This is a genomic window from Citrobacter sp. Cpo037 (genome assembly GCF_030332945.1).
Classification (GTDB): Bacteria; Pseudomonadota; Gammaproteobacteria; order Enterobacterales; family Enterobacteriaceae; genus Citrobacter; species Citrobacter portucalensis.
Genome location: NZ_JAOWGW010000025.1, coordinates 114945 through 230287, shown reverse-complemented (window position 1 = coordinate 230287; position 115343 = coordinate 114945). Strand labels below are relative to the sequence as shown.

Genomic DNA, 115343 nt, shown 5'->3' with positions numbered 1-115343 from the left:
TTCCAGATGACCTACATTCCGGGAACGTACAACAACGGTAACGTCTACTTTGCATGGATGCGTTTCCAGTTTTGATGGACTACCTGTATTGTCAGGTGGATTATTAAAAAGTCTTTTAAAAACAGTGTGATATTAACTTTAACTGAAAAATAACGCGACATTTATCACTTTTTGATAAAGTTCGACTGGACAAAGTCCACCACAATTGTTGTACTGATACCCGACACAGCATTTGTGTCTATTTTTCATGTAAAGGTAATTTTGATGTCTAAGATTAAAGGTAACGTTAAGTGGTTTAATGAGTCCAAAGGATTCGGTTTCATTACTCCGGAAGATGGCAGCAAAGACGTGTTCGTACACTTCTCTGCAATCCAGACCAATGGTTTTAAAACTCTGGCTGAAGGTCAGCGTGTAGAGTTCGAAATCACTAACGGTGCCAAAGGCCCTTCTGCTGCAAACGTAATCGCTCTGTAAGCATACGACAGCAAGCATTCAAAACCCGCTTAATTGCGGGTTTTTTTTCGCTTCAGTGCGCGGGAGAGGCTGAAACCAGCCAGAATGCCAGGGCGGTCATCGCAAATGATCCCAACAGATTAACCAGTACATTCACCATAGCCCAACCAAAGCGTCCTTCCTGTAGCAAAAACACCACCTCAGCTGAGAAAGTGGAAAACGTTGTCAGTCCCCCGCAAAAGCCAGTGGTAATCAGTACCTTCCACATTGGATCAATGTTTGTCATGCGATTAAACCATGCCAGACCCATACCAATGATAAATGCGCCAAGTAAGTTTGCAGCCAGCGTACCGAATGGGATGGCCTGATGGAGCGGGTTAAACCTCATGCTCAACATCCATCTTGCTACACTACCTGTACCACCACCGATAAAAACCGCTAAAAGGAGTTGTAACACTGCATAATCCTGCTATTTGATTGTATATAGGATGAGTGTAACTCTGAATAATCGTGGTTGGCGAGCCTAACAACGTTTTCTGGAGGGAATATGTTCGTTGCAGCAGGGCAATTTGCCGTGGGACCTTCATGGGAAAAAAATGCAGAAACCTGCGTCTTATTGATGTCACAGGCTGCAGGAGAGGGGGCGTCGCTGCTGGTATTACCGGAGGCGCTTCTGGCCCGTGACGATCTGGACCCAGACCTGTCAGTGAAATCAGCTCAACTGCTGGAGGGCGGATTTTTGACGCGCTTGCTGCGAGAAAGCGCGCAAAACGAGATGACGACAATCCTGACAATTCATGTTCCTTCTGTGCCAGGCCGGGCGTTTAACATGCTGGTGGCGCTACGGGCAGGTCAGGTCGTGGCCCATTACGCTAAATTACATCTCTATGATGCCTTTTCGATTCAGGAGTCACGTAATGTGGATGCAGGGGACGCCATAGCGCCGCTGCTGGACGTAGACGGGTTAAAAGTAGGGTTAATGACCTGTTATGATCTGCGCTTTCCTGAGCTGGCGCTGGCGCACGCATTGCAGGGAGCGGAAATTCTTGTCTTACCCGCAGCCTGGGTTCGGGGATCGCTTAAAGAACATCACTGGGCTACGCTTTTGGCGGCAAGAGCGTTAGATGCGACGTGTTACTTGATTGCGGCGGGAGAGTGCGGTAACAAGAATATCGGCCAAAGCAGGGTCATCGACCCCTTTGGTGTGACCATTGCTGCTGCGGCAGAAACGCCCACGCTAATTATGGCCGAGGTTTCCGCCGAGCGGGTGAGGCAGGTTAGGGCACAACTCCCGGTGTTAAGTAACCGACGCTTTGCGCCACCGCAATTATTATGACGTTTTTTTAAACAAGGCTTGATTCACCTTGTTACAGATTGCTATTGTGTGCGCGCGTCGAAAGGCCGTTAATATTCTCAGGTTAATATGGCGCTTTATGCAGCCTGGTTTAAGTCAAGAAGGTATCTATGGGTGAGATTAGTATTACCAAACTGCTGGTGGTTGCCGCACTGGTTGTTCTGCTGTTTGGTACCAAGAAGTTACGTACACTGGGTGGAGACCTGGGAACGGCAATCAAGGGCTTCAAGAAAGCAATGAACGACGATAATGCCGATGCTAAGAAAGATGCTGATGGTAGCGTTCAGGCTGAGAAGCTTTCTCATAAAGAGTAATGTCAGGAGCATGATGCTCATACTGCATACTCTGCATGAAAAAAAACCGGCAATTTGCCGGTTTTTTTATTGCCGAAATGTAAGTGAGTATTACACGATCACTTCACTTCCAGCCCTTTAGCCTGCATGTCAGCATGGTATGAAGAGCGAACGAATGGACCGCAGGCTGCATGGGTAAAGCCCATGGCCATAGCTTCGGCTTTCATCTCATCGAACTCATCCGGGCTCACATAGCGTTGAACCGGCAGGTGATGGCGGCTTGGCTGTAAATACTGTCCCAATGTCAGCATGGTGACACCATGGCTGCGCAGGTCACGCATGACTTCAATGATTTCCGCATTGGTTTCGCCCAGACCGACCATCAGACCTGATTTGGTTGGAATCTCCGGGTGCGCTTCCTTGAAACGTTCCAGAAGCTTCAGTGACCAGTTGTAGTCAGCACCTGGACGAACATTGCGATAAATACGTGGTACGTTTTCGAGGTTGTGGTTAAACACATCCGGCGGGGTGGCCGTGAGGATATCCAGCGCACGATCCATACGACCACGGAAGTCAGGCACCAGCGTTTCGATTTTAATCGACGGGCTTTTCTCACGAATAGCGGTGATGCAGTCAGCAAAGTGCTGAGCACCGCCGTCACGCAGATCGTCGCGGTCAACGGAGGTAATGACGACATAGCGCAGCGCCATGTCAGCAATCGTCTGAGCAAGTTTTAACGGCTCGTTAGCATCAGGAGCAACCGGACGGCCATGGGCAACGTCACAGAATGGGCAACGGCGGGTACAGATTGCGCCGAGGATCATAAAGGTTGCAGTTCCGTGATTGAAACATTCAGCCAGGTTAGGGCAGGAAGCTTCTTCGCAGACAGAGTGCAGGCCATTTTTGCGCATTGCCGCTTTGATGCCCTGGATGCGAGTGGAGTCCGCTGGCAGTTTTATTTTCATCCATTCCGGTTTACGCAGCAGGGCTTCACGCTCTGTTGCCACATTTTTTACCGGGATAAGAGCCATCTTATCGGCATCGCGGTATTTAACACCGCGTTCCATCACAATGGGTTTACTCATAGCTTGCGTGTTCCAGTTGCGAATTACGAAGGAAAGCGTTTTAATTCAAGGGAATGTTGCATTTATCAACTATTTTTGAATTAGTGATACGCAGTATATCATTGAAACGGGCCAGAAAGCAGCCTGACAGGCTGGCAAAATGTAAAATAGTTGTTGTTTTGTGCCATTTGCCACAACATATGCCGTGGCAAAGTATGCGCGTATTTTCAGTCCGCGATGTACTCGTGCGGTGGGTTACCCAACAGCGCCAGAATGTTGGCCAGCAGCCTTGGGCGAATGCTCTCGGTCGTGGCTGTGCTATCCCACTGCGATACCTTCGCCATTTCCATTCCGGCATAACCACAAGGATTGATACGCAGGAAAGGCGACAAGTCCATATCCACATTGAGCGCTAAGCCGTGAAATGAACAACCTTTACGAATACGTAACCCCAAAGAGCAGATTTTCTTCTCTCCAACGTATACGCCAGGCGCATCGGCTCGCGGGTGGGCGTCAATACCGATTTCCGCAAGGGTATTCACAACGGTTTTCTCCAGCAGCGTAACCAGTTCGCGAACGCCAAGTTTACGACGCTTCAGGTTCAACAGCACATACATGACTTGCTGGCCCGGCCCGTGATAAGTCACCTGACCGCCACGATCGCTCTGGATCACCGGAATATCTCCCGGCATCAGTACGTGCTCTGCTTTACCTGCCTGACCCTGGGTAAAAACAGGATAATGCTCTACCAGCCAGATTTCGTCATAACTGTTTTCATCGCGGGTATCGGTGAATTCGTGCATGGCCAGAGAAACTGGCTCGTAAGGTTGAAGACCGAGCTGGCGGACAAGAATTTTATCCTGATACAAAACGGCATCTCCGTAGATACTCACATAGAGTAGAGAATATAAAAGAGGGGAAAAAGTATATCACAGGAGGGAGGGGTTACCCGAGCGGGGATGCAGCGGGTAACCAACAGGTTTTTACAGCACCATGCGAACGATATCGATATTGCCTAATTCTTCGTACAGCGTTTCAACCTGCTCAATGTGTGTAGCAGTAATAGTGATTGAGACCGAGTGGTAGTTGCCTTTGCTGCTCGGTTTTACCGTCGGAGAGTAATCACCTGGCGCATGGCGCTGTACCACTTCAACCACCTGATCAACCAGCTCAGGCAACGCCTGCCCCATTACTTTGTAAGTAAATGGAGTAGGGAATTCAAGCAGTTCGTTAAGTTTGGTTTTCATGTCAGCTCCGGCGTTACATCAATAAATAATAACTCCCACAGCGCGTGGGAGTTATCTGGATACCTAGTATATGGGGACGTAAATCACACTTTCAAGTGTTCGATTTTTAGCCAAACCAGTGATGGAACATTAATTTAATGTAATCAATGATTTTCCCAAAGAAGTTGCCTTCAGGGATTTCCTGCAGGACTACCAGCGGGCGCTGCTCAATAGTTTTGCCATCCAGCTGGAAGTTGATGGTGCCGACAACCTGGTTTTTCTGCAGCGGTGCGTGCAGTTCCGTGGTGTTCAGCACATAGCTTGCTTTCAGATCTTTCATGCGGCCGCGCGGAATAGTCAGGTAGACATCTTTATCTACGCCTAACGATGCACGATCGGTATTACCAAACCAGGCGGGCTCTGAAGCAAACTCTTTACCGACTTTCAGTGGGTTCACGGTTTCAAAGAAACGGAAGCCCCAGGTCAGCAGTTTTTTACTTTCGGTTTCACGACCTTTATAGGTGCGGCCACCCATGACGGCGGAGATCAGACGCATCTGACCTTCGGTTGCGGATGCAACGAGGTTATAGCCAGCCTTGTCGGTATGACCGGTTTTGATACCGTCGACATTCAGGCTGTTATCCCACAGCAGGCCGTTACGGTTTAACTGACGGATGCCGTTAAAGGTGAACTCTTTTTCTTTATAGATAGAGTATTCGTTAGGCACGTCGCGAATCAGCGCCTGACCAATCATCGCCATGTCGCGAGCCGAGCTGTACTGACCGTCAGCATCGAGACCATGAACGGTCTGGAAGTGGGTGTTTTTCAGGCCCAGCGCGTTCACATAGCTGTTCATCAGACCGACGAAAGCATCCTGGCTACCGGCTGCGAAGTCCGCCATTGCCACGCACGCGTCATTCCCGGATTGCAGGTTGATACCACGGATAAGCTGAGAAACAGGAACCTGCATGCCAGGTTTCAGGAACATCAATGATGAACCTTTAAAGACCGGGTTACCTGTAGCCCAGGCGTCATTGCCGACGGTGACCAGATCAGTTTCTTTGAATTTCCCGGCTTTCATCGCCTGGCCGATGACGTAGCTGGTCATCATTTTGGTCAGACTGGCGGGATCGCGGCGAGTGTCAGCGTTCTGTTCTGCCAGAACTTTGCCTGAATTGTAATCAATCAGGATATATGACTCCGCATCGATCTGCGGAACACCCGGGATCATGGTTTTAATATTCAGGTCATCGGCATGGGCAGCAGAGAGAGAAGCTGCGCAGAGAGCCGCGGTGAGCGCCATACGCTGCACGAAACGAGCGGAAAAAGTGGTCTTCATGGTCTGAACTACGACGTCCGTGATGAAATTAAAAAAAGTGCCCTACTATAGCAAATGCAAAACGGGCAGGCATCTGACTTTCCGCGTGACTTTGTTAATGTCATTTACAGAAACTGACAGTTCAGATACCTGATTTACGTTATTACACGCCGGTGATGAAGGACTGTAATTGCGCCTCGGCTTGAAGACGCTGCTGCAATGTGGAGGCTTCAGCTTTGCTGGCGAACGGCCCCATCTGGATACGCCAGACTGCGCCGTTTTGTACCACCCGACCTGGGACGCCAAATTGCTGGCTTAAACGTTTTTGATACTGCTGCGCACGCGACTGCTCGCTGACTGCGCCAACCTGAACCACGTAGCGTCCGTTGGCTACTGCCGCTGGCGCAGGTGCAGCGACGGCGGCTGGTGTTGCTGCTGGTGCGGTTGGTGTTACCGGCGCGGTGGTGGTCGGTTGCGGAGCCGGAGTCGGCTCGCTACCTTCCAGCACGCCTGCAGCGAGCGTGGTCGGCGCACCGAGGAATCCACTGCTGTTCACTGGCGCACCGGTTGTATCATCGCTTTTCAACGTGGAATTGCTGATCGGACGAATATCGCCTTGCGGCTGACCCGCATCCGATGGCGCAGGTATGCTGCCCATATTGCCACCGCCGCTTAAATCAGGACGCGCGGGCAGGGCATAGGTTTGTTTCGCTACCGTGGTACAAGCCATTCCCGGCCCGGACAAAGAACCATCCTGGGCGACGATGATCGGGTCGATACGCACTTTGGTATTGTTGGAGGTATTCAGACGGTCGGCTGCTGCACGTGAAAGTGAAATCACGCGATCGTTGCCATAAGGGCCGCGATCGTTAATGCGCACGACAATCATCCTGCCATTTGCCAGGTTAGTTATTCTGGCATAGCTTGGGACTGGCAGCGTCGGATGCGCAGCGGTTAACTGCATCGGGTCGAACGCTTCACCAGACGCGGTTAAGTTGCTTCCGGGTTCCGCATCATAGATAGCGGCAAGCCCTGCCTGGCTAAAGCGGGAAGGGTCCTGGACGATTTTGTAGCTCTTACCATCACGCTGATAGTCCTGATTCGCCGTTGGGTTCAGGGGTTCAAAGCGCGGATCGGCCCCGCTGATTTCAACAATCGGACCATTACACACCGCAGGCTGCGGCGCGACAGCACCCTGTTGCTGACCATCATCACTCGAACACGCCGCGAGCATTCCTGCTGCGATGCAGATACCAAGCCACTGCTTACGCATTGCGTACCCCTTACACGCTTTTCGACAACATTTTTCTATGGGTATGGATCGACATAACAATCCCGAACCCAGCCATCAGCACGATAAGTGCCGAGCCTCCGTAACTGACCAGTGGGAGAGGAACGCCAACCACGGGCAGAATACCGCTCACCATACCAATATTTACGAAGACATAAACGAATAATATCAACATTAAACCACCCGCCATAACGCGACCAAAGGTGGTTTGCGCGTGGGCAGCGATCCATAATCCGCGCATAATCAGCAAAATGTACAGCGCCAGCAGAATTAAGATCCCTACCAGACCCAGTTCTTCCGCTAATACCGCGAAGATAAAATCTGTATGACGTTCGGGTAAAAACTCAAGCTGCGACTGCGTACCGTGTAGCCAGCCCTTACCACGTAGACCGCCAGAGCCAATAGCAATTTTAGACTGAATGATGTGATAGCCCGCACCCAGCGGATCAGTTTCCGGATCGAGTAACATCATGACGCGCTGACGTTGATAATCATGCATCAGGAAGAACCACAGTATCGGGATAAACGCCGCAACCAGGACCACCGCAACACCGATTAAACGCCAGCTCAAACCAGAAAGGAACAGAACAAACAGACCGGAAAGGGCGACCAGAATTGAAGTTCCGAGGTCTGGCTGGGCGGCCACCAGCAGGGTGGGCATAAATATCAGCACTAACGCAATGGCGGTATTTTTTAGCGATGGCGGGCAAACATCACGGTTGATGAAGCGTGCGACCATCAGCGGCACGGCAATCTTGGCGATTTCGGAGGGCTGAAAACGCACAATCCCCAAATCCAGCCAGCGCTGCGCACCTTTGGAGATAGCGCCGAAGGCATCTACCGCCACCAACAAAATGATGCAAAAGATGTAGAGATAGGGAGCCCAACCTTCATAAACTCGGGGCGGGATTTGCGCCATCACCACCATGATGACCAGGCCCATCGCGATCTGACCGACCTTGCGCTCCATCATGCCAATATCCTGGCCGCTGGCGCTCCAGATGACCAGCGAGCTGTAAACCAGCAGCGCCAGCAAAATAAGCAACATCGTGGGATCGATGTGGATTTTGTCCCAAAATGTTTTTTTGTTCGGATTATCCGTCACGATTATTGGTCCTCCGCTGCTGCAACCGCGGGGTTTTCTGCAGGCAGATTGGTGTTATTGTCGCCCAACATAATGTGGTCAAGGATCTGGCGCATAATGGTACCCACAGCCGGGCCCGCGCCACCGTTTTCAAGGATTATGGCGACAGCAACCTGGGGCTTATCATAGGGTGCGAAGGCCGTCATCAGCTTGTGGTCACGTAAGCGCTCGGCGATCTTATGTGCGTTATAGGTTTCATTGGCTTTCAGGCCAAAGACCTGTGCAGTACCGGATTTCGCCGCAATTTTGTAAGGTGCGCCAGCGAAATATTTGTGTGCAGTACCGTTAGGACGGTTGGCTACACCGTACATGCCGTCTTTTGCGATTTCCCAATAACCGGAATGAATGTCACCAACGGGTGGTTCGTGTGGCTGAATCCACGGCACTTGCTTGCCGTTTTCTGCTGTGCTCATCAGCAGATGCGGGACTTTTACCAAACCGTCGTTGATAAGGATCATCAGCGCTTTACTCATCTGGATAGGGGTTGCCGTCCAGTAACCCTGACCGATGCCGACCGGAATGGTATCACCCTGGTACCATGGCTTTTTAAACCGTTTTTGCTTCCACTCGCGGGTTGGCATGTTTCCGGCGCGCTCTTCGGCAAGATCGATACCCGTATATTGGCCGTAGCCAAACTTGCTCATCCATTCTGAAAGGCGGTCTATCCCCATATCATAGGCGATTTGATAGAAAAACGTATCCGCCGACTCTTCCAGAGAACGGGTGATGTTCAGATGGCCGTGCCCCCATTTTTTCCAGTCGCGGTAACGTTTTTCAGAGCCCGGTAATTGCCACCAACCCGGATCGAACAGACCAGTATTGCGGGTGATGACGCCCGCACTTAATGCAGAAACCGCGACGTACGGTTTAACCGTCGAAGCAGGAGGGTAGACACCCTGAGTCGCGCGGTTAACCAATGGGGTATTCGGGTCATTGAGCAACCCGGAGTAATCTTTACTCGAGATACCATCGACAAACAGGTTCGGGTCGTAGCTCGGCATGGACACCAGTGCGAGAACGCCACCGGTACGCGGGTCGGTGACTACCACCGCGGCACGACTGCCCGCCAGCAGCGTTTCAATGTACTGCTGGAGTTTCAGGTCAAGGGTGAGATAGATATCGTGCCCGGCCTGCGGCGCCACTTCTTTCAACTGGCGAATGACGCGGCCACGGTTGTTCACTTCAACTTCTTCATAACCGGTCTGGCCGTGAAGTACGTCTTCATAATAGCGTTCAATACCCAGCTTACCGATGTCGTGCGTTGCCGCGTAGTTGGCCAGCTTGCCGTCTTTGTCCAGGCGGTCCACGTCTTTATCGTTGATCTTCGATACGTAGCCAATGACGTGGGTCAGCGCAGAGCCGTAGGGGTAATAGCGGCGTTTATAGCCTTTAACTTCGACGCCGGGAAAGCGATATTGATTAACGGCGAACCGTGCCACCTGCACTTCACTCAGGTTAGTTTTTACCGGAATGGAGGTGAAGCGGTGTGAACGGGCGCGCTCTTTTTTAAAGGCGGCAATGTCGTCGTCCGTCAGGTCTACGACGTTACGCAGCGCGTCGAGGGTATCCTGAACGTTGTCGACCTTTTCCGGCATCATTTCTATCTGATAAATGGTGCGGTTAAGGGCGAGCGGAATTCCGTTACGGTCATAAATGATGCCGCGACTGGGGGCGATAGGCACCAGTTTGATGCGGTTTTCGTTCGAGCGGGTCTGGTAATCAGTAAAGCGAACGATTTGCAGATTATAAAGGTTGGCGATCAGCACGCCGGTGAGCAGCAAAATCCCCAAAAAAGCGACCAGCGCCCGGCGCACAAACAGCGCGGACTCAGCCGAATAGTCGCGAAAAGAATTCTGTAGTTTCATCCGCTGCTTAATCTACTCAAGAATCAATGATCACTCACGGTGATAAGGATGGTTGGTGGTGATGCTCCACGCCCTGTACAGACTCTCCGCGACCAGAACCCGAACAAGAGGGTGAGGAAGGGTTAACGCAGAGAGTGACCAGCTTTGTTCCGCTGCCGCCTTACAGGCAGGAGAGAGACCTTCCGGCCCGCCAATCAACAGACTGACGTCACGACCGTCCAGTTTCCAGCGTTCCAGTTCAGTCGCCAGTTGCGGCGTGTCCCAGGGTTTACCAGGGATATCAAGGGTGACGATGCGGTTTTTGCCTGCGGCAGCCAGCATCTGCTCACCCTCTTTGTCGAGAATGCGTTTAATATCCGCGTTCTTGCCGCGTTTTCCTGCCGGGATTTCGATCAGCTCAAAGGGCATATCTTTCGGAAACCGACGGAGATACTCCGTAAACCCGGTTTGCACCCAGTCAGGCATTTTCGTACCCACAGCGACAAGTTGCAGCTTCACGCATTAACTCCAGAGTTTTTCCAGTTCATACAGGCGACGGCTTTCTTCCTGCATCACGTGGACAATCACATCACCGAGGTCAACGACGATCCAGTCTGCAACGTTCTCGCCTTCTACGCCGAGCGGCAGCAGGCCAGCTGTGCGGGACTCCTGAACAACGTGGTCTGCGATAGACATTACATGACGGCTGGACGTGCCGGTGCAGATAATCATGCAATCAGTGATGCTGGATTTGCCCTGAACGTCTAAGGCGATGATGTCTTGACCTTTCAGGTCATCAATTTTGTCGATTACAAAATCCTGAAGTGCTTTACCCTGCAAGTGTTCCCCCTGGGTGAAAAGAGTTAAAAACGTCTGTTAGTATACCTGAACCAGAGGCGATATCGGGACAAATGTCTCCGAAAGCGCTTTTGAAGTGCGCTATCATCCCACCCCACGCCGCAGAATGCATCGCCATTTTTGTAAAACAATTTCTGCAAAGCTCTGAAGGGCGGGAAAAGTCAGGTTGCGGAGAATAACAGCCTGTCATGGGGTGTCAATGGGAGAGAAGCCCTTCGGCAGAAAAAACAGTGCGTTCACTCCCCGTCGTGCCATACTGCCCGGCTGTTGAGCACTTTAAGAACCGCAAAATCGTCGCAAAAATCAATTGCGCTCCAGCAACCTTGTTCGACGCGAAAATGCCACATTGCTGCAGCCGGCATGGACAGCAGACGGGCGATCAACACGCTCAGAACACCCTGATGACTCACCACCAGCAGGTTTTGGCTCGTTTTGTAATCAGCGAGCTGAGCAATAAAGCGTTCCACGCGCTGGGAAAACGCCTTAAAACCTTCACCATTGGTTGGCGTCGCATTCTGCCAGTCGTTACACCACACGGCGTAGTTTTCGGCGTCTTCTCGCGCCAGATCGCGATGATGGCGCATTTCCCAGTCACCAAAAAACATCTCATTGAGCTCAGGCATGTTGCGCACAGGAACCTCGCGATCGCCTAAGATCAACTGCGTTGTATGGCGGGCACGTTCCAACTCGCTGCACAGAACGTTGTCGACAGGCACATGGCGTAACAGCGTACCCAGTGTTTGCGCCTGAGCGATACCCCGTCCCGTTAGCGGTGTGGGGGCGTGGCCGCTGTATAAACCAGCGACATTGGCTTCAGTTTCTCCATGACGTACTAACCAGAGTCTCATTTTTTCCTCTTGAGGTTATTCGCACAAAACATGATGTTTGCCCTGATTGCGCAGAGATTTTTCACTAAAATACCTTTTTTTGCGTGGAGCGGCACGATGTCTTTATTGAAGAGCGCGCATGGTGGCAATACCCGAGAAGCCGCCGAACTGTTGGGCATCTCGCCTGAGCAATTGTTGGATTTTAGCGCGAATATTAATCCGCTGGGTATGCCGGCAAGTTTAAAACGCGCGATCGTCGACAACCTGGACTGCGCGGAGCATTACCCGGATGTTGATTACGCTAAACTGCATGCGGCGCTGGCGGAGCATCATCAGATTCCTGCCTCATGGATACTTGCCGGAAACGGCGAGACTGAGTCGATTTTCACTTTGGTGCAAGATCTTAAACCACGCCATGCGATGATCGTGACGCCCGGGTTTGCTGAATATCGTCGGGCGCTGCAATGGGGAGACTGTACGATCCATGAGTTTGCGCTACGCGAAGACGATGGTTGGCAGCTTACTGATGCAATCATCGATGCGTTAACCCCAGAGCTGGACTGCCTGTTTCTCTGTACGCCCAACAATCCCACTGGCTTGCTGCCAGATAACCGCCTGCTGCGCGAAATAGCCGCGCGTTGTGAGTTGCTTGGGATCAATCTGATCCTTGATGAAGCGTTTATCGATTTTATTGCCGGGGAGCAGGGGTTTATTCCGCTGCTTTGGGATAACCCGCATATTTGGGTGCTGCGCTCTCTCACCAAGTTCTATGCGATACCGGGGCTCCGGTTGGGGTATCTGGTCAACAGTAATGAACAGGCTGTTGCACAGATGCGCCGTCGACAAATGCCGTGGTCAATTAACGCATTTGCTGCACTGGCAGGCGAGATTATTTTACACGACAGCGCATATCAGCAGGCAACGTGGAAGTGGCTGGAGCAAGAGGGTGCGAGGTTTGATCGGCAGTTGAAAGAACTGCCCGGCCTGACGGTGTATCCTGGCAGGGCAAATTATCGCTTATTGCGCTGCGAGCGGGCGGATTTTGATCTGCAACGCGCAATGCTGGAACAACATGTCTTGATTCGCAGTTGTGCTAATTATCCGGGGCTGGATGCGCGCTATTATCGGGTAGCCGTTCGCAGCCAGGAAGAGAATAACCGCCTGTTGGCGGCTTTACACAAGGTGCTTAGCGGTACAACCCATGCTGATTGATATAGTCAAGCACTGCAGCTGGCATCAGGTCGTCGCACGGCTCGCCTTTTTCCAGACGCTCACGGATGAGCGTGGCGGAGATGTTAAACCACGGCGTTTCAGCCAGATAAATTTTCCCGCAAGGCAAGTTGTGCAGGTCATCTGGCGAATGGGTCAGATGATCCTCCAGCCACTGCTGGTGCTTTTCCTGCGCCATTTCGAGCGGATAGCCCGGACGTCGGCAGACAATGAGGTGGGTGTTACCCAGAATCGTGTCGTAGTCATGCCAGGACGGAAAGGTAAGCAGTGAGTCCTGGCCAATAATAAACGCTAACGGTACTTCCGGTCCTTGCTCCTCGCGCCACTCTTTGAGCGTTTGCGCGGTGTAGGAGGCGGTATCGCGTTTCAGTTCGCGTTCATCAAGGGAGAACAGCGGCTTATCGGCAATGGCCAGTTCAACCATGCGTTGACGTTGTTCGCCGGACGCTTCGGGTTGCGCACGATGCGGCGGCACGTTATTGGGCATGATAATGACCCGGGAAAGGCCAATCAGATTCGCCAGAATTTCAACCGGTTTAAGATGACCATAATGCACCGGATCAAAGGTGCCACCGAACAGAGCCTGCAATGATTTCATATCAACCATCAATAAAAACATCGGCCAGCGATTTATGGCAGAGCAAAAGGGAAAGCCCCTCAAGTTCCGCCCACACTGACTGACCATAGTCTTGTTTAAGCGTAATTTCCGTACGCGTTAACAACGTTACCGCCTGACGCAACTGCGCAGGACTCAGCCGGTTTAGCGCGTCTCCCATCATACCCCGGCGATTTTGCCACACCCGGTGTTTATCAAACAACGTGCGCAAAGGCGTATGGGCTGACTGCCGTTTTAAGTTGACCAACAGCAGTAATTCACGCTGTATCGTACGTAGCAAAATAACCGGCTCACTGCCTTCCAGACGTAACTGTTGCAGAATGTGCAGAGCGCGTTTGCTTTTGCCCATCAGCAGCGCATCCACCCAATGGAACGGGGTAAAGTGCGCGGCATCGTTAACGGCTTTCTCCACGCGAGGCAGCGTTAGTTTGCCATCAGGCCAAAGCAACGCTAGCCGTTCCAGCGCTTGCGCCAGCGCTAACAGATTACCTTCATAGCAATAGCACAACAGCTGATTGGCTGCGTCATCCAGTTGTAGATTGTTAAGCTTCGCCCTGGCAGCGACCCAACGAGGAAGCTGTGCTTGCTCCGGCGTCTGGCAGCTTACCTGCACCGCATTATTGGCAAGTCCGGTATACCATGCGGCGTTTTCCTGCGCTTTAGTCAGTTTGTTGCCGCGAACAATCAGCAGCAGGTCGTCATGTAGCAGTGTGACGAGTGAAGCGAGCTGTTCGTGAATGGCGGCATTGGGGCCATTTTCAGGCAACTGCAAAAGTAGGGTTTGACGGCTGGCAAACAGGCTCATCGCCTGGCAGAGTGAAAAAATCTCTCCCCAGTCGGTGCTATTGTCCAGGGTGAAAGCGTGGTGTTCTTCGAATCCTTGCGTTGCTGCTGCCTGACGGATAGCGTCCTGGCTTTCCTGCAATAAGAGAGGATCGTTACCTAAGAGCAAATACGCCGCGCGCAGCCCTTCATTGAGCTGTGCGCGGAGTTGTTCAGGGTACAACTTGAGCATCAGTTACCCAGCGTGGTGGAAACACGCGCCGGAGATGACGCAGGCTCTGCGGCTTTTGTCGCCGCTGGCTTAGCATCATCATCAGCATTGGATGACAGAGTATCGGCCAGATGTACGCTTGGCAGCTTACGAATTAACTGTTCAGCCGCTTTGTCATACATCTCTTTGATGATCATGTCCTGCTCGTTATCTTTCGCCAGTGCAGCCTGTGGGTTGTCAAAGAACGAACGATAAACTTTGGCGCTGATTGGATAAATATCATGACCTGGGATCAGCACGGATGCACTCACGAACATCACCATCTGGTATTCAGCCGTTTGACCGTTCTGGAATACCGACGCCGTATCTTGCGATATGCTGACCGCGCCCAGACGTAAGGACGTCACATCTTTACGCATTGAGCCGTCCTCTAGCAGCGTAACGCCGTTCAGACGCAGCTGATTACGAACCGCGCGGCTTAATGGGCCGTTTGGATCCCCAGAGTCCAGAATCATGGTTTTCATTGAGGGTGGGACCTGCGTAGTATTACGCAGATGCCAGCCACACCCGGCGGTGACAAGCACCGCCAGAGATAACAACAATGTTGTCAGAAGTCGCACGCTTCCTCCCGCGCTTAGCCAACGACCAGATTGAGGAGTTTACCCGGTACATAAATCACTTTACGTACGGTAACGCCATCAAGATATTTTGCCACCAGATGCTCCTGGCCAGCACGTTCACGAACCTGTTCTTCTGTCGCATTTACCGGAACGGTAATTTTGCCACGGACTTTACCGTTCACCTGAACAACAACCAGCTTCGAGTCTTCAACCATTGCGGTTTCGTCTGCCACCGGCCACGGTGCGTTGTCGATATCGCCTTCGCCTTTCAGTGCTTCCCACATCGTGAAGCAAACGTGTGGGGTGAACGGGTTCAGCATGCGAACGACGGCCAGTAACGCTTCCTGCATCAGGGCTCTGTCTTGTTCGTCTTCCTGCGGTGCTTTCGCCAGCTTGTTCATCAGCTCCATAATCGCCGCAATTGCAGTGTTAAAAGTCTGACGACGACCGATATCATCGGTAACTTTAGCAATGGTTTTATGTACGTCGCGACGCAGCGCTTTTTGGTCTTCGCTCAACGCATCAACGTTCAGGGCAGCAACATCGCCTTTGGAAGTATGTTCGTAAACCAGCTTCCATACACGTTTCAGGAAGCGGTTCGCCCCTTCAACACCGGATTCCTGCCATTCCAGCGTCATATCAGCCGGAGAAGCGAACATCATGAACAGACGTACCGTGTCAGCGCCGTAACGTTCAACCATGACCTGCGGGTCGATACCGTTATTTTTCGACTTGGACATTTTGCTCATGCCGGTATAGACCAGTTCATGGCCTTCTGCGTCCTGAGCTTTGACGATACGACCTTTTTCGTCGCGCTCAACGATGGCATCAACCGGAGAAACCCAGTTACGCTCGCCGTTTGCACCAACGTAATAGAACGCATCAGCCAGCACCATACCCTGGCACAGCAGCTGTTTGGCCGGTTCGTCAGAGTTGACCATGCCCGCATCGCGCATCAGCTTGTGGAAGAAGCGGAAGTAGAGCAGGTGCATGATGGCGTGTTCAATACCACCAATGTAGATATCAACTGGCAGCCAGTAGTTTGCGGCTTCTGGATCCAGCATCCCTTCGTTGTACTGCGGGCAGGTATAGCGCGCGTAGTACCAGGAGGATTCCATAAAGGTATCGAAGGTGTCGGTTTCGCGCAGCGCAGGCATGCCGTTAACGGTGGTTTTTGCCCACTCCGGATCGGCTTTTATTGGGCTGGTGATGCCGTCCATAACCACGTCTTCCGGCAGAATAACCGGCAACTGATCTTCTGGCGTCGGCAGTACGGTACCGTCTTCCAGCGTCACCATCGGAATTGGCGCCCCCCAGTAACGCTGACGGGAAACACCCCAGTCACGCAGACGGTAGTTCACTTTACGTTCACCCACGCCTTTCGCTACCAGCTTGTCAGCAATGGCGTTGAAGGCAGCTTCGAAGCCGAGGCCGTCAAACTCGCCGGAGTTAAACAGCACGCCTTTTTCGGTCAGAGCTTGTTCGGACAGATCCGGCTCTGCGCCTTCAGCGGTCAGAATTACTGGCTTGATGGTCAGGCCATATTTTGTCGCAAACTCGTAATCGCGCTGATCGTGGCCCGGCACGGCCATGACTGCGCCAGTACCGTATTCCATCAGGACGAAGTTTGCTGCCCAAACGGGGATTTCTTCGCCAGTCAGCGGGTGAACGGCTTTAAAGCCTGTGTCGACGCCTTTCTTCTCCATGGTTGCCATTTCGGCTTCAGCAACCTTGGTGTTGCGGCATTCGTCAATGAAGGCGGCCAGTTCTGGATTATTTGCAGCAGCTTTCTGCGCCAGCGGGTGACCTGCGGCAACGGCCAGATAGGTCGCACCCATAAAGGTGTCCGGGCGGGTGGTGTAAACGGTTAGCGTGTTGTCGTAACCGTTCACATCGAAGGTGATTTCCACGCCTTCAGAACGGCCAATCCAGTTGCGCTGCATCGTTTTCACGGTGTCAGGCCAGTGATCCAGGTTATCCAGGTCACGCAGCAGTTCGTCAGCGTAAGCGGTGATTTTGATGAACCACTGTGGGATCTCTTTACGCTCGACTTTGGTATCGCAACGCCAGCAGCAGCCGTCGATAACCTGTTCGTTCGCCAGTACGGTCTGGTCGTTCGGGCACCAGTTGACCGCAGACGTTTTCTTATACACCAGGCCTTTTTTGTACAGCTCGGTGAAAAATTTCTGTTCCCAACGGTAGTATTCTGGGGTGCAGGTCGCCAGCTCACGGCTCCAGTCGTAACCGAAACCCAGCATTTTGAGCTGGTTTTTCATGTATGCGATGTTGTCGTACGTCCATGGTGCTGGCGCGGTATTGTTTTTAACCGCAGCGCCTTCTGCAGGCAGACCGAACGCATCCCAGCCAATTGGTTGCAGTACGTTTTTGCCCAGCATGCGCTGGTAGCGGGCGATCACGTCACCGATGGTGTAGTTACGTACGTGGCCCATGTGTAGTCGACCAGAAGGATAGGGAAGCATAGACAGGCAGTAATACTTCTCTTTGCTCTCGTCTTCGGTAACTTCAAATGTGCGCTTCTCATCCCAGTGAAGCTGTACTTTGGATTCTATCTCTTCCGGGCGGTATTGCTCTTGCATGGCAGCCAGTGGTCCTGTTTTCAATACAGCTACAAACGTAGCTCTAGATGTGGTGTTTCAGATCCGCATAGCATAGCCCAAACGCCCGCGCCAAAACAGCCTTTCGCGCATTCAGCGTTGAATTCCCGCAAGGATAATTCTTGCACGAATTTACACACTCTGTGGACAGTCTTGCAAAGCGTAGCGTAAATAACGTCTATTATTATAGACAGTTAACGACCCAGGAGGCGAAGCGATGAACAAGGTTGCTCAATATTACCGTGAACTGGTGGCTTCACTGAGCGAACGTCTGCGTAATGGCGAACGCGATATTGATGCGTTGGTGGAGCAAGCGCGTCAACGAGTTATGCAGACCGGGGAGTTAACGCGAACCGAGGTGGAAGAGCTCACCCGGGCCGTCAGACGTGACCTGGAAGAGTTTGCTCTGAGCTATGAAGAAAGTCTCGATGAGGAGACAGACAGCGTCTTTATGCGGGTTATCAAGGAGAGTATCTGGCAGGAACTGGCCGATATTACCGATAAAACGCAGCTCGAATGGCGAGAAGTGTTCCAGGATCTCAGTCATCACGGGGTTTATCACAGCGGTGAGGTGGTCGGATTAGGTAATCTGGTCTGCGAGAAGTGCCACTTCCATTTAGCGGTTTACACCCCGGATGTGCTGCCGCTGTGTCCAAAATGCGGACACGATCAGTTCCAGCGCCGACCGTTTGAGCCGTGATGATTAGGCGTGCCAGAAGTTATTTGTAGGCCTGATAAGATGCGCCAGCATCGCCATCAGGCAATATGCCGGATGGTGGCGCAAGCGCCTTATCCGGCCTACAGTTTTACGCGTAATATCTTAAACGTTCTGCCAGCAAATCGACAAACCCTTGACGATCAACGTCTATTATTACGGTGGCGTTTGGCTTCCTGCCGCTCAGGAAATAGTAATCCACCACGGTCATTCCCTGGGTATATTTACCCTGAGTTTCCACGCCGACCCAGCGTTCAACGGTGGTAAACAGTTCAGGTTTCAGCAGCCAGGCAATGGTGCATGGATCATGCAGCGGTGCGCCGATGAATCCCCATTTTTCATCTTTGTGATATTCAAAGAAGAAGTCGAGTAGTTCAGCCACGATCGTCGAAACAGGGTTGCCGATAGCGCGGAATCGTTCGGTATCTTCGCGATGTATTTGCGCTTTATGCGTGACGTCCAGACCAGCCATCACCACTGGAATGCCAGACTGGAATACGATTTCAGCGGCTTCAGGATCCACGAAAATATTGAACTCGGCGGCGGGCGTCCAGTTTCCGAGGCCCATCGCACCACCCATAATCACGATACGGGCGATTTTGGCGTGCAGCTCAGGATGGCTATTCAGGAGCAATGCGACGTTAGTTTGCGGCCCGGTGGAGACAATCGTCATCGGTTCCGGGCTTTCACGCAGGGTTTTCGCCATCAGTTCCATGGCGGTACAGTCTTGTGGCGCAAAAGCGGGTTCCGGCAGCGCCGGGCCATCCAGCCCACTCTCGCCGTGAACGTTATCGGCGATAATCAGATCGCGCATTAGTGGTTTCACTGCGCCACCAGCTACTGGTATATCCGTACGGTTGAGCAACGTTAACATGCGCAACACGTTACGCAGTGTTTTGTCTGGTGTCTGGTTACCGGCTGATGAGGTTATCGCTTTCACATCCAGTTCTGGTGAGGCGAGGGCGAGAACAATTGCGATAGCGTCGTCATGACCCGGATCGCAATCAAACAGGATAGGAAGTGCCATTGTTGCTCCTTGTAAGTGGGACTTTGTGACAAGGTTAACGCTGGGCTGTATGTGTTTCGAGAGGCGAAGATATAAAGCGTGAGGTGGCGCGCACATGGAGGTGCGCGCCAGCAAGATTAGTGCAGTATTTTCGCGAGGAAGTCTTTGGCGCGGTCCGATTTCGGATTAGCGAAGAACTCTTCTTTCGGTGAGTCTTCAACAATTTTCCCTTCATCCATGAAGATCACCCGGTTCGCCACTTTACGCGCAAAGCCCATTTCGTGGGTTACCACCATCATGGTCATCCCTTCATTGGCCAGTTCAACCATAACGTCCAGTACTTCGTTGATCATTTCAGGATCAAGCGCTGACGTCGGCTCGTCAAACAGCATGGCGATAGGATCCATGCACAGCGCCCGGGCGATAGCGACACGCTGTTGCTGGCCCCCTGAGAGCTGAGCTGGAAACTTTTCGGCATGTGCTGACAGACCAACGCGTTCCAGTAACTTTTGCGCTTTGTCGCGGGCCGGCTTTTTATCGCGCTTGAGCACTTTTACCTGCGCCAGAGTCAGGTTCTCAATGATCGACAGGTGAGGGAACAGTTCAAAGTGCTGGAACACCATACCAACGCGAGAGCGCAGTTTGGCCAGATCGGTTTTTTTATCATTCACCACGGTACCATCAACGGTGATGACGCCCTGTTGTACCGGCTCCAGCCCGTTCACCGTTTTGATAAGCGTTGATTTACCTGAACCTGACGGGCCGCAGACCACCACCACTTCACCTTTTTTCACTTCCGTGGAGCAGTCGGTCAGCACCTGAAAGTGACCATACCATTTAGAAACATTTTTCAGGGTAATCATTAAACTGTCCTTTTCTTCAAATAGCTGACCAACAACGATGCGCTCAGACTGAATACAAAATAAACGGCGCCAGCAAACAGGATCATTTCAACCTGTGTGCCGTCACGCTCGCCAATGGTAGAGGCGGTACGGAAGAAGTCTGCCAGACTTAATACATAGACCAGCGAGGTATCCTGGAAGAGTACGATGCCCTGGGTTAGCAGCAGCGGTACCATCGCGCGGAATGCCTGCGGCAGAATAATGAGCTTCATCGACTGCCAGTGGGTCATCCCCAGAGCCAGCGCGGCGCTGGATTGCCCACGAGAAATACTCTGGATACCGGCACGGATAATCTCGGAATAGTACGCGGCTTCAAACATCGAAAACGCGACCATTGCTGAGATCAGGCGAATATCGGTTTTTGGCGACAGACCCAGTACGTTTTGCAGGAAGCCGGGCACAATCAGGTAGAACCACAGCAGCACCATGACCAGCGGAATAGAACGAAATACGTTGACGTAGCCTTTCGCAAACCAGGCAATCGGCGCGAAGCTGGACAGACGCATTACTGCAAGGATGGTTCCCCAGACAATACCAATGACTACCGCCGTAACGGTGATTTTCAGCGTGATGATTAACCCATCCAGCAGATACGGCAGGGAAGGGATGATAGAACTCCAGTCAAATTCGTACATTATTTGCCTCCCAAATTGCCAGGCAGGCGGATTTTACGTTCAACGAGATTCATCACCAGCATGATGACGGCGTTAATCAGGACGTAAGCCAGAGTGATAGCGGTAAACGATTCCCATGCGTGGGCGGAGTAATCCAGCAGTTTGCCCGCCTGTGCCGCCATATCGACCAGGCCGATGGTGGAGGCGATAGCGGAGTTCTTCACCAGGTTCATCATCTCTGAGGTCATTGGCGGAACAATCACGCGGTAGGCGTTTGGCAACAGAACATAGCGGTAGGCCTGCGGCAACGTTAGCCCCATCGCCAGTGCGGCGTTTTTCTGCCCACGAGGCAGAGACTGAATTGCGGCGCGAACCTGTTCGCAGACGCGCGCGGCGGTAAACAGCCCCAGACAAAGCATCGATGAGAGGAAGAACTGGATGTTGGGATCCAACTCAGCCTTGAACCACATCCCAATGTTTTCCGGCAGCAGTTCCGGAATAACCAGATACCAGGTAAAAAACTGGACGATGAGCGGAACGTTACGAAACAGCTCAACGTACAGTGTGCCGATCCCAGAAAGGAAACGATTTGGAACGGTACGTAAGATGCCGAATAAAGAGCCTATGAGGAAAGCGATAATCCAGGCGGTGATGGATAACGCGACAGTGACCTGGAAACCACTCCAGAGCCAGCCGAGATAGGTGGTGTTGCCGAATGGGGCTTGTTGTAAAAAAATACCCCAGTTCCAGTCTATAGACATAAATCTACTCCAGAAAAAAAAGGGTAGCAGCGCTACCCTCGAAGATTGTTATTCGGCGTTTTGCGGTTTTCAGGCCTGATGGGGAACGACCATCAGGCTTATAGTCTGTCCGTGCCGAGTAACAATCGAGAGGGAGGGGAAGCCTCCCATTTATTTTAGTTAGTTAAGCGCTTTATCATTTGGTTCTTTGAACAGAGCTTTCATCTCGTCTGACAGTTCGAAATTCATGTTCAGGTTCTTCGGTGGAATTGGATTTTTAAACCACTTATCAAACCATTTCTCAGCTTCGCCTGAGGTTTGCGCCTTGGCGATAGTGTCGTCCATCAGCTTTTTGAACTCAGGATCATCTTTGCGCAACATACAGCCGTAGGCTTCCTGAGACTGTGGCTTGCCGACGATCTCCCAGTTGTCTGGTTTCTTCGCTTTCGCGCGCTCGCCAGCCAGCAGGGCGTCATCCATCATAAAGGCAACGGCGCGACCGCTTTCCAGAGTACGGAAAGAGTCACCGTGGTCTTTCGCGCTGATGATGCGCATATCCATTTTTTGTTCTTCATTCAGCTTGTGCAGCAGAACTTCGGAGGTGGTACCCGAAGTCACGACTACGGCTTTACCTTTCAGATCGGCGAAATCTTTGACGTCGCCGCCTTTTTTCGCCAGCAGACGGGTGCCGACAACGAAAATGGTGTCAGAGAAAGCCGCTTGTTTTTGGCGCTCGACGTTGTTGGTGGTGGATCCACATTCAAAATCGAAGGTGCCGTTTTGCAGCAGCGGGATACGGTTTTGAGAAGTAATCGGGATCAGTTTCACCTGCAGATCAGGCTTGTTCAGCTTTTTCTTCACGGCGTCAACGATCGCGTTGGAGTAATCCTGTGAATAACCGACCACTTTTTGCTGATTATCGTAGTAAGAAAACGGTACTGATGATTCACGGTGGCCGACAACGATTACGCCATTTTTGGCGATCTTATCCAGCGTGCTGCCTGCCGCTGGTGCTGCGTCTTCTGCGTGCGCCAGACCGGCGGACATTCCCATGACCAGCATGGCAGTGGCGAGCTTACGTAATTGCATATCCAACTCCTTTATCGTCTGCGCCAGGGACGCATTGATACCCATTGTGATGTTGTTATTGTTTGCTACTAAAACGTGCAGTCTTGTATGTGTTTGTTAACATTTAGTTTGGATGAATGTAAAGAATTTGCTGTGTTATTGTTTATTTTTGCGAAGTGCGCCGCACCATTTGGGGGCAAAAATATCTTGTTGCACTTTTCAGGTGCTACCGGCGCTCAACTTTGGTGCGACCAGGTTGCACATTCAGCCAAAACAGCGTTTGCCTTGTAGAACAAAGCAATAGACGTGCCAGAATGGGCATTGGAAGAGAGGAAGGGGGGAGTAGGTCTGATAAGCGTAGCGCCATCAGGCACGATGCGGCACAACTGCCGGATGGCGGCGTACCGCCTTATCCGGCCTACATTTGATGGGGTACTGGTTTATTTGCGACGCTGGCGCAGACTCATTACCACTGCGCCAAAGCCAAACAGCGCGGTTAGCAGCCAGAGCGGCCAGTTTCCGGTACGGGCATAAGGGGTTAAGCCCGTCGTTGGCGTCACGCTGGTGGTCAGCACCTGGCGGGTAAACTGCGGGATCATCGCCTGCACTTCGCCCTGCGGACCAATCACCGCCGTAATACCGTTGTTGGTGCTACGCAGCAGAGGTCGCGCCAGCTCCAGGGAACGCATACGCGCCATCTGGAAGTGCTGCCACGGGCCAATAGATTTACCAAACCATGCATCGTTGGAGATAGTCAGCAGGTAGTCCGTATCCGGGCGGAAGTTATCCCGTACCTGTTCGCCAAGAATGATTTCGTAGCAGATGGCAGCGGTCAGCTTAAAACCGTGTGCATGCAACTGTGGCTGTACATAAGGACCGCGGCTGAACGAAGACATTGGCAGGTCAAAGAATGGCGCTAGCGGGCGCAGGATAGATTCCAGCGGGACAAACTCGCCAAACGGTACCAGATGGTTTTTGTTGTAGCGGTTGCTGGAGTCGTAGCTGTATGGGCTGTCTTTACCCAGTGTGATGATGGTGTTGTAAGTGTCGTAACGATTCTGCTTGTTCAGACGCGCGTCTACAATACCGGTAATCAGCGTGCTGTTTTTCGATTTCAGCAGGTCATCCATCATACTCAGAAAACGCTGCTGGTTAATTTCCAGGTCAGGAATAGCGGATTCTGGCCAGATGATGAGCTGTGATTTGCCCATCTCAGGCTGGGAGGCGTCGAGATAAATCTTCAGGGTGTTGAGTAACTGGCCTTCATCCCATTTGAGCGACTGCGGGATGTCACCCTGCACCATCGAGACCTGGGTGGTTTTTTCCGGCTCCAGCGTGTACCACTGAATATAACGTAGCGGAAAGGGCAGAGCGAAAAGAACTGCGGCGGCAGCCAGCGGCTTCCAGTTACGCGTTACCAGCGCAAGTGCCAGCAGGCCACTAACCATCATCAGCAGGAAGTTAATCGCCTCAACGCCCATTACCGGCGCCAGCCCTTTTAACGGACCGTCGATCTGGCTGTAGCCGAACTGCAGCCACGGAAAACCGGTCAGTACCCAGCCGCGTAGAAATTCAGTGATTTGCCAGACTACCGGCGCGGCAATCGCTACGCGTGTCCAGGTAGTTTTCGGCCACAGACGCGCCAAAACGCCGGCAAACAGGCCGGTGTAGAGGGAAAGGTAAGCAGCAAGCAGAACCACGAGGAAGACGTTAACGGGGCCCGGCATACCGCCAAACTGCGCGATACTGACGTAAACCCAGTTGATGCCTGAGCCAAACAGTCCCAGTCCCCAGAAGTAGCCGATAGCGGCAGACTGGAGCGGACGGCGGTTGAAGGTGAGAGCCTGCAGACCCATCAGCGAAACAATCGCAGCGGGCCAGATGTCATACGGTGAGAAAGCCAGTGTCCCGCAGGCACCGAATAATAACGCCAGCAGCAGGCGAATGCGCTGGCGTTCAATTAATGGGGCAAATGCCATGTAGTCTTAGATCCAGTTTCGGGTTTATTCGTCCAGTTTGGGCTGGGGTGAGTCGTCCGGAATTCTGACATGAACCTGAATAATACGACGGCTATCGGCCATTGCCACTTTGAACTGGTAACCATCAATGTCGATGGTCTCTCCACGCGCGGGCAGATGACCGAAGGCCTGCATGACCAACCCGCCAATGGTATCCACTTCTTCATCGCTGAAATGCGTGCCGAAAGCTTCGTTGAAGTCTTCAATCGGCGCCAGCGCACGAATAGTCCAGGTGTGGCGACTGAGCTGACGGAAATCAATATCGTCTTCTTCGTCGTACTCGTCTTCAATTTCACCGACAATCAGTTCAAGGATGTCCTCAATGGTCACCAGACCTGAGACACCGCCAAACTCGTCGATGACGATAGCCATATGATAACGCTGGGAGCGGAACTCTTTCAGCATGCGGTCAACCCGCTTGCTTTCAGGGACGACAACCGCCTGGCGTAACACTTTCTCCATGCTGAAGGCTTCGGCATCGCTACGCATAAACGGCAGCAGATCTTTGGCCATCAGAATCCCTTCAATGTGATCCTTGTCTTCGCTAATTACCGGGAAACGCGAGTGGGCAGACTCGATAATGACATCAAGGCATTCGTCCAGAGTTTGGTTGCGTTTCAGGGTAATCATCTGGGAGCGAGGGATCATGATGTCGCGAACACGTTGGTCCGCAATATCCATTACCCCTTCGAGCATATCGCGCGTATCTTCATCGATAAGGTCGTTTTGCCCGGAATCACGGATCAGCTCCAACAGTTCGTCGCGGTTTTTCGGTTCACCGTGGAAAAGTTGGCTCAGTAACAGGGAAAAAAATCCCTTTTTGCTGTTTAAGGTGTCACTACTGTGTGAATTGTCGTCGCTCATGGCGTCGTATGGGTTCTCATGTTAGTTAATACAAAGCGCGTCATGCGTTTACTCAGCTGTTGACGGCATATCTCTTCATTGTACTTCAAACCAGGTAGGCCTTATCAGGCCTACAAGATGTCGAAATGCTTACTCTTTCTCGGCAATGTACGGATCCTCATAGCCCAGAGCAAGCATAATCTCTGTTTCGAGGGATTCCATCTCTTCCGCTTCATCGTCTTCAATATGGTCGTAGCCGAGTAAATGTAGGCTACCGTGCACCACCATGTGCGCCCAGTGGGCCTCAAGCGGTTTGCCTTGCTCCTGCGCTTCTTTCTCAACCACCTGACGGCAGATGATCAAATCGCCCAGCAGCGGCATCTCGATGCCCGGCGGAGCCTCAAACGGGAAAGAGAGCACGTTGGTGGATTTGTCTTTCCCGCGATAGGTCAGGTTCAGGTCGTGGCTTTCCGCGTCATCGACCAGACGAATCGTCACTTCAGACTCTTCCTGAAACTGCGGGATCACCGCATCCAGCCAGCCCTGAAACTGACTTTCTCTTGGCAGACCGGATTCGTCTTCACATGCCAGCTGTAAATCGAGGATAACCTGACTCATTTTTGTTCCTGCTCCTGAGCTTCGCGCTTGCGTTCTGCAGCCTGCTCGGCTTTGCGTTTCTGTTCTGCTTCTTCCCAGGCTTCATACGCCGTGACGATACGGGCAACCACCGGGTGGCGAACCACGTCTTCGCTATGGAAGAAATTAAAACTAATTTCGTCGACTTCAGCCAGTACTTCAATGGCATGACGCAGACCAGATTTGGTGCTACGCGGCAGGTCAATCTGGGTGATATCACCTGTGATGACCGCTTTAGAGTTAAAGCCGATACGGGTCAGGAACATTTTCATCTGTTCGATGGTAGTGTTCTGGCTTTCATCAAGAATGATGAACGCATCGTTTAACGTACGACCGCGCATATAAGCCAGCGGCGCAACTTCAATGACGTTACGCTCAATCAGCTTTTCAACTTTCTCAAAGCCGAGCATTTCGAAAAGCGCGTCATACAGCGGTCGTAAATACGGATCGACTTTCTGGCTGAGATCTCCTGGCAGGAATCCCAGTTTTTCGCCCGCTTCCACTGCCGGACGGGTCAGCAGAATGCGACGGATCTCCTGACGCTCAAGCGCATCGACCGCAGCGGCAACGGCGAGATACGTTTTACCCGTACCCGCAGGGCCAACGCCAAAGGTGATGTCGTGGTCGAGGATATTCGCAATGTACTGTGCCTGGTTCGGTGTACGCGGCTTAATTACTCCACGCTTGGTTTTGATGTTCACCGCTTTGCCAAATTCAGGCACGCTGTCTGCGCTTTGCTCAAGCACACGCGCTTCTTTGATCGCGAGATGAATTTGTTCAGGCTCGATGTCCTGCGTCTGACCGCGCATTGGGGCGGTATCGACGTACAGGCTACGTAAAATATCTGCCGCCGCGGTGACGCAAATGGGGCGACCGGTCAGCTTAAAGTGGTTGTCACGGCGGTTAATTTCGATGCCGAGGCGACGTTCCAGCTGTTTGATGTTGTCATCAAAGGGGCCGCAAAGGCTCAACAGGCGGGCGTTGTCTGCGGGTTCAAGGGTGATTTCGCGAGTGTCTATGTTCAAACTGTTCCTCTTATGCATGTCTCGCCGGACGCTGAACATTTACCGGCATCTAAGGAAATTATTCACGCCATGGGGGAAAGGCGCAAGCATTGCAATAAATATGGGGATGACAGGGCTGATTACAAGGCCCGCTGGAGCAGCAAGCCTGGGAGTGTTGGCCCGATAAGCATAGTGCCATCGGGCCTTGTTTACGTTTTTCAGCAGGATTAAGGCTGATAAATACCGACGCCCAGATCGTTTTCTTTGCGCGTACGCGCAATAACCGACTCAGGGGATTCTGCGATGCGCAGGCCCATTTCGTCCTCGGTACGCACCACTTTACCGCGCAGGGAGTTAGTCCAGACATCGGTAATTTCTACGTCCACGAACTTACCGACCATATCCGGGTTGCCTTCAAAGTTCACCACACGGTTATTTTCGGTACGGCCTGACAGTTCCATGATGCTCTTACGCGATGTGCCTTCAACCAGAATGCGCTGGGTCGTGCCGACCATACGGCGGCTCCAGGCCATAGCTTGCTGGTTGATACGCTCCTGTAGAATGTACAGACGCTGTTTCTTCTCTTCTTCCGGTACGTCGTCAACCATATCGGCGGCAGGGGTGCCAGGACGCGCAGAGAAAATAAAGCTGTAGCTCATGTCAAAATTGACGTCAGCAATCAGCTTCATGGTCTGCTCGAAATCCTGCGTGGTCTCACCCGGGAAGCCAACGATGAAGTCGGAGCTAATCTGGATATCCGGACGCGCAGCGCGCAGTTTGCGGATGATCGCTTTGTATTCCAGCGCGGTATGGGTACGCCCCATCAGGTTCAGTACGCGGTCTGAACCGCTCTGTACCGGCAGATGCAGGAAGCTCACCAGCTCTGGCGTATCGCGATAAACTTCAACGATATCATCGGTGAATTCGATCGGATGGCTGGTGGTGAAGCGGATACGATCAATACCGTCGATCGCTGCGACCAGACGTAACAGATCGGCAAAAGATCCGATCGTGCCGTCGTAGTTCTCACCACGCCAGGCGTTCACGTTTTGCCCCAGCAGGTTCACTTCACGCACGCCTTGGGCTGCAAGCTGGGCGATTTCAAACAGAATATCATCCGCCGGACGGCTGACTTCCTCACCGCGGGTGTAGGGCACCACGCAGTAAGTACAATATTTATTACAACCTTCCATGATGGACACAAACGCGCTTGGACCTTCAGCACGCGGTTCCGGCAGGCGGTCGAACTTTTCGATCTCCGGAAAACTGATATCAACCACCGGGCTACGGGTCGTGCTTCCACGCACTTTGTTGATCATTTCAGGCAGGCGGTGCAGCGTTTGCGGCCCAAAAATAATATCGACGTAATGCGCGCGCTGGCGAATATGATCGCCTTCCTGAGACGCAACACAGCCACCGACCCCAATGATGAGCTTGGGATTTTTCTCTTTTAACAGTTTCCAGCGGCCCAGTTGATGGAACACTTTTTCCTGAGCCTTCTCACGGATTGAGCAGGTATTCAGCAGCAGCACATCCGCTTCTTCCGCCACGTCAGTCAGTTGATACCCATGAGTGGCATCCAGCAGATCGGCCATCTTCGATGAATCGTATTCGTTCATCTGACAGCCCCAGGTTTTAATATGGAGTTTTTTGGTCATCGACTTGCTCTTGCGAAATTGTGGCTGAAATGCAGGGCGCATAGTGTACTGCTTTGGCGCGGTTGTGACCAGTATGACGGATGTCAGCCTCAAGGGGTAAAAAATCCTGTAAACTTACACAATACATGTAACTGGATAATTGACCATGACAAATCAACCAACGGAAATTGCCATTGTCGGCGGGGGGATGGTCGGCGGCGCGCTGGCGCTTGGACTGGCGCAGCATGGATTTACGGCAACGGTCATTGAGCATGCCGTTCCCGCGCCGTTTGTGGCTGACGGACAGCCTGATGTCAGAATTTCTGCCATAAGTTCCGCATCGGTGTCGTTGCTAAAAGGGCTGGGCGTCTGGGATACGGTGCAGGGGATGCGCAGCCATCCTTATCGTCGACTGGAAACGTGGGAGTGGGAAAATGCCCATGTGATGTTTGATGCCGCCGAGCTTAAGCTGCCTCTGTTGGGCTATATGGTGGAAAACACGGTCCTGCAACAGGCGCTCTGGCAGGCTCTGGAAGCTCACCCTAAAGTCACGCTGCGCGTACCGGCGTCCCTGATTTCTTTGCATCAACATAACGATCGACATGAGCTTGAGCTGGCAGGCGGCGAAACCATCAGCGCGAAGCTGGTCATCGGCGCCGATGGTGCCAACTCTCAGGTGCGAAAAATGGCCGGGATTGGTATCCATGCCTGGCAGTACGCGCAGTCCTGTATGTTGATAACCGTGCAATGCGAAAACTCACCGGGAGACAGCACCTGGCAGCAATTTACGCCTGACGGCCCGCGCGCGTTTTTACCGCTGTTTGATAACTGGGCCTCGTTGGTGTGGTACGACTCACCGGCTCGCATCCGCCAATTGCAAGCGCTGAATATGCCGCAATTGCAGACGGAGATTGCTAAACATTTTCCATCGCGACTCGGTAAGGTGATGCCAGTGGCTGCGGGGGCGTTCCCGCTTACGCGTCGTCATGCGCTGCAATATGTGCAACCGGGGCTGGCGCTGGTAGGTGATGCCGCGCATACCATTCATCCGCTGGCGGGGCAGGGCGTCAATCTGGGCTTTCGTGATGTTGATGCGTTGATTGATGTGCTGGTGAACGCGCGCAGCTACGGTGAATCCTGGGCCAGTCAGCCGGTGCTCAAGCGCTATCAGAATCGCCGTATGACTGACAATTTCATCATGCAAAGCGGTATGGATCTGTTCTATGCTGGATTTAGCAATAACCTGCAGCCGCTGCGCATCATGCGTAATCTCGGGCTCATGGCCGCAGAGCGCGCTGGCGTACTGAAACGTCAGGCACTGAAGTATGCGTTAGGGTTGTAGCTCGAGTGGTGCCTGATGGCGCTACGTTTATCAGGCCTACAGCTCATGTAGGCCGGGTAAAGCTTGCCGTCATCCGGCGTCAGAAAAGCAAAAAGCTCGCCGAAGCGAGCTTTTTTAATATGGCTGGGGTACGAGGATTCGAACCTCGGAATGCTGGTATCAGAAACCAGAGCCTTACCGCTTGGCGATACCCCAACGGGTGCACCCACAGAGTGGACGACTTTTTGAAATTGGCTGGGGTACGAGGATTCGAACCTCGGAATGCTGGTATCAGAAACCAGAGCCTTACCGCTTGGCGATACCCCAACAATTTTTTGGATTTACCGAACGAGTCGATACGTCCTTAATATGGTGGCTACGACGGGATTCGAACCTGTGACCCCATCATTATGAGTGATGTGCTCTAACCAGCTGAGCTACGTAGCCAAATACTAACATTTTCTTCGATGGCTGGGGTACCTGGATTCGAACCAGGGAATGCCGGTATCAAAAACCGGTGCCTTACCGCTTGGCGATACCCCAATGACCGTTGCGGTGAACCGCTATATCGAAGAAAAAATGGCTGGGGTACCTGGATTCGAACCAGGGAATGCCGGTATCAAAAACCGGTGCCTTACCGCTTGGCGATACCCCATCCGTGCAACGCTTACGGGTGAATGGTGCGGGAGGCGAGACTTGAACTCGCACACCTTGCGGCGCCAGAACCTAAATCTGGTGCGTCTACCAATTTCGCCACTCCCGCAAAAAAGATGGTGGCTACGACGGGATTCGAACCTGTGACCCCATCATTATGAGTGATGTGCTCTAACCAGCTGAGCTACGTAGCCATCTTTTTTTCGCGTAACCTTATCGGCGTTGCGGGGCGCATTATGCGTATTGAGCCTTGAAGCGTCAACCCCTTTTTCATTGAAAATAGCTGGAATGTGACTGTTTGGTTAGGTTGCGAACAGCATGACGCAATATTCGGCAATTATTAGTTATTAATTGTTTTTTTGCACAGAAAACAAACATAAAAAAAGAGCCCCGCAGGGCTCTTATCTAAGGATTAACTTATTTATAAGCGGACTGATGTACGCCAACGGCACGGCCAGACGGATCGTTCATGGTTTTAAACGCCTCATCCCATTCGATCGCCTTAGCAGAAGAACAGGCAACCGACGGCCCGCCCGGCACACATTCGGCAGCGCTTGCTACCGGGAACAGCTCTTCGAAAATCTCACGGTACAAATACGCTTCTTTTGACGATGGCGTGTTGTACGGGAAACGGAAGCTGGCAGTTTCCAGTTGTTGGTCAGAAACTTGTTCTGCAGCCACCTCTTTCAGCGTGTCAATCCAGCTGTAACCGACACCGTCAGAGAACTGTTCTTTCTGACGCCATGCGACGCTTGCCGGCAGGTAGGACTCAAAACATTCGCGCAGAACGTGTTTTTCCATTTTGCCGTTGCCGCACATTTTGTCCTGCGGGTTGATGCGCATCGCCACATCAAGGAATTTCTTATCCAGGAAGGGCACGCGAGCTTCTACACCCCAGGCCGACATGGCTTTGTTGGCACGGGCGCAGTCGAACATATGCAGCGCTTGCAGCTTGCGCACGGTTTCTTCGTGCAGTTCTTTTGCATCTGGCGCTTTGTGGAAATAGAGATAGCCGCCAAACACTTCGTCCGAACCTTCACCCGACAACACCATTTTAATGCCCATCGCTTTAATTTTACGCGACATTAAGTACATTGGCGTCGAGGCGCGAATCGTCGTGACATCGTAAGTTTCGATGTGGTAAATCACGTCGCGGATCGCATCCAGACCTTCCTGGACGGTGAAGTGGATCTCATGGTGCACGGTCCCCAGATGGTTCGCCACCTCTTGCGCAGCTTTCAGATCCGGAGCGCCTTCCAGGCCGACGGCGAAGGAGTGCAGCTGTGGCCACCAGGCTTCGCTACGTTCCTGATCTTCAACACGGCGTGCCGCGTATTTTTTAGTTATCGCGGAAATGACGGATGAATCCAGACCACCGGACAACAGAACTCCATAAGGAACATCTGACATCAGGTGGCTTTTCACCGCATCTTCCAGTGCCTGGCGCAGCTCGTTTTTATCGGTAACGTTGTCTTTGACTGCATCGTATTCAAACCAGTCGCGCTGGTAGTACTGACGAATTTCACCGTCTTTACTCCACAAATAGCTACCGGCCGGGAATTCTTTGATTGTGCGGCAGACAGGAACCAGCGCTTTCATTTCAGACGCAACGTAGAAGTTACCGTGCTCGTCGTAACCCATATACAGCGGGATGATCCCGATATGATCACGACCGATCAGGTAGGCGTCCTGCTCGCTGTCGTACAGGGCAAAAGCGAACATCCCTTGCAGGTCATCGAGGAAAGCGGGTCCTTTTTCCTGATACAGCGCGAGGATAACTTCGCAGTCGGAACCGGTCTGGAACTGGTAGCGATCGCCGTATTCAGCACGCAGTGTCTGGTGGTTATAAATTTCACCGTTAACCGCCAGGATATGTGTCTTCTTCATGTTGTACAGCGGCTGAGCACCGGCATTGACGTCGACGATGGACAGACGTTCGTGCGCCAGAATGGCGTTATCACAGGCGTAAATACCTGACCAGTCCGGGCCGCGGTGGCGCATCAGACGAGACAGTTCCAGGGCTTTTTTACGCAGTTCAACTGCGTCAGTTTTAATATCGAATACGCCAAAAATAGAACACATAACCTTCTCCGTTAACCTGTTGCGTGATGCTTTTTATGTTTGCTTGATAAAGAAAATGCCGCAAAGCTGGAGAGGGCGCAAGCGAATTACGGGTCAGAAAATAAAAAACGCAATAGTCATTGTGGATTGGTGAAAAAAGATTATGTAATGAGCGCTATTATTGATGAATCAACAGTTAAGTGGTGATTTTATTGAATGGATGTATTTTTCAGGCCGGATAACTTACAGATGTTGTTATCCGGCTAAAGAGATTAAATGACGTCTATTTCAGCAACGGATGGGTAAATCCAGCTTGGTCTGAACGGCATGTTGTCAATATCATCAAGCTTGGATACGCCAGACAGTACCAGGATAGTTTCCAGACCTGCCTGGAAGCCTGCCAGAATATCGGTGCGCAGGTTATCGCCAACGATAACGGTCTCTTCCGAGTGCGCCTGCATTTTGTTGAGTGCCGCACGAATAATCCACGGGCTGGGTTTGCCGACATAAAATGGCTTGCGGCCAGAGATTTTTTCGATACCGGCGCACAATGCACCGCAGGCGGGATAAAAGCCGCGACCGTGAGTATCCGGGTTTGTGGCGATGAAACGTGCGCCGTTGGCCACAAAATATGCCGCTTTATGCATCATATCCCAATTATAGGAACGCGTTTCGCCAACAATCACAAAATCGGGGTTCACGTCGGTAATGGTAAAACCGGCTTTATACAACTCGTGAATTAATGCACCTTCACCTACCACATAAGCCTTTTTCCCTTCCTGGCGGCGAAGAAAATCAGCGGTTGCCATAGCGGAAGTATAAAAGACGCTATCGGGAACGTTCACACCCGCGGTGGCGAAGCGGTTTGTCAGATCTTGCCCGGTCTGTGAAGGATAGTTAGTCAACAGAACTAACGGCAGGCCTTTTTCCAGGATCCCGGTCAGAAATTCTGCCGCACCCGGTACGGCAACATTGTCGTGCATCAGCACGCCGTCTATATCACAAATTACATTCTTAATGGCCATGGACAATCCGACATTAAAAAAAGAAGGCATTACTATACACAAAATACACTACATCATTCGAGTTGCATCAAGGCGGCAAGTCTGCGAACCCCTGGAGCTTACTGAAGTAAGTGACCGGGGTGAGCAGATGCAGCTAACGCAGAGGCAGCTTGAAGGACGACGTGTATTAGCTTTCCAGCAAACGTTGCAGCAATGTGCCGTTGAGCATCGCTCGCTTCACCAGCGCAAAGGCACCAATGGCGGAGCGGTGATCCAGCGTAGAACGAACCACCGGTAAATTATGGCGAAACGCTTTCAACGCCTGCGTGTTGATACAGCTTTCTATTGCAGGCAGCAGCACTTTATCTGCCTCAGTAATTTCGCCCGCAATAACGATTTTTTGTGGGTTAAACAGGTTGATGGCGATGGCGATGGTTTTACCCAGATGGCGACCAACGTGCTCGATGACTTCTGATGCCAGGTTATCGCCTTTATTGGCCGCCTTGCAGATGGCTTTGATGCTGCAATCATCCAGCGTGAGACGGCTTGGGTAACCCTGTTTCAGTAAGTTTTGCACGCGGTGTTCAATAGAGGCATTGGCGGCAATGGTTTCCAGACAGCCGAAGTTACCGCAGTGACAGCGTTCGCCCAGCGGCTCAACCTGAATATGACCAATCTCACCCACGTTGCCATTGCGACCGATAAAAATTCGGCCATTGGAGATGATTCCGGCCCCGGTTCCGCGATGCACACGCACCAAAATGGAGTCTTCGCAATCCTGACTTGCCCCGAAATAGTGCTCGGCCAGCGCCAGACTGCGAATATCGTGACCGACAAAGCAGGTGACCTTAAAGCGTTTTTCGAGCGCTTCGACCAGCCCCCAGTTCTCAACCTGAATGTGCGGCATATAGCGGATAACGCCGCTTTCAGGATCAACCAGACCTGGCAGGATAACGGAAATCGCAATCAGCTCACGGATTTTCCGCTGGCAGCTCTCAATAAAGGTAGCAATGGTGTTAAGCAGCGCATACTCCAGCGTTTCCTGGGTGCGTTCCGGGAGGGGGTAATGCTCTTCGGCGACCACTTTACTGCTCATATCATAGAGAGTGAGCGTCGTGTCGTGACGGCCCAGGCGTACGCCGATGGCGTGGAAATTGCGGGTTTCGGTGACGATAGAGATAGCGCGGCGGCCTCCTGTAGAGGCCTGCTGATCGACTTCTTTGATCAGCCCGCGTTCGATCAACTGACGCGTAATTTTCGTTACGCTGGCGGGGGCAAGCTGGCTTTGCTCGGCAATTTGAATTCGCGAGATTGGCCCATGCTGATCAATCAGGCGATAAACTGCCGCGCTGTTAAGCTGTTTTACGAGATCAACATTACCTATTTGAGCTTGTCCGCCTGGTGTCATTCTTTCTCTTACTCAGTAACGACCTCGTTGCCATTAACGATGGTCTTGATAATTTTAAAGTCGTGCGTGAACGCAGTCAGGTTGGCTACTTTGCCTGGCGCGATGCTGCCGAGTTGTTTGTCGACGCCAATGGCGCGAGCAGGGTAGAGCGTTGCCATGCGCAGAACTTCGTCGAGAGCGATATTCGCATGTTCGACCAGATTGCGTACGCCTTCAATCATCGTTAATGATGAACCGCTCAATGTACCGTTCTCATCAACGCACAATCCATTACGGTAGTATATTGTTTTACCAGCGAAAATGAACTGTTCAATGTTTGCACCTGCTGGCGCGGTTGCGTCAGTGACCAGGCACAGCTTGTCGCCTTTCAGGCGCTTAGCATTACGGATGTTAACGTAGTCAACGTGCAGGCCATCGGCGATGATACCGCAGTAGATATCGGCTTCATCCAAAATAGCGCCCGCCAGACCGGGCTCACGGCCGGTAATGTACGGCATCGCGTTGAACAGATGTGTCGCAAAGGTGATGCCTGCGCGGAAGCCAATTTTTGCTTCTTTTACCGTTGCATTGGAGTGACCCGCAGAAACCACGATACCCGCATTCACCAGTTTGGTGATGACCTCTACCGGGACCATTTCTGGTGCCAGTGTGACTTTGGTGATCACATCCGCATTATCGCACAGGAAATCAACCAGTGCAGCGTCCGGCTGACGGACAAATCCCGGATTATGGGTACCTTTTTTCACCAGGTTCAGCCACGGTCCTTCAAGATGAAGTCCTAATGCCTGATTCGGGTGTTTCGCCAGGTATTCACGCATCACGCGAACACCCTGTTTCATCAGGTCATCGCTGGTGGTGATAAGCGTTGGCAGATAGTTGGTGCAGCCAGATTTTTCATTGGCTTTCTGCATGATTTCCAGCGTTTCAACGGTCACGGCTTCTGCCGTATCATTAAACTGCACACCGCCGCAGCCGTTCAGCTGTACATCAATAAAACCGGGGGAAACAATGGCCCCATTCAGTGAGCGCTGTTCAATCCCTGACGGTAATTCAGCCAGTGGGCAAACGCTGTCGATCAGGCCATTGGCGACAACAATCGCATGGTCATCAAGAATTTCGTGACCGGTAAAGATCCGGCCCTGGGTTAAAGCATACATTCCGACCCCCGATTTCAAAAAAATGCCGCCCTGCAACTTATCGACAGGGCGGAGACATCAATTACAGACCTTTAATATTTTCCGCTTCTAACTCGTTGAAGTATTTCAGCGTCTTCACTTTCAGTTCCATGGTGGAAGGCTCATCGCAGACCACAACGGCTTTTGGATGCAACTGCAGGCAGCTGATGGTCCACATGTGGTTAACGTTGCCTTCAACGGCGGCTTGCAGCGCCTGTGCTTTCTGGTGGCCCAGAACCAGGATCATCACTTCTTCAGCATCCAGCAGGGTACCCACGCCAACGGTCAGCGCATATTTAGGCACCTGGCTTACGTCGCCGTCAAAGAAGCGTGAGTTAGCAACACGTGTGTCGTGAGTCAGCGTTTTGATGCGGGTACGGGAAGCCAAAGAGGAAGCTGGTTCGTTGAACGCGATGTGACCATCGTTGCCTACACCGCCCATAAACAGGTGGATTTTACCGTAAGAACGGATTTTTTCTTCATACTGACGGCATTCTGCATCAATATCCGGCGCGTTACCATTGAGGAGGTTGATATTTTCTGCTGGAATATCAACGTGATCAAAGAAATTGCGGTGCATAAAGCTGTGGTAGCTTTCCGGATGCTCTTTCGGCAGGCCAACATATTCGTCCATGTTGAAAGTAACAACATGCTTGAAGCTCACCTGGCCCGCTTTGTGCATTTCAACCAATGCTTTATAAGCTGTCAGCGGAGTACCGCCAGTCGGCAGGCCCAGAACGAACGGACGATCTGCCGTTGGTTTGAACGCGTTAATACGGTTAACGATATGGCGAGCAGCCCATTTGCCGACTTGTTCAGCGGTATTCAGGGGGATCAGTCTCATTCTTCACCTCAAAAGTAAATGTAAGCAATTGGCGGATTGAGTCTCTGTGCAGTAATAAGCGTAACCTGGTTTTGCATCGGTAAGGATCAATCCGTTTCGATTTTTTGAATGATAAAATAAGTTTTCGTAGTTAGCCAGTGAAGGGGAGGGTTAATAACGATATTTGGTGACTGGAATCACAAAAAACACGCTTTTAATTTGCGATACGAATTAATTTTTCACACACTCTGAATGTAGATGAATGGTTAATATCGTTGTTCCAGAATCTTGCTGTCAGGAATGGTCGCACAATAAAAATATGGCTTCAAAGAAGCCTAATCGGGGTCTCGTAGGGGGAATAAAATGAATATTTTAGGTTTTTTCCAGCGGCTGGGTAGGGCGTTACAGCTCCCCATCGCTGTGCTGCCAGTCGCGGCACTGCTGCTGCGATTCGGCCAACCAGATTTACTTAACGTACCCTTCATCGCGCAAGCGGGTGGGGCCATCTTTGATAACCTCGCGTTAATTTTTGCGATCGGTGTTGCTTCCAGCTGGTCAAAAGACAGCGCAGGTGCGGCAGCGCTGGCAGGTGCGGTCGGTTATTTCATATTGACCAAAGCAATGGTTACCATTAACCCTGCAATCAATATGGGCGTGCTGGCTGGTATCATCACCGGTCTGGTCGGCGGTGCCGTGTATAACCGCTGGTCTGGTATCAAACTGCCTGACTTCCTGAGCTTCTTTGGCGGCAAACGCTTTGTGCCGATCGCCACTGGTTTCTTCTGTCTGGTGCTGGCTGCTATCTTCGGTTACGTATGGCCGCCGGTACAGAATGCCATCCATGCGGGTGGTGAGTGGATCGTGGGCGCTGGTGCGCTGGGTTCCGGTATCTTTGGTTTCATCAACCGTCTGCTGATCCCAACCGGTCTGCATCAGGTGCTGAACACCATCGCATGGTTCCAGATTGGCGAATTTACTAACGCTGCAGGTACCGTATTCCACGGTGACATCAACCGCTTCTACGCGGGTGACGGCACTGCGGGTATGTTCATGTCTGGCTTCTTCCCAATCATGATGTTTGGTCTGCCGGGTGCGGCGCTGGCGATGTACTTCGCGGCTCCTAAAGCACGTCGTCCGATGGTTGGCGGTATGCTGTTGTCCGTTGCGATCACCGCGTTCCTGACCGGTGTTACCGAGCCGCTGGAATTCCTGTTCATGTTCCTGGCTCCACTGCTGTACCTCCTGCACGCACTGTTAACGGGTATCAGCCTGTTCGTTGCAACACTGCTGGGGATCCACGCAGGCTTCTCCTTCTCCGCAGGTGCTATCGACTACGTGTTGATGTACAACCTGCCGGCAGCAAGCCAGAACGTCTGGATGCTGGTGGTGATGGGGCTGGTGTTCTTCGTTATCTACTTTGTGCTGTTCAGCGCGGTTATTCGTATGTTTAACCTGAAAACGCCGGGCCGCGAAGATAAAGAAGACGATATCGTTACTGAAGAAGCCAACAGCAACACTGAAGAAGGTTTGGCTCAACTGGCAACCAACTACATTGCAGCGGTTGGCGGTACTGATAACCTGAAAGCGATTGATGCCTGTATCACTCGTCTGCGTCTGACTGTTGCCGACTCCGGTCGCGTAAACGATGCGATGTGTAAGCGTTTAGGTGCATCTGGAGTAGTTAAGCTGAACAAGCAAACTATCCAGGTCATCGTGGGTGCGAAAGCCGAATCCATCGGCGACGAAATGAAGAAAGTTGTCGCGCGTGGCCCGGTGGCAGCAGCATCTGGTGAAAGTGCGCCAGCAGCAGCGGCCCCAGTAGCAAAACCGCAGGCTGTAGCGAATGCAGTCACCGTTGAAGCGCTGGTTTCTCCGATTACTGGTGACGTAGTTGCGCTGGAACAGGTTCCTGATGAAGCCTTCGCCAGTAAAGCTGTAGGCGACGGCGTGGCAGTGAAACCAACGGATAAAATCGTGGTTGCTCCGGCTGCGGGCACCATCGTGAAAATCTTCAACACTAACCATGCGTTCTGCCTGGAAACGGTTAAAGGCGCGGAAATCGTGGTCCATATGGGCATCGATACCGTAGCGCTGGAAGGCAAAGGCTTTAAGCGTCTGGTCGAAGAAGGTGCGGAGGTTACTGCAGGCCAACCGATTCTGGAAATGGATCTGGAGTTCCTGAACGCTAACGCACGTTCCATGATAAGCCCGGTTGTGTGCAGCAACAGCGATGATTTCGGCGCTCTGGTTATTAAAGCCGAAGGTCATGTGGTTGCCGGTCAAACACCACTATATGAGATTAAAGGTAAATAACTGCTCCTGAGTAAAGTGAGTTAAGTGCCTTAAGCGGCGGGGGATATTCCTCCGCCGCTTTTTTTTGCAGCAAATGCCCTCATATATCCTGTTGAAACACCTTTTTTGTGCAACTAATAGTTGTCTCCTGACGTCGCTTATAAGATCATACTCCGTTATACGTTGTTTACGCTTTGAGGAATCCACGATGAGTGAGGCTGAAGCCCGCCCGAGTAACTTTATTCGTCAGATCATCGATGAAGATCTGGCCAGTGGTAAGCACACCACTATCCATACCCGTTTTCCGCCGGAGCCAAATGGCTATCTGCACATTGGCCACGCGAAATCCATTTGTCTGAACTTTGGCATTGCGCAAGATTACCAGGGCCAGTGCAACCTGCGTTTTGATGATACGAACCCGGTTAAAGAAGATATCGAGTACGTTGAGTCGATTAAAAACGACGTTGAATGGTTAGGTTTCCACTGGACTGGCGATATTCGCTACTCTTCGGATTACTTCGATCAGCTTCACGCCTATGCGGTAGAGCTTATTAATAAAGGACTGGCGTACGTTGACGAACTGTCAGCGGACGAAATCCGCGAATACCGCGGCACGCTGACTCAGCCAGGCAAAAACAGCCCGTACCGCGATCGTAGCGTCGAAGAGAACCTGGCGCTGTTCGAAAAAATGCGTGCCGGTGGTTTTGAAGAAGGTAAAGCGTGCCTGCGTGCGAAAATCGACATGGCGTCGCCGTTTATTGTGATGCGCGATCCGGTGCTGTACCGCATTAAGTTCGCCGAACACCACCAGACCGGCAACAAGTGGTGCATCTACCCGATGTACGACTTTACCCACTGCATCAGCGATGCGCTGGAAGGCATTACGCATTCCCTGTGCACGCTTGAGTTCCAGGATAACCGTCGTCTGTACGACTGGGTGCTGGACAACATCACCATTCCGGTTCATCCGCGTCAGTACGAATTCTCGCGCCTGAATCTGGAATATACCGTGATGTCCAAGCGCAAGCTGAACCTGCTGGTGACCGACAAGCACGTTGAAGGCTGGGACGATCCGCGTATGCCGACGATTTCTGGCCTGCGTCGTCGCGGTTACACCGCTGCCGCGATCCGTGAGTTCTGCAAACGCATTGGCGTGACCAAGCAAGACAACACCATTGAGATCGCTTCTCTGGAATCCTGTATCCGCGAAGATCTGAACGAAAACGCCCCGCGCGCGATGGCGGTTATCGATCCGGTTAAACTGGTTATCGAAAACTATCCGCAGGGCGAAAGCGAATTGGTCACCATGCCTAACCATCCGAACAAACCGGAAATGGGCAGCCGTGAAGTGCCATTTAGCGGTGAAATTTGGATCGATCGCGCAGACTTCCGTGAAGAAGCGAACAAGCAGTACAAGCGTCTGGTGATGGGCAAAGAAGTACGCCTGCGTAATGCTTATGTGATCAAAGCCGAACGTGTTGAGAAAGATGCGGAAGGAAATATCACCACCATTTTCTGCACCTACGATGCCGACACCCTGAGCAAAGACCCGGCCGATGGTCGTAAAGTCAAAGGCGTTATTCACTGGGTGAGCGCGTCCCATGCGCTACCGATTGAAATCCGTCTGTACGACCGTCTGTTTAGCGTGCCAAATCCAGGTGCGGCGGAAGACTTCTTGTCTGTTATTAACCCTGAATCGCTGGTCATTAAGCAGGGTTACGGTGAGCCGTCGCTGCAGGCAGCGGTTGCAGGTAAAGCGTTCCAGTTCGAGCGTGAAGGTTACTTCTGCCTGGACAGCCGTTATGCAACGGCTGAAAAGCTGGTGTTTAACCGTACCGTTGGTCTGCGTGATACGTGGGCTAAAGCGGGCGAATAAGCCGCAACACATCCTGTCTAAACGCCGCTTCATGCGGCGTTTTTTTTCGCAAAAAAAACGTGTAACAGGCTCCATTTGCGGAGCGAATTAATTACATGCTTGTAATAATGGTTTGGCTGAATGTTTTTGCGTTTAAATAACTTATCTCAATGTGAAATGGGCTGAAACCGATTTCATCTCCATGGAAAACAAGCGCTTTCTTTATTTTTCAACGCTTTTTTATCTTCCAATGAAAATGTAACAGAAAGCAATGAAATATGTGCGGTTGCTCATACTATTACATACTCGTTACAGAAAGAGATTGATAATTCGCGTCGCGAAAAATAGTCTATTCATTGTAGTCACTGAGGTTTTCTTAGCGCTACTTTTTTTATTTTTTGTTTTTTCGCTGTCCGCTTTTGTCGGCAGCATTTTATACGTCAAAGAGGATTAACATATGCGTACGTTTAGTGGCAAACGTAGTACGCTGGCGCTGGCTATCGCCGGTATCACAGCAATGTCGGGTTTTGTTGTTGCTCCCCAGGTACACGCCGAAGGATTTATTGATGACTCAACCTTAACCGGCGGCATCTATTACTGGCAGCGTGAGCGTGACCGTAAAGATGTGACCGATCATGACAAATACAAAACCAACCTTTCTCACTCCACCTGGAACGCTAACCTCGACTTCCAGTCCGGTTATGCGGCCGATATGTTTGGTATTGATATCGCAGCATTTACCGCTATTGAAATGAACGAAAGTAGCGAAAGCGGCCATCCAAACGAAATCGCATTCTCTTCCAAAAATAAAGGCTATGACGAGGATTACTCCGGAGATAAGAGCGGGATTAGCCTTTATAAAGCAGCAGCTAAATTTAAATACGGCCCAACCTGGGCGCGTGCCGGTTACATTCAACCAACCGGGCAGACTCTGCTGGCACCGCATTGGAGCTTTATGCCAGGTACCTATCAGGGTGCTGAAGCCGGTGCCAACTTCGACTATGGTGATGCTGGCGCGCTGAGCTTCTCCTATATGTGGGCTAACGAATATAAAGCACCGTGGCATACCGAAGTCGATAAATTCTATCAGGCTGATAAAAAGACCAGCGTTGATTACTTGCACTCAATTGGCGCGAAATATGACTTCAAAAATAACCTGTTGCTGGAAGCGGCATTTGGTCAGTCTGAAGGTTACGTCGATCAGTACTTCGCAAAAGCCAGCTACAAATTCGATTTAGGCGGTAACCCATTTACCACCAGCTACCAGTTCTACGGTGCACGCGACAAGGTTGATGATCGTACCGTGAACGATATTTATGATGGTACTGCCTGGTTGCAGGCGTTGACTTTTGGCTACAAAGTGGCAGAGGTCGTTGACCTTCGTCTGGAAGGGACCTGGGTTAAAGCGGACGGCCAGCAGGGTTACTTCCTGCAGCGTATGACCCCAACCTATGCCTCTTCAAACGGTCGTCTGGATGTCTGGTGGGATAACCGTTCTGACTTCAACGCCAACGGTGAAAAGGCAGTCTTCTTCGGCGCAATGTATGACCTGAAGAACTGGAATCTGCCGGGCTGGGCGGTAGGCGCGTCCTACGTTTACGCATGGGATGCTAAGCCATCAACCTGGCAGCTTAACCCGGATGCGTACTACGACAAAAACCGGACTATCGAAGAATCTTCTTACAGCCTGGATGCGGTCTACACCCTGCAGGATGGTCGTGCGAAGGGCACCATGTTTAAGCTGCACTTCACTCAGTACGACAACCATTCAGACATTCCGAGCTGGGGCGGTGGCTACGGCAACATGTTCCAGGATGAGCGCGACGTGAAGTTCATCGTTATTGCTCCGTTCACCATCTTCTAATGCCAACAGCGGCAGGCCAGGGGCCTGCCGCTTCGTTGAGGAAAGTGCTATGAAAAAACTGATACTCATTGCCGTTATGGCATCAGGGCTGGTGGCGTGTGCGCAATCTCCTGCGCCGAAAGAGGACAGCCGTCTGAAAGAAGCCTACAGCGCGTGTATTAATACCGCTCAAGGATCGCCGGAAAAAATAGAAGCCTGCCAAAGCGTGTTGAATGTACTGAAGAAAGAAAAACAGCACCAGCAGTTTGCCAATGAAGAAAGCGTACGTGTGCTGGATTATCAGCAGTGTATCCAGGCCACGCGCACGGGTAACGGTCAGTCCGTTAATGCTGATTGTGACAAGGTCTGGCAGGAAATTCGCAGCAAGAATGCCGCACAGTAATTCAAAAAATGAAAAAGACAACGGGCGGAGAATTTTCCGCCCGTTTGCATTTCAGAGCTTATTTTCCACTGGTTGATAACTCCGACTCAGCCGGACAAACAGCATTGCCGTGGCGGCGAGTCCGCAAAGTGCCGCGCACATCAGCCACCATCCCGGTGAGCTTTTATCTCCGGTTAGCTGAACCAGTGCCGTGGATATGACGGGTGTCAGACCGCCAAAAATCGCCGTAGCCAGACTGAAGGCCAGTGAAAAACCCACCGTACGGACATAGACAGGCATCACCTCGGTGAGTGCCGCGACCATTGCCCCATTGTACATACCAAAAAAGAACGAGAACCAAAGCAGGACCAACGTCATGCGCATAAAATCTGGCGCGGCGGTGAGCCAGTGCATGACCGGCCAGGTGGTGATCAGAGCGAGTACGGTAATCCCCATCAATACCGGGCGGCGACCAATTCGGTCAGAAATCGCTCCGCCAATCGGCAGCCAGATAAAGTTAGAAATACCGACCAGCATGGTGACGACCAGGCTGTCGCGAGCGCTCAGATGGAGTACAGCCCTGCCATAGGTCGGGGTATAGACGGTAATAAAGTAAAACGTCGTTGTGGTCATCGCCACCAGCAGCGTACCCGCTGAGATCAGACGCCAGTTTTTGATGATAGTGGTGAAAATTTCCCTGGTGTCGGGACGGTGTGTACGTTGTAAAAATGCGTCCGTTTCCTGAAGCGAGCGGCGCAGGACGAAGATCAACGGAATAATCATACAACCAATAAAGAACGGAATGCGCCAGCCCCATTCAGAGATTTCATCGTGCCCCAGCGTGGCATTCAGGCCGTAGCCAATCAGCGCTGCCACCACAATGGCAACCTGTTGGCTGGCGGACTGCCAGCTGGTGTAGAAACCTTTATTGCCAGGCGTGGCGATTTCAGAAAGATAAACCGAAACGCCGCCCAACTCTACGCCCGCAGAGAAGCCCTGCAATAATCGACCGACTAATACCAGCACAGGAGCCAGCAGGCCAATACTTTGATAACCGGGAACCAGGGCAATCAGCAGGGTCCCACAGCCCATGATCGCCAGCGTCACCATCAGTCCTTTGCGGCGACCAATTCTGTCGATATAAGCACCCAGCACGATTGCGCCAACCGGCCGCATTAAAAAACCCGAACCGAAAACCGCAAAGGTCAACATGAGCCCGGCAAACTCACTCTCCGCGGGGAAGAAAGTCTTTGCGATATAGGTGGCGTAAAACCCGAACAGAAAAAAGTCGAACTGTTCGAGAAAATTACCGCTGGTTACCCGCAGTATTGCGCCGAAAGTTCCGGTGCGCGATGGTTGTTGTGTCATTGGGTTTGCTCCACTGTCTTATCATAATATTTATAGAGGTAAGAGTTTGCGGGTTAGTCGCCTGAGACTCCCGCCTGTTTGCCGCGCCGTTTCTCAATCGCCCACTTGAGTAAGGCTGCGCAGCGGTAAAATCCGTGGGCAAATTTTCCGTAAGGAATGGTCAGAAAAAGCGCCATGACCACGCCGAGATGAATGGCCAGTAAAATAGCCATCCATGAGGTATCTCTTCCTGCCAGCAGCGCCAGACCGGTCAGACTGGTCAGCAGCAGCAGCAAAATAAAACCGCGATCCATCGGTTTTTGCCGGGCGTCGCCGTGTAGCGGTGAGCGCCTGAGATTAAGCCATAGCAAGCCAGCCGGGCCGACAACCAGGCCAATGCCACCCAAAGTGCCCAGCATGACCGGAACGCTGAAGAACGGGTAGGGTGCTTCTATGCCGGCAAAGTAGTGATAGCCTGTTGCCACCACGGTGGCGGCAAAGCAGAGCAGAAAACCGTAGAAGGTGAAGTGGTGGAAACGGCGACGCATCAGGGTGAAAGCATCATCCGCTTCGTTACAACCTTTGCCATGGCCTCCATCGAGATACTTCAGCGTCAGCGCATTGTGTGAGGCTTCAGCAATCTCGACGGAACGCGGCATGCCCGGAGAAATCTCGCGCCAGAAGCGGATCACGCCTGCCATCAGCAAACCGATCGCCAGAACAAAGACCGAACCAAACATCCAGGCCAGCAGGTTATGCGGGAAAATTTGATAGAAATCCCCGGCCAGCGGTGGATGTAATAGTGAACCTTTCAAACCTATAGCGAGGAGTAAAAACAGGATCAGACCGAATACCAGCGCCAGCGTCACGGTTACGCCTGCGCGACGATATAGCGCTCCAAAAGCGGCGGGCTGCGCGTAATGCTGATAGGTTTCGAGCCGGACTTCCGCCATCGCCTTCGGCACGTTGATGGCAAATTCATGAGGCGGGGCATACTGACACGCGTGCAGGCAAGCGCCGCAGTTATGGCACAAGTTTGCCAGATAATTGATATCCGCTTTACCGAATTCCAGACGCTGAGTCATGGCCGGGAACACGGCGCAAAAGCCTTCGCAATAGCGGCAGGCGTTACACACCTGCATCACGCGTTCAACTTCCGCTTCCGGTTCGGTGATAATTTGCGCTTCGATGATCAGTTTCTCAAGCTGCTTCATGACGTGTCTCCTTACGTGCGGCCAGCGCGGCTTCTTTTCCGGCAATGCGGCCAAAGGTCGTGCCGATCGACATCCCCACGCCTGCGGTGTAACCCTTGCCCAGCACGTTGCCCGCCATCATCTCTCCGGCGACGAACAGGTTACGGCTTGGAAGCCCTGCAAAATGTACAGCGGCGCGTTCGTTCACTTTTAACCCAAGATAAGTGAAGGTGATTCCTGGCCGCAGGGCGTAGCCGTAGTAAGGCGGTTGATCCAGCGGTCGCGCCCAATGCGTTTTCGCGGGTAGCAAATCTTTAGTGGCGCAGTTATCCAGAACGGTATGGTCGAACTGACCTAGCTGGCAGGCGTTGTTGTACTCTGTCACGGTGTGGGTAAAGCGTTCGGCATCCAGTCCTAACTGAAAGGCCAGTTCAGCCAGCGTATTGGCCTGCGTGCCAGGAAAGACCGGAGGCATGAAGTGTCCGATAGCTTTACTGTCGATGATGGAGTAGCCAATCTGTCCTGGCTGTTGAGCGACCAGACGTCCCCAGATGGCGTAGCGTTTGGGCCAGAAATCTTCACCTTCATCATAAAAACGCTCAGCGTCCCGGTTCACCACAATACCGAGCGAAACGCAGTCCACGCGGGTGCAAATCCCGCCGTCATATAATGGCGCTCTGGCATCAATTGCCACACAGTGTGACTGGGAGGGATCGCCGATAATGTCTGCGCCAGCATCCATCATAAATTTGAGCAGTACGCCCTGATTAAAACGCGTGCCGCGAATTAGAAAGTTATCCGCAGGCCACTCGCCGCGGGCATTTTCCCCCCAGGCTTCGCGCAACCACTCCCGGTTAGATTCGAATCCGCCAGCAGCAAGCACGCAGGATTTCGCTGTGATACGCTCTTTGCCTGCCAGCGCCGCCACGAACTCGCCGTTGTGCAGTTCAAGCGTCTGTACCGGTGTGTTGTAGCGGATTTGTACGCCCAGCTTTTCTGCGCTGCGGTAATAGGCATTCACCAGGGCTTTTCCGCCCCCCATAAAAAAGGCGTTGGTACGCGCCACGTGCAAAGCGCCAGAGAGAGGAGGCTGAAAGTTAACGCCGTGCTGGCGCATCCAGTCGCGGCATTGGGAAGAGGTACGGATCACCAGACGTGCCAGGGCTTCGTTGGTATTTCCTTCCGTGACGCGGCGCAGATCCTGCCAGAACTCCTCTTCCGGATAGCTTTCTACCAGCACATCCTGCGGCGCATCATGCATACAGCGCAGATTACGCGTGTGTTGGGAATTTCCCCCGCGCCATTCCCGGGGAGCCGCTTCGAGCAGAAGTACCGAAGCTCCTTGCTCCCGGGCGGACAAGGCAGAGCATAACGCGGCATTGCCACCACCAATCACCAGAACATCAACCATCGTATACTCCATTACCATTTAACCATTTGTTAAATTTGTAATTGAAATGTATACGCGCAGCTTGTGCGGGCGCTATGACGTAGTGCTAAACGGTACTTTAGTTATTGTAAAGGATGGCGCCAGGCCAGCTTCCTGCTTCCACCAGTTGATGCATCACTTTCGTCAGCACCACACGGGCCGCGAGGCCTGCCGGGGTGAGTTCATCGTCTGAGAGACTCACCAGAAAGTTGGGGCGGCTAAGTATTGGATTGTGGACGCCGATCACTCTTAGCGTCTCTTTATCGAGATGGGAAATTGCCGCGCCGGGCTGGAGAGTGGCACCAATGCCACTGCGCACGGCACGCATGAGTAGCGCCAGACCATCAATTTCCGTGGCGATCTCAATGTTCAGCGCGTGTTCCTGACAAATCGCTTCCAGCCTGCCGCGCAGACCGTGGCCCGGGCTTGGCATTATCAATGGGATACTTGCCAGCTGGGCTGGAGCAATATTGTCATCGGCAATATCAGCCAGTAAGGCATGAGTCCCAATCAAAAACAGCCGCTCTTCGAGAATCGGTATGGCGCTCCAGCGCAGGATCTTTTCTTTCTGAAACACGACAGCCAGATCAATCTGGCGGGTATTAATCATCCGCTCCAGATTGCCAGAGAGGCTTTCCACCACATGCAGACGGACATCACTGTAGCTTTCCTGCATGGCGTTGATAAACGGCATTCCGAGAACGGAAGCGGTACTGGGAGCCATGCCGACGCTGACGTGTCCGGAAAGTCGGGACTCGCGTGCGGCGAGGATCGCGTCGTCTGCGTGACGAAGCGCCAGCTGCGCCTGGGAGTAAAAAGCCAGCCCGGCGCTGGTGGGTGTCACGCCTCGTGAGGTGCGTTGCAGCAGGCGAATAGCGAGTTCGTTTTCCAGACGCGACATTTGCTGGCTGAGTGCCGAAACCCCGATATTGAGATCGAGCGCCGCGCTACCCATGCTGCCTGTTTCTACAATGCGCACAAAATAGCGTAGCTGGCGAAGTTCCATTTCGACTCTCCGGAAGGGGCAATTGATTTTTACATTAAAGCAACACAGGAGCGTAGGGAAGGGGAAAAGGGCAGGTAATGCCCATAAAAAAAGCCAACCGGAAGGTTGGCTTTTCAAAAAGCATTACATTATTTGCCGTCGTGGGCATGCTCATCTTCGCGGCAATCGCCTTCAGCGCAGTGGCCGTAGAGATAGAGACTATGGTTGGTTAAACGAATACCATGTTTAGCCGCAATCTCACGCTGGCGCGCTTCGATGGAATCATCGCTGAACTCAACCACTTTGCCGCAGTCGAGACAGATGAGGTGATCGTGATGATGCTGTTGAGTCAGTTCGAAGACGGATTTACCACCTTCAAAATTATGGCGGGTCACGATACCGGCATCATCAAACTGGTTCAGCACACGATACACGGTCGCCAGACCAATTTCTTCACCCATATCGATCAGGCGTTTGTATAAATCTTCCGCACTGACGTGATGGTTATCCGGTTCCTGAAGAACTTCCAGAATTTTTAAACGAGGAAGCGTTACTTTCAGGCCAGCCTTCTTTAATGCGGTATTGTTGTCAGTCATGCGGAATCTGTCCTGTAGCTAAACGATTCACTTCATTAACAGAAGTGACAGAAATTGCACTTGAGATAATGCGTATCATTATAGAACTGCCATGGCTAAATGAAAACTGCAAGTCTCTGGCATATATTGTTAATCAAAACGTGGTATCGCCGACAAACACACTGTGCAACACCCGATTGGCATCCAGCCATTGTACAGGGTCAGACGAAAAAGTTACAAATTTGTAGCAATTATTTTGATTGGTTTTATCTATTGATGCGGCGCAGATGGAAATCTACGCCGCACGAAATCAGGCATTAATGATTTCGTCGAGGTGCAGCTCTTCAGAGATCTGCTTAACCCATTTTTCTACGCGTTCTGCTGTCAGTTCTGGCTGGCGATCTTCATCGATAGCCAGACCGACAAAGTGGTCGTCGTCAGCCAGGCCTTTAGACGCTTCAAAGTGATAACCCGCAGTCGGCCAGTGACCAACGATGGTTGCACCGCGCGGTTCGATGATGTCGCGAATTGTGCCTAACGCATCGCAGAAATACTCTGCGTAATCTTCCTGGTCGCCACAGCCGAACAATGCAACCAGTTTGCCGTTAAAATCAATGTCTTCGAGGGTAGGGAAGAAGTCATCCCAGTCACACTGCGCTTCACCGTAGTACCAGGTTGGGATGCCGAGCAGCAGAATGTCATAACCTTCGAGGTCTTCTTTGCTACTTTTTGCAATGTCATGAACATCGGCAACGTCTTTACCAAGCTGTTTTTGAATCATTTTTGCGATGTTTTCGGTATTACCGGTGTCGCTGCCGAAAAAGATGCCAGTGATTGCCATGAGTTAAATAACCTCTTGAAACTTATTGAAATGGTGGTGGCGCATTGCCCACGGATAAGGGCAATCATAGCAGAACAGTCAGGCATGCGGAAACAGCAAACACGCAGGACTGCACTCTGTGCTACACGATTTATGATTTAGAGCAGAAATTCAGACTATGCCTGACCGCGCAATGTGCTGAGTTGGGTCATCAGCATCTCTTCGATGAGTTCACTGCGACTCATGTTGCGCGCCTCCGCCAGCTCGTTCAGAGCGTCAACGGCATCAGCGTTCAGTTTCAGTTCGACACGCTTAAGCCCGCGAACTTTGTCACGCTTAAGCTGATTACGTTTATTAATACGTAACTGTTCATCACGCGAGAGCGGATTAGTTTTGGGTCGTCCCGGGCGACGCTCCTGCGCGAACAGATCTAATGTCGTACGGTCCGTTTGTTCTTTGGCCATGATCTTGGTGACTTCGGGGAAACAATCAGCCAGGCGTCTGCCCGGATGGATAGCGCGCCATAATACATCAGCAGGGGTGACACGCCAACGCCCACGCGCGTAATCGCGCGCAGACGCTGAGTTTTTAATCAGTTAGCGTGTTCGTTCAGATAACGACGGATGGCGCGCAGCACCGCCTCCGGTTTTTCCGCATGCACCCAATGACCGGCTCCAGCAATAACATGCGCCCGAGCCTGCGGAAATTGCGCCAGCAGCTGTTCGCGATACGCTTCGGTAACATACGGTGAGTTGCCGCCAGGGATAAACAGCGCCGGGTGCTCCCACGCAGGAATGGTTTCCCAACCGACGATATGAGGATACTGATCCCACAGCACGGGAACGTTAAAACGCCATTCGCCGTCGACGAAAGATTTCAGCAGAAACTGGATTACGCCTTCCTCATGCAGATGCTGACGCATGACGCTGGCCGCCTGCTGACGCGAAGTGACCTGGGCATCGGTTACGGCATTAATAGCGGTAAAGATCGCATCGTGACGGCGAACTTGATAGTCGACCGGTGCAATATCAATGGCCACCAGTCGATCGATACGATCAGGAGCCAGCGCGGTTAATGCCATGACGGCTTTTCCCCCCATCGAGTGACCAATAAAGGTCGCCTTTTCTATTTGCTGAGCGTCCAGCGTATCCAGCAAATCTTGCGCCATGGCCGGATAATTCATCTCAGGGGAACGAGGGGAGAGGCCATGATTTCGCATATCGACCTGGATGATATCGTGATCGACCACCAGATCGCGCGCCAGGATCCCCAGGTTATCCAGACTGCCAAACAGGCCGTGAACCAGGACGATGGGAGAATTATTGTGCAGGTTTTGCGCAGATTGCGCTCGGATATTCAATTTCATGGCAAAGTTCTTTTTTTCACACTCACGGGTTAGGGTATCATGTTGACCATTCTGCCACATGGCTGCAACAACTACGGTTACTCTGAGTTTTGCTGGCCACCAGGCTTGACGCTATCCGCTGTTGGGATTTGCCTTTACACTACGTGTGTTTACCCCGACAACTTGTATTCAGCTAAACACTGCACTGGATTAAGATGAAAACGATTGAAGTTGATGATGAACTCTATAGCTATATTGCCAGCCACACCAAGCATATTGGCGAGAGCGCATCCGACATTTTACGGCGTATGTTGAAATTTTCCGCCGCATCACAGCCTGTCACTCCGATAGTCAAAGAAGTCCGCGCTGTGCAACCTGTCGTGGAAGCTAAGCCGGTTAACCCCGTAAAAGATAAAGTGCGCGCGATGCGTGAACTGCTGCTGTCCGACGAATACGCGGAACAGAAGAAAGCAGTAAATCGCTTTATGCTGGTGCTGTCTACACTCTATTCACTGGATCAAAACGCGTTCGCCGAAGCAACGGAATCGTTGCATGGCCGTACGCGCGTTTATTTTGCAGCAGATGAACAGACGCTGCTGAAAAATGGTAATCAAACCAAACCGAAACACGTGCCAGGCACGCCGTACTGGGTGATCACCAACACCAATACCGGCCGTAAATGCAGCATGGTTGAACACATCATGCAGTCAATGCAATTCCCCGCGGAATTGATTGAAAAGGTTTGCGGAACAATTTAATCCTTGCATTAGAAGGACCAGGCAATGGCAATCCACAACCGTGCAGGTCAACCTGCGCAACAGAGTGATTTGATTAACGTCGCCCAACTGACGGCACAGTATTATGTACTGAAACCAACAGCAGGGAACGCTGAGCACGCCGTTAAGTTCGGTACGTCCGGACATCGCGGCAGTGCAGGTCGTCATAGTTTTAACGAGCCGCATATTCTGGCTATCGCTCAGGCGATTGCTGAAGAACGTGCGAAAAACGGGATTACTGGCCCGTGCTATGTGGGCAAGGATACCCACGCGCTGTCTGAACCGGCTTTTATCTCTGTACTGGAAGTGCTGGCGGCGAACGGCGTTGACGTCATCGTGCAGGAAAGTAACGGTTATACGCCGACCCCTGCTGTGTCGAATGCTATCCTGGTCCACAACAAAAAAGGCGGCCCGCTGGCTGACGGCATTGTGATCACGCCGTCCCACAATCCGCCGGAAGATGGCGGCATTAAATATAACCCGCCAAACGGTGGTCCGGCAGATACCAACGTCACCAAAGTGGTGGAAGACAGAGCCAACGCGCTGCTGGCTGACGGTTTGCAAGGCGTGAAGCGCATGTCGCTGGACGCTGCGCTGGCATCTGGCCATGTAACAGAGCAGGATCTGGTTCAGCCGTTTGTTGAAGGACTGGCTGACATCGTCGACATGGCGGCGATCCAAAAAGCGGGTCTGACGCTGGGTGTCGATCCGCTGGGCGGTTCCGGTATCGAATACTGGAAGCGTATTGCTAAGCACTACAACCTGAACCTGACTATCGTTAATGATCACGTTGATCAGACTTTCCGTTTCATGCATCTCGACAAAGATGGCGCAATCCGCATGGACTGCTCCTCCGAGTGCGCGATGGCAGGCCTGCTGGCGCTGCGCGACAAGTTCGATCTGGCCTTTGCCAACGACCCAGACTACGACCGTCACGGTATTGTCACCCCGGCGGGGCTGATGAATCCGAACCACTATCTGGCGGTGGCGATCAACTACCTGTTCCAGCATCGCCCGCAGTGGGGCAAAGATGTTGCCGTTGGTAAGACGCTGGTGTCCTCGGCGATGATTGACCGCGTGGTGAATGATTTAGGGCGTAAACTGGTCGAAGTGCCGGTTGGCTTTAAATGGTTTGTTGACGGTCTGTTCGACGGCAGCTTTGGCTTTGGTGGTGAAGAGAGCGCGGGGGCATCTTTCCTGCGTTTCGACGGTACACCGTGGTCGACCGACAAAGACGGCATCATCATGTGCTTGTTGGCGGCAGAAATTACCGCAGTGACCGGTAAGAATCCGCAGGAGCACTACAACGAACTGGCTGCCCGCTTTGGTGCGCCGAGCTACAACCGCCTGCAGGCAAGTGCGACCTCCGCACAGAAAGCGGCGCTGTCTAAGCTGTCTCCGGAAATGGTGAGTGCCAGCACGCTGGCGGGCGACCCGATCACCGCACGTCTGACGGCGGCACCGGGCAACGGTGCTTCTATCGGCGGTCTGAAAGTGATGACTGACAACGGCTGGTTTGCCGCTCGTCCGTCCGGCACCGAAGACGCTTATAAAATCTATTGCGAGAGCTTCCTCGGTGAAGAACACCGCAAGCAGATCGAAAAAGAAGCGGTTGAAATCGTCAGCGAAGTGCTGAAAAACGCGTAAACCGTAGGCCGGATAAGACGCTAGCGTCGCTATCCGGCATGAATTAAAAAGCCGGATAGCTTTGTGCTGATCCGGCTTTTTTTATTCGGCTTAGATTCACGGCATAAACCGATAACCAATCCCGGTTTCGGTCAGAAAATGACGCGGACGCGCCGGGTCCTGTTCCAGCTTCTGGCGCAGGTGTCCCATGTAAATTCGCAGATAGTGACTGTGTTCGACGGCGTTCGGTCCCCAAACCTGATTTAGCAACTGGCGTTGCGTTAGTACCTTTCCGGCATTATTCAGCAGTACCGCTAACAGGCGAAACTCAATCGGCGTCAGATGAATCTCTTCATCACCACGATGTACGAGCCGGGCGGCGATATCTACTTTTACGTTGGAAAAATGCACCACTGGCTCGGGAGACGCGCCGCTGTTGTGGCGGCGCAATGCCACACGTAATCGCGCCTGTAGCTCGCCAATACCAAAGGGTTTACTGAGATAGTCATCGGCGCCGGCATCCAGAGCGGCGATTTTATCGCTTTCTTCGCTGCGGGCTGAGAGCACAATTACCGGTATCGCGCTCCATTGTCGCAGGTCACGAATAAAATCAATGCCGTCACCGTCCGGCAGACCGAGATCGAGAATGATGAGATCGGGTTTTCGCGTGGCGGCTTCCAGCAGACCACGTTGCAGCGTTTCTGCTTCATATACACGCAGACCATCGGCTTCCAGCGCGGTACGCAGAAAGCGACGGATAGCCTGTTCATCTTCAACAATCAGTACGTTCGTCACATATCCTCATGAAAATCTTCAAGTTCAGGGGGGATTTCCTGGGGCAGTGTAACACGGAAACATGCTCCTCCCTGTGTGCGATTGTGGACGGAAATCGTACCGCCGTGCACGTCCACAATGGCCTGACAGATTGCCAGCCCCAGCCCAACGCCCGGTACCGATGACTCTTTGTTTCCCCGGGAAAACTTGTCAAAAACTCGCTGCTCCATACCCGATGGAATGCCGGGGTCATTATCCCAGACGTCCAGTTGCAGGTGCTCGCCATCGACGCAGGCATCAATACCGATTTGCGCCGCTGGACCTGCGTATTTAACGGCATTTTCCAGCAGATTAATTAGCACCCGTTCAAAGAGTGGGCCATCGACGTGGATCAGCGTCAACGGTGCTGGTAGCGATAAATTAATAGGAGCAGAGAGTCCTGGCTCCAGCATCTGCAGGGCGCTGCCGACCACCTCTTCCAGTGTTAACCACTCCTTCTTAAGATTAAAGCCGCCAGACTGAATTCGCGCCATATCCAGCAGGTTATTAACCAGTCGGGTCGTATTAAGGACGTGCTGGCGAATCTCACTGGCCTGGCGCGCGTGCGGCGATCCTTCGCTTGCCAGATCCAACGTTAAGATCTCAGCCTGACCAAACAGCACCGTTAGCGGCGTACGTAAATCGTGGGAAAGGGCGGCGAGCAGCGCGTTGCGAATGCTTTCGCGCTCGCTGGCAAACCGGGCCTGCTCTTCGCTGGCGGTTAGCGTCAGACGCTCCAGCGCACTGGCGACCAGTAAAGTGAAAGTTTCCAGCAGGCGTTGCTGTTCGGGGATCATCAGCTGGCGTAAATTTCCCGGTTCCACAACCAGCAGCCCATGCGTTTTGTCGGCACTTTTTAACGGTAAAATTTGATACGGCACTCCTGGCAACGTGTCAGTACCTGCGCCAGCCGGTTGCCCTTTATCAAAGCTCCATTGGGCAATGGCATCATCCCACGGTGTCATGCCTTGTTGATGGGTGAGAGGGGCCAGCTTACCGTTCTCACCGGGCAGTAAAACCTGGCTGCGGGCCTGGAACGTTGAGGCAATAAACTGTTCGCTGGTGGCAGCGATATCTTGCTGACTCCGTCCGACGGCCAGCGCTTTCGACATCTCATACAAATGGCGCGTACGTTGTTCACGATAACGGGCTACCCGCGCCTGATAACGCACTCCGGCGGTAAGATTACCGATTACCAGCCCTACCGTTAGCATCACGGCGAAGGTGAGCAGGTACTGGACGTCGGAAACGGCCAGCGTGCCACGCGGAGCAATAAAGAAGAGATCGAAGCTGGCGACGTTAATAAAAGTTGCCAGCACCGACGGCCAGCGTCCGTAAAAGAGGGCGATAACCACCACGCCCAATAAATAGATCATCACCAGGTTGGCTGCGTCAAAGGCCATCAACCACTGCATGGCAATCAACGTAATGATGGCGCACAGCGCGACGGCAACCACACAACCCTGAATTTGTACCCGCCATTTATCCTTAAAGGTGCGGTTATCTGCAGTTTGTAGCACAGGGCGCGAAGGTGGCTCATCGAGCGCAACAATCATCAGGTCGAGATCCGGTGCGCGATGGGCCAGTTTGTCAGCAAAAGAATCACTGCGCCACCAGCGTCGTGTAGTCGGACGTCCGAGGACAATTTTTCCCAGATTATGCTCACGGGCGTAGCGGATTACAGCCTTGTCTTCAGCGGGATCGGAAAGGGTGGCGGTTTCTGCACCCAGCTCCTGGGCTAACCGCAGAGCGCTTAAAATTGCGCGGCGCTGTTTTTCGGGCAGTCGGTGCAGCGCTGGCGTTTCGACATACACTGCATGCCAGACGCTGCCGAGGCGCGCTGCCAGACGCGCGGCAGCACGCACCAGCTTTTCGCTGCCGGTATTGTGTCCAATGCACAGTAAAATGGCGTCACGGGTATGCCAGACTTTTTCTTCCCCCGGACGCCCTCGCCAGGCACGCATCTGATCGTCAACCCGATCGGCCGTGCGGCGCAGGGCCAGCTCACGTAGCGCGATCAAGTTCCCTTTGCGAAAGAAATGCTCGATGGCTCTTTCCGCCTGACCGGCGATATAGACCTTGCCTTCGTTCAGGCGTTGGCGCAAATCGTCGGGGGGAAGATCGACCAGCACCACATCGTCGGCGGCATCGAAAAAAGGATCGGGGACGGTTTCGCGAACCTGAATGCCGGTGACGCCGCTGACCACATCATTGAGGCTTTCCAGATGCTGCACGTTGACGGTAGTAAAAACGTCAATACCGGCTTCGAGCAGCTCTTCAATGTCTTGCCAACGCTTAGGGTGGCGTGAGCCAGGCGCATTACTGTGCGCCAGTTCATCCATCAAAATGAGCGCCGGACGGCGGGCCAGCGCCGCGTCGAGATCGAACTCGCTAATATGACGACCATGGCGCGCCTGTCTCTTTAGCGGCAGGATGCTGAGACCGTCCAGCAACGCGGCGGTCTCTTTGCGTCCGTGGGTTTCCACCACCCCAATCAGCACATCTAACCCCTGCGCCCGCAACCGTTGGGCCTCTGCCAGCATGGCCCAGGTTTTACCGACGCCTGCACACGCGCCGAAGAAAATTTTTAGTTTTCCGCGGTGCGGGGCAGCGGTCTGCTCCAGCAGGCGATCGGGGTCGGGGCGTAAGGGTTCGTTATGCATGTCCTTTTTCCCAGTGCTTATCCAGCGCTAAATTAAGTTCTACCAGGTTCACCACCGGCTGGCCGATAAAACTGACCAACGGCTTTTGCGTGTATTGTGCAACCAGGCGCGTGACCTCTTCAACGCTGAGGTTGCGAGCCTGCGCCACGCGGGGGATTTGCCAGGCCACCGCGGCTGGCGTCAGATTGTTATCCAACCCGCTGGCAGAAGCCGTTACCAGCTCTACCGGAACGACAGGATTTGCCTGCGGGTTAGCAGCACGCAGTGCGGCTATCCGGCTTTGCAGCTGTTTATCCAGTTCCGGATTGCTGGCTGCCAGGTTACTGCCGCCTGAAGCCATTGGATTATAGGGCATTTCTGCTGTAGCTGACGGACGTCCCTGAAAATAACCGGCCGCGGTAAAATGTTGCCCAATGAGCGCAGAGCCGCGAACGACTTGATCTTCGCGTAGAAGCGAGCCGTTAGCCTGGTGGGGAAACCACCACTGCCCCAACGCGGTGGTCAACAACGGGTAAGCTCCGCCGGTGATAAGCATCAGGAAAATCAATGTTGATAATGCAGGACGTAATCCACTCATCTGAAACCTCACACCAGACCCAGTAGGGTCAGCAGTAAATCAATTGCTTTGATACCGATAAACGGCACAACCAGACCACCCAGACCATAGATCCACAAATTACGGCGCAGCATTGCGGATGCGGATAACGGTTTGTAGCCCACGCCTTTAAGCGCCAGCGGGATCAGTAAGACGATAACCAGCGCATTAAAGATAACCGCGCTGAGGATCGCCGAGTCCGGCGAATGCAAGCCCATCACGTTAAGCGCATTGAGCTGCGGGTAGGTGGCGGCGAACGCGGCCGGGATAATGGCGAAATACTTCGCCACGTCGTTGGCGATACTGAAGGTGGTCAGCGAACCACGCGTCATCAGCATCTGTTTACCAATGTGCACCACTTCAATCAGCTTGGTGGGGTTAGAGTCGAGATCCACCATATTGCCTGCTTCTTTCGCCGCCTGGGTCCCGGAGTTCATGGCGACCGCCACGTCGGCTTGCGCCAGCGCCGGGGCGTCATTGGTTCCGTCGCCGGTCATCGCCACCAGACGACCTTCCGCCTGATACTGACGAATCAGCGCCAGCTTGGCTTCCGGCGTGGCTTCAGCTAAGAAGTCATCTACCCCGGCTTCTGCCGCAATCGCGGCAGCGGTCAGGCGGTTATCGCCGGTGATCATCACCGTTTTGATGCCCATTTTACGCAGTTGGGCAAAACGTTCTTTGATTCCGCCTTTTACAATATCTTTCAGGGCAATCACGCCCAGCACGCGGGAGCCTTCGGCAACCACCAGCGGCGTAGCGCCAAGGCGTGCGACGTTTTCGACCTTCTGCTCCACGTCGGCAGGGAAGTGGCCGCCGTTGGCTTCAACGTGACGACGAATAGCATCGACCGACCCTTTGCGGATCATGCGGTTGTCGATGTTGATCCCGCTCATTCGGCTTTGGGCGGTAAACGGTACAAAGGTGGCGTGCAGCGATTGCACGTCGCGAATACGCAGATTAAAGCGCTGTTTTGCCAGAATCACGATACTGCGGCCTTCAGGGGTTTCATCGGCCAGTGATGAAAGCTGCGCGGCGTCGGCCAGCGTCTTTTCATCCACCCCCTGGGCGGGCAGAAAATCTGAAGCCTGGCGGTTGCCCAGCGTAATGGTGCCGGTTTTGTCCAGCAGCAGCACGTCCACGTCACCCGCCGCTTCCACTGCACGTCCGCTGGTGGCGATGACGTTCGCGCCCAACATGCGGCTCATCCCGGCGACGCCAATAGCAGAGAGCAACCCACCGATGGTGGTGGGGATCAGACACACCAGCAGGGCAACCAGTACCGTGACGCTAACCGCGCTACCACCCCAGGCGGAAAACGGCCACAGCGTGGCGGTCGCCAGCAGAAAAACGATGGTCAGGGCTATCAACAGGATCGTCAGGGCGATTTCATTCGGCGTTTTACGCCGCTGCGCGCCTTCAACCATGGCGATCATCCGGTCGAGGAACGTTTCACCAGGGTTCACGCTACATTCGATCACCAGCCAGTCGGAGAGGATGCGGGTCCCGCCGGTGACGGAGGCGAAATCACCACCGGATTCACGAATGACCGGCGCGGATTCACCGGTAATGGCGCTTTCATCCACCGATGCGCCACCTTCGATGACCTCGCCGTCACACGGGATAATATCGCCCGCTTCTACTAACACGATATCTCCTTTGCGCAAATCCTCCGCCGGAACGTGATCCATGGCGGCACCGTATTTCGGTTCGCGGAGTTTGCGAGCAAAAGCGGTTTTTTTAACTCCTTTCAGACTGTTAGCCTGAGCCTTACTGCGTCCTTCCGCCAGCGCTTCGGCAAAGTTGGCGAACAGAACGGTAATCCACAGCCACAGACTTATCGCGCCGGTAAACCACGGATTGCCTTGCATATGGCCTGTGGCCATTGCCAGCGTTAACAGGGTTGTCAGCAGACTGCCCAGCCAGACGATAAACATCACCGGATTGCGCCACTGGGTATGTGGGCTTAATTTTTTCACGGCGTCCATCAGCGCCTGTGCGACCAGAGAGGGTTCGAACAGCGCCAGTTGCTTGCGACTCATAGTCATGTGCTCCGCATCACTCAGTGTAATGACAGGTATTCTGCGACCGGGCCAAGTGCCAGGGCAGGAACAAAAGTGAGGGCGCCAACCAGTAACACCGTACCGATTAACAACCCGACAAACAGTGCACCGTGAGTAGGCAGCGTGCCAGGGCTTGCTGGCTGGATCTTTTTACTGACCAGCGATCCGGCAATTGCCATCACGGGAATGATCACGCCGAAGCGGCCTAAGAACATGCACAGGGCCAGCAGACAGTTCCAGAACGGGCTGTTGGCGCTTAATCCGGCGAAGGCGCTACCGTTGTTGTTCGCGGCAGACGATACGGCGTACAACACTTCGCTAAAGCCATGTGGACCAGGATTGAGCATGGCGCTGCGCCCGGCATCGCTCATCATCGCTATCGCCGTACCGAGCAGTACCAGCGCAGGGGTGACCAGAATCGCCAGTGCGGTCATTTTCATTTCACGCACGTCTATTTTCTTACCCAGATATTCCGGCGTGCGACCAATCATCAGGCCCGCGATAAACACCGCCAACAACACGAACAGCAGCATGCCGTACAGGCCCGAACCGACACCACCGAAGACCACTTCGCCAATCTGCATTAGCCACATCGGCACCATCCCACCCAGCGCGGTGAAGGAGTCATGCATCGCATCGACAGCGCCGCAAGATGCCGCTGTCGTCACGACGGAAAAAAGACTCGTAGCCAGCACGCCAAAGCGGCTTTCTTTGCCTTCCATGTTGATATTACTGTCTGCACCGAATGCCATCAGGTGCGGGTTGCCTTGAACTTCGGCCCACATCACCACGGCTACGCAGACCACAAATATCAGCGACATGGCCCACAGCAGGGTCCGCCCCTGGCGACGATCGCCAACCACATCACCAAAGGCAAAACACAGCGCGGTAGGAATTAAGAAAATGGCCAACATCTGTACCAGATTGGTCAACGCGGTAGGGTTTTCAAACGGATGTGATGAGTTAGCGTTAAAGAACCCGCCCCCGTTAGTGCCAAGCATCTTAATCGCTTCCTGTGAGGCGACGGGCCCCATCGGCAGCACCTGTTTCACCCCTTCAAGGGTAGTAATGGGCTGATAGGGCAACACGTTTTGCAGCACACCTTGCTGAATGAAGAACAACGCAATGAGCAATGCAATGGGGAGCAGGATCCACAGCGTAATGCGAACCAGATCGACCCAGGCGTTGCCCAGCGTGTTCATACTCTGGCGAGTAAAGGCACGGGCCAGGGCAAAAATCACCGCAATCCCGGTTGCCGCTGACAGGAAGTTCTGCACGGTCAGCCCGACCATCTGGCTGAAGTAGCTTAAGGTGGTTTCGCCAGCATAGGATTGCCAGTTGGTGTTGGTGACAAAACTTACCGCCGTGTTGAGCGCCAAATCCCACGAAAGCCCAGGTAGCTGTTGCGGATTTAGCGGCAGCAGGTTTTGCGCCATCAGCATTGAAAACAGGACCAGCAACCCCAGCACATTGAGCGCGAGGATCGCCAACAGATACTGCCGCCAGTTCATCTCCTGCTGCGAGATGCCCAGACCGCGCCAGAGCAGATGTTCCACGCCAGCCAGGCCCGGCAGGGACGTATTATTGATCAGCCGAGCCAAGCCAAAACCCAGCGGTCTGGCGATGATAAACAGTACCAGCAAGAAACTGGCAATGAGTAAAAATCCTTGGGCCGCCATCAGAACGCCTCCGCATTAATCAGGGCATACACCAGATAACCTAATAATAAAAAGACCAGCACAATGCCGGTTATCACGCCTGCACTCACGGTGCACCTCCAGTGGCATAAATGTGATAACCAGAGCGTAGAATTTTGCTTGCAAAGATTTCGCAAAAATCAGTTAGAGAGGTGTAAAAAAAGTATAAAAATGGCAAAGACCATTATTTAACTAATGATTAGTATTAATTTAACTTTTATGTAACTTAATTACGGTTTTTAGCTAAACGGAGCATCAATAGATAAAAATAAGTGGTCGGATGAGTAGCAAAATTACACACAAGGCGGTATTATTTTCATCAGTTAACCAAGTTTATTTTTCCGGTGCGATTCACCGAACAGATATATGGGAGAGGATTATGGACTTTTATAAAGAATATCCAGCACACATTGTTTTCTTGCGCCGTACCTTTGCCGTTGTGGCGGGCGTGCTGGCGCTGCCGGTCATGTTGTTCTGGAAAGACCGCGCCCGTTTTTACAGCTATCTGCACCGCGTCTGGTCCAAAACCAGTGATAAACCGGTGTGGATGGAGCAGGCTGAAAAAGCCACCTGCGACTTCTATTAAGTTGTCGTTATTGTTCAAGAAAACCGCTAACAGCAATGTGGCGGTTTTTTTATACGCCGACGTCTACACTTATCTGAGTAACGGATAAGGAGTGGCGATGAGCACGAGAATTCCTGTTGGTATCCGCACCTGTCTGACCACAGAAGCGAGTGAGGCACCTCAGTTCGACGAAAATACATTAATACGTGTTTACGCTTTGCATGAATTGCACCGCCTGCGTCAGCGAAAATTAACGCGGGGCGCATTAATTGACTATCATACTCGCTACAAACTGGTACTACTGGCGCATTCCCAGCCAGAGTATCGGGAGCTTGGCCCCTTCGTTGCCGCAATCCATGAATGGCAAGATCTCGATGCTTTTTTTACCGAGTATCGCCTACGATTGACCCATCTGTTATTAAATCCTGCTACCCGGCGTAACCATACCAATGTATTGATGCACGTACAGGGCTATTTCCGTAATCAGCTCGATCTGCGTCAACGTCAGGAATTGACCTCGATAATCGATAACTATCGACGCGAGGCGCAGCCGCTACTTGCACCCTTAATGCTCCTCAAACACTATATGGCTGAGCACCCGAACACCTGGTTGTCCGGGCAACGTTATTTTGAACTCTGGCCTGCGATTTGGCGTTTACAGGGCAATGATTAATTTTTATCAGGGAGTGTTATGACCACGCATTTGGTCTGGTTTCGGCGTGATTTGCGTCTGCACGACAATCTCGCGCTGGCGGCGGCTTGTCGGGATCGTTCTGCACATGTACTCGCGCTCTATATTTCCACGCCTGAACAGTGGAAGGCGCATGATATGGCCCCACGTCAGGCGGCATTGGTTAATGCGCAGCTGAACGCGTTGCAAACGGCGCTGGCAGAAAAGGGCATCCCGCTTCTGTTTCATGAAGTTGCTGATTTTGCGACCAGTGTGGAAACCGTCAAAAACGTCTGCGTACAGCATGGCGTCAGTCGAATATTTTATAACTATCAATATGAAATAAACGAACGCCAGCGTGATGTTGCCGTCGAAAAGTTATTACCTCAGGTGGTGTGCGAAGGGTTTGACGACAGCGTGATCCTGCCTCCGGGGGCGGTCATGACCGGTAATCACGAGATGTATAAAGTCTTTACGCCGTTTAAAAATGCCTGGCTGAAGCGGATAAAAGACGGGATCCCAGAATGTGTCAGTGCGCCGAAGGTGAGAGAAAGCGGTGCTCTTGACTCTCCATTAACATCCATCTCGTTGAGCTACCCGCAGCAGGATTTTGATACGCAGCAATTTCCGGCAGAAGAAAAATTGGCCATCGCGCAGTTACGCCATTTTTGCCAGCAGGCCGCCGGAGAATATGAACAACTGCGTGACTTTCCGGCGATTGACGGAACCAGTCGATTATCCGCAAGCCTGGCGACAGGAGGACTATCACCGCGCCAGTGCCTGAATCGACTGCTCGTGGAGCAGCCGCAGGCGCTTGAGGATGGGGCAGGTAGCGTTTGGTTGAATGAGCTTATCTGGCGTGAATTTTATCGTCATCTAATGACTTACCATCCGTCGCTGTGTCGGTATCAACCTTTTATTCGCTGGACCGATCGCGTGCAATGGCAGAATAATCCGACGCATTTGCAGGCCTGGAAAACAGGGAATACGGGCTACCCCATTGTGGATGCGGCCATGCGTCAGCTCAACGCTACGGGCTGGATGCATAATCGTTTACGCATGATTACCGCCAGTTTTTTAGTGAAAGATCTGCTGATCGACTGGCGTAAAGGCGAACAATATTTCATGTCGCAACTGATTGATGGTGACCTCGCGGCCAATAACGGCGGCTGGCAGTGGGCAGCCTCAACCGGAACCGACGCCGCACCGTATTTCCGTATCTTTAACCCCACGACGCAGGGCGAAAAATTCGACCGTGACGGTGAGTTTATCCGCCAGTGGGTGCCGGAACTGCGCGACGTGCGGGGTAAAGCCATTCATGAACCGTGGTCGTGGGCTGAAAAAGCGCAGGTAACACTGAGTTATCCTCGCCCGATTGTGGATCATAAACAGGCGAGGCTGGCGACGCTGGCGGCATATGAGGCGGCGCGTAAGGGATAAGCGCGCAGCGGATTTCTGCGTAATACCTTCCAGCAGATCTGCAAAAACATATCCGTCAGCGGGATTTGCTGGGACTGGTAGATCAGCTTGCCACGCTGTTACTTACAGGGTGCGCTAATGACACACAACTACAGGCGATGTTTAATTACATCCTGCAATCCGGCGATGAATCTCGCTTTAATGAATTTATACAAGAGATGGCGCAACGGATCCCCCAACATAAGGAGAAGCTGATGACGATTGCCGAGCGGTTACGCTTAGATGGATTACAGGAAGGGTTGCAGCGAGGCAAACGAGAAGCCGCATTACGTATAGCGCAAACTATGTTGGAGCAGGGAATAGATCGCAACATGGTGCTTCTGGTTACAGGTCTTTCTGAAGAGGAGTTGACTGCCAGCCATGCGTAATTCCTGAAAAAAAGCCCGAATCAGATTACATCATCGGGCCCCTACACTCAGGATTCTACCGCCAGTGAACGGTTTCTGAACTTAAGCGACTGGTACAGCCAAATCATCAGCACCAGCACCACACAGGCCAGCGCGCCCCAGGTAATTTCACTAAAGACATCAATATAGGCATTGATGGAGTAGTTGATAGCGCCCGCAGCATCAAACGAGCCTTGTGAGGTCTGATCGGCGATAACGCCTGCCAGGTAGTTGGCGATGGCACCGGAAAGCAGCATATAAATGCCGGTTAATACGCCGGTAACACCAGGGATCTCAATACGCGTAATTTGTGACATTGCCACCGGATCGATAAACAGTTCGGCAAAGCCCATGACCGCCAACCCAAGTACCATCAGCGGCATCGAAGAGTGGCCGTAAGCAGCGGACCAGCGAGCGCTCAAGGTTAGAATACAGAACCCAGCGCTCATTAAGCCGAGGCCAAGGGCAAATTTACCCCAGATACGTACGGTACGATTGCCACTCACGCTTTCTTTGACTACCCACGCCAGTACGATACCGCACAGCATAACGGCAAAAGCGTTAACCGACTGGAACATCGCGGTAGGGACGGAATACCCCAGAATATCGCGGTTAACGAAGCGGTCGATATACAGGCTGATCGAACTGCCGCCCTGTTGAGCAAAGGCCCAAAACAACAGGCTGAAGAAGGTCAGCGTGACGATAAGCCCCAGATCTTTGCGTTGTTTCTGCGTCTGTGCCTGGCGATAAATCTTCGCCAGAACTGCCAGACCAATAATGGTGGCAACAATCAGTGCGTAAACGGACCACTCTTTCCAGAACAGCACGGTAATCAGCAGCGGTGCGGCAACCAACAAAACTAACAGCCAGGCCCAGTTTGGCAGAATAAAGGTTTTAGCACACAGAACGGCCTTGTTGACGCCGGTGGTGTGGGCGAAATGGCGATTACCACATAAGAATATCACCAGCCCTGCCAGCATGCCGATGGCAGCCAGCGCAAAGCCCATCGCCCAACTGTACTCTTCCTGCACGTATCCGCAGGCAATTGGTGCGATGATCGAACCGATGTTACCGGCGGCGTAGAGCAGAGAGAATCCACCATCGCGACGTGGGTCTTCAGGTTGATATAACTCGCCAAGCAGGCAACTGATATTTGATTTAAACAGACCGTAACCGCAGACAATTATCGCCAGCGACAAATAGAGGAAAGCCGGGGCCATTTCACTGGCACCCAAAACCAGATGCCCCACCGCCATTAAAAATGCGCCGATCATCACCGCCATTCGATTGCCGAGCACTTTATCGGCCAGGTATCCCCCGAGAATAGGGGTGACATAGACCAGCGAGCAGTAGGCGCTGAACAGTTCATATGCGTGATTATCGTCGTACTTAAGCTGGTTAGTGAGATACAGGATCAGCAGCGCACGCATGCCGTAAAAACTGAAGTATTCCCAGATTTGTAGCGCGACAACGTAGTATATCGCCCGTGGTTGAGATGCTTGTTTATTCATTATTTTCTCGAAGTAAATGCCTCGCGACTGGCTGAACGTGCTGCGCGAGTGTGTTTCCTTAAAGTTGTAACTTTGATACAGATCTGATTATTTTTGCAATATGCTATCTGATTGCATAAATATACATGAATTAGATCGCGTAGTGGTAAGCAAATCATGTTCAAAGCGGGTGTGATTGTTTCTTTATGTGTCAGTGAAATGGCTATCGACGAACGCAGGCGGGGACGCTATTTTAACCTAAGCTGTGTTGCTGATTGGGCAGGCAGAAATGATGACTACGAGGACGATGATGAAAAACACCGAACTGGAACAACTGATCAACGACAAACTAAACAGCGCCGCCATTAGCGATTATGCGCCGAATGGTTTGCAGGTTGAGGGCAAAGAGACGGTGCATAAAATCGTGACCGGTGTGACTGCAAGCCAGGCATTGCTGGACGAGGCGGTACGCCAGCAAGCGGATGCGGTTATCGTTCACCACGGTTATTTTTGGAAAGGCGAATCTCCGGTTATTCGCGGCATGAAGCGCAATCGTCTGAAAACGCTGTTAGAAAATGATATCAACCTGTATGGCTGGCACTTGCCGCTGGATGCACACCCGGAATTGGGGAATAACGCGCAGTTGGCCGCGCTGTTAGGAATCACCGTGATGGGTGAAATTGAACCGCTGGTGCCATGGGGCGAACTCTCCATGCCGGTTCCGGGGCTGGAGCTGGCATCGTGGATTGAAGCGCGTTTAGGTCGTAAACCGTTATGGTGCGGTGATACCGGGCCGGAGAAAGTTCAGCGCGTTGCCTGGTGTACCGGGGGGGGGCAAAGTTTTATTGATAGCGCAGCCCGATTTGGTGTCGACGCCTTTATTACCGGTGAAGTCTCTGAGCAAACCATTCACTCAGCCCGCGAGCAGGGGCTGCATTTTTATGCTGCCGGTCACCATGCGACCGAACGCGGCGGCATTCGCGCATTAAGCGAATGGCTGAATGAAAATACCGATCTGGACGTAACCTTTATCGATATTCCTAATCCAGCGTAATAAAAGAGGGATGAAAGTGCAGCGAGCGCGTTGTTATCTGTTAGGTGAAACGGCGGTGGTTCTTGAACTGGAGCCCCCCATCACGCTGGCGACTCAGAAACGCATCTGGCGTCTGGCTCAGCGTTTAGTTGACGCCCCGAATGTGCTTGAAGCTATTCCGGGAATGAACAATATCACGGTTACCCTGCGCGACCCGCAAACACTGGCGCTGGATGCGATTGAACGCCTGCAGCGCTGGTGGGAAGAGAGTGAAGCACTGGAGCCGGATTCACGCTTTATTGAAATACCTGTGACCTATGGTGGTGAGTTTGGCCCTGATCTGGCAGAGGTCGCCCGACACAGTGGATTAAGCGACAAGCAGGTCGTCGAACTTCATGCGTCAGTTGACTATGTGGTGTGGTTTATCGGTTTTCAGCCGGGATTTCCCTATCTCGGGAGCTTACCTGAACAGCTGCATACCCCCAGACGTGCGGAACCGCGTTTGCTTGTTCCGGCAGGTTCTGTCGGTATCGGTGGATCTCAAACGGGGATCTACCCGCTTGCAACACCCGGTGGGTGGCAATTGATTGGGCGTACCTCCGTTTCGTTATTTGATCCAAAACGGGAGGAGCCGATTCTGTTACGGGCTGGCGATACCGTGCGTTTTGTCCCGCAGAAGGAGGGGATATGTTAAACATCATCCGCGCTGGCATGTACACCTCAGTACAGGACGGGGGACGCCATAGTTTTCGTCAATCCGGAATTAGTCACTGCGGCGCGCTGGATAAACCGGCGCTGAACGTGGCTAACCTGCTGGTGGGTAATGATGCGAATGCCGCAGCGCTGGAAATCACGCTGGGGCAACTGGTGGTGGAGTTTGAAGCCGATGGCTGGTTTGCCCTGACCGGTGCCGGATGCGAAGCGCATCTGGATCGAACTCCCGTATGGAGCGGATGGCGGTTACCGGTAAAAGCCGGGCAGCGCCTGACGCTAAAACGCCCGCTTCATGGCATGCGCAGTTATCTGGCGGTAGCGGGCGGTATTGATGTTCCCGAAGTGATGGGCTCGCGTAGTACCGATCTGAAAGTGGGCATTGGTGGGTTTGAAGGGCGTCTGCTGCGTGATGGCGATCGACTGGCGATTGGCGTATCGACCCGGCAATTCAGCGGGCCACAAGGTGTAAAACAACTGATGTGGGGTAATCTCATTCGCGCACTGCCCGGCCCTGAGTATCAGGAGTTTGATGAGGTATCGCAGGCCTCTTTCTGGCGCTCGCCGTGGCAGCTTAGCCCACAAAGTAACCGTATGGGGTATCGTCTTCAGGGGCAGCCGCTGACGCGCACGACCGATCGCGAGTTGCTGTCGCATGGTTTGCTCCCCGGCGTGGTGCAGGTTCCGCATAATGGCCAGCCAATCGTGCTGATGAACGATGCTCAGACGACGGGTGGCTATCCGCGCATCGCCTGTATCATCGAGGCAGATATGCATCATCTGGCGCAGATCCCGCTCGGTCAACCGATTCACTTTGTGCAGTGTTCGCTGGAGGAAGCGCTGAAGGCGCGGTACGACCAGCAGCGTTACCTGGAACAGTTAACATGGCGACTTAACAATGAAAATTGATCTCAACGCGGACCTCGGTGAGGGATGTGCGAACGATGCAGCGCTGCTGCAACTCGTGTCTTCAGCCAATATTGCCTGTGGGTTTCATGCCGGTGATGCGCAAACCATGCTCTCAAGCGTGCGCGAAGCGTTAAAAAATGGCGTGGCGATAGGCGCGCATCCGAGCTTTCCGGATCGGGAAAATTTTGGCCGTAGCGCCATGACACTGCCTGCACAAACGGTGTATGCACAGACGCTGTATCAAATTGGCGCGCTGGCTGCCATCACGCGGGCAGAAGGCGGCGTGATGCGTCATGTCAAACCGCATGGCATGCTCTATAACCAGGCGGCGAAAGATCCTCAATTGGCCGATGCGATTGCTAAAGCGGTTCATGCCTGCGATCCGTCGCTGGTTCTGGTCGGGCTGGCGGGAAGCGAACTGATTCGCGCCGGAGAACACTATGGCTTGATAACGCGTCAGGAGGTTTTTGCCGATCGCGGTTATCAGGCCGATGGCAGCCTGGTACCCCGCAGCCAGCCGGGCGCACTGATTGAGGATGAAGAGCAGGCGCTGGCGCAAACGTTAGAAATGGTGCAATCCGGCAGAGTAAAAAGCCAAAGTGGAACATGGGCAAGCGTGATCGCCCAGACGGTATGCATTCATGGGGATGGCGAGCACGCACTCGCTTTTGCCCGTCGCTTGCGTAGCGCCTTTAATGCATGCAATATTCAAATTAGCGCATAATTTTTTAATATAAAACAATAAGATATTACACAACAACATAAGGGTTTTAATTATGGGAGAGGCTATTTCTCTCTGGCCATTGACGGGCATCGCCGTCATTGTGGTCGGATTTCTTTTACGTTTTAATCCGGTATTGGTGGTTATTATTGCCGGGATCGTCACGGGACTGGCGGCGCATATGCCGATCGCCACCATCCTCGAGAAGCTGGGTGAAGGTTTTCTTAACACCCGCAACCTGCCGTTTATCCTGCTGATCCCGCTGGCGGTTATTGGCCTGCTGGAACGTCACGGACTCAAAGAGCGCGCTCAGGCGTGGATTGCTAAAATCCGCAGCGCCACCAGTGGCCGTCTGCTTATTGTCTATCTGTTCATTCGCGAAGCGACCGCTGCGTTAGGGCTGACCAGTCTGGGCGGGCATCCGCAGATGGTGCGCCCGCTGCTGGCGCCAATGGCGGAAGGGGCCGCCGAGAAAAATCACGGCGAGATACCCGGTGCGGTTCGCTATCGACTGCGCGCAATGTCAGCGGCGACCGATAACGTTGGGCTGTTTTTCGGTGAAGATATCTTTGTTGCCTTCGGCGCGATCATATTCATGCACAACTTTATGCTGGAGTCTGGTGGGATCCAGACTGAACCGTTGCATATCGCCTTGTGGGGGATCCCAACGGCAATTTGTGCTTTCCTGATCCACGGCACGCGTTTGTGGCGTCTGGATAGCTATTTGCAACGAGAGGTGGCGAAAGCGAATGCCGCAGCGAAAGGGGAAGCGAAATGAATTTTCAACAAAGCTATCTCTACTGGCTGGCGGGTGCGGTATTACTGATTGTGGCGCTGATGTCCTGGCAGGACAAAGCGAACCCGCGTCGTTTCACCACAGGCCTGTTTTGGGGCATATACGGCGTACTGTTTCTGCTTGGTGACTGGACATACTCGCTGTTTGGCGATAAACGCGCGGTGCATATTGCCGTCGGCGTTGCGGTGGTCGTGCTGGCCCTGATCGCAGGTTTTGGGGGTGTGAAGCTTGGAAGCTACCATCAACGGACGCAGCAACAGCGCGAAGAAAGCGCCAGCCGCCTGGGCAACCGCCTGTTTTTCCCTGCGTTGGCGATCCCGGTGGTAACGGTTATTGGCGTATTGATGTTCAACCATATTCCTGGCTTACAGGATGCGCTGTTCGGGCCAGGTAATCACGCCACGCTGGTGACGCTCTTTTCAATGACAGCGGGATCGTTGATTGGTCTGGCGATGGCGATAAAAATGACCCATGAGCGGGTGCATCAACCGATTCAGGAGGCGCGCCGTCTGCTGGACTCCATTGGCTGGGCGTTCATTCTGCCGCAGATTCTGGCTACGCTCGGGCTGCTGTTTACAGCGGCGGGTGTGGGTAGCGGCATTTCATACCTAACGCAGGAATATCTGGCGGTGGATAGTCGCTTTATTGCGGTGGCGGTGTACACCATCGGCATGGCATTGCTGACTATGGTCATGGGTAATGCGTTTGCTGCTTTCCCGATCGTGACCGCTGGGATTGGTATTCCGATCCTTGTACTGCAACACGGCGGCAATCCAGCGGTAATGGCGGCGATTGGTATGTTCTCCGGCTATTGCGGGACGCTGATGACGCCGATGGCGGCGAACTTTAATATTGTTCCAGCAGCGCTGCTGGAGCTACCGGACAAAAACGCGGTGATTAAAGCGCAGGTGCCAACCGGCGTACTGCTGCTACTGGTCAACGTGTTCCTGATGTATTTCCTGATGTTCCTGTAAGGAGGAAGGATGAAAACAGTACTCATCACGGGATTTGAACCCTTTGGCGGCGAGTCAGTTAACCCTTCCTGGGAAGTGGTCTCGAGCCTCGACAATGCTATTATCGGCGGATGCCGCGTTATTGCCCGCCAACTACCGTGTGTATTTGGCGAGTCTCTCGCCGTACTCAATGCCGCGATTGACGCGTTGTCGCCATCACTGGTGCTGGCGGTGGGGCAGGCGGGTGGTCGCACGGATATCACCGTGGAACGCGTGGCGATTAACGTTGACGATGCGCGTATTGCGGATAACCAGGGACAACAGCCGGTAGATGTGCCGATTGTGGTCGATGGCCCGGCGGCATGGTTTAGTACGTTGCCGATTAAAGCGATGGTTGTCGCCATGCGCAACGCGGGAATTCCGGCCTCGGTTTCCCAGACTGCGGGTACTTTCGTGTGTAACCACGTGATGTATGGCCTGCTGCATAAACTACGCGACGTACCTGCGGTGAAGGGCGGCTTTATTCATATCCCTTATTTGCCGCAACAGGCTGCACAGCATCCCGGGGCGCCAAGTATGGCGACAGAAACGGTGCGCCGTGCGCTGGAGATTGCGATTGCCACCGCCTTGCAGGTGGAAAGCGATATCGCAGTGACGGGCGGCGCAACACATTAACAAAGGACAGCATTATGCCTGAAGGCCCGGAGATTCGCCGTGCGGCGGATAACCTGGAGGCGGCAGTCAAAGGCAAACCCCTGACGGATGTCTGGTTTGCCTTTGAGCAGTTAAAACCGTATCAATCTCAACTAATTGGGCAACGTGTTACCCAGCTTGAAACGCGGGGGAAAGCATTACTGACCCATTTTTCTAATGGCCTGACGCTGTACAGTCACAATCAGCTCTATGGTGTGTGGCGAGTGGTGGATACCGGCACAATCCCGCAAACTTCGCGGGTACTGCGCGTCAGTCTGCAAACACATGACAAGACAATTCTGCTCTATAGCGCGTCTGACATCGAAATGCTGACGCCAGAACAGCTCGCCACCCACCCGTTCCTGCAACGGGTAGGGCCGGATGTACTGGATTTACGTTTAACGCCCGATGAGGTTAAAGCGCGTCTGTTATCTCCGCGTTTTCGTAATCGCCAGTTTTCTGGTCTGCTACTGGACCAGGCGTTTCTGGCGGGATTAGGTAACTACCTGCGGGTAGAGATCCTTTGGCAGGTTGGGTTGACCGGGCAGCATAAAGCGTCGCAGCTTAGTGATGAGCAACTGGATCAACTGGCACATGCGCTGCTTGATATTCCGCGCCTGTCTTATAATACCCGCGGCCTGGTCGATGAGAATAAACATCACGGCGCGCTGTTTCGCTTCAAGGTCTTTCATCGGGACGGTGAAGCCTGTGAGCGCTGTGGTGGAATCATCGAAAAAACGATGCTCTCTTCGCGCCCCTTTTACTGGTGTCCGGGTTGTCAGCACTAAGCGGGTTGTTTTGGTGCGTGCACCGAAATAAAACGCGCGACTGCGGGGCCAGTTAACAAAATGCTGAACAGTCGCAGGGTTTGCATCGCCATGATGAGCGCCATATCTGCGTGGCTTCCTGCGGCGATCACCGCAACAGAATCCACTCCTCCAGGACTGGTTGCCAGATAGGCAGTGAGAAAGTCGATCTGCATGTAATGCGCCAGTCCCCAGGCCATGGCGGCGCAGATCGCCATCAGTGAAAAAATGGACAACAGGATCTGTGGCAGTGGTCGTAATGCCATCAAAAAGATCTGCTTGTCAAAGCCAAGACCGATTTGCCAGCCAATTGACATGTAGGCTATTGCCAGTAGCCATTCCGGCAGTTCAATCACCATCACTCCGCTTGCATTCAGCATGGCACCCACCAGCATTGGCAATAGCATAACGCCAGAGGGAATACGCAGTAGGCGTCCAGCCGTGCCGGCAACGGCGGCCAGCATCAGAGTGTTGAAAAGATTGCCGCTTAGCGGCGGAAACCAGATGATTTGTTCACTGATCGTTTGGGCCTGGTCGCCCATCACCAGCCGGGTGACCAGCGCAGCCGCGCCGACCACCAGCAGTACGCGCAGATACTGCATAAATGCCACCAGCCGGATGTCGGCTCCATAATCCTGGGCCATTGCGACCATTGCCGCTGCACCGCCTGGCGACGAGCCCCACGCACCGGTATTCCCCGGTAGATTACTGTAGCGAACCAGCAGCCAGCCGATTATCGCGCTGCTGATAAGGGTTGCCAGCAGGATAACAATCACCATCGGCCAGTGGGCTGCAAGGGTTGTAAAGATTGAACCGGTCAGATTTTGGGCAATCATGCAGCCGAGAATCGCCTGTGCGCCAAGAAATGTGCAGCGAGGAGGATGCAGCGAGATGCCGCGCATACTGAAAATGATGCCGACGATCATCGAACCGAGCAGCAAGGGGCCTGGAAGATGGATAAACAGAAAGAGCAGGGAAAGAAGGAGCGATAGCACAAACAACAGGCTCCACTGCAAAACAGGCATCCCATGCTCCTGAGTAAAATGTGAGAAATCTCAGTAAATCATAGAGAAAGCACGATAAGAATAAAATAATGTGGATCAAATAAAAACAGGCCGGACATAGGCATCACTGCTTTATCCGGCCTGGGAGCGTTTATAACTTTAAGCCGGACAAGCGCTAGCGCCATCCGGCAGACAATTAACGCTTAATATCAGACTTAAAATCGCGCTTGTCGTAGCCGGTGTACAGCTGACGCGGACGCGCGATTTTCATGCCGTCGGTGTGCATTTCGTTCCAGTGTGCAATCCAGCCAACGGTACGTGCCATGGCGAAGATCACGGTGAACATGGAGGACGGAATACCCATCGCTTTCAGGATGATGCCGGAGTAGAAGTCTACGTTCGGGTAGAGTTTCTTCTCGATGAAGTACGGGTCATTGAGCGCAATGTGCTCAAGTTCCATCGCCACTTCCAGCAGATCATCTTTGGTACCCAGTTCTTTCAGCACTTCGTGGCAGGTTTCACGCATGACGGTAGCGCGCGGGTCATAGTTTTTATAAACACGGTGACCAAAGCCCATCAGGCGGAAGGAATCATTCTTGTCTTTCGCGCGGCGAACAAATTCCGGAATGTGTTTAACAGAGCTGATTTCTTCCAGCATTTTCAGCGCAGCTTCGTTTGCGCCACCGTGAGCCGGTCCCCACAGGGAAGCAATACCGGCTGCGATGCAGGCAAACGGGTTAGCGCCAGAAGAGCCCGCTGTACGTACGGTAGAGGTTGAGGCGTTCTGTTCGTGGTCAGCGTGCAGGATTAAGATACGGTCCATTGCGCGTTCCAGGATAGGATTCACTTCGTATTTTTCGCACGGCGTAGAGAACATCATGTTCAGGAAGTTACCGGCGTAGGAGAGATCGTTACGTGGGTACACGAACGGCTGCCCGATGGAATATTTGTAGCACATCGCTGCCATGGTTGGCATTTTGGACAGCAGGCGGAAGGCGGCGATTTCACGGTGACGCGCGTTGTTTACATCCAGCGAGTCATGATAGAACGCTGCCAGCGCTCCGGTTACACCGCACATAACGGCCATCGGGTGAGAGTCGCGGCGGAAACCGTGGAACAGACGGGTGATCTGCTCGTGGATCATGGTATGGCGAGTGACTGTGGTTTTGAACTCGTCGTACTCTTCCTGCGTCGGTTTTTCGCCGTACAGCAGGATATAACACACTTCCAGATAGTTGGACTCGGTCGCCAACTGGTCAATCGGGAAGCCGCGATGGAGCAAAACACCTTCGTCACCGTCGATGAAAGTAATTTTGGATTCGCAGGATGCGGTAGAGGTGAAACCTGGGTCAAAAGTAAACATCCCTTTTGAGCCAAGGCTACGAATATCAATAACATCTTGACCGAGCGTACCTTTCAGCACATCCAGTTCAATAGCAGCGTCACCATTTAGAGTGAGCTTTGCTTTAGTATCAGCCATTTACGGTCTCCTTAGCGCCTTATTGCTTAAGACTGCCGGAACTTAAATTTGCCTTCGTGCATCAATAAACCGTTACCAGTTTGTTATTTGGCTCGCCGCTCTGCGAAAGAGGGGATGACCTGGGTACAGAGCTATGGGCGCTTGCAGGTAAAACGGTCTTTTCATGGCGAATAAACTGCAAATCAAGAACTTAGCAATCCGAATTATTTAACCTGTCTATCACTAATAACTGTCCTGAAGGTATTGGTCAATACTTCCACACTGTTACATAACTAAATCTCCGGTGAAAGAGTGACCCCATAACTTTTACGCATTATATGCTTTTTCTGGTGTCGTTTGTAACAACTTTGTTTAATGATTGTCAAATCAGATGATTAAAAATTAAAATAATGTTGTTATCGTGACCTATGTCACTGTTCGGGATAAAACCCGACAAACTATATGTAGGTTAATTGTAATGATTTTGTGAACGTCCTATACTGCCGCCAGGTCTCCGGAATACCCTGCAATCCCGAGCCAACCAGCGTTGTAACGTGTCGTTTTAGCATCTGGAAGCAGTGTTTTATATGACGCGTAGTTATAGTAAGGACGCTGTCTGACCCGCACGCAGACCGGAGGAAGGAAATCCCGTCGTCTTTCAGGCTACAGGTGTCTTCATCTTCTGTACCCGAAGTCTAAAGGGAATAATAAGAACAGCATGTGGGCGTTATTCATGATAAGAAATGTGAAAAAACAAAGACCTGTCAATCTGGATCTGCAAACGATCCGGTTCCCAATCACGGCGATAGCGTCCATTCTCCATCGCGTATCCGGAGTGATTACCTTCGTGGCGGTCGGGATTCTGTTGTGGTTATTGGGTACCAGCCTTTCCTCCCCTGAAGGTTTCCTCACCGCGTCATCCATTATGAATAACTTCTTTGTAGAGTTAATTCTGTGGGGGATCCTGATTGCGCTGGCATATCACGCCGTAATGGGCATTCGCCATCTGTTGATGGATTTTGGCTATATCGAAGAAACCCTCGAAGCAGGGACACGCTCCGCCAAAATTTGTTTCGTTATCATTGTCGTGCTTTCACTTCTCGCAGGAGTCCTCGTATGGTAAGCAACGCCTCCGCATTAGGACGCAACGGCGTACATGACTTCATTCTGGTCCGTGCTACCGCTATCGTTCTGACGTTATACATCATCTATATGGTCGGTTTCTTCGCCACCAGCGGCGAGCTGACGTATGAAGTCTGGACCGGTTTCTTCTCATCGGCATTCACCAAAGTCTTCACCCTGCTGGCACTTTTCTCCATCTTGATTCATGCCTGGATCGGCATGTGGCAGGTGTTGACCGACTACGTTAAACCTCTGGCTGTGCGCCTGATTCTGCAACTGGCTATCGTCGTTGCGCTGGTGGTTTACGTCATTTATGGATTTGTTGTGGTGTGGGGTGTGTAATGAAACTGCCAGTCAGAGAATTTGATGCTGTTGTGATTGGTGCCGGCGGCGCAGGTATGCGCGCGGCGCTGCAAATTTCCCAGAGCGGTCAGACCTGTGCGCTGCTCTCCAAAGTGTTCCCAACCCGTTCCCATACCGTATCCGCGCAGGGTGGCATCACCGTTGCGCTCGGTAATACCCATGAAGATAACTGGGAATGGCACATGTACGACACCGTTAAAGGGTCGGACTACATTGGTGACCAGGACGCTATTGAATATATGTGTAAAACCGGTCCGGAAGCGATTCTGGAGTTGGACCACATGGGGCTGCCGTTCTCTCGCCTCGACAATGGCACAATTTATCAACGTCCGTTTGGCGGCCAGTCGAAGAACTTCGGCGGCGAGCAGGCGGCTCGTACAGCGGCAGCGGCCGACCGTACCGGTCATGCACTATTGCACACGCTGTATCAGCAGAACCTGAAAAACCATACCACCATCTTCTCCGAGTGGTATGCGCTGGACCTGGTGAAAAACGCCGATGGCGCAGTTGTCGGTTGTACCGCGCTGTGTATCGAAACCGGTGAAGTGGTTTACTTCAAAGCCCGTGCGACCGTGCTGGCCACCGGCGGTGCTGGCCGTATTTATCAGTCCACTACTAATGCCCACATCAATACCGGTGACGGTGTTGGTATGGCTATCCGCGCTGGCGTGCCGGTGCAGGATATGGAGATGTGGCAGTTCCACCCAACCGGTATCGCCGGTGCTGGCGTTCTGGTAACAGAAGGCTGCCGTGGTGAAGGTGGCTACCTGCTGAACAAACACGGTGAGCGCTTCATGGAGCGTTATGCCCCGAATGCGAAAGACCTGGCGGGTCGTGACGTGGTGGCGCGTTCCATCATGATCGAAATTCGCGAAGGTCGCGGCTGCGACGGCCCGTGGGGTCCACACGCCAAACTGAAACTCGACCACCTGGGTAAAGAAGTGCTGGAATCCCGTCTGCCGGGCATTCTCGAACTGTCCCGTACCTTTGCTCACGTTGACCCGGTCAAAGAGCCGATTCCGGTTATCCCAACCTGCCACTATATGATGGGCGGTATTCCGACCAAAGTCACTGGCCAGGCGCTGACCGTGAATGAGCAGGGTGAAGATGTGGTGATCCCTGGGCTGTTTGCCGTCGGCGAAATCGCCTGCGTATCGGTTCACGGCGCCAACCGTCTTGGCGGCAACTCGCTGCTGGACCTGGTCGTATTTGGTCGTGCGGTTGGTCTGCACCTGCAGGAATCTATCGCTGAGCAGGGTGACCTGCTGGATGCGACCGAAGATGAAATCGACGCTTCTCTGGCGCGTCTGAACCGCTGGAACGGTAACCGTAACGGTGAAGACCCGGTGGCGATTCGCAAAGCGCTGCAAGAATGTATGCAGCATAACTTCTCGGTATTCCGCGAAGGCGATGCGATGGCGAAAGGTCTGGAAGAGCTGAAAGCGATCCGCGAACGCCTGAAAAATGCCCGTCTGGACGATACCTCCAGCGAGTTCAACACCCAGCGCGTTGAGTGTCTGGAGTTGGATAACCTGATGGAGACCGCGTACGCCACTGCAGTATCTGCAAACTTCCGTACCGAAAGCCGTGGCGCGCATAGCCGCTTCGACTTCCCGGAACGTGATGATGAAAACTGGCTGTGCCATTCCCTGTACCTGCCAGAATCGGAATCCATGACGCGACGTCAAGTCAATATGGAACCGAAGCTGCGCCCGGCATTCCCGCCGAAGATTCGTACTTATTAATGCGGAGACAGGACAATGAAACTCGAGTTTTCAGTTTATCGCTATAACCCGGATGTTGACGACGCTCCGCGCATGCAGGATTACACCCTGGAGGCGGAAGAAGGGCGTGACATGATGCTGCTGGATGCCTTGATGCAGCTGAAAGAAAAAGATCCGTCGCTGTCGTTTCGTCGCTCCTGCCGTGAAGGGGTTTGTGGCTCCGACGGTCTGAATATGAACGGCAAAAATGGATTGGCCTGTATCACACCTATTTCTGCGCTGAATCAGCCGGGCAAGAAAATTGTCATTCGCCCGCTGCCGGGCTTACCGGTTGTGCGCGATTTGGTGGTAGACATGGGGCAATTCTACGCACAGTATGAGAAGATTAAGCCTTACTTGTTGAATAATGGGAAAAATCCGCCAGCTCGTGAGCATTTACAAATGCCAGAGCAGCGTGAGAAGCTCGATGGGCTGTATGAATGTATTTTGTGTGCATGCTGCTCAACGTCCTGCCCATCATTCTGGTGGAACCCGGACAAGTTTATTGGCCCGGCAGGCCTGCTGGCAGCGTATCGCTTCTTAATTGATAGCCGCGATACCGAGACCGACAGCCGCCTGGAAGGTTTAAGTGACGCTTTCAGCGTATTCCGCTGCCATAGCATCATGAACTGCGTCAGCGTATGTCCGAAAGGACTGAACCCGACGCGTGCCATCGGCCATATTAAGTCGATGCTGCTCAAACGTAGTGCGTAAGTTGTTGTAGTGGTTGCCGGATGGCGACGTAGCGTCTTATCCGGCCTACGGGTTATGTACCTTGTAGGCCTGATAAGTGAAGCGCCATCAGGCAATATAAGTGCAGGAAACCTCTAAAAACTGCCACATTATTAGACAGTTTTTAAAGGTTCCTTAGCGGACGCAGAAAACACGACAGTCCGCAACAAGTGAACCCCGGCACGCACATCGGTGTGCGTGGTAGTATCCACGGCGAAGTAAGCATACAAATGCTTAAGGGATCACGATGCAGAACAGCGCTTTGAAAGCCTGGTTGGACTCTTCTTACCTCTCTGGTTCTAACCAGAGCTGGATAGAACAGCTCTATGAAGACTTCTTAACCGACCCTGACTCGGTAGATGCTAACTGGCGTTCGACGTTCCAGCAGTTACCTGGTACCGGAGTCAAACCGGATCAACTCCACTCAAAAACACGTGATTATTTCCGTCGACAGGCGTTGATTACCCCACGTTACTCTTCTTCTATTTCCGACCCTGATGCCAATGTGAAGCAGGTTAAAGTCCTGCAGCTCATTAACGCCTATCGTTTCCGCGGTCATCAGCATGCGAATCTCGATCCGCTGGGACTGTGGCAACAAGAAAATGTGGCCGATCTGGACCCGTCTTTCCACGATCTGACCGATGCGGATTTCCAGGAAAGCTTTAACGTAGGTTCTTTTGCCGGCGGCAAAGACACCATGAAGCTGAGCGACCTGGTTGTCGCGCTGAAACAAACCTACTGCGGCCCAATTGGCGCCGAGTATATGCACATCACCAGCACCGAAGAAAAACGCTGGCTTCAACAGCGTATCGAGTCTGGACGTGCCGCGTTCAGTAGTGAAGAGAAGAAACGCTTCCTCAGCGAACTGACCGCAGCGGAAGGTCTGGAACGCTACCTGGGCGCTAAGTTCCCGGGCGCAAAACGCTTCTCGCTGGAAGGCGGTGATGCGTTAATCCCAATGCTCAAAGAGATGATCCGCCACGCCGGTAACAGCGGTACCCGTGAAGTGGTACTGGGCATGGCGCACCGTGGTCGTCTGAACGTTCTGGTTAACGTACTGGGCAAACGCCCGCAGGAACTGTTCGACGAATTTGCGGGCAAACATAAAGAACACCTCGGCACCGGTGACGTGAAGTACCATATGGGCTTCTCGTCTGATATCGAAACCGAAGGCGGCCTGGTACACCTGGCGCTGGCGTTTAACCCGTCGCACCTGGAAATCGTTAGCCCGGTAGTTATCGGTTCCGTACGTGCACGTCTGGATCGTCTGGACGAGCCGAGCAGCAATAAAGTCCTGCCAATCACCATTCACGGTGATGCGGCAGTTACCGGGCAGGGCGTGGTTCAGGAAACCCTGAACATGTCGAAAGCGCGTGGTTACGAAGTGGGCGGTACCGTTCGCATCGTTATCAACAACCAGGTGGGCTTCACTACGTCTAACCCGCTGGATGCGCGTTCTACACCGTACTGTACCGACATCGGTAAGATGGTTCAGGCGCCGATTTTCCACGTGAACGCGGATGACCCGGAAGCGGTCGCTTTCGTGACCCGCCTGGCGCTGGATTTCCGTAATACCTTTAAACGCGATGTCTTCATCGATCTGGTGTGCTACCGCCGTCACGGCCACAACGAAGCCGACGAGCCGAGCGCAACCCAGCCGCTGATGTATCAGAAAATCAAAAAGCATCCGACCCCGCGCAAAATCTACGCTGATAAGCTGGAAGCGGACAAGGTCGCCACGCTGGAAGATGCGACTGAAATGGTCAATCTGTACCGTGACGCGCTGGATGCTGGCGAATGCGTAGTGAAAGAGTGGCGTCCAATGAACATGCACTCCTTCACCTGGTCGCCTTACCTCAACCACGAGTGGGATGAAAACTACCCGAACAAAGTTGAGATGAAGCGTCTGCAGGAGCTGGCAAAACGCATCAGCACTGTACCTGAAGCGGTTGAAATGCAGTCGCGTGTTGCCAAGATTTACGGCGACCGTCAGGCCATGGCCGCAGGCGAGAAGCTGTTTGACTGGGGTGGTGCAGAGAATCTGGCTTACGCCACGCTGGTTGACGAAGGCATTCCGGTCCGTCTGTCTGGTGAAGACTCCGGTCGCGGAACCTTCTTCCACCGTCACGCGGTAATTCATAACCAGGCCAACGGTTCAACCTACACTCCGCTGCAGCATGTGCATAACGGACAAGGCACCTTCCGCGTATGGGACTCCGTACTGTCTGAAGAAGCCGTGCTGGCGTTCGAGTACGGTTATGCCACAGCAGAACCGCGCACGCTAACCATCTGGGAAGCACAGTTCGGCGACTTCGCCAACGGTGCGCAGGTCGTTATCGACCAGTTCATCTCTTCCGGTGAGCAGAAATGGGGCCGTATGTGCGGTCTGGTTATGCTGCTGCCGCACGGCTATGAAGGTCAGGGTCCGGAGCACTCCTCCGCGCGTCTGGAACGTTATCTGCAACTTTGCGCTGAGCAAAACATGCAGGTTTGCGTCCCGTCTACCCCGGCGCAGGTTTACCACATGCTGCGTCGTCAGGCGCTGCGAGGTATGCGTCGTCCGCTGGTGGTGATGTCACCGAAGTCGCTGCTGCGTCATCCGCTGGCGGTGTCTACGCTGGACGAACTGGCAAATGGTACTTTCCTGCCAGCCATTGGCGAAGTAGATGAACTTGATCCTAAAGGCGTGAAGCGTGTCGTGATGTGTTCTGGTAAGGTTTATTACGACCTGCTGGAGCAACGCCGCAAGAACGACCAAAAAGATGTCGCCATTGTGCGCATCGAACAGCTCTATCCGTTCCCGCATAAAGCGGTGCAGGAAGCGCTGAAACCATTTGCTCACGTACATGATTTTGTCTGGTGCCAGGAAGAGCCGCTCAACCAGGGCGCATGGTACTGCAGCCAGCATCATTTCCGTGAAGTAATTCCATTTGGGTCAGCTCTGCGTTATGCAGGTCGCCCGGCCTCTGCCTCTCCGGCAGTAGGGTATATGTCCGTTCACCAGAAGCAGCAACAAGATCTGGTAAATGACGCGCTGAACGTCGATTAAATAAAGGATAAATAATGAGTAGCGTAGATATTCTTGTTCCCGACCTGCCTGAATCCGTAGCGGATGCAACGGTTGCAACCTGGCACAAAAAACCGGGCGATGCAGTACGTCGTGATGAAGTACTGGTAGAAATCGAAACTGACAAAGTGGTACTGGAAGTACCGGCATCAGCGGACGGTATTCTTGATGCGGTTCTGGAAGATGAAGGGACAACCGTCACTTCTCGCCAGATCCTCGGTCGCCTGCGTGAAGGCAATAGCACCGGTAAAGAAACCAGTGCTAAGTCTGAAGAGAAAGATTCTACTCCGGCACAGCGCCAGCAGGCGTCTCTTGCTGAGCAGAACAACGATGCCCTGAGCCCGGCGATCCGTCGCCTGCTGGGTGAGCATAACCTCGAAGCCAGCGCTATCAACGGCACCGGTGTCGGCGGTCGTATCACCCGTGAAGATGTTGAAAAACATCTGGCGAAAGCTCCGGCTGCGAAAGCCGAAGCAAAAGCCCCGGCTGCAGCACCTGCACCGCAGGCTCAACTGGGCGCGCGTGGCGAAAAACGTGTTCCGATGACTCGTCTGCGCAAACGCGTAGCAGAGCGTCTGCTGGAAGCGAAAAATTCTACCGCCATGCTGACCACGTTCAACGAAGTCAACATGAAGCCAATCATGGACCTGCGTAAGCAATACGGTGATGCGTTCGAGAAACGCCACGGTATCCGTCTGGGCTTTATGTCTTTCTACGTGAAAGCGGTTGTTGAAGCGCTGAAACGCTATCCGGAAGTGAACGCGTCCATCGACGGCGATGACGTGGTTTACCACAACTACTTTGATGTCAGCATGGCGGTCTCCACGCCGCGTGGCCTGGTCACGCCGGTCCTGCGTGATGTGGATCTGCTGGGTATGGCTGACATTGAGAAGAATATTAAAGAACTGGCAGTTAAAGGTCGCGACGGCAAGTTGACGGTCGAAGATCTGACGGGTGGTAACTTCACCATCACTAACGGTGGTGTGTTCGGTTCCCTGATGTCTACGCCGATCATCAACCCACCGCAGAGCGCCATCCTGGGTATGCATGCCATCAAAGATCGTCCGATGGCGGTAGACGGCAAGGTTGAAATCCTGCCGATGATGTATCTGGCGCTGTCTTATGACCACCGTCTGATCGATGGTCGCGAGTCAGTAGGCTTCCTGGTAACCATTAAAGAGTTGCTGGAAGATCCAACGCGTCTGCTGCTGGACGTGTAGTTAATAAGAGTATCACCTGCCCCGTAGGTCTGGACGCTTATCAGACCTACGGGTAAAAGATAACGATTACCTGAAGGATGGACAGAACACATGAACTTACATGAATATCAGGCAAAACAACTTTTTGCCCGCTATGGCTTACCGGCACCGGTGGGTTATGCCTGTACTACCCCGCGTGAAGCCGAAGAAGCTGCATCTAAAATCGGTGCTGGCCCGTGGGTAGTGAAATGTCAGGTTCACGCTGGTGGCCGTGGTAAAGCGGGCGGTGTGAAGGTGGTAAACAGCAAAGAAGACATTCGCGCTTTTGCTGAACACTGGCTGGGTAAACGTCTGGTCACTTACCAGACAGACACTCATGGCCAACCGGTAAATCAGATTCTGGTTGAAGCCGCGACCGACATTGGTAAAGAACTTTATCTCGGCGCAGTTGTTGACCGTAGCTCCCGTCGCGTGGTCTTCATGGCCTCTACCGAAGGCGGCGTGGAAATCGAAAAAGTGGCGGAAGAAACCCCGCATCTGATCCACAAAGTGGCGCTCGATCCGCTGGCAGGCCCGATGCCTTACCAGGGGCGTGAGCTGGCGTTCAAACTGGGTCTGGAAGGTAAACAGGTTCAGCAGTTCACCAAGATCTTCATGGGTCTGGCGACTATCTTCCTGGAGCGCGATCTGGCGCTGATCGAAATCAACCCGCTGGTTGTGACCAAGCAGGGTGACCTGATCTGCCTCGACGGCAAACTGGGCGCTGACGGCAACGCACTGTTCCGCCAGGCTGACCTGCGCGAAATGCGCGACCAGTCTCAGGAAGATCCGCGTGAAGCGCAGGCTGCACAGTGGGAACTGAACTACGTTGCGCTGGACGGCAACATCGGTTGTATGGTTAACGGTGCGGGCCTGGCAATGGGCACCATGGACATCGTTAAGCTGCACGGCGGCGAACCGGCTAACTTCCTCGACGTTGGCGGCGGTGCGACCAAAGAGCGTGTAACCGAAGCGTTCAAAATTATCCTCTCTGATGACAATGTTAAAGCCGTACTGGTTAACATCTTCGGCGGTATCGTACGTTGCGACCTGATCGCTGACGGTATCATCGGCGCGGTAGCAGAAGTAGGCGTAAACGTTCCGGTCGTGGTACGTCTGGAAGGTAACAACGCTGAACCCGGCGCGAAAAAACTGGCTGATAGCGGCCTGAATATTATTGCAGCGAAAAGTCTGACGGATGCAGCTCAGCAGGTTGTTGCCGCAGTGGAGGGGAAATAATGTCAGTTTTAATTAATAAAGATACCAAGGTTATCTGCCAGGGCTTCACCGGTAGCCAGGGGACATTCCACTCTGAACAAGCGATCGCTTACGGTACGCAAATGGTCGGTGGCGTTACGCCGGGCAAAGGCGGCACCACGCATCTGGGTCTGCCAGTGTTCAACACCGTACGTGAAGCGGTAGAAGCGACCGGCGCAACCGCCACCGTTATCTACGTTCCGGCCCCGTTCTGCAAAGACTCCATTCTGGAAGCAATCGATGCAGGCATCAAACTGATTATCACCATCACCGAAGGTATCCCAACGCTGGATATGCTGACCGTGAAAGTGAAGCTGGATGAAGCTGGCGTACGCATGATCGGCCCGAACTGCCCAGGCGTTATCACTCCGGGTGAATGTAAAATCGGTATCATGCCGGGCCACATTCACAAGCCGGGTAAAGTGGGTATCGTTTCCCGTTCAGGTACCCTGACCTATGAAGCGGTTAAGCAGACTACCGACTATGGTTTCGGCCAGTCTACCTGTGTAGGCATCGGTGGTGACCCGATCCCAGGCTCTAACTTCATCGACATCCTGAAGCTGTTCCAGGAAGATCCGCAGACTGAAGCGATCGTCATGATCGGTGAGATCGGCGGTAGCGCGGAAGAAGAAGCAGCTGCTTACATCAAAGATCATGTAACCAAGCCGGTTGTAGGTTACATCGCGGGTGTGACTGCGCCGAAAGGTAAGCGTATGGGTCACGCGGGTGCGATCATCGCGGGTGGTAAAGGTACAGCGGATGAGAAATTCGCTGCGCTGGAAGCTGCAGGCGTGAAAACTGTTCGTAGCCTGGCCGATATCGGCGAAGCGCTGAAAACCGTTATTAAGTAAGAAATAAAAAAACAGCCCTGACTCTCTGCATAGTCAAGGGCTGGTCCCGTTTCGACATGGTTGGCCATCTGATGATGGCCTTTTTTATGTCTGCAATTCATCTTTTGTCTGTGCGTTATTTTTATAACCTGCTTAAAGCTATACGATTTTTCTTCTGTAGGTAATAACCATCATGGCATTCAATATTTATCTTGCAATTTGATCATAATCATCTGCATAAATGAGATTATTTTTTGCGGTGAGCATCATTCTTTCTCCTGATGAAATTCTGCATATTACCGGCTTTAATTTCATTAATGCCGGAGGATACCGTGTCGTTGAAAATCCAGGATGATTACCTACAACGTTTTTTCTCGATAGCAAAAGTATTCTCCAGTGCGACTGGATTAGCCACTGTTGTGGTTGATGTTAGCGGAAAAACTCTCTCGGATTGCCATAACTTTAATTCGTTCTGCACATTAATGCGGGCGGATGAACGCTATTGTGTGAGTTGCCAAAAGTGCGACAAGTATTGTGCTTTTGAAGGATTAAAACACCTTAAACCCAGAATACTCAGCTGTCACGCAGGGCTAAGTCTGTTTTCTATGCCATTAATTCGTGAGGGGCATCTGTACGGTTTTATGCTCTGTGGGCAGGTGCGGGTAAAATATCAGGAATATAAAACTATCGTTATTGATAATGAATGCTCATGGATGGATGAACCAAAAATAAAAGCTGAATGGAGTCAGGTAGCGGTAGTAGATAATAATGCGCTGGTGGCATCAGCTAATTTATTAAGTTTTATTGTTGATAATTTCGAGACAGAACAGCAGCAATCGGATGAGTTTGTTATTCCGCCGACCAGTTACACGCGTCATTATTTTACAGAACCTTCCCGACACGAAAAAAAGCTTCTGGCAGCGTTGCGTTATATTGATGAGAATTTATATAGTGAATTATCTCTGGAATCCGTAGCGGCTCATGTCTGCTTAAGCGCAAACTATTTCAGCCGTTTTTTTAAGAAACGGCAGGGCGTTAACTTTAAAACCTGGGTGAATCAGAAAAAAATGCAAAAAGCGGGGGAGTTATTGCACGATCCCATTCATTCAATAGACAGCATTGCCCGGAAACTCCAATACGCACAAACCAGTTACTTTTGCCGCGTTTTCCGGGCGGCGCATCAAACGTCGCCCCAGTCTTTTCGTCATGCCAGACTGTCGCAGTAAAGGTTTTCTGGCAGCGTGATGGCTTCAGGGATAAAAGAGAGCCGATCGCTCAGGGTTACCACATCACCAATCACTATCAGCGCAGGGGGGAGGATGTTAGCTTCCTGCGCCTTGCTCAGTAGTGAACCGAGCGTACAGGTCAGTCGGCGTTGGTTATCCCGGGTGGCGGACATAATTAGAGCTGCAGGTGTATCTGCCGATTTTCCACCCATCAATAATTCCTCACAGATAAACGCCAGATTGGCGATACCCATGACGATAACCAGCGTACCATTCAGTTTGGCCAGCTGACGCCAGTCCTGCTGTTGGTTGCCCTCCCGCGTATGACCGGTTACCACGTGAAATCCCGAGGCGAAATCGCGGTGTGTTACCGGAATCCCGGCATAGGTCAGGCCACCAATAGTTGAGCTGATACCCGGCACCACTTCAAACGGGATTCCCGTCTCGACGAGATCCTCAACTTCTTCAGCCCCACGTCCAAAAACATACGGATCGCCGCCTTTCAGACGCACAATATTATTGTGCGTTTGGGCATACTGGACAAGCAGTGCATTGATTTCATCCTGCGGTACACAATGGAAGCCTGGGTTTTTGCCGACATTGATAAGCAGACAATCAGGTAATGCCCATTCCAAAATTTTAGGATTGACCAGCCGATCGTAAATAATGACATCAGCCTGTTTAATGCACATCATTGCTTTGAGGGTAAGTAATGAAATATCACCGGGACCTGCCCCAACGAGCCAGACCTTTCCGAAAGTTTTCACATTGTGTCCTTTATCACATCATTCAAAAAAAGGCAGAAACTACATCAAGGAATGATAAAAAGCAGTCGTTTGCCCGTAAGTTATAACGTGAAATTATCCAAAATTATCGCACTGATAATATTGATTAATCTCGCAAAGTTTTTTCTGCAATAAACAAGATAACTTGAAAAATTATTAAGAACTTATTGGCACTATTTGCTTGGGTTTAACCTTATTTAAATTGTGTTTATTGTTGCCCTTGAGTATTATCGGTTAATATTTATCCGCCATCAGTGTGAGCAAATCATGGATTGGATCAATGACATTAATGGATGAAATAAAATATAACTCTCGGTGCTTATCTGGGTATCTTGAATTATTTTTTATAAATTAAACTATTTTTGCACGCTGCATATGGAAGAGGTTATGAGAGGAAAAATACCTAAGACGGAGTTGCTGGTAACTTTTGAAGTTGTTGCGCGTCACGAAAGTTATACCCGGGCAGCTGAAGAGCTGGCTTTAACACAAAGTGCTGTTTTCCGCCAGGTAAATGCACTGGAGGATTTTCTCAATACCGCGCTATTTAATCATGCCAAAAAACGCATTTTTTTAAATGCGGCTGGCAAACACTATTTAAGTATCGTTAAAGAAACGTTAAATAAACTTGAACGAGATACGACGACGATAATGACCTGGCAGCCAACGGTACAGGTTATTGAGCTGGCGGTGAATCCGACGTTCAGCACGCACTGGCTGATCCCAAACCTGCGTGAATTTAACAAACTTAATCCTGATATTATCGTGAACATTCATTCCCTGGCGAATATTGGTGATTTTCTCAATCGAGAGTATGACGCGGCAATTATGCGTGAAGACTTTTATTCGCCATGGTCAGGGGTTGAGTACCTGTTTGAAGAGGAAATTCTGCCGGTATGCAGCCGCTGTTTGCTGGCCGAACCGGAACGAAAACTGGCGGTGAACGAATTACTAAATGAATTTCCGCTCTTGCACCAAAGTACGCGCATCAAAGGGTGGCAGGAGTGGTTTGCGCTGTCAGAAGTCAGCAGTCCGCTGGTGAATAAAGGTCCGAGATTTGATTTGTTATCGATGCTGATCGCGGCGGTCCGTTCTAATCTGGGCGTTGCGCTGCTCCCGCGTTTTGCCATTCAGCACGATCTGGACAGTGGTGATATGGTCATTCCTTGCGATGTTCCAATGCGTACCGGGAATCGATTTATTATGACGTGGCGTGAAGAGAAATCGGAATCCGAGCATTTACAGATTTTCCGTAACTGGTTGCTCAGTAAGTCCGTGGTATCGGCTGCCTGAGGGTGGCTTGCGTCTTATCAGGCCTACAACGATGGGTAGGCCGGATAAGACGCGTTAGCATCGTTATCCGGCAAAAGAACGGCTACCAATCTATCCCAACCTGTGCCTGAATACCGCGGTCAAACGCGTGTTTGACCGGGCGAATTTCACTGACTGTATCGGCCAGTTCCAGTAACAGCGTATGGCATCCGCGCCCTGTGACGATAACGCTCTGACCGGCAGGGCGATTTTCGATGGCGCTGATAACCTCTTGCGTATCCAGATAGTGGTAAGCCAGCATGTAGGTGAGTTCATCCAGCACCACTAGATCGTAATGCGCATCAGCCAGCATGCGCTTACTCTCCTGCCACACAACCGTTGCCGCCTCGATATCTGCTTGCCGATTTTGGGTTTCCCAGGTAAATCCGGTGCCCATAATATGGAACTCGACGCCGAGCGGTTGCAGTGTGTTGTACTCGCCATTATCCCACTGACCTTTAATAAACTGCGCGATGCCAACGGTTTTTCCGTGACCCACTGCGCGCGTTGCCGTGCCAAAGGCTGCGGTGGATTTTCCTTTTCCGTTGCCGGTGAAGACAATCAGGATCCCTTTCTTCTCCGTTGCAGCCGCTACGCGGGTATCAACCTGCTCTTTCAGCTTCTGCTGACGCTGACGGTGTCTGTCGTTATTGGCGCGCGCTTCCATGGAAACTCCTTAATGCCCTGCCGGACAAGTTGCGCAGCGATGCTGCTGCTCGAACTGGCTAAAGAAGTTATTGCCTTTGTCATCCACTAATACGAAGGCCGGCATATTTTTAACTTCCATCATCCATACGGCTTCCATTCCCAGTTCGGGATATTCAAGGCACTGCAGGCTTTTCACGTACTGCTGCGCCAGCAGGGCTGCGGCACCGCCAATGCTGCCGAGGCTAAATCCACCGTGTTTGTGACAGGCATCAGTGACCTGCTGGCTGCGGTTACCCTTGGTGAGCATAATGAGGCTGCCGCCTTGTGCCTGGAAAGCATCGACATACCCATCCATGCGCCCGCCGGTGGTGGGCCCCATCGAGCCACAGGCCTGATTTTCCGGGGTTTTGGCGGGACCAGCGTAGTAAACGATATGCTTTTTCATGTATTCCGGCATAGGTTCGCCGTTATCCAGTCGCGCTTTGATGTTCGCGTGGGCGATATCGCGAGCGACAACAATCGGGCCGCTTAACGACAGGCGTGTACCAATGGGCAGAGCGGAAAGGTCATGCAGGATGTCACGCAGCGGACGGTTCAGATCCAGTTGTACGGTCTGAGCGCCGTTTTCTACCCGGTGAGAATCGGGGATAAATTTGCCCGGATTATGCTCGAGTTTTTCCAGCCAGATACCGTGTTTATTAATTTTGGCCTTAATGTTGCGGTCGGCAGAGCAGGAGAGGGCCATCGCGATTGGGCAGGAGCCGCCGTGGCGCGGTAAGCGAATTACGCGGATATCGTGGGCAAAGTATTTGCCGCCAAACTGCGCCCCGATGCCAAACTCGCGGCTGGCATTGAGCAACTCGGCTTCCAGCGCCGTATCACGGAACGCCTGGCCCAGCTCGTTCCCGCTGGTGGGTAGATTATCGTAATATTTGGTTGAAGCCAGTTTGGCGACTTTCAGCGCCTGGTCGGCGGATAAGCCCCCAACCACAAAAGCGATGTGATATGGCGGGCAAGCGGCTGTACCCAGTGATTTCATTTTTTCGATCAGGAACGCAGTGAGTTTTTCCGGCTGTAGAATGGATTTGGTTTCCTGGTACAGTGCCGCTTTGTTAGCTGAGCCGCCACCTTTATTGACGAACAGGAAACGGTATTCGTTACCTGGGGTGGCGCTAATATCGATTTGTGCGGGCAGGTTGGTCTGGGTATTGACCTCGGTATACATATCCAGCGGTGCATTTTGCGAGTAACGCAGGTTGTTTTCGGTAAAGGTGGAATACACGCCTTTGCTTAATGCTTCTGCGTCATCGCCGCCGGTCCAGACATGTTGTCCTTTGCTGGCCACAATGGTTGCCGTCCCGGTATCCTGGCAGTTGGGCAGTACGCCTTTAGCTGAAACCTCTGCATTGCGCAGCAGCTGCAATGCGACGTACTTATCGTTACTACTGGCCTGTGGGTCGTGCAAAATGCTGGCAATCTGTTTTAAATGTCCGGCGCGCAGGAAAAATGAAGCCTCATAAAACGCCTGCTGTGCTAACAAGGTTAACGCTTCCGGTGCAACCTTGATCACTTCCTCTCCGTCTAACTCCGTTACCGTAACGTGCTGGTTACTCAGTAATTCATACTCGGTACTATCTTTACTCTGAACAAAGAGTTCCTGCCAGACAAATGGTTTAGACATAGTACTTCTCACCTTTTCATTTTGCCGGATGACGGCGTAAATAAATGCGCTAATCGTAGGCCGGATAAGCGAAGCGCCATCCGGCGTAAAGTTATTTGGCTAAAAAGACATTGGCTTTTGTCGCTTCGGCGACATATTCGATAGTTTGCTGGGCTCGAACGCTATTACCGGCTGCATCCAGCGGCGGAGAATAGACTGCAATCGCATATTCGCCAGGGACAACGGCAACCATGCCGCCGCCGACGCCGCTTTTCGCCGGGATGCCAACGGTGTACAGCCATTTACCGCTACCGTCGTAAAGCCCGGCGATTGCCATTTCTGCCAGCACCTGCGGAACATATTTCTCGTTAAGCAACTGTTTACCGTTGAACGGAGATTTGCCTTTGTTCGCGAGTACGGCACCCATTTTGGCCAGTTGCTCAACGGTGATATCCACCGAGCACTGGCGGGTATAAATTTCGACGGCTTCGTCAGTGTTGCCATAGAAGCTGTTATAGGATTCCATCAGCTTGGCCAGCGCCTGATTGTGCTGGTTGGTTTCCATTTCAGATTTGAAAACCGGTTCGTTCACGGTGAGTGTGGCATCGGCCCAGACGTTCAGGTTGTCGAGGATTTTGTTCCAGCGGTCGGTTTTGTCTTTGGCTTCAATCAGGCTAACGGTGCTCATGGCCCCGGCGTTTACCAGCGGGTTTTCAGGCGCGCCTTTGGTCAGTTCAACCGCTAAACCTGAGTTGAACGGCATACCGGTGGCATTGGCGCCAAGTTTATCCAGCACTACCTGAGAACCGTGCTGCTCCATGGCGAGCGCCATGGTGAACACTTTACTCAGGGATTCCATTGGGAAAGGTTTGTTAACATCGCCAACCTGGTAGATCTTGCCGTCCACCGTCGCAATGGTGATGGCAAAATTTTTCGGGCTATAGGTCGCCAGAGCAGGGATGTAGTCGGCGACTTTTCCATCGTTGTTACTTTTGTACTTCTGATGAGCCTGTTCTATCAGCTTGGCGTAGTCGGGCGTGGTTTGCGCGAATGTGGTTGCGCTAAACAAGACGCTGAAAGAAAAGAGACTCACGCCGAGAATTGTTTTATTCATTATGCATTCCTGTTGGTGTTGTTGGGAAAACTATCCTGTAGGCCGGATAAGGCGTTCACGCCGCCATCCGGCGTTAACACGGTATAATTGCCGGATGGCAACGCTGACGCGTTTTATCCGGCCTACGATTAGTTGTTCTTCTACTGTCAGGACAAAGCGACTTCCGTTTCGGTAACTGGACGTTCTTGTTCCGGGGTCTTCACCAGCGCAGTTCCACGGCAACCCTGGCCGTAGTGTTCGCCTTCCCAACGGCCCACGATGGCAGCACCCATTGCGTTACTCATAACGTTGGTGGCAGAACGACCCATATCGAGGAACGGATCGACACCCATCAGCAGAATCAGACCAGCTTCTGGAATGTTGAACTGGTTCAGGGTTGCAGCGATAACCACCATGGATGCGCGCGGTACGCCTGCCATTCCTTTCGAGGTCAGCATCAGGATCAACAGCATGGTGATTTGCTCGCCCATGCTCAGTTCGATGTTGCACGCCTGGGCAATAAAGACGGTGGCAAATGAGCAATAAGCCATGGAACCGACCAGGTTAAAGGAATAACCGATAGGCAGAACGAAGCTGGCGATTTTTGAAGAAACACCGAATTTTTCCAGCTTGTCCAGCGTACCCGGGAAGGCGGCTTCAGAGCTTGAAGTGGTAAAGGCCAGCAGAGCGGGTTCGAGGATTGATTTAGTTAACCGTGCGATGCAAGGCCCGACGATCATAGTAGACAGGCCAATCAGGATTGCCCACAGCATACCCAACGTCAGGTAGAACTCACCCATGAAGATCCCGGCGCTAACCATCACACCCAGACCACGTTCGGCAATCAGACCTGAAATAGCGGCAAAAACGGTCAGTGGTGCAAACAGCATGACGTAACCCGTCAGCTTCAGCATGACGTGCACCAGTGAATCCAGCACTTTCACGATAGGATCGGCTTTTTCACCAATCGCAGCGAGGCTGCAACCGAGGAAGATTGAGAACACGACGATCTGCAGAATTTCGTTACGCGCCATCGCATCGACAATACTGGTCGGTACCGCGTGTGAGATGAATACTTTCAGCGTGAATGGCTCTGACTTAACGGCGGCAACGGCTCCGACGTCATGTGGCACAAAGTTGATACCTGCGCCTGGCTGGAAGATATTAACGATAACCAGACCCAGTGCAATTGACACCAGAGAGGCGCAAATAAACAGGAAGAAGGTTTTCGAAAATATACGTCCCAGCGTTTTGGCATCGCCCATTTTGGCAATACCCACAACCAGAGTTGAAATAACCAATGGAGCAATAATCATTTTCACCATACGTAAGAATATAGTGGTGAAAATGGAAATATCTGCTGCATAAGATTTTGCTGTTTCAGCCGCGGCCATATTATTTATGGCCACCCCGGCAATCATGCCGAGTATCAGGCCTAATATGATCATCTTCGTTAAACTAATTTTCTTCATGTGTACTCCATCGGATAAAGGCTGGTAATTGGAATTGTGTAGGGTGGCGTGCGCCTGAACCTGGACAGCAGCTCAGACGCACGCCTGTTGTGACCAACCGCATGAATAATTCGAAGCACTGTGATACAGCTGAATTCTGTGCTCCAATGGTTGTTATTGTGTTTTTTTGTTACAAGTCAAACTCAATACTTAATAATGGAGCGTGTTGCTGCGCACCATAAACATCATTGTCACCGACATTGCCGGAAATAATATCCCGTGGCATGACGATTTTTACGGCATTCGCTGGATCGAACCAGACGATATTGTGAATAAACTCAGGCTCAACATTATATAAACCGGCAATAAGCTGCGGCGTTAATTGCTCGCAGGCTTTTACCCGCTGATAGTCTTCCCTTGTTTTAAATAAAATATCTAAAACTAGTTCGTACGGTCCGGCGTTTTTGGAACGAATTACTTGCGCCAGTGAACAAATTGAGTGTTTCATGCCTGAACTCCTTCTGGCGTCACCTGTTCAATGTGGAAATCAAAACGCAGCGCATCGCTCGCTTCAATCAGGTGATAGATCGAGAACTCATACACCGGTCCACTCTGAATATCAGATGGCGAGAACGGGAAGGCGAGGTTGCCCGCAGTCGCAATGCGATTTTCATAGCCGTAGTGCAGCAGGGTAGAGCGCACCAGAGAGCAAACGCTGTTGGCGATATCCTGCGTTGGCGCGACGACATCCAGTAAAATTCCCAGCTCATGGCCCGCAGTTTTCATCGGCTCATGGTTGCCCATCACACCGTTCTTACCGTACAGGTGGAACGTCATGCGGATACTGTCGTCATTCAGCGAGAGGTTACGTGCCACGCTTGCCTGTACCTCTTCAAGAATCGTGTCAATCCCGGCAATCATAATCGGGTCACGTGTTCCGGCGATGGTCAGGCAACGGAAGCCAACCTGGCGTGCACCTTCCAGTTTCAACGCATACGGTGTTTCTTCATGGCGTGAACCGCTGACATACACTTCGCCCTCGTTAACCTGGGTGAAAGTGCATGCCTTCAGGTTCAGCACACCGCCTGGCCCTGGCAGGAAGTATGGATCTGACTTTTCGTACAGGGTGTGTGCTGCTGCGGAAGTCTCGGTGAACTTACGCTTGGGATTGAACGCCTTCAGCGTAAAGCCGTTATCGTCAATGATTCCCATCGCACAATCTGAGCCGGAACCAGGGGTGGCGGCAATGGCTGCACACTCAAGGATCTTACCGCAATGAAGCGCCAGACCTTCATCAAAGCCCTGCATAATCGGCAGCGCGGCGAAGCAGGCCGGATCGTAGGCACGTCCGCCCAGGACCACCTGCGCACCGGCTTTCAGCGCACGCTGGAAAGGCGCGATGCCCATTTGTGCGACAATGTAGGTGCTCTCTTCAATGGCCTCGTGAGTCAGTTCCGGCACAAAATCGAGCGCGGTGATTTTGCCGTTATCCAGCGCCTGATGAACGATTTCTTTGTCGACATCAGACGGAATTAGCGCCATTGAGAAAGACAGTTTTTCTTCCTGCGCGATCTCATGGATTATCTGGCGACACCACTCCAGATGCGGAGCTGCGCCAGAACCACCAGCTGTGCCGATTACTACCGGGATGTTGTTCTTAACGCCTGCCACAATCATATAGCGCAGATCGCGTTTCACACCGGCCCTGTCAGTAAAGGGTTTACCTGCCCCCAGGTAGTGGGGGCCAGGATCGGAGGAACCTGCGTCAACAGCAATAAGATCCGGTGACTCTTCCATGGCTTTACGAAAACTTTCTTCCGGGAAGCCATAACCCAGGATAGCCGTAGGCGATAAGATCTTAAATGTGCGTGCCATCTCTTAATCCTTAGTTTGCAACAACGCGATGGTGCGGTTCATTTCGTTAAACACGATGTTGAGACCTTCATCGAAACCCATACCCGGTTTAACCAGCATGCGCATTGGACGCGCGGCAAGTGCCACGTGTACGCAGGTGCGGGCACTGATCTCGGTTTCGTTACAGGTACCGCCCTGATAGGCTTCCATCGCGTGTTTGTTGCAATACAGCACCGCATCAACGATGTTGTGAATACCGCCCAGATCCGGAGTCTTGATCTGTACCATGTGGCAGCTGCCTGCATCGGTAAAGTCCACGATATCCTGATAGGTGTTACACCATTCATCCGCAACGATTTTCACGCCGGAACCCAGACGAGTCAGCTCTTTGGTGATGGCGGTCAACATGCGGATCTGATCCGGCTTGTTACCGGCATCAACCGGACCTTCGATATACAGCGGCAGACCCTGGGCTTCGGCTTCCAGGCTGGCGATGTATTCGGCGCAACGCACTGGATCCATATCGAAGATCAGACCGATCGTGCCGTACACATCAATGTGCAGCGTCGGGTGATAACGTTCGCTGGTGCGCAGGCTTAAGATGCGGTCGGATAACCAACGTACATACTCACGCAGTTTTTCGCCTTTAAAGCCCAGCTTCTCTTCCACGTTGTTGATCAGCGCATGCGGCAGGACGTCCACACCTTTGAGGATCATCTTATCAACGGCGATATAACGGTCGTCACCGCTCTGACCAAATAATGGAATGGCTTCCGGGACGCACGGCAGTTGCCATTCATCGCAAACCACTTCAGTTTTCAGACGACCGGTAGCCAGCGCCGCAGCGTCGAGCAGCGCCTGAGACAAACCATAGCGGACGGCGGTATGCAGCAGATGACCGTCAATACGCAGTTGGTCAAAGAAACGCGCGTTCGGCAGGAACGAATCAACGTCACGACCTTCCAGTAACGGCTTGATGTGGTCGTTGAGGAACGGAATGAAGTTTTCAGCCAGGAACAGTGGGTCACGACCGCCTGCACCTGAATATTGCACCGCTGCGCAATCGCCCACAGCTACCGCGCCGTTTTCCAGAATCAGCTGTACGGAAACACATTCACCCGCCTGACGAACAGACGTAAATCCAGGCGTTACCGGATCGCCGGTATAGATAAACCCGTCATGACCGGCGCCGTTTTTGATGGCCTGCTGATCGTCAAAATAAAATGAGGAGTAGCCAGCTGTGAAAAGGGCCTGTTTAATTTTCATTATGGTCTTCCTATTAATTTACTGTGGGATACGGCGTTGATGTCATCAATGACCATCTGGAAAGAAGGCTTGCGACCTTCGAAATGTGCGCGCTCTGCAACGTAGTCGTGGTGCAGGGCGAGAATATCTTTCGGCAGCGGCACTGCACCGGCTTCAAGAATACGGATTGCGCCTGTGTTATCGCGAACAGGCAGGATCTTACCGGCGTTACAGGCGGCAGGAGCGAAAGGCACATCCAGCACGCCAGCTTCAAAGGCCAGCACCGTACCGCGCGCAATGTCGCCATTGCCCAGTTCGAAGACTTTCTTCAATACCGCGCGGACTTCGCTCTTAATCAGGTCAACTTCCTGCTCCACGGCAGCGCACTGCGGGAATTTCTGATCGCTGACCATGTTGAGCATCTGGCGTGACGCTTTCAGACCCTGGGCGTTAGCTGCCGCGGTTGGGATACCGAATGCTTCGTGCGGACTTTTGGTAATGACTTTTGTGGCACCAGACATACCGGCAACCGCTGCGCCCCAGGCGATAACGGAGAAGGCTTTTGCTTCATCTTCCGGGAATCCGCCCATCCACTGGTGGAAAACGGTGCTCAGCTCGTAATCGTCGAAGCCATGGTTATGGAAGTATTCGTGGGACAGTTCACGCAGTGCCTGAATAGCAGCGATATCCTGTGTCAGGCTACCGACCTGGCCGTAACCGACGGTAATAGACTTCACGCCCTGCTCCAGCGCCAGCAGACCTTCGATAATCGCGACTGAGTGGGACATGAACGGCGGGATCAGCGTGCCGGTCAGCGGACCAAACGGCTCACGGTTGATGCGAATGCCGTTCTCTTCGTACAGACCCATCAGACGGTCGCAGTACTGCCAGTCGCGGATAGATTTTTCCAGGGTGACGCGTTTGGCGTAAGGGATGTTGTAGGAGATACCGCCGCCTTCGTAGCTGGTAAAGCCACTGGCCATGGCGATTTCTGCCAGCAGACGCGCATCCGGTGTACCGTGGCGAACCTGGATTGGTTTATCCAGCGATTCAGTCATACGACGGCAGGCAGCAACCCCGTGATTGACGACCGGTAAACCATTCAGCTTGGAAGTACCTGCTTCGATGGATTTTTGGATCCCGACAGCGGCTTCTTCATAGCGGTTCAGACGGGTATAGGCATCGATAGTACTTGGCAGGAGGTCGCACTCTTCCTGCAATGTTTTGAGCAGGGCAATATGCTCATCCATTAATGCCACACCTGCGCGCGGCTGGCTCAGAGTTTTACCCTCCTGATCGGCCTTCAGCAGGGCGAGGGAGAAACGCTTTTTCTCTGGAATTGATTGCTGGTACTTCACGCCATCTTCGAAGTTCTCAACGTCTTTACCGGTTTCCCAGGTTTGTAACACCTGATGCCTTTCGGTCATGAATTCGTCATGGGTCAATTTTTTATTTCGAAGTTCCATTCGTAGCTGCCTTAAGTTTTATAGGGTTAAACACTGAATGCTGGTGCGAGCAGCGGCTTGCGGGTACAGCCTGGCGACGTTTGCCAGTAGCGGGAGCAGGCCATTTGAATCGCGGTAATACTCAAACTGATTCGGTAACAGAATTCTTTTACCCTGGTCGTCCAGCTCCCTGTATTTGAGCCAGTTATGGATATCGAACTGGCTGGCGCGAGAGAGCCATCCCCCTGAACCGACGACTTTGCGTACGGTGGTGAGATCGCGACCCATCTGTAAATCCACATTACCCACGCAGGTGCAAACCTGCTTTTTAGTGCCCGCGTGGCGCTCAGCGGCATAGCCCACGCATAAACCTGCCAGCAGGGTGTCGAAATATTTCTCTTCCTCGCTGAGTGGCAGGTAATCCGGTTGCCCAACCAAGTGGCGTAGATAGCGGTAAAACGCTTCCTCGCGCTGTGGCTGCTGGGCGAAGATGACTTTCACCATATCCTGCGTGCTTTCTCCCACCACAACGGCGGAAACGCGCATGCCAAGGTCGCCTTCAACGGTACGTTTGACGAACGGTTCAGGAACACCATGCAGGACGGTATCGGGGGAGAGGGTATTCGCGCTGGCCGAATAGACATCCGTGGTGGCTCCGCCCATATCAATCAGCATGAATTCCTTCCATGCGCTGTCGTAATCGCTAATGGCTTTGACTAACTCATATACCGTCCATGGCGTCGGCATAGGCTCTTCGCCTGTTTCGCCGACGATAACGTCCAGACCTTTGCCTTTGACGATGCGTGACAAGAACACATCGCAAATCGCCTGGCGCGCGGCAAACGGATTCGGGTGATCGAGGTCCGGCAGAATGTTGTCTACCGTGGTCAGATCCTTATGTCCCAGAATCGTTTGTATTTCGTCCTGAATGTCCCGGTTTCCGGCGTAGATAATGGCGCAATCAAGCTTTGAGCCTGCCAGCGCGTGTGCATTCGCCAGGCCGTAACTTTCTTCGCCACCGTCTGTCCCGCCGGTAAACAACAGAATGTCTGGTGGTGATGATTCCAGCTCCTGGATGTCATGACGGTTCAGCTTGTACGAATAATATTGCGCGATTTTCGCTCCTGCCGAATGGGCGGTAACTTTTGCCGACTCCAGCGTAATGGAAGGCACCAGCCCCATTGCTGCAACGGCGAGCCCACCTTTCGCTGAGGAGGAGTATTTCAACTGCACTTCACCACTTTTCAGTAACGGGCGAGCATCGGCAACATTCAGCACCTGATTCAGGCTGGCAAAAAAACCGTCTGCCAGATGATGTGTGGTGGTTGGGGTCAGGACATGGTTTACCAGGGTTAATTCCTCGCCTTCATGTGCGAAGAGGGCTGCCTTGGTCCATGTCGAGCCGATATCGACAGAAACTGTTTGCATCAGATGGCCTCTTCCAGGCAACGCTGTTCGAGGCCATTGTGTTGGTGAATATCATTAGTGATAAGCGCGCAAACATCTTCCAGATCGTGGCTGGGGGCGAAGACCCGGTTAAAGCCCATCTCTTTAAACTTCACTTCCACGTCGGCGAAGTCATGTTTACCGACGACCAGGTTGCCGCCGACGTACAGCAGAATGTCGCCAAGGCCGCGTTCGATGCAGCGCTCACGTAACCCGAGGCAGTCAATGTCGCCATGACCGTAGATAGAGGACACCACGATGGCATCGGCGCCTGTTTCAATCGCAGCATCAATATATTCATCCTGGCTCACCATCACCCCGAGGTTGATTACGTGAAAATCATGAGCAGTAAAAACGCGATCCAGAACTTTATTACCTACTGCATGGCAGTCAGCACCGATGACGCCAATAACAAGTGTAGATTTCTTCATGGGTAATCCTCTGTAGGGCTGATGGTCAATAAGTGAAATTATTTTCTAATATTTAGAACATGGATTGTGACAACCTCTTAATAGGGTTGGAGTTTCTGTGGAAGCGAAAAAGGAAGCAATTGATCTATTTTCAAAATATCCTGAGAAAAATGATTGTTATATTTAGTTGGTGTAAAATTCCTTTGTAATCAATATGATGAGATGTGTTTTTTTTAACTGGTTTTAATTTATTAGAGAATTGGGTAATAAATGACTTGCCATGTTTGTGATCGAAATCTTATTTTGTTATGCGCGCCATTTATGACGTGTTTTAAATAATTTCAAAAATCCCAATTACTAATTAACTTGTGAACGACATAACGGTTTTTTATTTTTTAATCTTATATGTCATAATTCATTTTTGTTAAATTTAGGATAAAAATGATAAGGAAATGTTTGTGGCATATTTAATCTTTGCCACATAAGAGAAGAGGGGGTGTTAATGATAACTTTCAGTGATGATTTAAGCGAAACGTCAGCATTCTCTCGCAGAACGACAAACGCAATACATCGGTCATTGTGGAACGTTTTCGCTTCCAGTTGAGATAGTTACATCTCGGTGTTAATTATAAGTAAAATTTAAATGAATAATTTGTATGAAATAACAAATCCATGACTTGCTAAACAAAAAACTGTGAGCTACCCAGCATTAATGATTCTTTATCTGCTATCAATTTAGTCAGCCGGGCTGGTTAAAAGATCGTGTACATTTAAATAAATATCCTATCATTTGTAGTAACGGCAATTACTCATTGAAAAACATATTGTTAACATAGCGTTTACTAGTAGCGTGAGTGCTAAACACTATTAACATTAAATTTGAAAATTGATTTAAATCAATGTTTAAAACTTGGAAAACGGCATCAAAAGAGGTTAAATTGCTTCAGATCAAATTGGTCTGAAAGTGGTAAATTAGCTATAAATTGATCACTATCGAAAAATGCAAATTTGTCTCGATAAAAACCTGTTTATTGTAAGGATTTTACGGCGTAATATAATTGCGGAATCAATTTGAGTGTTTTATTAACATGTTTGTAACTTTTCATCATTATCTTTTCTTCAAATGAGAGGGAAGGGTAGCGGCGGAAGGAAGCAGATAAATTTGTATTGGGGCATGCGTGTGACCCTTTCTAACGGGGTTCACTCTCGGAGTCTTCATGCGATGAGCAAGGAGTCATGATGTTAGATATAGTCGAACTGTCGCGCTTACAGTTTGCCTTGACCGCGATGTACCACTTCCTGTTTGTGCCACTGACGCTCGGTATGGCGTTCTTGTTGGCCATTATGGAAACGGTCTACGTCCTTTCCGGCAAACAGATTTATAAAGATATGACCAAGTTCTGGGGCAAGTTGTTTGGTATCAACTTCGCTCTGGGTGTGGCTACCGGTCTGACCATGGAGTTCCAGTTCGGGACTAACTGGTCTTACTACTCCCACTATGTAGGGGATATTTTCGGTGCGCCGCTGGCGATCGAAGGTTTGATGGCCTTCTTCCTCGAATCCACCTTTGTAGGTCTGTTCTTCTTCGGCTGGGACCGTTTGGGTAAAGTCCAGCATATGTGTGTCACCTGGCTGGTGGCTCTGGGTTCTAACCTGTCTGCGTTGTGGATTCTGGTTGCGAACGGCTGGATGCAGAACCCAATCGCAGCGGATTTCAACTTCGAAACCATGCGTATGGAGATGCTGAGCTTCTCTGAACTGGTGCTCAACCCGGTAGCACAGGTGAAATTTGTTCACACTGTGGCATCTGGTTATGTATGTGGCGCGATGTTCGTTCTGGGTATCAGCTCCTACTATATGCTGCGCGGTCGTGACTTCGCGTTTGCTAAACGTTCTTTTGCTATCGCTGCCAGCTTTGGTATGGCTGCTATTCTGTCTGTTATCGTTCTGGGTGATGAATCTGGTTACGAAATGGGTGACGTGCAGAAAACCAAACTCGCTGCGATTGAAGCAGAATGGGAAACTCAGCCTGCTCCAGCTTCCTTTACGCTTTTCGGTATTCCGGACCAGGATGCGCAGGAAAACCATTTTGCGATTCAGATTCCTTATGCGCTGGGCATCATTGCCACCCGCTCTGTTGATACACCGGTCATTGGTCTGAAAGACCTGATGGTGCAGCACGAAGAGCGTATCCGTAACGGGATGAAAGCGTATCAGTTGCTGGAAGAACTGCGTGCTGGTACTACCGACCAGGCCGTTCGCGATCAGTTCAACAGCATGAAGAAAGACCTGGGTTATGGTCTGCTGTTGAAACGCTATACGGATAACGTCACCGACGCGACCGAAGCGCAAATTCAGCAGGCAACGAAAGATTCTATTCCTCGTGTTGCGCCGCTGTACTTCGCTTTCCGTATCATGGTGGCATGCGGCATTCTGATGCTGGCAATCATTGCGGTGTCCTTCTGGACTGTGCTTCGTAACCGTATCGGTGAGAAAAAATGGCTGCTGCGCACCGCGCTGTATGCGATTCCTCTGCCGTGGATTGCTATTGAATCCGGTTGGTTTGTTGCAGAGTACGGTCGTCAACCGTGGGCGATTGGTGAAGTGTTACCAACAGCCGTAGCGAACTCTTCGCTGACTGCTGGCGACCTCATCTTCTCGATGCTATTGATTTGCGGCCTGTATACCCTGTTCCTGGTGGCTGAACTGTATCTGATGTTCAAGTTCGCACGCCTTGGGCCGAGTAGCCTGAAAACCGGTCGTTATCACTACGAGCAGTCCACTGTGACTTCTCAGCCGGCACGCTAAGACAGGAGTCGTCAAATGATCGATTATGAAGTATTGCGTTTTATCTGGTGGCTGCTGGTTGGCATTCTGCTGATTGGTTTTGCGGTCACTGATGGCTTCGACATGGGGGTGGGCATGCTCACCCGTTTCCTCGGTCGTAATGATACCGAGCGTCGAATTATGATTAACTCCATCGCCCCGCACTGGGACGGTAACCAGGTTTGGCTCATCACCGCGGGTGGCGCACTGTTCGCTGCCTGGCCGATGGTCTATGCCGCTGCGTTCTCCGGTTTCTATGTGGCGATGATTCTGGTTCTGGCGTCCTTGTTCTTCCGTCCGGTCGGTTTTGACTACCGCTCTAAGATTGAAGATATGCGCTGGCGCAACATGTGGGACTGGGGCATCTTCATAGGTAGCTTCGTGCCACCGCTGGTGATTGGCGTGGCGTTCGGTAACCTGCTGCAAGGGGTTCCATTCCACGTAGATGACTACATGCGTTTGTACTACACCGGTAACTTCTTCCAGTTGCTGAATCCGTTTGGTCTGCTGGCAGGTGTCGTGAGCGTTGGGATGATCATCACCCAGGGTGCGACCTATCTGCAGATGCGTACGGTAGGTGAACTGCATCTGCGTGCTCGTGCAACTTCACAGGTTGCGGCGCTGGTGACTCTGGTCTGCTTCTCGCTGGCCGGTGTGTGGGTGATTTACGGTATTGACGGTTATGTTGTGACCTCTGCACTGGATCATCATGCCGCCTCTAACCCGCTGACCAAAGAAGTTGCTCGTGTGGCTGGCGCATGGATGGTGAACTTTAACAATGCACCTATCCTGTGGTTGGTTCCTGCACTGGGCGTGGTTCTGCCGCTGTTGACCATCCTGACTTCTCGTATGGAGAAAGGGGCATGGGCGTTCGTCTTCTCCTCACTGACGTTAGCCTGCATCATCCTGACTGCCGGTATCGCAATGTTCCCGTTTGTGATGCCATCCAGCACCATGATGAACGCAAGTTTGACCATGTGGGATGCCACCTCCAGCCAGCGTACATTGAATCTGATGACCTGGGTCGCGGCGGTGTTTGTACCGATCATTCTTCTGTACACCAGCTGGTGTTACTGGAAGATGTTCGGTCGCATCACTAAAGAAGATATTGAAAGCAACACCCACTCTCTGTACTAAGTAAGGAGCTTAAAATGTGGTATTTCGCATGGATTTTGGGAACGCTTCTTGCCTGTGCATTTGGGATAATCACAGCGCTGGCGCTTGAGCACGTTGAATCAGGCAAAGCCGGGCAAGAAGATAGCTAATGACCAACATTATCGCGATGGTATACAACGCGATGGACAAGCGCCCCTTGCGGGCGCTTTCATTTGTGCTGGCAATCGTGTTGGCTGGCTGCATATTCTGGGATCCGTCTCGTTTCGCGGCCAAAACCAGTGAGCTTGAAATCTGGCATGGTTTCCTGCTGATGTGGGCGGTCTGCGCAGGCATGATTCACGGCGTTGGCTTCCGTCCTCGCGCCGTACATTGGCAGGGCATCTTCTGCCCGCTGATCGCGGATATTGTCCTCGTTGTTGGTCTGATTTTCTTCTTCTTTTGAATAAGAAACATCCTTAAATATTTATGGGCTTGCATAAGCCCATAATTTTTTACTCTCCGTTTACTTTCCCCCATTCCAAAGCACCATTCCCGCGCGTATAGTAGCGAAGTTTGAAAGCACTAACCTTTTGTTGCATTACCGGGATGTACAGTGAAGACAGCGCGATATACAACGACATTCTTGATGCATCGCGGCGGCAAGAACGCGAATCACCAGACGCTTACAAAGGTAAGTAACTGGTGCGAGTGGGCGAAGCCAACAAAGAGGCAGTAGGAATGAATAAGTATATGTTTCGATGGCCGGTTCGTGTCTATTATGAAGATACCGATGCCGGTGGGGTGGTTTACCACGCCAGTTACGTCGCTTTTTATGAAAGAGCACGCACAGAAATGCTTCGTCATCATCACTTCAGTCAGCAGGTCCTGTTGGCCGAACGTGTAGCCTTTGTGGTGCGCAAGATGACCCTCGAGTATTTTGCGCCTGCCCGGCTCGACGATATGCTCGAAGTTCAAACCGAAATTACGTCAATGCGTGGCACCTCATTGGTTTTCACGCAACGCATTGTCAACGCAGAGAACACCGTGCTGAATGAAGCCGAAGTTCTGATTGTTTGCGTTGATCCACTCAAAATGAAGCCTCGTGCGCTTCCCAAGTCTATTGTCGCGGAGTTTAAGCAGTGACTGACATGAATATCCTTGATTTGTTCCTGAAGGCAAGCCTTCTGGTTAAACTTATCATGTTGATTTTGATTGGTTTCTCAATCGCATCCTGGGCCATCATCATCCAACGGACCCGTATTCTTAATGCTGCTTCGCGTGAAGCCGAAGCATTTGAAGACAAGTTCTGGTCCGGCATTGAATTGTCGCGCCTGTACCAGGAAAGCCAGGGGCGTCGTGATAATTTGGCGGGCTCGGAACAAATTTTCTATAGCGGATTCAAAGAATTTGCGCGTTTGCATCGGGCAAATAGCCACGCGCCGGAAGCGGTCGTAGAGGGGGCTTCCCGTGCGATGCGTATCTCGATGAACCGTGAACTGGAAACGCTGGAAACGCATATTCCATTCCTCGGCACCGTTGGCTCCATCAGCCCGTATATCGGTCTGTTCGGTACCGTTTGGGGGATCATGCACGCATTTATCGCGCTGGGCGCGGTAAAACAGGCGACGCTGCAAATGGTCGCACCGGGTATCGCAGAAGCGTTGATTGCAACGGCTATCGGTCTGTTTGCGGCAATCCCGGCGGTTATGGCCTACAACCGTCTGAACCAGCGCGTGAACAAACTGGAACTGAATTACGACAACTTTATGGAAGAGTTCACCGCGATTCTGCACCGCCAGGCGTTTACCGTTAGCGAGAGCAACAAGGGGTAAGCCATGGCCAGAACGCGTGGACGAGGTCGTCGCGAACTCAAGTCCGAAATCAATATTGTACCGCTGCTCGACGTACTGTTGGTGCTGTTGCTGATCTTTATGGCAACCGCACCGATCATTACGCAGAGTGTGGAAGTCGACCTGCCGGATGCGACCGAGTCGCAAGCCGTCAGCAGTAACGACGAACCCCCGGTCATTATTGAAGTTTCCGGTATTGGGCAATACAGCGTGGTGGTTGAGAAAGATCGTATGGATCAACTGCCGCCGGAGCAGGTTATCGCGGAAGCGAAAAGCCGCCTGCAGACCAATCCGAAAACGGTCTTTTTAATCGGTGGTGCGAAAGACGTGCCTTATGATGAAATAATTAAAGCGCTGAACTTGTTACACAGTGCAGGCGTAAAATCGGTTGGCTTGATGACGCAGCCAATCTGATGACTGCGTTTTGCTGGCTTGAAAGATAGCACGTAACAGGCGAACAGTTTTTTGGGAACCGAGAGTGTCAAAGGCAACCGAACAAAACGACAAGCTCAAAAGGGCGATAATTATTTCAGCGGTGCTGCATGTCATTTTATTTGCAGCGCTGATCTGGAGTTCGTTCGATGAGCACATTGATGCTTCAGCCGGCGGCGGTGGCGGTTCGTCCATCGACGCCGTTATGGTCGATCCAGGCGCCGTTGTGCAACAGTACGACAGGCAGCAGCAACAGCAGGCAAGTGCGAAACGTGCTGAAGAGCAGCGTGAAAAGCAGGCGCAGCAGCAAGCTGAAGAACTTCGCGAGAAGCAGGCAGCTGAGCAAGAGCGACTGAAGCAGCTGGAAAAAGAACGTTTAGCCGCGCAGGAAAAAGTGCGCGAACAGGCGGAACAGCAGAAGCAAGCTGAAGCCGCCGCAGCGAAAGCGCAAGAGCAACAGAAACAGGCTGAAGAGGCTGCGGCGAAGGCTGCTGCAGACGCGAAGGCTAAAGCTGATGCTCAGGCTAAGCAAGCGGCAGATGCCGCGAAGAAAGCCGCTGCGGACGCACAGAAAAAAGCTGAGGCTGAAGCCGCTAAAGCCGCCGCTGATGCGAAGAAAGCTGCAGAAGCACAAGCTGCTAAGGCAGCTGCGGACGCTGCGAAGAAAGCACAGGCTGAAGCCGCTAAGCAAGCTGCAGCCGAGAAAGCTGCTGCTGAGAAAGCAGAAAAAGCCGCTGCCGCGAAAGCTGCCGCTGCTGAAAAAGCGGCGGCTGATAAGAAAGCCGCTGCAGAAAAAGCAGCAGCAGACAAAAAAGCTGCAGCTGAGAAAGCCGCTGCCGATAAGAAAGCTGCGGCAGATAAAGCAGCTGCTGCTAAAAAGGCTGCGGCCGAAAAAGCCGCTGCAGCCTCTGGCGTTGACGACTTGTTGGGCGACCTGAGCTCCGGTAAGAATGCACCGAAATCGGGCGGTGGAGCGAAAGGAAACGGCCAACCGGCGAAAGATAGTGGTACAAGTGGTGCCAATGGCGGTGCATCTGGCGCTGATATTAGTGCTTACGCATCTCAAATTCGTAATGCGATCCAGAGCCGTCTGTATGGTGCAGATTTGTATGCAGGTAAATCTTGCGTATTACATATCAAGTTAGCACCCGATGGTCTGTTACTGGATGTGACCGAAGAGGGCGGGGATCCGGCATTGTGTCAGGCTGCGCTGACGGCTGCGAAAACCGCCAGAATTCCTAAACCGCCTAGCCAGGCAGTTTATGAAAAAGTAAAAGATGCCAAACTGGACTTCAAACTGTAATAACGACCCCTGAGAAATCAGGGGAAACGGTCTAAGGTTGAGACAGAGTTCTGGTAGTTTTGTGTATTTGAGTTTGTTAACATTCTGCTAAATTATCGTGGGCTTTCCGTCCAGATAAGGGAGATATGATGAAGCAGGCATTACGAGTAGCATTTGGTTTTCTGATGCTGTGGGCAGCGGTGCTGCACGCAGAAGTACGTATCGAGATCACCCAGGGGGTGGACTCGGCGCGCCCGATTGGTGTTGTCCCCTTCCAGTGGGCAGGACCGGGTGCTGCACCTGAAGATATCGGTGGTATCGTAGGTGCTGACCTGCGTAACAGCGGTAAATTTAACCCGTTAGACCGTTCTCGTCTGCCTCAGCAGCCCGGTACCGCGCAGGAAGTTCAACCTGCCGCTTGGTCTGCGCTGGGCATTGATGCCGTAGTCGTCGGCCAGGTTACGCCGAACCCGGATGGTTCTTACAGCGTTGCCTATCAGCTGGTTGACACCGGTGGTGCACCGGGTACCGTACTGGCACAGAACACTTATAAAGTGAACAAGCAGTGGCTGCGTTACGCGGGCCATACTGCAAGTGACGAAGTGTTTGAAAAACTGACCGGCATTAAAGGTGCATTCCGTACCCGTATCGCTTATGTTGTTCAGACCAACGGTGGTCAGTTCCCGTACGAATTACGTGTGTCCGACTACGATGGTTACAACCAGTTCGTGGTACACCGTTCTCCGCAGCCGCTGATGTCTCCGGCGTGGTCACCGGACGGTTCAAAACTGGCGTACGTTACCTTCGAAAGCGGTCGTTCTGCGCTGGTTATTCAGACACTGTCTAACGGCGCGGTTCGTCAGGTAGCCTCGTTCCCACGTCACAACGGTGCGCCTGCGTTTTCTCCGGATGGCAGCAAACTGGCGTTTGCCCTGTCTAAAACCGGTAGCCTGAACCTGTATGTCATGGACATTGGTTCCGGTCAGATCCGTCAGGTGACGGATGGTCGTAGCAACAACACGGAACCTACCTGGTTCCCGGACAGCCAAAACCTGGCCTTTACGTCTGACCAAGCCGGTCGTCCGCAGGTTTATAAAGTTAACGTCAACGGCGGTGCTCCGCAGCGCATTACCTGGGAAGGTTCGCAAAACCAGGATGCGGATGTGAGCAGCGACGGTAAATTTATGGTAATGGTAAGCTCGGCCAACGGTCAGCAGCACATTGCCAAACAAGATCTGGTAGCGGGTGGCGTACAAGTTCTGTCGTCAACGTTCCTGGACGAAACGCCAAGTCTGGCACCTAACGGCACTATGGTAATCTACAGCTCTTCTCAGGGGATGGGATCCGTGCTGAATTTGGTTTCTACAGATGGGCGTTTCAAAGCGCGTCTTCCGGCAACTGATGGACAGGTTAAATTCCCTGCCTGGTCGCCGTATCTGTGATAATAAATAATTGATTAATAAAGGAATCATTGAAATGCAACTGAACAAAGTGCTGAAAGGGCTGATGATTGCTCTGCCTGTTATGGCTATTGCAGCGTGTTCTTCTAACAAGAACGCCAGCAATGACGGCAGCGAAGGCATGCTGGGTGCCGGCACTGGTATGGATGCAAACGGCAGCGGCAACATGTCTTCTGAAGAGCAAGCGCGTCTTCAGATGCAACAGCTGCAGCAGAACAACATCGTTTACTTCGATCTGGACAAGTACGATATCCGTTCTGACTTCGCTGCAATGCTGGATGCTCACGCTAACTTCCTGCGTAGCAACCCGTCTTACAAAGTCACCGTAGAAGGTCATGCGGACGAACGTGGTACTCCTGAGTACAACATCTCCCTGGGTGAGCGTCGTGCGAACGCCGTTAAGATGTACCTGCAGGGTAAAGGTGTTTCTGCTGACCAGATCTCCATCGTTTCTTACGGTAAAGAAAAACCTGCAGTACTGGGTCATGACGAAGCGGCTTACGCCAAAAACCGTCGCGCCGTACTGGTTTACTAAGAGAATTGCATGAGCAGTAACTTCAGACATCATCTGTTGAGTCTGTCGTTACTGGTTGGCATAGCGGCCCCCTGGGCCGCTTTTGCACAGGCGCCAATCAGTAGTGTCGGCTCTGGCTCGGTCGAAGACCGTGTCACTCAACTCGAGCGTATTTCTAACGCTCACAGTCAGCTTTTAACCCAACTCCAGCAACAACTCTCCGATAATCAGTCCGATATTGATTCCCTGCGCGGTCAAATTCAGGAAAATCAGTATCAACTGAATCAGGTTGTTGAACGCCAGAAGCAGATATTGCTGCAGATGAATAATCTTGGCAGCGGTAGTGCACCTGCGGCGCAATCAGCGGGCGGCGATCAGAGTGGGGCAGCAGCAACCCCTGCACCTGATGCGGGTGCAGCGGCAGCGTCAGGTGCTCCGGTACAAACTGGCGATGCGAATACCGATTACAATGCGGCCATTGCTCTGGTGCAGGATAAATCCCGCCAGGATGACGCGATTGAAGCATTTCAGAACTTCATTAAAAAGTACCCAGACTCAACTTACCTGCCAAATGCGAATTACTGGCTGGGTCAGTTGAATTACAACAAGGGGAAAAAAGATGATGCAGCGTTCTATTTTGCTTCTGTAGTCAAAAACTTCCCTAAATCACCAAAGGCTGCAGACGCGATGTATAAAGTCGGTGTCATCATGCAGGACAAAGGTGATAAAGAGAAAGCGAAAGCCGTTTATCAGCAGGTTATCACTAAATACCCTGGCACTGATGGCGCGAAACAAGCGCAAAAACGCCTTGGCGCGATGTAATGAACACCATGCGACCAGAAATCGTGTTAATTCTGGTCGCGTCGTGTGATTCCTAAGCAGTTGAGTTATTTACATCGAAATTTTTGTTGCGCTAAAATCTGAAATCAGTAATATATGCCGCCGTTGCCAAGGGATATCAAACAGCCCGAAAGCGGCAAAAAAAGTGGGTCGTTAGCTCAGTTGGTAGAGCAGTTGACTTTTAATCAATTGGTCGCAGGTTCGAATCCTGCACGACCCACCACTAACTTAGTTAGTAAGTAGTATCCAGCGCAGTATCGGGTGATTAGCTCAGCTGGGAGAGCACCTCCCTTACAAGGAGGGGGTCGGCGGTTCGATCCCGTCATCACCCACCACTCGGGGCGTTAGCTCAGTTGGTAGAGCAGTTGACTTTTAATCAATTGGTCGCAGGTTCGAATCCTGCACGCCCCACCAATTTATTGGTGGTACCGAGTAAAAATTTTCAGGTTATACCCGAGCGGGTCGTTAGCTCAGTTGGTAGAGCAGTTGACTTTTAATCAATTGGTCGCAGGTTCGAATCCTGCACGACCCACCATCCTGAAAGTATAAAGAAGTAAACCCCATAAGGGGGCGTTAGCTCAGTTGGTAGAGCAGTTGACTTTTAATCAATTGGTCGCAGGTTCGAATCCTGCACGCCCCACCAGTGTAAAAAGGCGCCCTAAAGGCGCCTTTTTGCTATCTGCGATTTATAAGATTCGAACCTGCTTGCCTGATGCGCTTCGCTTATCAGTCCTACAGACGACACTATTCACGTAGGCCGGATAAGACGTCAGTCGCCTTCCGGTATTCATCACACGCAATTATTGTGACTTTCTTACGCCAATCCGCTATCTTGTTTAGCATATAAAACAAATCTAACCGAATACGGCGTGCGTCACGCTTTTAATCGGTTATTTCGTTAAGCCAGTAAAACGAGAAAGCAAGATGAGCGTGATGTTTGATCCAGAAGCAGCAATTTATCCGTTTCCGCCGAAGCCAGCCCCGCTGAGTGTGGATGAAAAGCAATTTTATCGTGAAAAAATCAAGCGCCTGCTGAAAGAGCGTGATGCCGTTATGGTCGCGCACTATTACACCGATCCCGAAATTCAGCAGTTGGCCGAAGAGACCGGTGGTTGTATTTCTGATTCTCTGGAGATGGCGCGTTTCGGCTCAAAGCATTCTGCCTCTACGCTGTTGGTTGCAGGCGTGAGATTTATGGGGGAAACCGCCAAAATCCTCAGCCCGGAAAAGACCATCCTGATGCCGACCCTACAGGCGGAATGCTCATTAGATCTGGGCTGTCCGATTGATGCGTTCAGCGCGTTTTGCGATGCGCATCCGGATCGTACCGTGGTGGTTTACGCCAATACCTCAGCCGCCGTTAAAGCACGTGCGGACTGGGTCGTCACATCCAGTATCGCGGTAGAACTTATTGAGCATCTTGATAGTTTAGGTGAAAAAATCATCTGGGCTCCGGACAGACATCTGGGCAACTACGTACAAAAACAGACCGGTGCAGATGTTCTTTGTTGGCAGGGGGCCTGTATCGTCCACGACGAATTTAAAACTCAGGCTTTAACACGCATGAAGGGGCTTTACCCTGATGCTGCGGTGTTGGTGCACCCGGAGTCCCCCCAGTCTATCGTTGATATGGCCGATGCGGTTGGCTCAACCAGCCAGTTAATCAACGCAGCTAAATCGTTACCGCATCAACAGCTGATTGTGGCGACTGACCGGGGCATTTTTTACAAAATGCAGCAGGCTGTTCCGGATAAAGAGTTACTCGAAGCGCCGACGGCTGGTGAGGGGGCAACCTGTCGCAGCTGTGCGCATTGTCCGTGGATGGCGATGAACGGCCTCAAGGCGATTGCTGAGGGCCTGGAACAAAGCGGAGCGGCTCATGAGATACATGTTGATGCTGGGTTGCGAGAAGGGGCGTTGTTGCCGTTAAACCGTATGTTGGAATTTGCGGCTACACTTCGAGCTTAATTAATATTTTTGCTCTGGGGGAAAAGATGGACTTTTTTAGCACGCAGAACATTCTGGTACATATTCCGATTGGCGCTGGCGGTTACGATCTGTCTTGGATCGAAGCTGTGGGGACGATCGCCGGGTTGCTGTGTATTGGCCTGGCGAGCCTTGAGAAAATCAGCAATTACTTCTTCGGCCTGATAAACGTCACGCTGTTTGCGATTATCTTCTTTCAGATCCAGCTCTATGCAAGCCTGTTGCTGCAAGTTTTCTTTTTTGCCGCCAACATCTACGGCTGGTATGCCTGGTCCAGGCAAACCAACCAGCATGAAGCGGAACTGAAAATTCGCTGGCTGCCGTTACCAAAAGCGATCGGCTGGCTGGCGGCTTGCGTGGTGGCGATCGGCCTGATGTCGGTCTATATCGATCCGGTCTTTGCGTTCCTGACCCGCATTGCGGTGAACATTATGCAGGCATTGGGATTACAGGTTGTTGTGCCTGAGTTGCAACCCGATGCATTCCCATTCTGGGACTCCTGCATGATGGTGTTGTCGATTGCGGCGATGATCCTGATGACGCGTAAGTACGTTGAAAACTGGCTGCTGTGGGTGATCATTAACGTAATCAGCGTAGTGATTTTCGCCCTGCAAGGCGTATATGCGATGTCGCTGGAGTATGTGATCCTGACTGTTATCGCCCTGAACGGTAGCAGGATGTGGATTAACAGCGCGCGTGAGCGGGGGTCCCACGCGCTGTCCCATTAATGGTGATGGTGTGAATGGCCGGATACCCCCTGATACAGGTGGCAGTCCGGCCCATTACACGGCTGATACTCCATCTGGATCGTGGCGTGTTCAATCTGGTAGTGATGGATAAGGAAGTGCTGAATACGCTCCAGCAGCGCGTCGTGATCGTGCGGCGGAACCACCTGCACATGCAGCGTCATTACCGGTTTTTCACCCACCATCCAGACATGGACATGGTGTACATTGCGGACTTCAGGGATATCCCGGCTGAGATGGCGCTGCAGTGCGGCGATATCCAGCGTCAGCGGGGCGCCTTCCAGTAATTCATTAACGCTATCCTTTAACAGTCGCCAGGCGCTACGCAGTACCAGCACGGAAACCAGAATCGAGAGAATCGGGTCCGCAGGCGTCCAGCCCGTCCAGATAATAATCAGCGCAGCGATGATCGCCCCGACCGAGCCGAGTAAATCGCCCATCACATGCAGTGCCGCGGCGCGGACGTTCAGGTTTTTCTCCTCACTGCCGCGGTGTAGAACCCAAAAAGCCAGCACGTTGGCCAGTAAACCCGCGACAGCTATAACCATCATCATGCCGCCAGCCACGGGGCGGGGCGTATGGAAACGCTCAATGGCTTCCCAGACGATTAAAATGGTGATCACGACCAATGCGATGGCATTAACAAACGCGGCCAGTGTCGTGAGCCTCAGCCAGCCGAAGGTGTGTCGTATTGTGGGCGGGCGCTGGGAAAACCGGACGGCCAGCAGCGCAAAAAGGAGCGCTGCGGCATCAGTGAGCATATGCCCGGCATCGGCCAACAAGGCCAGTGAACCTGAAAGTAATCCACCCACCACTTCAACCAACATAAATCCGGCTGTAATGCAGAATGCAAACATCAAGCGGCGGGCATTATTGTCCTTGGGTTGCTCAGAAGAAGTATGAGTATGCGAGTGCGCCATTATGCCATCCCTTTGTTATTCTCATCTTTACTGTATGCCATCATACCGTTTTTGGGATGATAAAATTAAAAAGGAGAGCTATTGCTCTCCCATTATTAGCTTTATTTTCAGCGTTACTGCGTAGTGCCATCAGTTTTTGTCTCAGCATCATTGTTAATGCCGTTTCCGGTCTCAACCTTCTTATTCACATCAGGGCAGCGACCGTCCTTACACATGGTGTTTTTGTGCATCTCGTCTTTGGTCATCCCTTCATGGTTCATTGATGAACCGTTCGGGTGCAGCATTGTGCCACCCGAATTCACGTTACTGTTGTCGACATTATTTGGTGCCACGTTTTCGCGTGCGTCTGGGGCGACCTGACCGGCATCCGCCGAGGAATTTGCCTGGCCGTTATTGGACTGCGTATTGGTTTCAGCAGCCAGCGCCGCGCCGCTGGCGAGGCTGAGTGTAGCGGTAAGAAAGAGTGAAGCCAGCTTTGTCATATGCATAATATGCTCCTGTTATGGTCGATATGTCGGATAACGTCTTCCAACAGTGCATGTGCCAGTTACATCATCAATATGTGGTTAATAGTTTTGCCAGAGAAATTAAACCCAGCATAGAATCTTGAAATTTATGAAAATTAAAGCTGTTACAATTATAAATTGTAGGTTGGATCTCGTTTTTCGCTACTTTATTGCGTTTTTTTGGCTAATTCCAGGATTAATCCGTCCAAAGTGTAAAACCCCGTTTACACTTTATGACTGAAGATATAGATTGGAGGGATTGCATTCATTTATATAAGTATGGCAACGCTGGAATAATCATGAATTATCAGAACGACGATTTACGCATTAAAGAGATCAACGAGTTATTACCGCCAGTCGCATTGTTGGAAAAATTCCCCGCTACTGAAAATGCCGCAAACACGGTAGCTCATGCCCGTAAGGCAATTCATAAAATCCTGAAAGGGAGTGACGATCGCCTGCTGGTAGTGATTGGGCCTTGCTCTATTCATGATCCGGCAGCCGCCAAAGAGTATGCCGCTCGCCTGCTGGCACTGCGTGAAGAGTTAAAAGGCGAGCTTGAAATCGTTATGCGCGTCTATTTTGAAAAACCGCGA

At 52.2% G+C, this 115343-nt stretch carries 108 protein-coding genes, 12 tRNA genes and 3 pseudogenes (2 of these 123 cut by a window edge); 54 read left to right on the top strand and 69 right to left on the bottom strand.

Annotated elements, in window-relative coordinates; genetic code table 11:
* Together pagP and cspE are read left to right on the top strand one after the other, a co-directional pair.
* Positions 1-75, top strand: partial view of a lipid IV(A) palmitoyltransferase PagP gene (gene pagP / locus OGX94_RS02780; protein ID WP_502873440.1) — the 3' portion only. 462 nt of this gene lie to the left of the window's left edge; 75 of the gene's 537 nt are visible here — the last part of the coding sequence; its start codon lies off the left edge, out of view; the stop codon is at positions 73-75.
* A 189-nt stretch (positions 76-264) separates the two neighbouring features.
* On the top strand, positions 265-474 hold the full coding sequence (gene cspE, locus OGX94_RS02775; protein WP_000034825.1) for a transcription antiterminator/RNA stability regulator CspE: 210 nt from the start codon (positions 265-267) through the stop codon (positions 472-474).
* A 52-nt stretch (positions 475-526) separates the two neighbouring features.
* Here the strand turns inward: cspE and crcB are convergent, their stop codons facing one another.
* Positions 527-910, bottom strand: coding sequence for a fluoride efflux transporter CrcB (gene crcB, locus OGX94_RS02770; RefSeq protein ID WP_003831281.1), 384 nt, complete (start codon positions 908-910; stop codon positions 527-529).
* Between the two features lie 90 nt (positions 911-1000).
* Between crcB and OGX94_RS02765 the strand changes: the two genes are divergently transcribed.
* Both OGX94_RS02765 and tatE read left to right on the top strand, forming a co-directional pair.
* Positions 1001-1789, top strand: a complete 789-nt coding sequence (locus tag OGX94_RS02765; protein WP_126955860.1) for a deaminated glutathione amidase — start codon at positions 1001-1003, stop codon at positions 1787-1789.
* A gap of 128 nt (positions 1790-1917) precedes the next feature.
* Entirely contained in the window at positions 1918-2121 is a 204-nt protein-coding gene (tatE, locus tag OGX94_RS02760) for a twin-arginine translocase subunit TatE (protein WP_003022699.1), read from the top strand.
* A 98-nt stretch (positions 2122-2219) separates the two neighbouring features.
* Here the strand turns inward: tatE and lipA are convergent, their stop codons facing one another.
* The 10 genes from lipA to OGX94_RS02710 all read right to left on the bottom strand — a co-directional run bounded on the left by lipA (position 2220) and on the right by OGX94_RS02710 (position 11693).
* Positions 2220-3185 carry a lipoyl synthase gene (lipA, locus tag OGX94_RS02755; protein WP_003022702.1) on the bottom strand — a complete coding sequence of 322 codons (966 nt, stop codon included), beginning with the start codon at positions 3183-3185 and terminating at the stop codon, positions 2220-2222.
* Positions 3186-3391: 206 nt separating this feature from the next.
* Positions 3392-4033, bottom strand: coding sequence for a lipoyl(octanoyl) transferase LipB (gene lipB, locus OGX94_RS02750; RefSeq protein ID WP_257661481.1), 642 nt, complete (start codon positions 4031-4033; stop codon positions 3392-3394).
* A gap of 114 nt (positions 4034-4147) precedes the next feature.
* Positions 4148-4411, bottom strand: coding sequence for a DUF493 family protein YbeD (gene ybeD, locus OGX94_RS02745; RefSeq protein ID WP_003022706.1), 264 nt, complete (start codon positions 4409-4411; stop codon positions 4148-4150).
* 106 nt (positions 4412-4517) lie between these two features.
* Positions 4518-5729 (bottom strand): D-alanyl-D-alanine carboxypeptidase DacA, encoded by a 1212-nt coding sequence (gene dacA / locus OGX94_RS02740; RefSeq protein WP_003022711.1) that lies wholly within the window; start codon positions 5727-5729, stop codon positions 4518-4520.
* 142 nt (positions 5730-5871) lie between these two features.
* Positions 5872-6981: an endolytic peptidoglycan transglycosylase RlpA gene (gene rlpA, locus OGX94_RS02735; protein WP_257661482.1), complete on the bottom strand. Its 1110-nt coding sequence runs from the start codon at positions 6979-6981 to the stop codon at positions 5872-5874.
* A 10-nt stretch (positions 6982-6991) separates the two neighbouring features.
* Positions 6992-8104, bottom strand: a complete 1113-nt coding sequence (gene mrdB, locus OGX94_RS02730; RefSeq protein ID WP_003022718.1) for a peptidoglycan glycosyltransferase MrdB — start codon at positions 8102-8104, stop codon at positions 6992-6994.
* 2 nt (positions 8105-8106) lie between these two features.
* Positions 8107-10008 carry a peptidoglycan DD-transpeptidase MrdA gene (mrdA, locus tag OGX94_RS02725; protein ID WP_003831292.1) on the bottom strand — a complete coding sequence of 634 codons (1902 nt, stop codon included), beginning with the start codon at positions 10006-10008 and terminating at the stop codon, positions 8107-8109.
* 30 nt (positions 10009-10038) lie between these two features.
* Entirely contained in the window at positions 10039-10506 is a 468-nt protein-coding gene (gene rlmH / locus OGX94_RS02720; protein WP_003022725.1) for a 23S rRNA (pseudouridine(1915)-N(3))-methyltransferase RlmH, read from the bottom strand.
* Positions 10507-10509: 3 nt separating this feature from the next.
* Positions 10510-10827 carry a ribosome silencing factor gene (rsfS, locus tag OGX94_RS02715; RefSeq protein WP_003022728.1) on the bottom strand — a complete coding sequence of 106 codons (318 nt, stop codon included), beginning with the start codon at positions 10825-10827 and terminating at the stop codon, positions 10510-10512.
* Between the two features lie 254 nt (positions 10828-11081).
* Positions 11082-11693 (bottom strand): adenosylcobalamin/alpha-ribazole phosphatase, encoded by a 612-nt coding sequence (locus tag OGX94_RS02710; protein ID WP_257661483.1) that lies wholly within the window; start codon positions 11691-11693, stop codon positions 11082-11084.
* Positions 11694-11789: 96 nt separating this feature from the next.
* Between OGX94_RS02710 and cobD the strand changes: the two genes are divergently transcribed.
* On the top strand, positions 11790-12884 hold the full coding sequence (gene cobD / locus OGX94_RS02705; protein ID WP_257661484.1) for a threonine-phosphate decarboxylase CobD: 1095 nt from the start codon (positions 11790-11792) through the stop codon (positions 12882-12884).
* Here cobD and nadD read toward each other — a convergent pair.
* From nadD to leuS, 4 genes are read right to left on the bottom strand one after another with little or no spacing between them, the layout of a single operon-like run.
* Positions 12859-13500, bottom strand: a complete 642-nt coding sequence (gene nadD, locus OGX94_RS02700) for a nicotinate-nucleotide adenylyltransferase (protein ID WP_257661485.1) — start codon at positions 13498-13500, stop codon at positions 12859-12861. The genes cobD and nadD overlap by 26 nt on opposite strands.
* A 1-nt stretch (position 13501) precedes the next feature.
* Positions 13502-14533 carry a DNA polymerase III subunit delta gene (holA, locus tag OGX94_RS02695; RefSeq protein ID WP_191221716.1) on the bottom strand — a complete coding sequence of 344 codons (1032 nt, stop codon included), beginning with the start codon at positions 14531-14533 and terminating at the stop codon, positions 13502-13504.
* Entirely contained in the window at positions 14533-15132 is a 600-nt protein-coding gene (gene lptE / locus OGX94_RS02690) for an LPS assembly lipoprotein LptE (protein ID WP_063940708.1), read from the bottom strand. The genes holA and lptE overlap by 1 nt, the downstream gene beginning before the upstream one ends.
* A 14-nt stretch (positions 15133-15146) precedes the next feature.
* Positions 15147-17729 carry a leucine--tRNA ligase gene (leuS, locus tag OGX94_RS02685; protein WP_126955856.1) on the bottom strand — a complete coding sequence of 861 codons (2583 nt, stop codon included), beginning with the start codon at positions 17727-17729 and terminating at the stop codon, positions 15147-15149.
* A gap of 235 nt (positions 17730-17964) precedes the next feature.
* On the opposite strand from leuS, the gene OGX94_RS02680 reads away from it, so the two are divergent.
* Complete coding sequence (locus OGX94_RS02680) at positions 17965-18447, top strand: zinc ribbon-containing protein (RefSeq protein WP_003022748.1); 483 nt, start codon at positions 17965-17967, stop codon at positions 18445-18447.
* A 106-nt stretch (positions 18448-18553) separates the two neighbouring features.
* Here the strand turns inward: OGX94_RS02680 and rihA are convergent, their stop codons facing one another.
* The 10 genes from rihA to miaB all read right to left on the bottom strand — a co-directional run bounded on the left by rihA (position 18554) and on the right by miaB (position 28951).
* Positions 18554-19489: a pyrimidine-specific ribonucleoside hydrolase RihA gene (gene rihA / locus OGX94_RS02675; RefSeq protein WP_257661487.1), complete on the bottom strand. Its 936-nt coding sequence runs from the start codon at positions 19487-19489 to the stop codon at positions 18554-18556.
* Positions 19490-19605: 116 nt separating this feature from the next.
* Positions 19606-20331 (bottom strand): glutamate/aspartate ABC transporter ATP-binding protein GltL, encoded by a 726-nt coding sequence (gene gltL / locus OGX94_RS02670; protein ID WP_003022754.1) that lies wholly within the window; start codon positions 20329-20331, stop codon positions 19606-19608.
* Positions 20331-21005, bottom strand: a complete 675-nt coding sequence (gltK, locus tag OGX94_RS02665) for a glutamate/aspartate ABC transporter permease GltK (protein ID WP_003831315.1) — start codon at positions 21003-21005, stop codon at positions 20331-20333. Before gltK ends, gltL begins: the two co-directional genes overlap by 1 nt.
* Entirely contained in the window at positions 21005-21745 is a 741-nt protein-coding gene (gene gltJ, locus OGX94_RS02660) for a glutamate/aspartate ABC transporter permease GltJ (RefSeq protein WP_003831316.1), read from the bottom strand. Before gltJ ends, gltK begins: the two co-directional genes overlap by 1 nt.
* A gap of 159 nt (positions 21746-21904) precedes the next feature.
* The gene (gene gltI, locus OGX94_RS02655) at positions 21905-22813 is read right to left on the bottom strand and encodes a glutamate/aspartate ABC transporter substrate-binding protein GltI (protein WP_003831318.1); all 909 of its coding nucleotides are present in this window, start codon (positions 22811-22813) and stop codon (positions 21905-21907) included.
* Between the two features lie 419 nt (positions 22814-23232).
* On the bottom strand, positions 23233-24771 hold the full coding sequence (gene lnt / locus OGX94_RS02650; protein WP_003831320.1) for an apolipoprotein N-acyltransferase: 1539 nt from the start codon (positions 24769-24771) through the stop codon (positions 23233-23235).
* Between the two features lie 24 nt (positions 24772-24795).
* Positions 24796-25674: a CNNM family magnesium/cobalt transport protein CorC gene (gene corC, locus OGX94_RS02645; protein WP_003022770.1), complete on the bottom strand. Its 879-nt coding sequence runs from the start codon at positions 25672-25674 to the stop codon at positions 24796-24798.
* A 129-nt stretch (positions 25675-25803) separates the two neighbouring features.
* On the bottom strand, positions 25804-26271 hold the full coding sequence (gene ybeY / locus OGX94_RS02640; protein ID WP_257661488.1) for an rRNA maturation RNase YbeY: 468 nt from the start codon (positions 26269-26271) through the stop codon (positions 25804-25806).
* Entirely contained in the window at positions 26268-27314 is a 1047-nt protein-coding gene (locus tag OGX94_RS02635; RefSeq protein ID WP_003022776.1) for a PhoH family protein, read from the bottom strand. The genes ybeY and OGX94_RS02635 overlap by 4 nt, the downstream gene beginning before the upstream one ends.
* A 206-nt stretch (positions 27315-27520) precedes the next feature.
* A complete protein-coding gene (gene miaB, locus OGX94_RS02630; RefSeq protein ID WP_003831327.1) occupies positions 27521-28951 on the bottom strand; it encodes a tRNA (N6-isopentenyl adenosine(37)-C2)-methylthiotransferase MiaB in 1431 nt (476 codons plus the stop codon).
* A gap of 145 nt (positions 28952-29096) precedes the next feature.
* Here miaB and ubiF point away from each other — a divergent pair, with 145 nt between their 5' ends.
* Positions 29097-30272: a 3-demethoxyubiquinol 3-hydroxylase gene (ubiF, locus tag OGX94_RS02625; protein ID WP_191221714.1), complete on the top strand. Its 1176-nt coding sequence runs from the start codon at positions 29097-29099 to the stop codon at positions 30270-30272.
* 120 nt (positions 30273-30392) lie between these two features.
* Here ubiF and OGX94_RS02620 read toward each other — a convergent pair.
* The 12 genes from OGX94_RS02620 to nagB all read right to left on the bottom strand — a co-directional run bounded on the left by OGX94_RS02620 (position 30393) and on the right by nagB (position 37397).
* Positions 30393-30467: transfer RNA gene (locus tag OGX94_RS02620), tRNA-Gln, on the bottom strand.
* A 36-nt stretch (positions 30468-30503) separates the two neighbouring features.
* Positions 30504-30578 (bottom strand) — tRNA-Gln (locus OGX94_RS02615).
* 43 nt (positions 30579-30621) lie between these two features.
* Positions 30622-30698: transfer RNA gene (locus tag OGX94_RS02610), tRNA-Met, on the bottom strand.
* Positions 30699-30719: 21 nt separating this feature from the next.
* Positions 30720-30794: transfer RNA gene (locus OGX94_RS02605), tRNA-Gln, on the bottom strand.
* A 37-nt stretch (positions 30795-30831) separates the two neighbouring features.
* Positions 30832-30906, bottom strand: a tRNA-Gln gene (locus OGX94_RS02600).
* Between the two features lie 23 nt (positions 30907-30929).
* Positions 30930-31014, bottom strand: a tRNA-Leu gene (locus OGX94_RS02595).
* Between the two features lie 8 nt (positions 31015-31022).
* Positions 31023-31099: transfer RNA gene (locus OGX94_RS02590), tRNA-Met, on the bottom strand.
* Between the two features lie 223 nt (positions 31100-31322).
* Positions 31323-32987, bottom strand: a complete 1665-nt coding sequence (gene asnB, locus OGX94_RS02585; RefSeq protein ID WP_003831332.1) for an asparagine synthase B — start codon at positions 32985-32987, stop codon at positions 31323-31325.
* Between the two features lie 251 nt (positions 32988-33238).
* The gene (gene nagD / locus OGX94_RS02580) at positions 33239-33991 is read right to left on the bottom strand and encodes a ribonucleotide monophosphatase NagD (protein ID WP_286568632.1); all 753 of its coding nucleotides are present in this window, start codon (positions 33989-33991) and stop codon (positions 33239-33241) included.
* Between the two features lie 166 nt (positions 33992-34157).
* Positions 34158-35378, bottom strand: coding sequence for a DNA-binding transcriptional regulator NagC (gene nagC / locus OGX94_RS02575; RefSeq protein WP_133086043.1), 1221 nt, complete (start codon positions 35376-35378; stop codon positions 34158-34160).
* Positions 35379-35386: 8 nt separating this feature from the next.
* A complete protein-coding gene (gene nagA / locus OGX94_RS02570) occupies positions 35387-36535 on the bottom strand; it encodes an N-acetylglucosamine-6-phosphate deacetylase (protein WP_003831339.1) in 1149 nt (382 codons plus the stop codon).
* Between the two features lie 61 nt (positions 36536-36596).
* Positions 36597-37397, bottom strand: coding sequence for a glucosamine-6-phosphate deaminase (nagB, locus tag OGX94_RS02565; RefSeq protein WP_003022803.1), 801 nt, complete (start codon positions 37395-37397; stop codon positions 36597-36599).
* A gap of 342 nt (positions 37398-37739) precedes the next feature.
* Here nagB and nagE point away from each other — a divergent pair, with 342 nt between their 5' ends.
* The 4 genes from nagE to OGX94_RS02545 all read left to right on the top strand — a co-directional run bounded on the left by nagE (position 37740) and on the right by OGX94_RS02545 (position 43769).
* A complete protein-coding gene (gene nagE / locus OGX94_RS02560) occupies positions 37740-39689 on the top strand; it encodes a PTS N-acetyl glucosamine transporter subunit IIABC (protein ID WP_003831342.1) in 1950 nt (649 codons plus the stop codon).
* 187 nt (positions 39690-39876) lie between these two features.
* A complete protein-coding gene (glnS, locus tag OGX94_RS02555; protein WP_063940704.1) occupies positions 39877-41544 on the top strand; it encodes a glutamine--tRNA ligase in 1668 nt (555 codons plus the stop codon).
* Between the two features lie 436 nt (positions 41545-41980).
* The gene (gene chiP / locus OGX94_RS02550; RefSeq protein ID WP_003831346.1) at positions 41981-43387 is read left to right on the top strand and encodes a chitoporin ChiP; all 1407 of its coding nucleotides are present in this window, start codon (positions 41981-41983) and stop codon (positions 43385-43387) included.
* 49 nt (positions 43388-43436) lie between these two features.
* Positions 43437-43769: a ChiQ/YbfN family lipoprotein gene (locus OGX94_RS02545; protein WP_063940703.1), complete on the top strand. Its 333-nt coding sequence runs from the start codon at positions 43437-43439 to the stop codon at positions 43767-43769.
* A 51-nt stretch (positions 43770-43820) separates the two neighbouring features.
* On the opposite strand, the gene OGX94_RS02540 is transcribed toward OGX94_RS02545, so the two are convergent.
* From OGX94_RS02540 to ybfF, 9 genes are all read right to left on the bottom strand, one after another.
* On the bottom strand, positions 43821-45116 hold the full coding sequence (locus tag OGX94_RS02540) for an MFS transporter (protein WP_286568628.1): 1296 nt from the start codon (positions 45114-45116) through the stop codon (positions 43821-43823).
* Between the two features lie 53 nt (positions 45117-45169).
* Positions 45170-46309 carry a tricarballylate utilization 4Fe-4S protein TcuB gene (tcuB, locus tag OGX94_RS02535; RefSeq protein ID WP_063940701.1) on the bottom strand — a complete coding sequence of 380 codons (1140 nt, stop codon included), beginning with the start codon at positions 46307-46309 and terminating at the stop codon, positions 45170-45172.
* Positions 46296-47699 (bottom strand): FAD-dependent tricarballylate dehydrogenase TcuA, encoded by a 1404-nt coding sequence (gene tcuA, locus OGX94_RS02530; RefSeq protein ID WP_286568626.1) that lies wholly within the window; start codon positions 47697-47699, stop codon positions 46296-46298. The genes tcuB and tcuA overlap by 14 nt, the downstream gene beginning before the upstream one ends.
* Before the next feature lie 97 nt (positions 47700-47796).
* The gene (tcuR, locus tag OGX94_RS02525; RefSeq protein WP_003831357.1) at positions 47797-48723 is read right to left on the bottom strand and encodes a tricarballylate utilization LysR family transcriptional regulator TcuR; all 927 of its coding nucleotides are present in this window, start codon (positions 48721-48723) and stop codon (positions 47797-47799) included.
* A 128-nt stretch (positions 48724-48851) separates the two neighbouring features.
* Positions 48852-49298, bottom strand: coding sequence for a ferric iron uptake transcriptional regulator (gene fur / locus OGX94_RS02520; RefSeq protein WP_003022836.1), 447 nt, complete (start codon positions 49296-49298; stop codon positions 48852-48854).
* Positions 49291-49377, bottom strand: a complete 87-nt coding sequence (locus OGX94_RS02515) for a ryhB-regulated fur leader peptide (RefSeq protein WP_100247215.1) — start codon at positions 49375-49377, stop codon at positions 49291-49293. The genes fur and OGX94_RS02515 overlap by 8 nt, the downstream gene beginning before the upstream one ends.
* 210 nt (positions 49378-49587) lie before the next feature.
* Positions 49588-50118 (bottom strand): flavodoxin FldA, encoded by a 531-nt coding sequence (gene fldA / locus OGX94_RS02510; protein WP_003022839.1) that lies wholly within the window; start codon positions 50116-50118, stop codon positions 49588-49590.
* 155 nt (positions 50119-50273) lie between these two features.
* Positions 50274-50561: a LexA regulated protein gene (ybfE, locus tag OGX94_RS02505; RefSeq protein ID WP_003831362.1), complete on the bottom strand. Its 288-nt coding sequence runs from the start codon at positions 50559-50561 to the stop codon at positions 50274-50276.
* Positions 50562-50689: 128 nt separating this feature from the next.
* Positions 50690-51463 (bottom strand): esterase, encoded by a 774-nt coding sequence (gene ybfF / locus OGX94_RS02500; protein ID WP_032934546.1) that lies wholly within the window; start codon positions 51461-51463, stop codon positions 50690-50692.
* Positions 51464-51657: 194 nt separating this feature from the next.
* On the opposite strand from ybfF, the gene seqA reads away from it, so the two are divergent.
* Together seqA and pgm are read left to right on the top strand one after the other, a co-directional pair.
* The gene (gene seqA / locus OGX94_RS02495) at positions 51658-52200 is read left to right on the top strand and encodes a replication initiation negative regulator SeqA (protein ID WP_003022848.1); all 543 of its coding nucleotides are present in this window, start codon (positions 51658-51660) and stop codon (positions 52198-52200) included.
* Between the two features lie 24 nt (positions 52201-52224).
* Positions 52225-53865, top strand: a complete 1641-nt coding sequence (pgm, locus tag OGX94_RS02490; protein WP_257661490.1) for a phosphoglucomutase (alpha-D-glucose-1,6-bisphosphate-dependent) — start codon at positions 52225-52227, stop codon at positions 53863-53865.
* A 96-nt stretch (positions 53866-53961) separates the two neighbouring features.
* On the opposite strand, the gene kdpE is transcribed toward pgm, so the two are convergent.
* From kdpE to kdpF, 6 genes are read right to left on the bottom strand one after another with little or no spacing between them, the layout of a single operon-like run.
* On the bottom strand, positions 53962-54639 hold the full coding sequence (kdpE, locus tag OGX94_RS02485) for a two-component system response regulator KdpE (protein WP_257661491.1): 678 nt from the start codon (positions 54637-54639) through the stop codon (positions 53962-53964).
* The gene (kdpD, locus tag OGX94_RS02480; protein WP_286568602.1) at positions 54636-57320 is read right to left on the bottom strand and encodes a two-component system sensor histidine kinase KdpD; all 2685 of its coding nucleotides are present in this window, start codon (positions 57318-57320) and stop codon (positions 54636-54638) included. Before kdpD ends, kdpE begins: the two co-directional genes overlap by 4 nt.
* Complete coding sequence (gene kdpC, locus OGX94_RS02475; RefSeq protein ID WP_286568600.1) at positions 57313-57897, bottom strand: potassium-transporting ATPase subunit KdpC; 585 nt, start codon at positions 57895-57897, stop codon at positions 57313-57315. Before kdpC ends, kdpD begins: the two co-directional genes overlap by 8 nt.
* Before the next feature lie 8 nt (positions 57898-57905).
* Complete coding sequence (kdpB, locus tag OGX94_RS02470) at positions 57906-59954, bottom strand: potassium-transporting ATPase subunit KdpB (protein WP_257661493.1); 2049 nt, start codon at positions 59952-59954, stop codon at positions 57906-57908.
* Positions 59955-59974: 20 nt separating this feature from the next.
* Positions 59975-61654, bottom strand: coding sequence for a potassium-transporting ATPase subunit KdpA (gene kdpA / locus OGX94_RS02465; RefSeq protein ID WP_257661494.1), 1680 nt, complete (start codon positions 61652-61654; stop codon positions 59975-59977).
* Positions 61654-61743 (bottom strand): K(+)-transporting ATPase subunit F, encoded by a 90-nt coding sequence (gene kdpF, locus OGX94_RS02460; RefSeq protein ID WP_001670793.1) that lies wholly within the window; start codon positions 61741-61743, stop codon positions 61654-61656. Before kdpF ends, kdpA begins: the two co-directional genes overlap by 1 nt.
* 308 nt (positions 61744-62051) lie before the next feature.
* On the opposite strand from kdpF, the gene OGX94_RS02455 reads away from it, so the two are divergent.
* The 4 genes and pseudogenes from OGX94_RS02455 to OGX94_RS02440 form a co-directional block, all read left to right on the top strand.
* Positions 62052-62258: a YbfA family protein gene (locus tag OGX94_RS02455; protein ID WP_003022870.1), complete on the top strand. Its 207-nt coding sequence runs from the start codon at positions 62052-62054 to the stop codon at positions 62256-62258.
* A gap of 97 nt (positions 62259-62355) precedes the next feature.
* Positions 62356-62910 (top strand): DUF1722 domain-containing protein, encoded by a 555-nt coding sequence (locus OGX94_RS02450; RefSeq protein ID WP_003831377.1) that lies wholly within the window; start codon positions 62356-62358, stop codon positions 62908-62910.
* A gap of 18 nt (positions 62911-62928) precedes the next feature.
* Positions 62929-64347, top strand: a complete 1419-nt coding sequence (gene phrB / locus OGX94_RS02445) for a deoxyribodipyrimidine photo-lyase (RefSeq protein ID WP_257661495.1) — start codon at positions 62929-62931, stop codon at positions 64345-64347.
* A 38-nt stretch (positions 64348-64385) separates the two neighbouring features.
* A pseudogene (locus OGX94_RS02440) lies at positions 64386-64754 on the top strand (Rpn family recombination-promoting nuclease/putative transposase); the annotation flags it as partial.
* A gap of 47 nt (positions 64755-64801) precedes the next feature.
* Here the strand turns inward: OGX94_RS02440 and dtpD are convergent.
* On the bottom strand, positions 64802-66283 hold the full coding sequence (gene dtpD / locus OGX94_RS02435; protein ID WP_200920661.1) for a dipeptide permease DtpD: 1482 nt from the start codon (positions 66281-66283) through the stop codon (positions 64802-64804).
* Between the two features lie 289 nt (positions 66284-66572).
* On the opposite strand from dtpD, the gene ybgI reads away from it, so the two are divergent.
* Genes ybgI through nei form a run of 8 tightly spaced genes read left to right on the top strand, consistent with a single transcriptional unit; the run spans position 66573 to position 72866 of the window.
* A complete protein-coding gene (ybgI, locus tag OGX94_RS02430; RefSeq protein ID WP_003831390.1) occupies positions 66573-67316 on the top strand; it encodes a radiation resistance protein YbgI in 744 nt (247 codons plus the stop codon).
* A gap of 16 nt (positions 67317-67332) precedes the next feature.
* The gene (gene pxpB, locus OGX94_RS02425; RefSeq protein WP_003831391.1) at positions 67333-67989 is read left to right on the top strand and encodes a 5-oxoprolinase subunit PxpB; all 657 of its coding nucleotides are present in this window, start codon (positions 67333-67335) and stop codon (positions 67987-67989) included.
* The gene (gene pxpC / locus OGX94_RS02420; protein ID WP_257661496.1) at positions 67983-68915 is read left to right on the top strand and encodes a 5-oxoprolinase subunit PxpC; all 933 of its coding nucleotides are present in this window, start codon (positions 67983-67985) and stop codon (positions 68913-68915) included. Before pxpB ends, pxpC begins: the two co-directional genes overlap by 7 nt.
* Positions 68905-69639 (top strand): 5-oxoprolinase subunit PxpA, encoded by a 735-nt coding sequence (gene pxpA / locus OGX94_RS02415; protein ID WP_063940694.1) that lies wholly within the window; start codon positions 68905-68907, stop codon positions 69637-69639. The genes pxpC and pxpA overlap by 11 nt, the downstream gene beginning before the upstream one ends.
* 52 nt (positions 69640-69691) lie before the next feature.
* Positions 69692-70414, top strand: a complete 723-nt coding sequence (locus OGX94_RS02410) for a DUF969 domain-containing protein (RefSeq protein ID WP_063940693.1) — start codon at positions 69692-69694, stop codon at positions 70412-70414.
* Complete coding sequence (locus OGX94_RS02405; protein WP_008784131.1) at positions 70411-71406, top strand: DUF979 domain-containing protein; 996 nt, start codon at positions 70411-70413, stop codon at positions 71404-71406. Before OGX94_RS02410 ends, OGX94_RS02405 begins: the two co-directional genes overlap by 4 nt.
* Positions 71407-71415: 9 nt before the next feature.
* Positions 71416-72060: a pyroglutamyl-peptidase I gene (gene pcp, locus OGX94_RS02400; RefSeq protein ID WP_003831398.1), complete on the top strand. Its 645-nt coding sequence runs from the start codon at positions 71416-71418 to the stop codon at positions 72058-72060.
* Between the two features lie 14 nt (positions 72061-72074).
* Positions 72075-72866: an endonuclease VIII gene (nei, locus tag OGX94_RS02395; RefSeq protein WP_181509114.1), complete on the top strand. Its 792-nt coding sequence runs from the start codon at positions 72075-72077 to the stop codon at positions 72864-72866.
* Here nei and OGX94_RS02390 read toward each other — a convergent pair.
* The 3 genes and pseudogenes from OGX94_RS02390 to OGX94_RS02380 form a co-directional block, all read right to left on the bottom strand.
* On the bottom strand, positions 72863-73909 hold the full coding sequence (locus OGX94_RS02390) for an AbrB family transcriptional regulator (RefSeq protein WP_149281361.1): 1047 nt from the start codon (positions 73907-73909) through the stop codon (positions 72863-72865). The two genes, nei and OGX94_RS02390, sit on opposite strands and share 4 nt — an antisense overlap.
* Positions 73910-74084: 175 nt before the next feature.
* The gene (locus OGX94_RS02385) at positions 74085-75368 is read right to left on the bottom strand and encodes a citrate synthase (RefSeq protein ID WP_003831404.1); all 1284 of its coding nucleotides are present in this window, start codon (positions 75366-75368) and stop codon (positions 74085-74087) included.
* A gap of 203 nt (positions 75369-75571) precedes the next feature.
* A pseudogene (locus OGX94_RS02380) lies at positions 75572-75682 on the bottom strand (hypothetical protein).
* A gap of 383 nt (positions 75683-76065) precedes the next feature.
* On the opposite strand from OGX94_RS02380, the gene sdhC reads away from it, so the two are divergent.
* The 9 genes from sdhC to OGX94_RS02335 all read left to right on the top strand — a co-directional run bounded on the left by sdhC (position 76066) and on the right by OGX94_RS02335 (position 86945).
* Complete coding sequence (sdhC, locus tag OGX94_RS02375; protein ID WP_003831406.1) at positions 76066-76470, top strand: succinate dehydrogenase cytochrome b556 subunit; 405 nt, start codon at positions 76066-76068, stop codon at positions 76468-76470.
* Complete coding sequence (gene sdhD / locus OGX94_RS02370) at positions 76464-76811, top strand: succinate dehydrogenase membrane anchor subunit (protein ID WP_003831408.1); 348 nt, start codon at positions 76464-76466, stop codon at positions 76809-76811. Before sdhC ends, sdhD begins: the two co-directional genes overlap by 7 nt.
* Positions 76811-78577 carry a succinate dehydrogenase flavoprotein subunit gene (sdhA, locus tag OGX94_RS02365; protein ID WP_003831409.1) on the top strand — a complete coding sequence of 589 codons (1767 nt, stop codon included), beginning with the start codon at positions 76811-76813 and terminating at the stop codon, positions 78575-78577. The genes sdhD and sdhA overlap by 1 nt, the downstream gene beginning before the upstream one ends.
* Before the next feature lie 15 nt (positions 78578-78592).
* On the top strand, positions 78593-79309 hold the full coding sequence (sdhB, locus tag OGX94_RS02360; protein ID WP_003022921.1) for a succinate dehydrogenase iron-sulfur subunit SdhB: 717 nt from the start codon (positions 78593-78595) through the stop codon (positions 79307-79309).
* 265 nt (positions 79310-79574) lie between these two features.
* Positions 79575-82376 (top strand): 2-oxoglutarate dehydrogenase E1 component, encoded by a 2802-nt coding sequence (gene sucA, locus OGX94_RS02355; RefSeq protein ID WP_003831411.1) that lies wholly within the window; start codon positions 79575-79577, stop codon positions 82374-82376.
* Between the two features lie 14 nt (positions 82377-82390).
* Complete coding sequence (odhB, locus tag OGX94_RS02350; protein ID WP_003022925.1) at positions 82391-83614, top strand: 2-oxoglutarate dehydrogenase complex dihydrolipoyllysine-residue succinyltransferase; 1224 nt, start codon at positions 82391-82393, stop codon at positions 83612-83614.
* Positions 83615-83704: 90 nt separating this feature from the next.
* On the top strand, positions 83705-84871 hold the full coding sequence (gene sucC, locus OGX94_RS02345; RefSeq protein WP_286568592.1) for an ADP-forming succinate--CoA ligase subunit beta: 1167 nt from the start codon (positions 83705-83707) through the stop codon (positions 84869-84871).
* Positions 84871-85740 (top strand): succinate--CoA ligase subunit alpha, encoded by an 870-nt coding sequence (gene sucD, locus OGX94_RS02340; protein ID WP_003022929.1) that lies wholly within the window; start codon positions 84871-84873, stop codon positions 85738-85740. The genes sucC and sucD overlap by 1 nt, the downstream gene beginning before the upstream one ends.
* Positions 85741-86051: 311 nt before the next feature.
* Positions 86052-86945 carry a PocR ligand-binding domain-containing protein gene (locus OGX94_RS02335; protein WP_234662205.1) on the top strand — a complete coding sequence of 298 codons (894 nt, stop codon included), beginning with the start codon at positions 86052-86054 and terminating at the stop codon, positions 86943-86945.
* On the opposite strand, the gene cobA is transcribed toward OGX94_RS02335, so the two are convergent.
* Positions 86924-87712, bottom strand: coding sequence for a uroporphyrinogen-III C-methyltransferase (gene cobA, locus OGX94_RS02330; RefSeq protein ID WP_003831416.1), 789 nt, complete (start codon positions 87710-87712; stop codon positions 86924-86926). The two genes, OGX94_RS02335 and cobA, sit on opposite strands and share 22 nt — an antisense overlap.
* Before the next feature lie 405 nt (positions 87713-88117).
* Here cobA and OGX94_RS02325 point away from each other — a divergent pair, with 405 nt between their 5' ends.
* Positions 88118-89020, top strand: coding sequence for a LysR substrate-binding domain-containing protein (locus OGX94_RS02325; RefSeq protein ID WP_063940687.1), 903 nt, complete (start codon positions 88118-88120; stop codon positions 89018-89020).
* An 82-nt stretch (positions 89021-89102) separates the two neighbouring features.
* Here OGX94_RS02325 and cobO read toward each other — a convergent pair whose 3' ends face one another.
* The 10 genes and pseudogenes from cobO to glmS all read right to left on the bottom strand — a co-directional run bounded on the left by cobO (position 89103) and on the right by glmS (position 100311).
* Positions 89103-89705, bottom strand: a complete 603-nt coding sequence (gene cobO / locus OGX94_RS02320; protein ID WP_063940686.1) for a cob(I)yrinic acid a,c-diamide adenosyltransferase — start codon at positions 89703-89705, stop codon at positions 89103-89105.
* A 9-nt stretch (positions 89706-89714) separates the two neighbouring features.
* Positions 89715-91367 carry a class I fumarate hydratase gene (locus tag OGX94_RS02315; RefSeq protein WP_003831421.1) on the bottom strand — a complete coding sequence of 551 codons (1653 nt, stop codon included), beginning with the start codon at positions 91365-91367 and terminating at the stop codon, positions 89715-89717.
* A gap of 91 nt (positions 91368-91458) precedes the next feature.
* Complete coding sequence (gene glsA / locus OGX94_RS02310; protein ID WP_257661500.1) at positions 91459-92460, bottom strand: glutaminase A; 1002 nt, start codon at positions 92458-92460, stop codon at positions 91459-91461.
* A gap of 169 nt (positions 92461-92629) precedes the next feature.
* Positions 92630-93911: pseudogene (locus tag OGX94_RS02305) on the bottom strand (dicarboxylate/amino acid:cation symporter); the annotation flags it as partial.
* Between the two features lie 169 nt (positions 93912-94080).
* Positions 94081-94398, bottom strand: a complete 318-nt coding sequence (locus OGX94_RS02300) for a DUF4387 domain-containing protein (protein WP_003831425.1) — start codon at positions 94396-94398, stop codon at positions 94081-94083.
* Positions 94395-95765: an acyclic terpene utilization AtuA family protein gene (locus OGX94_RS02295; protein ID WP_257661501.1), complete on the bottom strand. Its 1371-nt coding sequence runs from the start codon at positions 95763-95765 to the stop codon at positions 94395-94397. Before OGX94_RS02295 ends, OGX94_RS02300 begins: the two co-directional genes overlap by 4 nt.
* Positions 95766-95768: 3 nt before the next feature.
* Positions 95769-97010, bottom strand: a complete 1242-nt coding sequence (locus OGX94_RS02290) for a methylaspartate ammonia-lyase (protein WP_003831427.1) — start codon at positions 97008-97010, stop codon at positions 95769-95771.
* Positions 97010-98455: a methylaspartate mutase subunit E gene (locus tag OGX94_RS02285; protein WP_003831428.1), complete on the bottom strand. Its 1446-nt coding sequence runs from the start codon at positions 98453-98455 to the stop codon at positions 97010-97012. Before OGX94_RS02285 ends, OGX94_RS02290 begins: the two co-directional genes overlap by 1 nt.
* An 18-nt stretch (positions 98456-98473) precedes the next feature.
* Positions 98474-99862 carry a methylaspartate mutase accessory protein GlmL gene (gene glmL, locus OGX94_RS02280; protein ID WP_003831429.1) on the bottom strand — a complete coding sequence of 463 codons (1389 nt, stop codon included), beginning with the start codon at positions 99860-99862 and terminating at the stop codon, positions 98474-98476.
* Positions 99862-100311, bottom strand: a complete 450-nt coding sequence (gene glmS / locus OGX94_RS02275; protein WP_003022963.1) for a methylaspartate mutase subunit S — start codon at positions 100309-100311, stop codon at positions 99862-99864. Before glmS ends, glmL begins: the two co-directional genes overlap by 1 nt.
* A gap of 1218 nt (positions 100312-101529) precedes the next feature.
* Here glmS and cydA point away from each other — a divergent pair.
* The 18 genes from cydA (at position 101530) to pnuC (ending at position 113303) form a co-directional block, all read left to right on the top strand.
* Positions 101530-103098, top strand: a complete 1569-nt coding sequence (cydA, locus tag OGX94_RS02270) for a cytochrome ubiquinol oxidase subunit I (RefSeq protein ID WP_003022965.1) — start codon at positions 101530-101532, stop codon at positions 103096-103098.
* Between the two features lie 15 nt (positions 103099-103113).
* On the top strand, positions 103114-104253 hold the full coding sequence (gene cydB / locus OGX94_RS02265; protein ID WP_257661502.1) for a cytochrome d ubiquinol oxidase subunit II: 1140 nt from the start codon (positions 103114-103116) through the stop codon (positions 104251-104253).
* Positions 104254-104267: 14 nt separating this feature from the next.
* A complete protein-coding gene (cydX, locus tag OGX94_RS02260; RefSeq protein WP_003022970.1) occupies positions 104268-104381 on the top strand; it encodes a cytochrome bd-I oxidase subunit CydX in 114 nt (37 codons plus the stop codon).
* Positions 104381-104674: a cyd operon protein YbgE gene (gene ybgE / locus OGX94_RS02255; RefSeq protein ID WP_063940682.1), complete on the top strand. Its 294-nt coding sequence runs from the start codon at positions 104381-104383 to the stop codon at positions 104672-104674. Before cydX ends, ybgE begins: the two co-directional genes overlap by 1 nt.
* Positions 104675-104949: 275 nt before the next feature.
* A complete protein-coding gene (gene ybgC / locus OGX94_RS02250; RefSeq protein WP_003831439.1) occupies positions 104950-105354 on the top strand; it encodes a tol-pal system-associated acyl-CoA thioesterase in 405 nt (134 codons plus the stop codon).
* Positions 105351-106043, top strand: a complete 693-nt coding sequence (tolQ, locus tag OGX94_RS02245) for a Tol-Pal system protein TolQ (protein WP_003022976.1) — start codon at positions 105351-105353, stop codon at positions 106041-106043. Before ybgC ends, tolQ begins: the two co-directional genes overlap by 4 nt.
* A gap of 3 nt (positions 106044-106046) precedes the next feature.
* Positions 106047-106475 (top strand): colicin uptake protein TolR, encoded by a 429-nt coding sequence (gene tolR / locus OGX94_RS02240; RefSeq protein WP_003022978.1) that lies wholly within the window; start codon positions 106047-106049, stop codon positions 106473-106475.
* A 64-nt stretch (positions 106476-106539) separates the two neighbouring features.
* Complete coding sequence (gene tolA, locus OGX94_RS02235; RefSeq protein ID WP_008784157.1) at positions 106540-107796, top strand: cell envelope integrity protein TolA; 1257 nt, start codon at positions 106540-106542, stop codon at positions 107794-107796.
* Between the two features lie 128 nt (positions 107797-107924).
* A complete protein-coding gene (gene tolB, locus OGX94_RS02230; RefSeq protein WP_003022981.1) occupies positions 107925-109217 on the top strand; it encodes a Tol-Pal system beta propeller repeat protein TolB in 1293 nt (430 codons plus the stop codon).
* Positions 109218-109251: 34 nt separating this feature from the next.
* On the top strand, positions 109252-109770 hold the full coding sequence (gene pal / locus OGX94_RS02225) for a peptidoglycan-associated lipoprotein Pal (RefSeq protein WP_003022983.1): 519 nt from the start codon (positions 109252-109254) through the stop codon (positions 109768-109770).
* Positions 109771-109779: 9 nt separating this feature from the next.
* Positions 109780-110571, top strand: coding sequence for a cell division protein CpoB (cpoB, locus tag OGX94_RS02220; protein WP_003831441.1), 792 nt, complete (start codon positions 109780-109782; stop codon positions 110569-110571).
* Between the two features lie 165 nt (positions 110572-110736).
* Positions 110737-110812, top strand: a tRNA-Lys gene (locus OGX94_RS02215).
* Positions 110813-110848: 36 nt separating this feature from the next.
* A tRNA-Val gene (locus OGX94_RS02210) sits at positions 110849-110924 on the top strand.
* A gap of 3 nt (positions 110925-110927) precedes the next feature.
* Positions 110928-111003, top strand: a tRNA-Lys gene (locus OGX94_RS02205).
* 45 nt (positions 111004-111048) lie between these two features.
* Positions 111049-111124 (top strand) — tRNA-Lys (locus tag OGX94_RS02200).
* Between the two features lie 32 nt (positions 111125-111156).
* Positions 111157-111232, top strand: a tRNA-Lys gene (locus OGX94_RS02195).
* 281 nt (positions 111233-111513) lie between these two features.
* The gene (nadA, locus tag OGX94_RS02190) at positions 111514-112557 is read left to right on the top strand and encodes a quinolinate synthase NadA (RefSeq protein ID WP_149335609.1); all 1044 of its coding nucleotides are present in this window, start codon (positions 111514-111516) and stop codon (positions 112555-112557) included.
* A gap of 26 nt (positions 112558-112583) precedes the next feature.
* Positions 112584-113303 (top strand): nicotinamide riboside transporter PnuC, encoded by a 720-nt coding sequence (gene pnuC / locus OGX94_RS02185; RefSeq protein WP_003831446.1) that lies wholly within the window; start codon positions 112584-112586, stop codon positions 113301-113303.
* Here pnuC and zitB read toward each other — a convergent pair.
* Entirely contained in the window at positions 113300-114241 is a 942-nt protein-coding gene (zitB, locus tag OGX94_RS02180; RefSeq protein WP_063940679.1) for a CDF family zinc transporter ZitB, read from the bottom strand. The two genes, pnuC and zitB, sit on opposite strands and share 4 nt — an antisense overlap.
* Before the next feature lie 113 nt (positions 114242-114354).
* A complete protein-coding gene (locus tag OGX94_RS02175) occupies positions 114355-114729 on the bottom strand; it encodes a YbgS-like family protein (protein ID WP_003022994.1) in 375 nt (124 codons plus the stop codon).
* Positions 114730-115046: 317 nt separating this feature from the next.
* Here OGX94_RS02175 and aroG point away from each other — a divergent pair, with 317 nt between their 5' ends.
* Positions 115047-115343, top strand: the 5' portion of a protein-coding gene (gene aroG / locus OGX94_RS02170) for a 3-deoxy-7-phosphoheptulonate synthase AroG (RefSeq protein ID WP_003831449.1). It continues 756 nt past the right edge of the window; 297 of the gene's 1053 nt are visible here — the first part of the coding sequence; the start codon lies at positions 115047-115049; its stop codon lies off the right edge, out of view.

Bases quoted from the DNA above. Each gene is read 5' to 3' on its own strand.
- OGX94_RS02285 (WP_003831428.1), bottom strand. From the start codon at position 98,455: ATGGAACTTCGAAATAAAAAATTGACCCATGACGAATTCATGACCGAA.
- ybgC (WP_003831439.1), top strand. From the start codon at position 104,950: ATGAATAAGTATATGTTTCGATGGCCGGTTCGTGTCTATTATGAAGAT.
- fldA (WP_003022839.1), bottom strand. From the start codon at position 50,118: ATGGCAATCACTGGCATCTTTTTCGGCAGCGACACCGGTAATACCGAA.
- sdhC (WP_003831406.1), top strand. From the start codon at position 76,066: ATGTGGGCGTTATTCATGATAAGAAATGTGAAAAAACAAAGACCTGTC.
- OGX94_RS02710 (WP_257661483.1), bottom strand. From the start codon at position 11,693: ATGAGACTCTGGTTAGTACGTCATGGAGAAACTGAAGCCAATGTCGCT.
- glmL (WP_003831429.1), bottom strand. From the start codon at position 99,862: ATGCAAACAGTTTCTGTCGATATCGGCTCGACATGGACCAAGGCAGCC.
- holA (WP_191221716.1), bottom strand. From the start codon at position 14,533: ATGCTCAAGTTGTACCCTGAACAACTCCGCGCACAGCTCAATGAAGGG.
- kdpB (WP_257661493.1), bottom strand. From the start codon at position 59,954: ATGAGTCGCAAGCAACTGGCGCTGTTCGAACCCTCTCTGGTCGCACAG.
- leuS (WP_126955856.1), bottom strand. From the start codon at position 17,729: ATGCAAGAGCAATACCGCCCGGAAGAGATAGAATCCAAAGTACAGCTT.
- dacA (WP_003022711.1), bottom strand. From the start codon at position 5,729: ATGAAGACCACTTTTTCCGCTCGTTTCGTGCAGCGTATGGCGCTCACC.
- OGX94_RS02765 (WP_126955860.1), top strand. From the start codon at position 1,001: ATGTTCGTTGCAGCAGGGCAATTTGCCGTGGGACCTTCATGGGAAAAA.
- gltK (WP_003831315.1), bottom strand. From the start codon at position 21,005: ATGTACGAATTTGACTGGAGTTCTATCATCCCTTCCCTGCCGTATCTG.
- nadD (WP_257661485.1), bottom strand. From the start codon at position 13,500: ATGAAATCATTGCAGGCTCTGTTCGGTGGCACCTTTGATCCGGTGCAT.
- glmS (WP_003022963.1), bottom strand. From the start codon at position 100,311: ATGAAGAAATCTACACTTGTTATTGGCGTCATCGGTGCTGACTGCCAT.
- pxpC (WP_257661496.1), top strand. From the start codon at position 67,983: ATGTTAAACATCATCCGCGCTGGCATGTACACCTCAGTACAGGACGGG.
- miaB (WP_003831327.1), bottom strand. From the start codon at position 28,951: ATGACCAAAAAACTCCATATTAAAACCTGGGGCTGTCAGATGAACGAA.
- OGX94_RS02450 (WP_003831377.1), top strand. From the start codon at position 62,356: ATGAGCACGAGAATTCCTGTTGGTATCCGCACCTGTCTGACCACAGAA.
- sdhB (WP_003022921.1), top strand. From the start codon at position 78,593: ATGAAACTCGAGTTTTCAGTTTATCGCTATAACCCGGATGTTGACGAC.
- zitB (WP_063940679.1), bottom strand. From the start codon at position 114,241: ATGGCGCACTCGCATACTCATACTTCTTCTGAGCAACCCAAGGACAAT.
- kdpC (WP_286568600.1), bottom strand. From the start codon at position 57,897: ATGAGTGGATTACGTCCTGCATTATCAACATTGATTTTCCTGATGCTT.
- ybeY (WP_257661488.1), bottom strand. From the start codon at position 26,271: ATGAGTCAGGTTATCCTCGATTTACAGCTGGCATGTGAAGACGAATCC.
- OGX94_RS02290 (WP_003831427.1), bottom strand. From the start codon at position 97,010: ATGAAAATTAAACAGGCCCTTTTCACAGCTGGCTACTCCTCATTTTAT.
- nagE (WP_003831342.1), top strand. From the start codon at position 37,740: ATGAATATTTTAGGTTTTTTCCAGCGGCTGGGTAGGGCGTTACAGCTC.
- tcuA (WP_286568626.1), bottom strand. From the start codon at position 47,699: ATGGTTGATGTTCTGGTGATTGGTGGTGGCAATGCCGCGTTATGCTCT.
- sucC (WP_286568592.1), top strand. From the start codon at position 83,705: ATGAACTTACATGAATATCAGGCAAAACAACTTTTTGCCCGCTATGGC.
- OGX94_RS02680 (WP_003022748.1), top strand. From the start codon at position 17,965: ATGAACAAGGTTGCTCAATATTACCGTGAACTGGTGGCTTCACTGAGC.
- pal (WP_003022983.1), top strand. From the start codon at position 109,252: ATGCAACTGAACAAAGTGCTGAAAGGGCTGATGATTGCTCTGCCTGTT.
- dtpD (WP_200920661.1), bottom strand. From the start codon at position 66,283: ATGAATAAACAAGCATCTCAACCACGGGCGATATACTACGTTGTCGCG.
- ybeD (WP_003022706.1), bottom strand. From the start codon at position 4,411: ATGAAAACCAAACTTAACGAACTGCTTGAATTCCCTACTCCATTTACT.
- nei (WP_181509114.1), top strand. From the start codon at position 72,075: ATGCCTGAAGGCCCGGAGATTCGCCGTGCGGCGGATAACCTGGAGGCG.
- lipA (WP_003022702.1), bottom strand. From the start codon at position 3,185: ATGAGTAAACCCATTGTGATGGAACGCGGTGTTAAATACCGCGATGCC.
- pxpA (WP_063940694.1), top strand. From the start codon at position 68,905: ATGAAAATTGATCTCAACGCGGACCTCGGTGAGGGATGTGCGAACGAT.
- OGX94_RS02300 (WP_003831425.1), bottom strand. From the start codon at position 94,398: ATGAAACACTCAATTTGTTCACTGGCGCAAGTAATTCGTTCCAAAAAC.
- nagC (WP_133086043.1), bottom strand. From the start codon at position 35,378: ATGACACCAGGCGGACAAGCTCAAATAGGTAATGTTGATCTCGTAAAA.
- OGX94_RS02455 (WP_003022870.1), top strand. From the start codon at position 62,052: ATGGACTTTTATAAAGAATATCCAGCACACATTGTTTTCTTGCGCCGT.
- asnB (WP_003831332.1), bottom strand. From the start codon at position 32,987: ATGTGTTCTATTTTTGGCGTATTCGATATTAAAACTGACGCAGTTGAA.
- gltL (WP_003022754.1), bottom strand. From the start codon at position 20,331: ATGATTACCCTGAAAAATGTTTCTAAATGGTATGGTCACTTTCAGGTG.
- nadA (WP_149335609.1), top strand. From the start codon at position 111,514: ATGAGCGTGATGTTTGATCCAGAAGCAGCAATTTATCCGTTTCCGCCG.
- OGX94_RS02410 (WP_063940693.1), top strand. From the start codon at position 69,692: ATGGGAGAGGCTATTTCTCTCTGGCCATTGACGGGCATCGCCGTCATT.
- sucA (WP_003831411.1), top strand. From the start codon at position 79,575: ATGCAGAACAGCGCTTTGAAAGCCTGGTTGGACTCTTCTTACCTCTCT.
- OGX94_RS02405 (WP_008784131.1), top strand. From the start codon at position 70,411: ATGAATTTTCAACAAAGCTATCTCTACTGGCTGGCGGGTGCGGTATTA.
- cpoB (WP_003831441.1), top strand. From the start codon at position 109,780: ATGAGCAGTAACTTCAGACATCATCTGTTGAGTCTGTCGTTACTGGTT.
- OGX94_RS02315 (WP_003831421.1), bottom strand. From the start codon at position 91,367: ATGTCTAAACCATTTGTCTGGCAGGAACTCTTTGTTCAGAGTAAAGAT.
- pnuC (WP_003831446.1), top strand. From the start codon at position 112,584: ATGGACTTTTTTAGCACGCAGAACATTCTGGTACATATTCCGATTGGC.
- ybgI (WP_003831390.1), top strand. From the start codon at position 66,573: ATGAAAAACACCGAACTGGAACAACTGATCAACGACAAACTAAACAGC.
- pcp (WP_003831398.1), top strand. From the start codon at position 71,416: ATGAAAACAGTACTCATCACGGGATTTGAACCCTTTGGCGGCGAGTCA.
- OGX94_RS02540 (WP_286568628.1), bottom strand. From the start codon at position 45,116: ATGACACAACAACCATCGCGCACCGGAACTTTCGGCGCAATACTGCGG.
- nagB (WP_003022803.1), bottom strand. From the start codon at position 37,397: ATGAGACTGATCCCCCTGAATACCGCTGAACAAGTCGGCAAATGGGCT.
- fur (WP_003022836.1), bottom strand. From the start codon at position 49,298: ATGACTGACAACAATACCGCATTAAAGAAGGCTGGCCTGAAAGTAACG.
- OGX94_RS02295 (WP_257661501.1), bottom strand. From the start codon at position 95,765: ATGGCACGCACATTTAAGATCTTATCGCCTACGGCTATCCTGGGTTAT.
- mrdA (WP_003831292.1), bottom strand. From the start codon at position 10,008: ATGAAACTACAGAATTCTTTTCGCGACTATTCGGCTGAGTCCGCGCTG.
- cydB (WP_257661502.1), top strand. From the start codon at position 103,114: ATGATCGATTATGAAGTATTGCGTTTTATCTGGTGGCTGCTGGTTGGC.
- ybgE (WP_063940682.1), top strand. From the start codon at position 104,381: ATGACCAACATTATCGCGATGGTATACAACGCGATGGACAAGCGCCCC.
- OGX94_RS02515 (WP_100247215.1), bottom strand. From the start codon at position 49,377: ATGATACGCATTATCTCAAGTGCAATTTCTGTCACTTCTGTTAATGAA.
- cobD (WP_257661484.1), top strand. From the start codon at position 11,790: ATGTCTTTATTGAAGAGCGCGCATGGTGGCAATACCCGAGAAGCCGCC.
- pgm (WP_257661490.1), top strand. From the start codon at position 52,225: ATGGCAATCCACAACCGTGCAGGTCAACCTGCGCAACAGAGTGATTTG.
- tcuR (WP_003831357.1), bottom strand. From the start codon at position 48,723: ATGGAACTTCGCCAGCTACGCTATTTTGTGCGCATTGTAGAAACAGGC.
- ybfE (WP_003831362.1), bottom strand. From the start codon at position 50,561: ATGGCCAAAGAACAAACGGACCGTACGACATTAGATCTGTTCGCGCAG.
- OGX94_RS02390 (WP_149281361.1), bottom strand. From the start codon at position 73,909: ATGCCTGTTTTGCAGTGGAGCCTGTTGTTTGTGCTATCGCTCCTTCTT.
- tolB (WP_003022981.1), top strand. From the start codon at position 107,925: ATGAAGCAGGCATTACGAGTAGCATTTGGTTTTCTGATGCTGTGGGCA.
- sdhD (WP_003831408.1), top strand. From the start codon at position 76,464: ATGGTAAGCAACGCCTCCGCATTAGGACGCAACGGCGTACATGACTTC.
- seqA (WP_003022848.1), top strand. From the start codon at position 51,658: ATGAAAACGATTGAAGTTGATGATGAACTCTATAGCTATATTGCCAGC.
- tolR (WP_003022978.1), top strand. From the start codon at position 106,047: ATGGCCAGAACGCGTGGACGAGGTCGTCGCGAACTCAAGTCCGAAATC.
- sdhA (WP_003831409.1), top strand. From the start codon at position 76,811: ATGAAACTGCCAGTCAGAGAATTTGATGCTGTTGTGATTGGTGCCGGC.
- chiP (WP_003831346.1), top strand. From the start codon at position 41,981: ATGCGTACGTTTAGTGGCAAACGTAGTACGCTGGCGCTGGCTATCGCC.
- cspE (WP_000034825.1), top strand. From the start codon at position 265: ATGTCTAAGATTAAAGGTAACGTTAAGTGGTTTAATGAGTCCAAAGGA.
- gltJ (WP_003831316.1), bottom strand. From the start codon at position 21,745: ATGTCTATAGACTGGAACTGGGGTATTTTTTTACAACAAGCCCCATTC.
- cydX (WP_003022970.1), top strand. From the start codon at position 104,268: ATGTGGTATTTCGCATGGATTTTGGGAACGCTTCTTGCCTGTGCATTT.
- ubiF (WP_191221714.1), top strand. From the start codon at position 29,097: ATGACAAATCAACCAACGGAAATTGCCATTGTCGGCGGGGGGATGGTC.
- rihA (WP_257661487.1), bottom strand. From the start codon at position 19,489: ATGGCACTTCCTATCCTGTTTGATTGCGATCCGGGTCATGACGACGCT.
- kdpA (WP_257661494.1), bottom strand. From the start codon at position 61,654: ATGGCGGCCCAAGGATTTTTACTCATTGCCAGTTTCTTGCTGGTACTG.
- OGX94_RS02325 (WP_063940687.1), top strand. From the start codon at position 88,118: ATGAGAGGAAAAATACCTAAGACGGAGTTGCTGGTAACTTTTGAAGTT.
- lnt (WP_003831320.1), bottom strand. From the start codon at position 24,771: ATGGCATTTGCCCCATTAATTGAACGCCAGCGCATTCGCCTGCTGCTG.
- kdpD (WP_286568602.1), bottom strand. From the start codon at position 57,320: ATGCATAACGAACCCTTACGCCCCGACCCCGATCGCCTGCTGGAGCAG.
- glnS (WP_063940704.1), top strand. From the start codon at position 39,877: ATGAGTGAGGCTGAAGCCCGCCCGAGTAACTTTATTCGTCAGATCATC.
- tcuB (WP_063940701.1), bottom strand. From the start codon at position 46,309: ATGAAGCAGCTTGAGAAACTGATCATCGAAGCGCAAATTATCACCGAA.
- OGX94_RS02175 (WP_003022994.1), bottom strand. From the start codon at position 114,729: ATGCATATGACAAAGCTGGCTTCACTCTTTCTTACCGCTACACTCAGC.
- corC (WP_003022770.1), bottom strand. From the start codon at position 25,674: ATGAGCGACGACAATTCACACAGTAGTGACACCTTAAACAGCAAAAAG.
- phrB (WP_257661495.1), top strand. From the start codon at position 62,929: ATGACCACGCATTTGGTCTGGTTTCGGCGTGATTTGCGTCTGCACGAC.
- tatE (WP_003022699.1), top strand. From the start codon at position 1,918: ATGGGTGAGATTAGTATTACCAAACTGCTGGTGGTTGCCGCACTGGTT.
- OGX94_RS02545 (WP_063940703.1), top strand. From the start codon at position 43,437: ATGAAAAAACTGATACTCATTGCCGTTATGGCATCAGGGCTGGTGGCG.
- sucD (WP_003022929.1), top strand. From the start codon at position 84,871: ATGTCAGTTTTAATTAATAAAGATACCAAGGTTATCTGCCAGGGCTTC.
- rlpA (WP_257661482.1), bottom strand. From the start codon at position 6,981: ATGCGTAAGCAGTGGCTTGGTATCTGCATCGCAGCAGGAATGCTCGCG.
- nagA (WP_003831339.1), bottom strand. From the start codon at position 36,535: ATGTATGCTTTAACCCAGGGCCGGATCTTTACCGGTCACGAAATTCTT.
- odhB (WP_003022925.1), top strand. From the start codon at position 82,391: ATGAGTAGCGTAGATATTCTTGTTCCCGACCTGCCTGAATCCGTAGCG.
- ybfF (WP_032934546.1), bottom strand. From the start codon at position 51,463: ATGAAATTGAATATCCGAGCGCAATCTGCGCAAAACCTGCACAATAAT.
- nagD (WP_286568632.1), bottom strand. From the start codon at position 33,991: ATGGCCATTAAGAATGTAATTTGTGATATAGACGGCGTGCTGATGCAC.
- OGX94_RS02385 (WP_003831404.1), bottom strand. From the start codon at position 75,368: ATGGCTGATACTAAAGCAAAGCTCACTCTAAATGGTGACGCTGCTATT.
- cydA (WP_003022965.1), top strand. From the start codon at position 101,530: ATGTTAGATATAGTCGAACTGTCGCGCTTACAGTTTGCCTTGACCGCG.
- glsA (WP_257661500.1), bottom strand. From the start codon at position 92,460: ATGAATAAAACAATTCTCGGCGTGAGTCTCTTTTCTTTCAGCGTCTTG.
- gltI (WP_003831318.1), bottom strand. From the start codon at position 22,813: ATGCAATTACGTAAGCTCGCCACTGCCATGCTGGTCATGGGAATGTCC.
- cobO (WP_063940686.1), bottom strand. From the start codon at position 89,705: ATGGAAGCGCGCGCCAATAACGACAGACACCGTCAGCGTCAGCAGAAG.